The sequence below is a fragment of the Pectobacterium peruviense genome (assembly GCF_002847345.1).
GTDB lineage: Bacteria > Pseudomonadota > Gammaproteobacteria > Enterobacterales > Enterobacteriaceae > Pectobacterium > Pectobacterium peruviense.
Genome location: NZ_LXFV01000001.1, coordinates 288,358 through 403,700, shown reverse-complemented (window position 1 = coordinate 403,700; position 115,343 = coordinate 288,358). Strand labels below are relative to the sequence as shown.

The 115,343-nt window shown below is 50.3% G+C and carries 107 protein-coding genes (1 of these 107 running past the window's edge); 61 read left to right on the top strand and 46 right to left on the bottom strand.

Features of this window, described 5'->3' with window-relative positions:
* The 3 genes in view from A0G03_RS01870 to A0G03_RS01860 are tightly spaced (at most 47 nt apart) and all read left to right on the top strand, a layout consistent with a single transcriptional unit that may run on beyond the window.
* Positions 1 to 63 carry the end of an amidohydrolase family protein gene (locus A0G03_RS01870; protein ID WP_048260033.1) on the top strand. The gene continues 1,332 nt to the left of window position 1, outside the view, so the window shows 63 of its 1,395 coding nt (coding positions 1,333-1,395); its start codon lies off the left edge, out of view; it ends in the stop codon at positions 61 to 63.
* 9 nt (positions 64 to 72) lie between these two features.
* A complete protein-coding gene (locus tag A0G03_RS01865) occupies positions 73 to 546 on the top strand; it encodes a DMT family transporter (protein ID WP_048260034.1) in 474 nt (157 codons plus the stop codon).
* Between the two features lie 47 nt (positions 547 to 593).
* The gene (locus tag A0G03_RS01860; RefSeq protein WP_048260035.1) at positions 594 to 1,454 is read left to right on the top strand and encodes an SMP-30/gluconolactonase/LRE family protein; all 861 of its coding nucleotides are present in this window, start codon (positions 594 to 596) and stop codon (positions 1,452 to 1,454) included.
* A gap of 162 nt (positions 1,455 to 1,616) precedes the next feature.
* On the opposite strand, the gene A0G03_RS01855 is transcribed toward A0G03_RS01860, so the two are convergent.
* Positions 1,617 to 2,762, bottom strand: a complete 1,146-nt coding sequence (locus A0G03_RS01855) for an AAA family ATPase (RefSeq protein WP_048260036.1) — start codon at positions 2,760 to 2,762, stop codon at positions 1,617 to 1,619.
* Between the two features lie 5 nt (positions 2,763 to 2,767).
* Positions 2,768 to 3,652, bottom strand: coding sequence for an RNA ligase family protein (locus A0G03_RS01850; RefSeq protein ID WP_048260037.1), 885 nt, complete (start codon positions 3,650 to 3,652; stop codon positions 2,768 to 2,770).
* A 500-nt stretch (positions 3,653 to 4,152) separates the two neighbouring features.
* Here A0G03_RS01850 and A0G03_RS01845 point away from each other — a divergent pair, with 500 nt between their 5' ends.
* A complete protein-coding gene (locus A0G03_RS01845; protein ID WP_048260038.1) occupies positions 4,153 to 4,746 on the top strand; it encodes a hypothetical protein in 594 nt (197 codons plus the stop codon).
* A 235-nt stretch (positions 4,747 to 4,981) separates the two neighbouring features.
* Positions 4,982 to 6,046 carry an MBL fold metallo-hydrolase gene (locus A0G03_RS01840; RefSeq protein WP_048260039.1) on the top strand — a complete coding sequence of 355 codons (1,065 nt, stop codon included), beginning with the start codon at positions 4,982 to 4,984 and terminating at the stop codon, positions 6,044 to 6,046.
* Between the two features lie 70 nt (positions 6,047 to 6,116).
* Here A0G03_RS01840 and A0G03_RS01835 read toward each other — a convergent pair whose 3' ends face one another.
* Positions 6,117 to 7,004: a LysR family transcriptional regulator gene (locus A0G03_RS01835; RefSeq protein ID WP_080965239.1), complete on the bottom strand. Its 888-nt coding sequence runs from the start codon at positions 7,002 to 7,004 to the stop codon at positions 6,117 to 6,119.
* Between the two features lie 148 nt (positions 7,005 to 7,152).
* Here A0G03_RS01835 and A0G03_RS01830 point away from each other — a divergent pair, with 148 nt between their 5' ends.
* Positions 7,153 to 8,703: an MFS transporter gene (locus A0G03_RS01830; protein ID WP_048260573.1), complete on the top strand. Its 1,551-nt coding sequence runs from the start codon at positions 7,153 to 7,155 to the stop codon at positions 8,701 to 8,703.
* A 169-nt stretch (positions 8,704 to 8,872) separates the two neighbouring features.
* Positions 8,873 to 9,460 (top strand): DUF4303 domain-containing protein, encoded by a 588-nt coding sequence (locus A0G03_RS01825; RefSeq protein ID WP_048260040.1) that lies wholly within the window; start codon positions 8,873 to 8,875, stop codon positions 9,458 to 9,460.
* A gap of 195 nt (positions 9,461 to 9,655) precedes the next feature.
* Here the strand turns inward: A0G03_RS01825 and ychF are convergent, their stop codons facing one another.
* Positions 9,656 to 10,747, bottom strand: coding sequence for a redox-regulated ATPase YchF (ychF, locus tag A0G03_RS01820; protein WP_048260041.1), 1,092 nt, complete (start codon positions 10,745 to 10,747; stop codon positions 9,656 to 9,658).
* Positions 10,748 to 10,876: 129 nt separating this feature from the next.
* Positions 10,877 to 11,464 (bottom strand): aminoacyl-tRNA hydrolase, encoded by a 588-nt coding sequence (pth, locus tag A0G03_RS01815; protein WP_048260042.1) that lies wholly within the window; start codon positions 11,462 to 11,464, stop codon positions 10,877 to 10,879.
* A 312-nt stretch (positions 11,465 to 11,776) separates the two neighbouring features.
* On the opposite strand from pth, the gene ychH reads away from it, so the two are divergent.
* Positions 11,777 to 12,046 carry a stress-induced protein YchH gene (gene ychH, locus A0G03_RS01810; RefSeq protein ID WP_011093745.1) on the top strand — a complete coding sequence of 90 codons (270 nt, stop codon included), beginning with the start codon at positions 11,777 to 11,779 and terminating at the stop codon, positions 12,044 to 12,046.
* 163 nt (positions 12,047 to 12,209) lie between these two features.
* On the opposite strand, the gene prs is transcribed toward ychH, so the two are convergent.
* From prs to lolB, 3 genes are all read right to left on the bottom strand, one after another.
* Positions 12,210 to 13,157: a ribose-phosphate diphosphokinase gene (gene prs / locus A0G03_RS01805; protein ID WP_010274915.1), complete on the bottom strand. Its 948-nt coding sequence runs from the start codon at positions 13,155 to 13,157 to the stop codon at positions 12,210 to 12,212.
* A gap of 137 nt (positions 13,158 to 13,294) precedes the next feature.
* A complete protein-coding gene (ispE, locus tag A0G03_RS01800; RefSeq protein WP_048260043.1) occupies positions 13,295 to 14,167 on the bottom strand; it encodes a 4-(cytidine 5'-diphospho)-2-C-methyl-D-erythritol kinase in 873 nt (290 codons plus the stop codon).
* 3 nt (positions 14,168 to 14,170) lie between these two features.
* The gene (gene lolB, locus A0G03_RS01795; RefSeq protein ID WP_048260044.1) at positions 14,171 to 14,794 is read right to left on the bottom strand and encodes a lipoprotein insertase outer membrane protein LolB; all 624 of its coding nucleotides are present in this window, start codon (positions 14,792 to 14,794) and stop codon (positions 14,171 to 14,173) included.
* Positions 14,795 to 15,025: 231 nt separating this feature from the next.
* Between lolB and hemA the strand changes: the two genes are divergently transcribed.
* The 6 genes from hemA to kdsA all read left to right on the top strand — a co-directional run bounded on the left by hemA (position 15,026) and on the right by kdsA (position 20,391).
* Positions 15,026 to 16,282: a glutamyl-tRNA reductase gene (gene hemA / locus A0G03_RS01790; RefSeq protein ID WP_048260045.1), complete on the top strand. Its 1,257-nt coding sequence runs from the start codon at positions 15,026 to 15,028 to the stop codon at positions 16,280 to 16,282.
* Between the two features lie 33 nt (positions 16,283 to 16,315).
* Positions 16,316 to 17,398, top strand: a complete 1,083-nt coding sequence (prfA, locus tag A0G03_RS01785; protein ID WP_048260046.1) for a peptide chain release factor 1 — start codon at positions 16,316 to 16,318, stop codon at positions 17,396 to 17,398.
* Entirely contained in the window at positions 17,398 to 18,243 is an 846-nt protein-coding gene (gene prmC, locus A0G03_RS01780) for a peptide chain release factor N(5)-glutamine methyltransferase (protein ID WP_048260047.1), read from the top strand. Before prfA ends, prmC begins: the two co-directional genes overlap by 1 nt.
* 5 nt (positions 18,244 to 18,248) lie before the next feature.
* Positions 18,249 to 18,650 (top strand): SirB2 family protein, encoded by a 402-nt coding sequence (locus A0G03_RS01775; RefSeq protein WP_048260048.1) that lies wholly within the window; start codon positions 18,249 to 18,251, stop codon positions 18,648 to 18,650.
* A gap of 2 nt (positions 18,651 to 18,652) precedes the next feature.
* A complete protein-coding gene (gene sirB1 / locus A0G03_RS01770; RefSeq protein WP_048260049.1) occupies positions 18,653 to 19,462 on the top strand; it encodes an invasion regulator SirB1 in 810 nt (269 codons plus the stop codon).
* Between the two features lie 74 nt (positions 19,463 to 19,536).
* Positions 19,537 to 20,391, top strand: coding sequence for a 3-deoxy-8-phosphooctulonate synthase (gene kdsA, locus A0G03_RS01765; RefSeq protein ID WP_048260050.1), 855 nt, complete (start codon positions 19,537 to 19,539; stop codon positions 20,389 to 20,391).
* A 176-nt stretch (positions 20,392 to 20,567) separates the two neighbouring features.
* Here kdsA and ydgH read toward each other — a convergent pair whose 3' ends face one another.
* Positions 20,568 to 21,521: a DUF1471 family protein YdgH gene (gene ydgH, locus A0G03_RS01760; protein WP_048260051.1), complete on the bottom strand. Its 954-nt coding sequence runs from the start codon at positions 21,519 to 21,521 to the stop codon at positions 20,568 to 20,570.
* Positions 21,522 to 22,102: 581 nt separating this feature from the next.
* On the opposite strand from ydgH, the gene pntA reads away from it, so the two are divergent.
* Together pntA and pntB are read left to right on the top strand one after the other, a co-directional pair.
* Positions 22,103 to 23,632, top strand: coding sequence for a Re/Si-specific NAD(P)(+) transhydrogenase subunit alpha (pntA, locus tag A0G03_RS01755; RefSeq protein WP_048260052.1), 1,530 nt, complete (start codon positions 22,103 to 22,105; stop codon positions 23,630 to 23,632).
* A gap of 10 nt (positions 23,633 to 23,642) precedes the next feature.
* Entirely contained in the window at positions 23,643 to 25,031 is a 1,389-nt protein-coding gene (pntB, locus tag A0G03_RS01750; RefSeq protein ID WP_048260053.1) for a Re/Si-specific NAD(P)(+) transhydrogenase subunit beta, read from the top strand.
* A 184-nt stretch (positions 25,032 to 25,215) separates the two neighbouring features.
* Here pntB and uspE read toward each other — a convergent pair whose 3' ends face one another.
* The 3 genes from uspE to ogt form a co-directional block, all read right to left on the bottom strand.
* Entirely contained in the window at positions 25,216 to 26,166 is a 951-nt protein-coding gene (gene uspE, locus A0G03_RS01745) for a universal stress protein UspE (RefSeq protein WP_048260054.1), read from the bottom strand.
* 191 nt (positions 26,167 to 26,357) lie between these two features.
* Positions 26,358 to 27,104, bottom strand: coding sequence for a fumarate/nitrate reduction transcriptional regulator Fnr (gene fnr / locus A0G03_RS01740; protein ID WP_005968491.1), 747 nt, complete (start codon positions 27,102 to 27,104; stop codon positions 26,358 to 26,360).
* A 268-nt stretch (positions 27,105 to 27,372) separates the two neighbouring features.
* Entirely contained in the window at positions 27,373 to 27,906 is a 534-nt protein-coding gene (ogt, locus tag A0G03_RS01735) for a methylated-DNA--[protein]-cysteine S-methyltransferase (RefSeq protein WP_048260055.1), read from the bottom strand.
* Positions 27,907 to 28,432: 526 nt separating this feature from the next.
* Here ogt and A0G03_RS01730 point away from each other — a divergent pair.
* The gene (locus A0G03_RS01730) at positions 28,433 to 29,728 is read left to right on the top strand and encodes a Gfo/Idh/MocA family oxidoreductase (RefSeq protein ID WP_048260056.1); all 1,296 of its coding nucleotides are present in this window, start codon (positions 28,433 to 28,435) and stop codon (positions 29,726 to 29,728) included.
* Positions 29,729 to 29,837: 109 nt separating this feature from the next.
* The gene (locus A0G03_RS01725; protein WP_048260057.1) at positions 29,838 to 31,157 is read left to right on the top strand and encodes an ABC transporter substrate-binding protein; all 1,320 of its coding nucleotides are present in this window, start codon (positions 29,838 to 29,840) and stop codon (positions 31,155 to 31,157) included.
* Between the two features lie 66 nt (positions 31,158 to 31,223).
* On the opposite strand, the gene sodC is transcribed toward A0G03_RS01725, so the two are convergent.
* The 10 genes from sodC to A0G03_RS01675 form a co-directional block, all read right to left on the bottom strand.
* Positions 31,224 to 31,748: a superoxide dismutase family protein gene (gene sodC, locus A0G03_RS01720; protein ID WP_048260058.1), complete on the bottom strand. Its 525-nt coding sequence runs from the start codon at positions 31,746 to 31,748 to the stop codon at positions 31,224 to 31,226.
* 54 nt (positions 31,749 to 31,802) lie between these two features.
* Positions 31,803 to 33,032: an SAM-dependent methyltransferase gene (locus tag A0G03_RS01715; RefSeq protein WP_048260059.1), complete on the bottom strand. Its 1,230-nt coding sequence runs from the start codon at positions 33,030 to 33,032 to the stop codon at positions 31,803 to 31,805.
* On the bottom strand, positions 33,029 to 33,754 hold the full coding sequence (locus A0G03_RS01710; protein WP_048260060.1) for a DUF1365 domain-containing protein: 726 nt from the start codon (positions 33,752 to 33,754) through the stop codon (positions 33,029 to 33,031). The genes A0G03_RS01715 and A0G03_RS01710 overlap by 4 nt, the downstream gene beginning before the upstream one ends.
* Positions 33,747 to 35,015 carry an NAD(P)/FAD-dependent oxidoreductase gene (locus tag A0G03_RS01705; protein WP_048260061.1) on the bottom strand — a complete coding sequence of 423 codons (1,269 nt, stop codon included), beginning with the start codon at positions 35,013 to 35,015 and terminating at the stop codon, positions 33,747 to 33,749. The genes A0G03_RS01710 and A0G03_RS01705 overlap by 8 nt, the downstream gene beginning before the upstream one ends.
* A 5-nt stretch (positions 35,016 to 35,020) precedes the next feature.
* On the bottom strand, positions 35,021 to 35,737 hold the full coding sequence (locus A0G03_RS01700; protein WP_048260062.1) for an SDR family NAD(P)-dependent oxidoreductase: 717 nt from the start codon (positions 35,735 to 35,737) through the stop codon (positions 35,021 to 35,023).
* On the bottom strand, positions 35,734 to 36,213 hold the full coding sequence (locus A0G03_RS01695; RefSeq protein ID WP_048260063.1) for a nuclear transport factor 2 family protein: 480 nt from the start codon (positions 36,211 to 36,213) through the stop codon (positions 35,734 to 35,736). The genes A0G03_RS01700 and A0G03_RS01695 overlap by 4 nt, the downstream gene beginning before the upstream one ends.
* 255 nt (positions 36,214 to 36,468) lie before the next feature.
* A complete protein-coding gene (locus A0G03_RS01690; RefSeq protein ID WP_048260064.1) occupies positions 36,469 to 38,931 on the bottom strand; it encodes a putative virulence factor in 2,463 nt (820 codons plus the stop codon).
* Positions 38,928 to 41,915: a virulence factor SrfB gene (locus A0G03_RS01685; protein ID WP_048260065.1), complete on the bottom strand. Its 2,988-nt coding sequence runs from the start codon at positions 41,913 to 41,915 to the stop codon at positions 38,928 to 38,930. Before A0G03_RS01685 ends, A0G03_RS01690 begins: the two co-directional genes overlap by 4 nt.
* A gap of 2 nt (positions 41,916 to 41,917) precedes the next feature.
* Entirely contained in the window at positions 41,918 to 43,309 is a 1,392-nt protein-coding gene (locus A0G03_RS01680) for an SrfA family protein (protein ID WP_048260066.1), read from the bottom strand.
* A gap of 415 nt (positions 43,310 to 43,724) precedes the next feature.
* Complete coding sequence (locus tag A0G03_RS01675) at positions 43,725 to 44,414, bottom strand: expansin EXLX1 family cellulose-binding protein (RefSeq protein WP_048260067.1); 690 nt, start codon at positions 44,412 to 44,414, stop codon at positions 43,725 to 43,727.
* Between the two features lie 330 nt (positions 44,415 to 44,744).
* On the opposite strand from A0G03_RS01675, the gene A0G03_RS01670 reads away from it, so the two are divergent.
* The 7 genes from A0G03_RS01670 (at position 44,745) to A0G03_RS01640 (ending at position 51,712) form a co-directional block, all read left to right on the top strand.
* Positions 44,745 to 45,173: an OsmC family protein gene (locus tag A0G03_RS01670; RefSeq protein WP_011093778.1), complete on the top strand. Its 429-nt coding sequence runs from the start codon at positions 44,745 to 44,747 to the stop codon at positions 45,171 to 45,173.
* Positions 45,174 to 45,461: 288 nt separating this feature from the next.
* Complete coding sequence (locus tag A0G03_RS01665) at positions 45,462 to 45,848, top strand: cytochrome b562 (RefSeq protein WP_011093779.1); 387 nt, start codon at positions 45,462 to 45,464, stop codon at positions 45,846 to 45,848.
* Between the two features lie 107 nt (positions 45,849 to 45,955).
* Positions 45,956 to 46,510 carry a TetR/AcrR family transcriptional regulator gene (locus A0G03_RS01660; RefSeq protein ID WP_011093780.1) on the top strand — a complete coding sequence of 185 codons (555 nt, stop codon included), beginning with the start codon at positions 45,956 to 45,958 and terminating at the stop codon, positions 46,508 to 46,510.
* 135 nt (positions 46,511 to 46,645) lie between these two features.
* On the top strand, positions 46,646 to 47,842 hold the full coding sequence (locus A0G03_RS01655; protein ID WP_048260068.1) for an MFS transporter: 1,197 nt from the start codon (positions 46,646 to 46,648) through the stop codon (positions 47,840 to 47,842).
* Positions 47,843 to 47,991: 149 nt separating this feature from the next.
* A complete protein-coding gene (locus A0G03_RS01650) occupies positions 47,992 to 48,477 on the top strand; it encodes a GNAT family N-acetyltransferase (protein WP_048260069.1) in 486 nt (161 codons plus the stop codon).
* Between the two features lie 169 nt (positions 48,478 to 48,646).
* Entirely contained in the window at positions 48,647 to 50,620 is a 1,974-nt protein-coding gene (locus A0G03_RS01645) for a methyl-accepting chemotaxis protein (protein WP_048260070.1), read from the top strand.
* 192 nt (positions 50,621 to 50,812) lie between these two features.
* Positions 50,813 to 51,712 carry an HTH-type transcriptional regulator ArgP gene (locus A0G03_RS01640; protein WP_072062026.1) on the top strand — a complete coding sequence of 300 codons (900 nt, stop codon included), beginning with the start codon at positions 50,813 to 50,815 and terminating at the stop codon, positions 51,710 to 51,712.
* Here the strand turns inward: A0G03_RS01640 and A0G03_RS01635 are convergent.
* The 7 genes from A0G03_RS01635 to A0G03_RS01605 form a co-directional block, all read right to left on the bottom strand.
* A complete protein-coding gene (locus A0G03_RS01635; protein WP_048260072.1) occupies positions 51,709 to 51,975 on the bottom strand; it encodes a YjbD family protein in 267 nt (88 codons plus the stop codon). The two genes, A0G03_RS01640 and A0G03_RS01635, sit on opposite strands and share 4 nt — an antisense overlap.
* Positions 51,976 to 52,595: 620 nt before the next feature.
* Positions 52,596 to 53,714 carry an NADH-dependent flavin oxidoreductase gene (locus tag A0G03_RS01630; RefSeq protein WP_048260073.1) on the bottom strand — a complete coding sequence of 373 codons (1,119 nt, stop codon included), beginning with the start codon at positions 53,712 to 53,714 and terminating at the stop codon, positions 52,596 to 52,598.
* 12 nt (positions 53,715 to 53,726) lie between these two features.
* Positions 53,727 to 54,785 (bottom strand): alpha/beta hydrolase, encoded by a 1,059-nt coding sequence (locus tag A0G03_RS01625; protein ID WP_241771505.1) that lies wholly within the window; start codon positions 54,783 to 54,785, stop codon positions 53,727 to 53,729.
* A 183-nt stretch (positions 54,786 to 54,968) separates the two neighbouring features.
* Positions 54,969 to 55,865, bottom strand: a complete 897-nt coding sequence (locus A0G03_RS01620; protein WP_048260074.1) for a LysR family transcriptional regulator — start codon at positions 55,863 to 55,865, stop codon at positions 54,969 to 54,971.
* Between the two features lie 409 nt (positions 55,866 to 56,274).
* Positions 56,275 to 57,171 (bottom strand): alpha/beta fold hydrolase, encoded by an 897-nt coding sequence (locus tag A0G03_RS01615; RefSeq protein ID WP_048260075.1) that lies wholly within the window; start codon positions 57,169 to 57,171, stop codon positions 56,275 to 56,277.
* 55 nt (positions 57,172 to 57,226) lie between these two features.
* Positions 57,227 to 57,826, bottom strand: coding sequence for a DUF1349 domain-containing protein (locus A0G03_RS01610; protein ID WP_048260076.1), 600 nt, complete (start codon positions 57,824 to 57,826; stop codon positions 57,227 to 57,229).
* On the bottom strand, positions 57,795 to 58,283 hold the full coding sequence (locus tag A0G03_RS01605) for a winged helix-turn-helix transcriptional regulator (RefSeq protein ID WP_048260077.1): 489 nt from the start codon (positions 58,281 to 58,283) through the stop codon (positions 57,795 to 57,797). The genes A0G03_RS01610 and A0G03_RS01605 overlap by 32 nt, the downstream gene beginning before the upstream one ends.
* Before the next feature lie 319 nt (positions 58,284 to 58,602).
* Here A0G03_RS01605 and A0G03_RS01600 point away from each other — a divergent pair, with 319 nt between their 5' ends.
* From A0G03_RS01600 to A0G03_RS01585, 4 genes are all read left to right on the top strand, one after another.
* A complete protein-coding gene (locus A0G03_RS01600) occupies positions 58,603 to 59,409 on the top strand; it encodes an SDR family NAD(P)-dependent oxidoreductase (protein ID WP_048260078.1) in 807 nt (268 codons plus the stop codon).
* 195 nt (positions 59,410 to 59,604) lie between these two features.
* Positions 59,605 to 59,901, top strand: a complete 297-nt coding sequence (locus tag A0G03_RS01595; protein ID WP_048260079.1) for a YciI family protein — start codon at positions 59,605 to 59,607, stop codon at positions 59,899 to 59,901.
* A 201-nt stretch (positions 59,902 to 60,102) separates the two neighbouring features.
* Positions 60,103 to 60,876: an SDR family NAD(P)-dependent oxidoreductase gene (locus tag A0G03_RS01590; protein ID WP_048260080.1), complete on the top strand. Its 774-nt coding sequence runs from the start codon at positions 60,103 to 60,105 to the stop codon at positions 60,874 to 60,876.
* Positions 60,877 to 61,095: 219 nt separating this feature from the next.
* A complete protein-coding gene (locus A0G03_RS01585) occupies positions 61,096 to 61,539 on the top strand; it encodes a nuclear transport factor 2 family protein (RefSeq protein WP_053075311.1) in 444 nt (147 codons plus the stop codon).
* 87 nt (positions 61,540 to 61,626) lie between these two features.
* On the opposite strand, the gene A0G03_RS01580 is transcribed toward A0G03_RS01585, so the two are convergent.
* From A0G03_RS01580 to A0G03_RS01570, 3 genes are all read right to left on the bottom strand, one after another.
* The gene (locus A0G03_RS01580) at positions 61,627 to 62,385 is read right to left on the bottom strand and encodes a hypothetical protein (RefSeq protein WP_048260081.1); all 759 of its coding nucleotides are present in this window, start codon (positions 62,383 to 62,385) and stop codon (positions 61,627 to 61,629) included.
* A 238-nt stretch (positions 62,386 to 62,623) separates the two neighbouring features.
* A complete protein-coding gene (locus A0G03_RS01575; protein ID WP_048260082.1) occupies positions 62,624 to 63,271 on the bottom strand; it encodes a hypothetical protein in 648 nt (215 codons plus the stop codon).
* Positions 63,272 to 63,294: 23 nt separating this feature from the next.
* On the bottom strand, positions 63,295 to 63,507 hold the full coding sequence (locus A0G03_RS01570) for a DUF6500 family protein (protein ID WP_048260083.1): 213 nt from the start codon (positions 63,505 to 63,507) through the stop codon (positions 63,295 to 63,297).
* A gap of 189 nt (positions 63,508 to 63,696) precedes the next feature.
* Between A0G03_RS01570 and A0G03_RS01565 the strand changes: the two genes are divergently transcribed.
* The gene (locus A0G03_RS01565; RefSeq protein ID WP_048260084.1) at positions 63,697 to 63,984 is read left to right on the top strand and encodes a VF530 family protein; all 288 of its coding nucleotides are present in this window, start codon (positions 63,697 to 63,699) and stop codon (positions 63,982 to 63,984) included.
* A gap of 5 nt (positions 63,985 to 63,989) precedes the next feature.
* Positions 63,990 to 65,282, top strand: a complete 1,293-nt coding sequence (locus A0G03_RS01560) for a glycoside hydrolase family 10-like protein (RefSeq protein ID WP_048260085.1) — start codon at positions 63,990 to 63,992, stop codon at positions 65,280 to 65,282.
* A 65-nt stretch (positions 65,283 to 65,347) separates the two neighbouring features.
* Here the strand turns inward: A0G03_RS01560 and A0G03_RS01555 are convergent, their stop codons facing one another.
* Positions 65,348 to 65,674 (bottom strand): hypothetical protein, encoded by a 327-nt coding sequence (locus A0G03_RS01555; protein ID WP_241771506.1) that lies wholly within the window; start codon positions 65,672 to 65,674, stop codon positions 65,348 to 65,350.
* A gap of 412 nt (positions 65,675 to 66,086) precedes the next feature.
* Here A0G03_RS01555 and A0G03_RS01550 point away from each other — a divergent pair, with 412 nt between their 5' ends.
* Complete coding sequence (locus A0G03_RS01550) at positions 66,087 to 67,469, top strand: diaminobutyrate--2-oxoglutarate transaminase (RefSeq protein ID WP_048260087.1); 1,383 nt, start codon at positions 66,087 to 66,089, stop codon at positions 67,467 to 67,469.
* Between the two features lie 18 nt (positions 67,470 to 67,487).
* Positions 67,488 to 68,990, top strand: coding sequence for a pyridoxal phosphate-dependent decarboxylase family protein (locus tag A0G03_RS01545; protein ID WP_422120982.1), 1,503 nt, complete (start codon positions 67,488 to 67,490; stop codon positions 68,988 to 68,990).
* 70 nt (positions 68,991 to 69,060) lie between these two features.
* Here the strand turns inward: A0G03_RS01545 and pptA are convergent, their stop codons facing one another.
* Complete coding sequence (gene pptA / locus A0G03_RS01540) at positions 69,061 to 69,291, bottom strand: tautomerase PptA (RefSeq protein WP_048260089.1); 231 nt, start codon at positions 69,289 to 69,291, stop codon at positions 69,061 to 69,063.
* 238 nt (positions 69,292 to 69,529) lie between these two features.
* Here pptA and A0G03_RS01535 point away from each other — a divergent pair, with 238 nt between their 5' ends.
* The 11 genes from A0G03_RS01535 to A0G03_RS01485 all read left to right on the top strand — a co-directional run bounded on the left by A0G03_RS01535 (position 69,530) and on the right by A0G03_RS01485 (position 80,781).
* The gene (locus A0G03_RS01535; protein WP_048260090.1) at positions 69,530 to 70,420 is read left to right on the top strand and encodes a hypothetical protein; all 891 of its coding nucleotides are present in this window, start codon (positions 69,530 to 69,532) and stop codon (positions 70,418 to 70,420) included.
* 28 nt (positions 70,421 to 70,448) lie between these two features.
* Entirely contained in the window at positions 70,449 to 72,287 is a 1,839-nt protein-coding gene (locus A0G03_RS01530) for a coiled-coil domain-containing protein (protein ID WP_048260091.1), read from the top strand.
* A 206-nt stretch (positions 72,288 to 72,493) separates the two neighbouring features.
* Positions 72,494 to 73,270, top strand: a complete 777-nt coding sequence (locus A0G03_RS01525) for an MBL fold metallo-hydrolase (protein ID WP_048260092.1) — start codon at positions 72,494 to 72,496, stop codon at positions 73,268 to 73,270.
* 43 nt (positions 73,271 to 73,313) lie between these two features.
* Positions 73,314 to 74,276, top strand: a complete 963-nt coding sequence (locus A0G03_RS01520; RefSeq protein ID WP_048260093.1) for a GlxA family transcriptional regulator — start codon at positions 73,314 to 73,316, stop codon at positions 74,274 to 74,276.
* Positions 74,277 to 74,469: 193 nt separating this feature from the next.
* Positions 74,470 to 75,294, top strand: coding sequence for a mannosyl-3-phosphoglycerate phosphatase-related protein (locus A0G03_RS01515; RefSeq protein ID WP_048260094.1), 825 nt, complete (start codon positions 74,470 to 74,472; stop codon positions 75,292 to 75,294).
* Between the two features lie 30 nt (positions 75,295 to 75,324).
* Positions 75,325 to 76,542, top strand: a complete 1,218-nt coding sequence (locus A0G03_RS01510; RefSeq protein WP_048260095.1) for a glycosyltransferase family protein — start codon at positions 75,325 to 75,327, stop codon at positions 76,540 to 76,542.
* A 296-nt stretch (positions 76,543 to 76,838) separates the two neighbouring features.
* A complete protein-coding gene (locus A0G03_RS01505) occupies positions 76,839 to 78,023 on the top strand; it encodes a pyridoxal phosphate-dependent aminotransferase (RefSeq protein WP_039291803.1) in 1,185 nt (394 codons plus the stop codon).
* A gap of 206 nt (positions 78,024 to 78,229) precedes the next feature.
* Positions 78,230 to 78,979, top strand: coding sequence for a bifunctional NADP-dependent 3-hydroxy acid dehydrogenase/3-hydroxypropionate dehydrogenase YdfG (ydfG, locus tag A0G03_RS01500; protein ID WP_039291800.1), 750 nt, complete (start codon positions 78,230 to 78,232; stop codon positions 78,977 to 78,979).
* A gap of 274 nt (positions 78,980 to 79,253) precedes the next feature.
* A complete protein-coding gene (locus tag A0G03_RS01495) occupies positions 79,254 to 79,604 on the top strand; it encodes a DUF1283 family protein (protein WP_048260097.1) in 351 nt (116 codons plus the stop codon).
* A gap of 152 nt (positions 79,605 to 79,756) precedes the next feature.
* Positions 79,757 to 80,377 carry a hypothetical protein gene (locus A0G03_RS01490; RefSeq protein WP_048260099.1) on the top strand — a complete coding sequence of 207 codons (621 nt, stop codon included), beginning with the start codon at positions 79,757 to 79,759 and terminating at the stop codon, positions 80,375 to 80,377.
* Positions 80,378 to 80,481: 104 nt separating this feature from the next.
* Positions 80,482 to 80,781 carry a DUF1161 domain-containing protein gene (locus tag A0G03_RS01485; RefSeq protein WP_048260101.1) on the top strand — a complete coding sequence of 100 codons (300 nt, stop codon included), beginning with the start codon at positions 80,482 to 80,484 and terminating at the stop codon, positions 80,779 to 80,781.
* A gap of 65 nt (positions 80,782 to 80,846) precedes the next feature.
* Here A0G03_RS01485 and A0G03_RS01480 read toward each other — a convergent pair whose 3' ends face one another.
* The 4 genes from A0G03_RS01480 to A0G03_RS01465 all read right to left on the bottom strand — a co-directional run bounded on the left by A0G03_RS01480 (position 80,847) and on the right by A0G03_RS01465 (position 85,569).
* Positions 80,847 to 82,319, bottom strand: coding sequence for an MDR family MFS transporter (locus A0G03_RS01480; protein WP_048260103.1), 1,473 nt, complete (start codon positions 82,317 to 82,319; stop codon positions 80,847 to 80,849).
* A 102-nt stretch (positions 82,320 to 82,421) separates the two neighbouring features.
* The gene (gene bioD / locus A0G03_RS01475; RefSeq protein ID WP_048260105.1) at positions 82,422 to 83,087 is read right to left on the bottom strand and encodes a dethiobiotin synthase; all 666 of its coding nucleotides are present in this window, start codon (positions 83,085 to 83,087) and stop codon (positions 82,422 to 82,424) included.
* Between the two features lie 133 nt (positions 83,088 to 83,220).
* Positions 83,221 to 84,438 carry a sugar metabolism global transcriptional regulator Mlc gene (gene mlc, locus A0G03_RS01470; RefSeq protein WP_048260106.1) on the bottom strand — a complete coding sequence of 406 codons (1,218 nt, stop codon included), beginning with the start codon at positions 84,436 to 84,438 and terminating at the stop codon, positions 83,221 to 83,223.
* Between the two features lie 234 nt (positions 84,439 to 84,672).
* Positions 84,673 to 85,569 (bottom strand): LysR family transcriptional regulator, encoded by an 897-nt coding sequence (locus A0G03_RS01465; RefSeq protein ID WP_048260108.1) that lies wholly within the window; start codon positions 85,567 to 85,569, stop codon positions 84,673 to 84,675.
* A gap of 114 nt (positions 85,570 to 85,683) precedes the next feature.
* Here A0G03_RS01465 and A0G03_RS01460 point away from each other — a divergent pair, with 114 nt between their 5' ends.
* Both A0G03_RS01460 and tus read left to right on the top strand, forming a co-directional pair.
* A complete protein-coding gene (locus A0G03_RS01460; protein WP_048260109.1) occupies positions 85,684 to 86,952 on the top strand; it encodes an MFS transporter in 1,269 nt (422 codons plus the stop codon).
* Positions 86,953 to 87,121: 169 nt separating this feature from the next.
* On the top strand, positions 87,122 to 88,057 hold the full coding sequence (gene tus, locus A0G03_RS01455; RefSeq protein WP_048260111.1) for a DNA replication terminus site-binding protein: 936 nt from the start codon (positions 87,122 to 87,124) through the stop codon (positions 88,055 to 88,057).
* 63 nt (positions 88,058 to 88,120) lie between these two features.
* On the opposite strand, the gene fumC is transcribed toward tus, so the two are convergent.
* Positions 88,121 to 89,518, bottom strand: a complete 1,398-nt coding sequence (gene fumC, locus A0G03_RS01450; RefSeq protein WP_048260113.1) for a class II fumarate hydratase — start codon at positions 89,516 to 89,518, stop codon at positions 88,121 to 88,123.
* Between the two features lie 239 nt (positions 89,519 to 89,757).
* Between fumC and manA the strand changes: the two genes are divergently transcribed.
* From manA to add, 4 genes are all read left to right on the top strand, one after another.
* Entirely contained in the window at positions 89,758 to 90,930 is a 1,173-nt protein-coding gene (gene manA / locus A0G03_RS01445) for a mannose-6-phosphate isomerase (RefSeq protein WP_048260115.1), read from the top strand.
* Positions 90,931 to 91,048: 118 nt separating this feature from the next.
* Entirely contained in the window at positions 91,049 to 92,599 is a 1,551-nt protein-coding gene (locus tag A0G03_RS01440) for a YdgA family protein (protein WP_048260116.1), read from the top strand.
* 101 nt (positions 92,600 to 92,700) lie between these two features.
* Positions 92,701 to 93,678 (top strand): arsenic resistance protein, encoded by a 978-nt coding sequence (locus A0G03_RS01435; protein ID WP_048260118.1) that lies wholly within the window; start codon positions 92,701 to 92,703, stop codon positions 93,676 to 93,678.
* A gap of 121 nt (positions 93,679 to 93,799) precedes the next feature.
* Entirely contained in the window at positions 93,800 to 94,813 is a 1,014-nt protein-coding gene (gene add / locus A0G03_RS01430; RefSeq protein WP_048260120.1) for an adenosine deaminase, read from the top strand.
* 98 nt (positions 94,814 to 94,911) lie between these two features.
* On the opposite strand, the gene A0G03_RS01425 is transcribed toward add, so the two are convergent.
* From A0G03_RS01425 to A0G03_RS01395, 7 genes are all read right to left on the bottom strand, one after another.
* A complete protein-coding gene (locus tag A0G03_RS01425; RefSeq protein ID WP_048260121.1) occupies positions 94,912 to 95,370 on the bottom strand; it encodes an SgcJ/EcaC family oxidoreductase in 459 nt (152 codons plus the stop codon).
* Between the two features lie 231 nt (positions 95,371 to 95,601).
* The gene (locus A0G03_RS01420) at positions 95,602 to 96,594 is read right to left on the bottom strand and encodes a bile acid:sodium symporter family protein (RefSeq protein WP_048260122.1); all 993 of its coding nucleotides are present in this window, start codon (positions 96,592 to 96,594) and stop codon (positions 95,602 to 95,604) included.
* A 146-nt stretch (positions 96,595 to 96,740) separates the two neighbouring features.
* Positions 96,741 to 97,787, bottom strand: coding sequence for an oxidoreductase (locus A0G03_RS01415; protein ID WP_048260123.1), 1,047 nt, complete (start codon positions 97,785 to 97,787; stop codon positions 96,741 to 96,743).
* A 116-nt stretch (positions 97,788 to 97,903) separates the two neighbouring features.
* The gene (araC, locus tag A0G03_RS01410; protein WP_048260125.1) at positions 97,904 to 98,836 is read right to left on the bottom strand and encodes an arabinose operon transcriptional regulator AraC; all 933 of its coding nucleotides are present in this window, start codon (positions 98,834 to 98,836) and stop codon (positions 97,904 to 97,906) included.
* A 65-nt stretch (positions 98,837 to 98,901) separates the two neighbouring features.
* Entirely contained in the window at positions 98,902 to 99,888 is a 987-nt protein-coding gene (gene araH / locus A0G03_RS01405; protein ID WP_048260126.1) for an L-arabinose ABC transporter permease AraH, read from the bottom strand.
* Positions 99,889 to 99,906: 18 nt separating this feature from the next.
* On the bottom strand, positions 99,907 to 101,430 hold the full coding sequence (gene araG / locus A0G03_RS01400; RefSeq protein WP_048260128.1) for an L-arabinose ABC transporter ATP-binding protein AraG: 1,524 nt from the start codon (positions 101,428 to 101,430) through the stop codon (positions 99,907 to 99,909).
* 96 nt (positions 101,431 to 101,526) lie between these two features.
* Positions 101,527 to 102,510: an arabinose ABC transporter substrate-binding protein gene (locus A0G03_RS01395; RefSeq protein ID WP_048260129.1), complete on the bottom strand. Its 984-nt coding sequence runs from the start codon at positions 102,508 to 102,510 to the stop codon at positions 101,527 to 101,529.
* Positions 102,511 to 102,883: 373 nt separating this feature from the next.
* On the opposite strand from A0G03_RS01395, the gene A0G03_RS01390 reads away from it, so the two are divergent.
* The 11 genes from A0G03_RS01390 (at position 102,884) to dtpA (ending at position 115,287) form a co-directional block, all read left to right on the top strand.
* On the top strand, positions 102,884 to 104,569 hold the full coding sequence (locus tag A0G03_RS01390; protein ID WP_048260130.1) for a ribulokinase: 1,686 nt from the start codon (positions 102,884 to 102,886) through the stop codon (positions 104,567 to 104,569).
* 36 nt (positions 104,570 to 104,605) lie between these two features.
* On the top strand, positions 104,606 to 106,111 hold the full coding sequence (gene araA / locus A0G03_RS01385; RefSeq protein WP_048260133.1) for an L-arabinose isomerase: 1,506 nt from the start codon (positions 104,606 to 104,608) through the stop codon (positions 106,109 to 106,111).
* A 273-nt stretch (positions 106,112 to 106,384) separates the two neighbouring features.
* Positions 106,385 to 106,600: a transcription modulator YdgT gene (gene ydgT, locus A0G03_RS01380; RefSeq protein ID WP_010275188.1), complete on the top strand. Its 216-nt coding sequence runs from the start codon at positions 106,385 to 106,387 to the stop codon at positions 106,598 to 106,600.
* Between the two features lie 225 nt (positions 106,601 to 106,825).
* Positions 106,826 to 107,407, top strand: coding sequence for an electron transport complex subunit RsxA (gene rsxA / locus A0G03_RS01375; RefSeq protein ID WP_011093834.1), 582 nt, complete (start codon positions 106,826 to 106,828; stop codon positions 107,405 to 107,407).
* Complete coding sequence (gene rsxB, locus A0G03_RS01370; protein ID WP_048260136.1) at positions 107,407 to 107,985, top strand: electron transport complex subunit RsxB; 579 nt, start codon at positions 107,407 to 107,409, stop codon at positions 107,983 to 107,985. The genes rsxA and rsxB overlap by 1 nt, the downstream gene beginning before the upstream one ends.
* Entirely contained in the window at positions 107,978 to 110,059 is a 2,082-nt protein-coding gene (rsxC, locus tag A0G03_RS01365) for an electron transport complex subunit RsxC (RefSeq protein WP_048260137.1), read from the top strand. Before rsxB ends, rsxC begins: the two co-directional genes overlap by 8 nt.
* The gene (gene rsxD, locus A0G03_RS01360; protein ID WP_048260139.1) at positions 110,060 to 111,115 is read left to right on the top strand and encodes an electron transport complex subunit RsxD; all 1,056 of its coding nucleotides are present in this window, start codon (positions 110,060 to 110,062) and stop codon (positions 111,113 to 111,115) included. It begins immediately after the preceding gene.
* Between the two features lie 10 nt (positions 111,116 to 111,125).
* Entirely contained in the window at positions 111,126 to 111,755 is a 630-nt protein-coding gene (gene rsxG, locus A0G03_RS01355; RefSeq protein ID WP_048260142.1) for an electron transport complex subunit RsxG, read from the top strand.
* On the top strand, positions 111,752 to 112,459 hold the full coding sequence (locus A0G03_RS01350; RefSeq protein WP_048260144.1) for an electron transport complex subunit E: 708 nt from the start codon (positions 111,752 to 111,754) through the stop codon (positions 112,457 to 112,459). The genes rsxG and A0G03_RS01350 overlap by 4 nt, the downstream gene beginning before the upstream one ends.
* The gene (gene nth, locus A0G03_RS01345; protein WP_048260147.1) at positions 112,456 to 113,091 is read left to right on the top strand and encodes an endonuclease III; all 636 of its coding nucleotides are present in this window, start codon (positions 112,456 to 112,458) and stop codon (positions 113,089 to 113,091) included. The genes A0G03_RS01350 and nth overlap by 4 nt, the downstream gene beginning before the upstream one ends.
* A 681-nt stretch (positions 113,092 to 113,772) precedes the next feature.
* Entirely contained in the window at positions 113,773 to 115,287 is a 1,515-nt protein-coding gene (dtpA, locus tag A0G03_RS01340; protein ID WP_048260149.1) for a dipeptide/tripeptide permease DtpA, read from the top strand.
* Positions 115,288 to 115,343: the final 56 nt, after the last annotated feature.

The following is a 115,343-nucleotide window of genomic DNA, read 5'->3' as shown; positions in this document are numbered from 1 at the left end:
GCTGCTGCCGGATACGAGCCAGACCTTTTTGCTGAGGTATTAGTTCCGCTGGGTCAGGGATAAGACACGAACATGAGCGCAGTGTACTTCATGATGGCCTTCGGTGCTGGAATGGCCGTGACCCTACAAACCACATTAAACGGTCAACTTTCTAAAGGTATTGGCGGCGACTCCGTTGCGGCGGCGCTGTTCTCCTTTGCCATCGGCATGCTTTTTCTTGCCGTAGTGGCATCAGCCCGAGGAGGAATTGTGGCGTCGCTGGGTGCCATACCCGCTCAGCCGTTATGGTGCCTGATCGGAGGACTCCTCGGAGCCTGCGCGCTTCTGTGTAACGTGGTGCTTGTGCCGCGGATTGGCCTGGCCGCATTGTTGGGATTGGTCATTGCCGGACAGTTGATATCTTCGTTAGTCATTGATCACTTTGCTTTGCTGGGAGTCAATGCGCGGCCAGTCTCGGTGATCAAGTTTAGCGGTGCGACTCTGATGTTGCTTGGTTTGGCGATCACCCTCTTTGGTGATCGCTGGTCGAGGATGATATTCCGCTAAGCGAGCTGTCTGGCTACGAGCGTATTTCTATAATTTAAGGAATCGTTGTGTTTAAAATTACCGTTGATGCTAAGAATCTACTGGGTGAATGTCCACTATGGTGCGAACACACACGTCGCCTTTTTTGGACCAATATCGTAGGCAAAGAATTGTTGGCATATCATCCAGAATCCGGCGCCACTCAGCGTTGGACTATGCCCGAGCGGCTTGGATCGTTCGGTCTGACTCAAACAGAAGATATCTTATTACTTGGCCTGGAATCCCGTCTGGCATTCTTTAATTTACAGACCGAAGTCTTGTCCAATATCGTGCTGTCGCCTGGATCCTCGGAAACCCGCATTAACGATGGGCGCTGCGATCGTGACGGTAACTACGTGTTTGGCACGATGCACGAAGGCGAACCTCCTCAATCCGTTGGTGCGTTCTATCGGTTCAATGCCGCAACGTTAGATGTTGAACGTCTGGCGCTCCCAAGCGTAGCGATCGCGAATAGCCTCTGCTTTAGTCCCGATGGCGGCACGATGTATTATTGCGATTCGCTGCAAAAGCGCATTCTCTGCTGCGATTATCCTTCCCTCGATAATCAGAGAATATTCGCTGAGGTGTCCGGTGAGGGCGCGCCTGATGGTTCCTGTATCGATGCTATGGGCTTCTTGTGGAATGCGGAATGGGGCGGTAGCAGAGTCGTTCGATACAACCCAGATGGGGTAGTGGATAGCGTATTAACCTTGCCTGCGGTGCAGACTACCTGTCCTGTTATGGGGGGAGATGAATATGACACGCTTTATTGCACCAGCGCACGGGTTGGTCTGTCATCGCCTAAAAAAGATGACGGCGCATTGTTTGAAGTTAAGTCAGATAAATTCAAAGGATTACCTGAAAGCCGCTTCGCTGGTCAAATTAAGTGACGTATAAATATTAATCGTGATGGCGGCGGGAATCAGCATGAGTTAGCTGATGCGCCGCGTGGTAAATACGATATATGTCGTGATGTCGGGCAGTGAAAGGGGTGGCGATACCGCTTTCTCTGCCCGAATCACGTGTCATTTTTAGCTCGTTACATTAATCGTTTAGCTTTCATAACGAACAGCATGCGCTTCCGTTGGTGAGGGAAGCTCCCATTTTGTCAGCATCCCTTGCAGCGTTTTATTGCTCAGAGTGGTGTCCCGTTTACCGTTGCGGCGCAGCAGTTCCTGACGCGGACGCTCCAGATAAACGATCTCCACTTCTGCGCCGTAGGCATAGCACAGATCCAACGTACGGGTGCGCATTTGCTGGCTCAGATGCGTAGCATTCCACACAAAAGGGGCATGGGTTCGCAGCAGTGAACGCGCTTTATCAGTCGCCCAATGCACCGCTTTCCCTTCATTTTCGCCATGTTTCAGCCCCAGCTCTGTACGCGCATCGTCGAAAGAGACCACCGGTAAGTCACGTCGATGCGTTTGTACCCAGGTGTCTTTTCCTGAAGCAGGCAAACCGCACATCACCGTGACTTTCGAGCCTGGTTCCTGAAACAGCGGATAGTCTGGATGGACATCGGCACCGCGAAAATAACTCAGGCGCGTGTGGGCATCGGCAAATGCTCTCGGTTGACCGTAACAGCCTTCTTCCCGTGCTAACTCGCGAAATAACTCAATGCTGTCGAGTACGCGCGCTTGATCCTGACAGATTCGTCCGCGCATATCGGCTTCCGCCAGCGTAGCCAGCAGCGGAATGCTCAACTGCCAAGAGAGTTCGCGAATCGTAAAGATCGGCGACACTCGACGGCGTTCATCTTCAAGGCAGTAAAACGGCACCTGATGCACCGCAATTAATCGGCAAATCGCCTCACGAATCGCAAACGGGATATCTGCATCCCACAGCAATACCCGAGCGTCGATGGCACCTTTACGCGAATGTCCCGGTTGACCAATCTGACCCGTCACCGGATCAATCACCGTCGTTCGATATTTCGCGATGTCATGCAGCAACGCGGCAAAAAACAAGATTTCCTGCTGTTCGCGCGTGGCTGTTTGGTAATCGGGAAGCTGTAATAGCGACTCGATCACCATCATGGTGTGCGTCCAGACATCGCCTTCACCGTGATAGCGTGGCTCTTGCGGCGTCTCTTCGGCGCGTTTAAGTACCGGAAATGCGTCCAGACAATTCGCAAAATCTGGCTGTGCGCCAGAGGCGGGGACCAGCCCCCTAATGGTATTCCAATCCATAATAGTCATCTTCCTTACTTATCGGACATTACGGCGGCGAGTGCGTCCAAAGAACGCAGCGTATTCAGCCCCAGCATTTCCCAAGATACCGGTGGACAAGGCGCATACAGGTCAACGCCTTCAGCCAGTTGGTTCGGCAAAATAGGGCGTCGTGAATGATGCGATCCGCTGTCCAAAATGGTCTGAATGAAGTCATGGCGTACCAGCTTGTAACGTGCCAGTACCTGTTCATCATCTTCAACCTTTAGATAAAGTCCTTCCGAACGATCCGATTTATCGGTTTGTTGCCAGCATAGCGTGAGTGGTAAACCTTCACGCTGGACGGTGGATTCAAACACGGTTTTCCAGTTCTGACTCTTCGCCAGAGAACGAAATACCAGCTTCCACAGCAACGCCGGATTCGTTGGCATCTCTCCGGCGTACAGCACCGGAACGGACAACACGGGAGAACCAGCCAGCATGGCATGTCGGCGCGCCGTCGATAAAAAAATGCCGTCACGACGATCGTAAAGATCAAACTCGTGAAAGTAGTGCGGCAAACGGTCATAAAACACGGAATGCTTGCTGTAGGCCCATTCGCCGTACATCACGAAACGGTCTTCCAGCAGTTCAAGAAAACGCATTTCATGCGCAGAGGCCCACAGTTTGAACTGGTTGAACTGTCGTTCCCGCGAGCCGCCAGCCAGATAGTGACCGCGTGATTGGAGCAAAAGTTCTGCCGTTTCATTAAACGATACACCGCTGTTCGCGCCGTCGATCTTTTCTTCGATTACGACGTAGCGGCCTGCCAGCGCTTTCAGTGCAATTTGGTCCGACGCATCATCGCCGGGCTGTAAGCGTGAGCCTTCCAAATGAGGCGTACGCGGATACTTTAATAACGGTATTGAATGTAAATACATGTTTTTCGCCTGCTGCGTTATTGGCGCAGCCAGGCCCATCTACGGTAAAAAAGAGGGCCGACGAACGTGTTCGGGCGCGAGTCAATAGGCTGGCCACTGGCATTCCAGAGGTCAGAGTCGCGGGGGAGGAAGCGGGAGATTCATTCTCTGTTCCGCGCGATGGCGAGAAAGAGAAGGGAACCAGTACCGCAGCCAACGCTGGCGCAGACTGCGCCGAATCGAGGCTGCTTAATGCAGTCGTCGGCGGTTAGTGGGGGGCTGACGTACAGGGCACTTTAGGGCTCCAAATGACACATTGGGGGTGAGTAAACGGCGCGATTCTAGCGAAGGAACCCTTCGACAACAAGTTTTTGTATAAAAAATGCTATTCTTTCCTGTAGTTGTAGAATGCGTTGTTGCGTTTAAATGTGATAAAAAAGCAGAGGCTATCAAGGTCAGCGTGACAAGAATAGCGAGTGGTGAGGTAGAGGGATGCACACAATGAAGAGTAGAGGAATATAATGAAAATCAGTGTGATAAAGAAAGGGATTGCGGGTCTGTTATTGGTACTACCGCTGCACGGGTTTGCCGAGACAAAGGATCCAGACTTGTTTGTTGGTTATACCACGCAGGATCTCACCGATGCATTGCCTGCGCAATTGTTGGGCATGGTTCAGCGAGAAAAAGTGGTCGATGCGGCAAACCATATGGTCCAGACCGAGTATGTTGACCCGACGACAGGCAATAAGGCGTTGGTTTCTCTGTTTATGTTGCCGCCAGATAGAGAGGGTAAAGTCCCGATTGCTTCCAAGCCTAGCGATCTGGATGCGGTGATCGCCAGTACGGAAAAAGAGATGTTGCGTCAGCGTATCAAACCCGATCAGCGTGCGGGACAAATTGATGATGCGACGCCTTTTCGGTGCTTACAAACGATTCTGAATAACAAGGTTCTACATTCTCTGTGCTCGACGCTGATTAAAGGGCGCGTACTGGAAGTTCAGGCGATCAATACGGTCGACAATATTCAGGATGAAGCCGGGCTAAATAAAGTCATCGGACAACAGAACGAATTCGTTATCGGAATGGGAAAAACGCTGTTGGCGCTTAAGAAATAGCATGTAGGTGATGAACGTCATTGGTGAAAGGCCACTATAATTTCCCACCAAAACCCAGAGCGAAGGTGAGTGCCTTCGCTTTTTTTGCACCAAAAACCCTTCGTTTCTCCCTTGCCAGATTCTCAGCGTTCGTGCATAACTGCCGGAGCCAGAGAGGCGATGCCTGAAATTATCATTACGAAACCGTACTCATTACAAAACAATATTCATCACGAAACGACACCGGATAAATTCTATGATTTTGTTACTCGTTTTGGCTGTGATTGCAGTAGCCGTTTACGGCTGGTTAAAGCAGCCGCAATACGTTTCACCAGAGGTAAAACCTCAGCAGGAAAATCCACTCTTTCGCGATGGGGCGTTTCATAACCCGGTTGCTCGCCCGACGGTAGGTAGCCAAAATCGAATCGCACTCCTGTATCGCTTTCTTTTCGGTAAAGATGTGGGCGCATTACCAGAGACTCGCCTGCCTTCGGAAAAGACCAATCTGCATCAGTTAAGTAAAACGGATAACGTCATCATCTGGATGGGGCATTCCAGCTACTTTATTCAATTGGAAGGAAAAACCTTCCTGCTGGACCCGGTATTTAGCGACAACGCCTCGCCGGTGCCACGTACTAATATCGCCTTCAAAGGCAGCAATGTGTATTCACCAGAAGACGTTCCAGAGATCGACTACCTGTTGATCACTCACGATCACTGGGATCATCTGGATTACCCTACGCTGAACGCGCTACGTGGAAAAATTCGCCGTATTGTTACGCCGACCGGCGTGGGTTCCTACTTTGTAAAATGGGGCTTCCCCCAGAAAGCCATTACGGAAGGCGACTGGTTCAGCAGTCTGAAAGAGAACGGGGTGGAAATCCACGTGCTCCCGACGCAGCATTTTTCCGGTCGGCTACTTAAGCATAACCAAACGTTGTGGGGCTCATTTGCGCTGATAACGGCGCAGCATCGACTGTATCTCGGTGGAGACAGTGGCTATGGCGTGCACTACAAAGAGATCGCCGAACGGCTAGGTGGGTTCGATATCGCGATACTGGAATGTGGACAATACGACAGTGATTGGCCCTACGTTCACATGACGCCGGAAGAGAGCGCGCAGGCGGCGAGTGACTTGCAGGCCAAGGCGGTGTTACCAAGCCACAACAGCAAATTTAAGCTGGCGCACCACCGCTGGAACGATCCGCTGGAGCGCATTTCTCAAGCCAGCGAAAATCAGGATTGGCGATTAATGACGCCGCGTATTGGTGAAAGCGTCCAGGTTGATAACCCACAGCAGACGTTTAGTCAGTGGTGGTAATGAGTTGAACGAGAGTTAAACGCATTTATCAACATTTTTGCCGCGTGGCGAATGGGTAGGGTGTTCTCCATCAGCTAAACGTTTTCTCGCTCAGGCAATCAATGAACGCTCGAAGTTTGGGGGACAGGTCGCGACTGGCGGGCCATAGAATCCACATTGGGCTGCTATTGTGAGTGAAATCATCAAGGATGGTTTGTAATCGGCCATCGCGTAGATATTTCGCCACGCTGAAATCTGGCAGACAGGCAATGCCTTGATCTTGTCGAGCCAGATGGATACGCATTTCTATACTGTTGCAGACTAGCGAGAGTGGAAGGTCGTAGGCGTTTTCGTCAGTCGTTGCCGGGAGCGGCCATTGTTCGAGGCGACCGGAGCTGGGAAAACGGTAATGCAGGCAGGTATGCCTCTGAAGATCGACTGGGTGTTGCGGCAGCCCGTGCACTTCAAAGTATTCCGGCGCGCCGACCAGAACGCGACGGAAAGATCCCAACTGACGACGTTTGAGTCCTGAGTCCGCCAACGTTCCAGTGCGTATCGTGGCATCAAAACCATCACCGATGACATCCACTAAACGGTCGGAGAAATCCAGATCCAGCTCTACCGCAGGGTAGCGCCGCATGAACTCTGCGATGACAGGCTCGAACAGGCTGCTATGTCTGGGCAGGCTGACGCGCAATTTACCGTATGGCGTTTCGCTGGCCTGCGTCATTTCCAGTTCAGCGGCTTCGACCTCACTCAGGATACGGCGGCAGCGTTCAAGAAATTTCTCACCTTCGGCAGTTAACGCCAGCGTTCGTGTGCTGCGATGAAAAAGCCGCACGCCCAAACGTGCTTCCAGCCGCGCAACCGCCTTGCCGACGGAAGAGGGCGACACTCCCAATTCACGCGATACCGAGGAGAATCCAAGCCGTTCAGCCACACGCACAAAAATGCCGATACTGCCCAGTTTGTCCATCATCATAATCGCCTATTTAAGACATTTTTGTCCGAAGTGTTGATAACCTTATCCTATTTTTCTCGTTATGGCTTTGGCTTAAGCTGCATAAAACGCTTGGTTACATCGCATGTCGGTGTATCTGGGCATCACGTTATTGCAGACGAGAACGATGACTTTATTTTCTTTTCCTTCCGCCCGAATTTGGCTTCAACTGCTGGCCGCCTGCCTCACTGGTTTATTGATTCCGCTGTGCTTCACTGGTCCGGCGGTCGTGCTACCGGCTATCAGCCAGGAACTGGGCGGCAGTCCGGCGCAACTTAGCTGGATTATGAATGCTTACATCCTCAGCTATGGCGGTGCGATGATGGTGTCGGGCAGCCTGACCGACATCTACGGGCGCAGACGCATTTGGCTGATTGGATTGGCCTGGTTTTGTGCTTTTACCTTCGCGATTCCGTTTTCCCCCAACGTACTGTGGATCGATCTGCTTAGATTATTACAGGGGCTGGGCGGCGCGGCGGCGTTTGCGGCGGCGATGTCATCGCTGGCCCCGCTTTTTGAAGGACGGGCTAGAGCGCGAGCTTTCAGCTTATTGGGCACTACCTTTGGCCTCGGCTTGGCTTTCGGTCCGCTGATATCTGGGTGGATGGTTGAGGCCAGCAGTTGGCAGGGTGTCTTCTATGCTACGGGTATCGTTGGCCTGCTCGGCTGGGGTCTGGTCGCGATAAGCACTCAACAGGTGCGCAAACCGATTTCAGGCACAATGGACTGGCCGGGAATGATTAGCTTTACGCTGGCTCTGGGACTCTTTACCTACGGCATGCTGCTGATACCCGAACTAGGATGGCGTAATACCACGGTTATCGCTTTGTTACTCGTTTCGGCTGTCGTATTTGCTGGTTTTGTCGTCATCGAACGGCGGGTTTCGCGACCGATGCTGGATTTAACTTTCTTTCGTTCTCCCCGATTTATTGGTGTACAGGTGCTGGCCGCCTCGCCCGCCTTCCTTTTTATCGTACTGATTGTGATGCTGCCGGGGCGTTTCATCGGCATTGACGGCTACGGCGCATTGCAGGCAGGGCAGATGATGGTGTGGCTGGCAGCGCCACTGCTTGTAGTGCCATTTTTGGCGGCGTTGCTGACACGCTGGTTCACTCCCAGTTTGCTGTGCAGCGGCGGACTGCTGCTCGTGGCGAGTGGACTGATCGGATTGGCGTATGGGTTTGCTCAAGGAGGGGCTGCGTTGCATTTACCGCTGTTGCTGATTGGTATAGGTATCGGCCTGCCGTGGGGGCTGATGGACGCGTTGGCTGTCAGCGTGGTGACGCCAGAACGAGTCGGTATGGCGACGGGGATTTTCAATACCGTACGCGTCTCCGCAGATGGTGTTGCTATCGCCATGATTAGCGCGTTTCTCGCCACCTTAATTCAGAATGGCATGGAGTTGGAGATAGGGGCATCAATTTCATCGGCTGCACTTCTGGAAGCTTCCAGCCGCACCGCGTTAGGAGAACTGCATCCCGCTGTATCGATCCTGCCTGAACATGGAGCTTTGCTATTACAGCGCTATGCGGAGTCCTTCACTATCGTCATGTACGTATTAGCGGGAATCGCCACACTGGCGGCCTGCGCGGTATTCGTTTTGCTGCGTGAGCGGCGGGAAGTACCAGACTGCAGGCGTAATCGGACAACGACCCACGATAGTACAGGATGCGAATGAAAGGAGCGATTAGTTATCTGGCACTGCTGATAGCATCGTCTGCAGTGATTATGCGGGAGAATATATGATTGTTGCCGTTAACTGAGGATGTCATCATCATTCTGAGATAAGAAATTGATTTAGCCGATTTCTGATGATTTGATTTGTGATGGATAATGATGGGAGCTGAATGATTAATTTAAATATTGACCAGATGGAGTCATATTTTTTTCGCCAAATTGAACGCGCAGCGTCGGTATTCTCCTCGCGTGAGGAAAACAGTGAGGTTTATGCCTTCTGCCTGGATTTGGATATTGAAAATGGTGGGTTTCGAGTCTCTTGGAATACCCTGGGAGCTTTCGATACTACACTGGCTGGGTATCTCCAGCGGAAGAATCAGCGCCATAGTGCACTTGATATAGATGGAGTCAGTGGCATTAAATATAATCCAGGGGATTTTTCGTACCATCTGGATGAGCTGGATCTTGAAGATGATGGAGCCAGTCAGGTTCTTAGCGAAATTATGGATCAATTAGGCGCATTATATGATGAAAAAGGCGCAGAGTTTTATCAGCAATATTATCAATCCGTGGTCGAAAAAGAGATCGTATCATGTGCTGCTGGGGTAATTATGCGCGCCCAGACGACGCTTGAGCAGTTTGTTCAACATGCGGATTTTATAGCTTTTGTGACCCTGCACGATGCTGATGATGAGCACTTGCTTGGTATTATGCGACAAACGGTTGATGACGTATTGCTGACTAAAATTTTTGGTTGAACGGTGTGGAAATACCGAAAGCAAGGTGCGTGCTTACCCGCTGCGGTTCAGAATCAGATTGTGCTTACCTATCTACCTACTCATTTTTTGACTGCGCTGCTATGAGACGCTATAAAATGAAAAATCCACGCAATTGCGTGGATTTTATCAGCCTTCACGAGATTCAATGAGATCGCGTGAGACAACAGAGGCAAATTAGACGTTAAACAAGAAATTCATCACGTCGCCATCTTTAACGATGTAATCTTTGCCTTCCGAACGCATTTTTCCGGCTTCTTTCGCGCCTTGTTCACCTTTGTAGGTGATGAAGTCTTCATAGGCGATAGTCTGTGCACGGATGAAGCCTTTTTCGAAGTCGGTGTGAATTTTACCTGCGGCCTGTGGTGCGGTGGCGCCGACAGGGATTGTCCATGCGCGAACTTCTTTTACGCCAGCGGTGAAGTAGGTTTGCAGGTTCAGCAGTTCATAGCCAGCGCGGATAACGCGGTTCAGACCCGGTTCTTCCAGACCTAATTCGGTCATAAATTCTTCACGGTCGGCATCGTCCATTTCCGCAATGTCTGATTCAACGGCGGCACAGACGGCTACGACGACAGAACCTTCAGCCGCAGCAATTTCACGCACTTTATCGAGGTAAGGGTTATTCTCGAAACCGTCTTCGTTGACGTTGGCGATGTACATCGTTGGCTTCAGCGTCAGGAAACTCAGGTAGCGGATAGCTGCTTTATCATCATCGCTTAAATCCAGCGAGCGCAGCATGCCAGCGTTTTCCAACTGCGGTAAGCATTTTTCCAGTGCAGCCAGCTCAGCTTTAGCATCTTTATCGCCGCCTTTAGCTCTCTTCTGCACGCGATGAATGGCGCGTTCGCAGGTGTCGAGGTCAGACAGTGCTAATTCAGTGTTGATTACCTCGATGTCATCGGCCGGATCAACTTTATTATTGACGTGGATGATGTTGTCGTTCTCGAAGCAGCGTACAACGTGGCCGATGGCTTCCGTTTCACGGATGTTGGTCAGGAATTGGTTACCTAAACCTTCACCTTTGGATGCGCCTTTTACCAAACCAGCGATATCAACAAATTCCATGGTAGTAGGAAGGATACGCTGCGGCTTAACGATCTCAGCCAGCTTGTCCAAACGTGGATCGGGCATCGGCACTACGCCAGTGTTCGGCTCGATGGTACAAAACGGGAAGTTGGCCGCTTCGATACCGGCTTTGGTCAACGCATTGAACAGAGTGGATTTACCGACGTTAGGCAGCCCAACGATACCGCATTTGAATCCCATGTTTATATCACCTTAAATAACTTATTAATCAGGCAATTACTTTATCTTGCCTGTCAGAATGGAAATATTTCGGCCGATTATACACGGAATGGCGATTTATCTCGATCTACCATCCGCATTCTGACCAGATTATGCCGCTTTGAAGGCATGCAAGCGGTTCATCGCTTTTATCATGTCTTCTTTCATCAGAATTTCTGTGCAGCGCACGGCTTCGTCAATGGCATCGTCGATCAACGTTTGTTCGCTCATCGGCGGTTTACCTAGTACAAAACCGGTAACCTTGCTTTTATCACCCGGATGGCCGATACCAATGCGTAAACGATGGAAGTTAGGGTTATTACCCAATTTACTGATGATGTCTTTCAGCCCGTTGTGACCGCCGTGCCCACCACCCAGTTTAAGTTTGGCAATCCCCGGTAATAAATCCAGTTCATCGTGTGCAACCAAAATTTCATCGGGCTGAATGCGGTAGAAAGTGGCCACGGCCGCGACCGCTTTTCCGCTCAGGTTCATGAACGTAGTGGGAACCAGCAGGCGCACATCTTGCCCAGCCAGACTCAGACGGGAGGTGTAACCGAAAAATTTGCTTTCTTCTTTTAACGACTGGCGATAAGACTCAGCCAGGCGATCAACAAACCAGGCACCCGCATTATGACGAGTGGCGGCATATTCCGCGCCAGGATTAGCCAGGCCGACAATTAATTTAATGCTGCTCACGGTATATTCCAGATTACGTGCTTAAACTTACGCAGGGTAGCGTGATTATGAGAACGCTAGTTTACACACCGAGTGGGGGATAGCCAAATCGCGGCACTGAAAGGTGAATACATTGTTATTTGTTTAGTGATGTGATTATTCGTATTTTTGTCTATTTATTTGTTTAAACGTAAAAAAATATTAATCATTCCCTTTATCTGTGATCCCTCCCGCAATCATACGATCACGTTATTGTCTATAATTACATCAATATAAGGAAGTAACCTGTAATGGCACTCCGATTCATCCACTGAATTAATCTGGAGGTGGCAGATGAAACGCAAGAACGTGGCAGCATTGGGTAATGTGTTGATGGGGCTTGGTATGATTCTGATGATTGGTGGTATTGGCTTCTCCATCGCCAGTCAGTTTCCTAAGCTAAATGTCCCTGAGTATATGACTTACATTGATCTGGTCGGTATTTTTTCTGGTGCAATATTTTGGTTGGTGGGGGCGCGTATTAGCGGGCGTGAAGAAGTCGCAGACCGTTATTGGTGGGTTAAACACTTTGATAAGCGTTGCCGCCGCCAGCGTCATCCATAAGCGTTAATGAAGTCGAATGAACATTGAACAGTAAAGCCGCTGCAGCCTCGCTATGGTGGCTTTTTGTTTTTTATAGCGACATACACGGTAGAAATAAGAAAGCCACCTTGTTACAGGTGGCTCCATCATTATCGTTTGTGATCGGTTATCCGATCAGAAGCAATTAATGTTCAAACATCGCAGAAATAGATTCTTCGTTGCTGATACGACGAATCGCTTCGGCCAACATACCTGACAGCGTCAACGTACGAACATTCGGCAGTGAACGAATGTTTTCCGCCAGCGGGATAGTATCGCAGACAATCACTTCATCAATTACAGAGTTCTTGATGTTCTCGTAAGCATTGCCTGAGAAGATCGGGTGTGTGGCATAAGCGAATACGCGTTTAGCACCACGTTCTTTCAGTGCTTCCGCCGCTTTGCACAGCGTACCGCCAGTGTCGATCATATCGTCAACCAGTACACAGTCACGGCCAGCGACGTCACCGATGATGTGCATCACCTGAGAAACGTTGGCGCGTGGACGGCGTTTGTCGATGATCGCCATGTCGGTATCGTTCAACAGTTTAGCGATTGCGCGAGCACGCACAACGCCACCGATATCAGGAGAAACCACGATTGGGTTTTCCAGATTCTGTTGCAACATATCTTCCAGCAGGATCGGGCTACCGAATACGTTATCTACCGGCACATCGAAGAAACCCTGAATCTGCTCAGCGTGCAGATCAACAGTCAGAACACGGTCAACACCCACGCTGGACAGGAAGTCAGCAACGACTTTCGCGGTGATTGGCACACGTGCGGAACGCACGCGTCGATCCTGACGGGCATAGCCGAAGTAGGGGATAACAGCGGTAATACGTCCCGCAGAAGCGCGACGCAGAGCATCGACCATCACAACCAGTTCCATCAGGTTGTCATTGGTGGGTGCACAGGTGGACTGGATGATGAAAATATCACCACCGCGTACATTTTCATTGATTTGCACGCTGACTTCGCCATCGCTAAAACGACCGACAGCGGCGTCGCCAAGGCTAGTGTACAAACGGTTGGCAATACGTTGTGCTAGTTCCGGGATGGCGTTACCAGCAAAAAGCTTCATATCAGGCACGAGAAGAACCTCAGGCTTGCGTCCAGAGAAATATTGTACCTGCCAAGCAGCGAAGAGCAACAGGTACAATATGCATACGGGTGTATGAATTAAGTTTGCTACAGACTGGCCGCACGGCAGCCGGTGTGTAGCAAAACCTAAAGTTGCCCAGAAAGCTTACGTTGTAGCGGAGAGACGTTAACGCCTCGTGCTACGAAACCGTTTAACCATTCCGGGGCCTGGTCAAGCACCTGACGGGCTGCGAACTCGGTGTCAAACTCTGCAAACACACAAGCCCCCGTTCCAGTCAGGCGCGCCGGGGCATATTCTAGCAGCCATGAAAGTAGCTGTTCAACCTCACGAAAACGTTTTCTTGCGATAGCTTCACAATCATTGACGAAGGTCTGGTTTAATAAAGTTTCTAAATCACGAACTGGCGAATTACGCGTCAGTTCAGGATCGCCGAAAATCAACGGTGTAGCAATACTAACGCCAGGGTGTGCAACCAGATACCATTTTTCTGGTGGATTCGCCGGTGTTAGCTGTTCGCCAATGCCTTCGGCGAAGGCGGCATACCCACGGACAAACACGGGAACATCCGCTCCCAGTTGCAGCCCTAATTCAGCCAACGTATCAACGTTTAGCCCACTTTGCCACACATGATTAAGGGCGACTAACACCGTGGCCGCATTGGATGAACCACCGCCTAACCCTCCGCCCATCGGCAGGCACTTATCGATACTGATGTCGGCGCCAAACTGTGCAGGGCGAATATTGTGGCGTTCGCAGTGCTGTTGTAATGAGCGTGCGGCGCGTACGATCAAGTTTTGCTCGTTCTCCACACCGTCTACGGGGGTAAGCAGGTTAATCTGGTCGTCATTACGCGGTCGTATCGTCAGCGTGTCGCCATAATCCAGAAACTGAAAGAGCGTTTGCAGCAGGTGATACCCGTCCTGCCTTTGGCCAGTAATATAAAGAAACAGATTCAGTTTGGCGGGGGCAGGCCATGTCTCGGTAACCGTCGGTTGCATCGCTTATTTAACCATCCAGTTATTCATCTTCAGCTTGATACGCTGTTCACCCTGAACTAATTCCAGGCTGGTTGGGAGCGGAGGCGTCAGCTCGGTGTTGTAGCTCTGATAGCTGACATTCCAATTTTGGCTGCCCTGACGATAGGTGATGGTTTTCAGCAAATAACGTTCATCTAACGTGAATTCAGTTGCATCACCCGGTATGCCAAGGATCCATTGACGCAGATTATTCAGCGGGATCGCCATACCGGTCAGTTGCTGAATCATATATTCGGCATCCTTACCTACGTAACGTTTGCCCTGATTATCGGTGATTTGTACGCCATCAGGCTGGGCACGCAGTTCTAGTTCGGTGCTGCCGAGCGGGTTGGTCAACAGTAATCTATAACGCTGTGGCGGCGTGTCCTGCCAGAAAAAATTGGCTGATACTTTTTTGCTATCGGAGATATAGGCAAAAGCGCCGCGCGTCTGATATTGACTGAGCTGCTGTACTTTTTGCTGATGTTGTTGCCACTCTGGTGAGGTTGGGCTTTTACCCGTTTGGGTCGGTTGATTAACGCTACAGGCGGCTAGCAATAGGCTGGCTAAAGGCAATAAACGCAGGCATCGGACGGTTTTGGTTGGCATGTCGGTCGTATCCTGTAAATGAAGAAGTCCGTGAAATACGTCACGCTAACGGGCTTACCGCTCAGCGTCAATGGTTGTTATTCGTTAATGGCGTTTATTGTTTTTTGTCAAAAAGCGTATACCTCAGATGAGGTGTATCGCGTGCTGTCGCTTTTCTTGCACTCCTGCATCAAGTAGAATGCGACTCAAACGAAATCCATACTAAGACCGGTATTACTCAGAAACAGCCTAATGACCCTGCTTGCGCTTGGTATTAATCATAAAACCGCACCCGTTTCTCTGCGTGAACGCGTTGTGTTCTCACAAGATAAACTCGGGGTGGCCCTCGACAGTCTGTTACAGCAACCGCTGGTGCAGGGCGGCGTTGTGCTGTCTACCTGCAATCGCACGGAACTCTACCTTAGCGTTGACGAACAGGAAAACCAGCGTGAGCAGTTGATTCGCTGGCTGTGCGAATATCATCAATTGCGCCCAGAAGAAGTCAACGGCAGCCTGTACTGGCATCAAGGTAATGCCGCGGTTAGTCATTTGATGCGTGTTGCCAGTGGCCTGGATTCCCTTGTATTAGGCGAACCGCAGATTTTAGGGCAGGTGAAGAAGGCGTTTGCCGAATCACAGCGCGGTCATTCCCTATCCAGCGAGCTGGAGCGGCTGTTTCAGAAGTCCTTTACTGTAGCCAAGCGTGTTCGTACAGAAACGGATATCGGTGCCAGCGCGGTGTCGGTGGCGTTTGCTGCGTGTACGCTGGCGCGACAGATTTTTGAATCACTGGCCGATGTCACCGTGCTGCTGGTCGGTGCCGGAGAAACCATTGAACTGGTCGCTCGTTATCTTCGTGAGCACAATGTTCAGAAAATGGTGATCGCGAACCGTACTCGTGAGCGCGCACAGGCACTGGCAACGGAAGTGGGTGCAGACGTCATCACACTGGCAGAATTGGACGAACAGCTCGTTCATGCCGATATCGTGATCAGCTCAACGGCAAGTACATTGCCGATTATCGGAAAAGGGATGATGGAACGGACGCTGAAGGCGAGACGGAATCAGCCTATGCTGATGGTAGATATTGCGGTACCACGTGATATTGAGCCGGAAGTTGGCAAGTTGCCGAACGTTTATCTCTACAGTGTGGACGATCTGCATGCGATTATTCAGCATAATCTTGCGCAGCGCAAAGCCGCGGCGGTGCAGGCTGAATCTATCGTGCAGCAGGAAAGCTCTGATTTCATGGCGTGGCTGCGTGCGCAGTCCGCGGTGGAAACGATTCGCGATTATCGCGCACAAGCCGATGAACTGCGTGCGGAAATGACGGCCAAGGCGCTGGCTGCCATCCAACAAGGCAATGACGTTGAGGCGGTGATTCAGGAACTGACACACCGTTTAACCAACCGTCTGATTCACGCGCCGACCAAATCCCTTCAGCAAGCCGCTCGTGACGGCGACCAAAATCGGTTACAAATTTTACGTGACAGCCTTGGGCTGGACTAGCATTCATCTCTATTACAGGATTTAACCGCCCGCATGAAGCCTTCTATTGTTGCTAAACTGGAAGCATTACAAGAACGCCACGAAGAAGTCCAGGCGTTACTCGGTGAGCCCAGCGTCATCGCTGATATGGATCGCTTTCGCGCGTTGTCGCGAGAATATGCACAGCTTACGGATATTACCCGCTGTTTCCAGCAATGGCAGCAGGCGCAAGAGGATCAACAGACCGCAGAAATGATGCTGGACGATCCCGAAATGCGCGATATGGCGCAGGAAGAATTGAAAGAGGGTAAAGCGACAATTGAAGTACTGGAGCAGGAGCTTCAGGTGCTATTGTTGCCGAAAGACCCCGATGACGAGCGCGGCTGTTTTCTTGAAGTGCGCGCGGGGACCGGTGGTGACGAAGCGGCGATCTTTGCTGGCGACCTGTTCCGTATGTACAGCCGTTATGCCGAATCACGCCGCTGGCGCGTGGAGGTTGTGAGTGCCAGCGATGGTGAACATGGCGGCTACAAAGAAGTTATTGCCAAAATATCCGGCGACGGTGTGTACGGCCAGCTTAAATTTGAATCTGGCGGCCATCGCGTGCAGCGTGTTCCTGCGACTGAATCTCAGGGACGCATTCATACGTCAGCCTGTACGGTCGCCGTCATGGCGGAAGTGCCAGAAGCTGAGATGCCAGACATCAACCCTTCGGATTTACGTATCGATACCTTCCGCTCTTCTGGCGCAGGCGGTCAGCACGTTAACACCACCGATTCCGCTATCCGTATTACCCACTTGCCAACCGGCATTGTTGTGGAATGCCAGGACGAACGTTCACAGCACAAGAATAAAGCTAAAGCGTTGTCAGTGTTGGGCGCGCGTATTCGTGCGGCAGAAATGCAGAAACGTCATCAGGAAGAAGCATCAACGCGCCGTAACCTGCTCGGCACTGGCGATCGCTCTGACCGTATCCGTACCTACAACTTCCCACAGGGAAGGGTGACCGATCACCGCATTAACCTGACGCTTTACAGACTGGATGAAGTCATGGAAGGGAAACTGGACACGCTGATTCAGCCTGTGGTGCAGGAATACCAGGCCGATCAGCTTGCTGCGTTGTCCGAGCAGGAATAATGACGTATCAGGATTGGTTAACCTCTGCAACAGCGCAACTCGCAGCGGGTGAAAGCCCGAAGCGAGATGCAGAAATTCTACTGGGCTTTGTGACCAGCAAGTCGCGCACGTTCTTGCTAGCGTTTGGTGAAACCGAACTGAGCGCAACTGAACAGCAGCAGTTAACTGAACTGCTGGCGCGTCGGGAGCAGGGAGAACCCATCGCCTATTTGATCGGTGTGCGTGAGTTCTGGTCGCTGCCGCTGGCCGTCTCACCTGCCACGTTGATTCCCCGTCCCGATACAGAATGCCTGGTCGAACAAGCATTGTTGCGTCTGCCTCAAACGCCGTGCACCGTGCTGGATTTGGGCACTGGAACCGGCGCGATCGCACTGGCGTTGGCCAGCGAGCGACGTGATTGCCGTGTGATTGGCGTCGACATCCAACCGGATGCCATTGCGTTAGCGACAAAAAATGCCCAGCAATTGGGAATCGATAACGTCCATTTCTTATCTGGAAGCTGGTATTCACCGCTCGATCACATGCGCTTTGCGCTTATCGTCAGTAATCCTCCGTATATCGATGTTGATGATGTGCATCTGTCACAGGGGGATGTTCGCTTTGAACCTGCCAGCGCACTGATTGCTGCCGACAACGGATTGGCGGATTTACGCACTATTATTGAATCCGCTCCGCATTATTTAGACGTCGGCGGTTGGCTACTATTGGAGCACGGCTGGCAGCAAGGTGATGCTGTGCGCCAACTGTTGCAGGCGCAAGGATTTACACAAATAGAAACTTGTCAGGACTATGGTGGCAATGACCGCGTGTCGTTAGGGCGCTGGTTGGATACCATCAATTATTAGGAGCAATGGACGTGATAACTCTTTACCCAGCTACGATATATCTTCATTTGGCAACGGTTGGCATCAGTATTTCCCTGTTTGTCATCCGTTTTTTCTGGCTGTGTCAGAAATCGGTTCTACTGCAACAGCGCTGGGTTAAAATTCTGCCACATATTAACGATACCTTGTTATTGATCAGCGGTATTGGTTTAATCATTCTGAGTCACACTTATCCGTTTACGCCCGAGCAAAGCTGGCTGACGGAAAAACTGTTTGGCGTTATCATTTATATCCTTCTTGGCGCTATCGCCTTGGGGAAACGCCCCCGTAGCCAGAACGTTCGCTGGCTGGCGTTTGTATCTGCTTTAATATGCTTTGGTGTGGTCGTGCTGCTGGCATTGACCCAGTCACCGTTGCTGATGGAATAATTATGAGTGCTATTGCTGATTTTGAATTCAACCAGTCACTGCTAAGTGATGGTGTCGTGTTGGTTTCACAGGCTATTCGCCGCGACTTTCCCGCTCAGGATGTGCGGCAAAATCTGCAACAGCTGGTTGAGAGCGCCCGAGCCGCTATTCCTGACGGCCTTGAGCAAGACCTTCAGCTTGAAAAACTGATTGAGCTGTTTTATCACACCTGGGGATTCGGCGGTGCTGGCGGTGTTTATCGCCTATCTGATGCACTGTGGCTGGATCAGGTGCTGGAATCTCGTCAGGGTATGCCTGTGTCACTTGGCATCATCTTCCTGCATATCGCAAACGAACTCGGCCTGCCGCTGATGCCAGTAATTTTCCCGACGCAGTTGATTCTGCGTGCCGACTGGCTCGACGAAGAGATGTGGCTGATCAATCCGCTCAATGGCGATACGTTGAGCGAGCATGTGCTGGAGGTTTGGCTTAAAGGTAACATCGGCCCGTCAACTCGCTTGCTGGATGAAGATTTGGATGAAGCGGAAAACGTCCTGATCGTGCGTAAAATGCTCGACACGTTGAAAGTCGCTCTGATGGAAGAGAAACAGATGGAACTGGCGTTGAGAGCCAGTGAAGCGGTATTGCAATTTGACCCAGACGATCCGTATGAAATCCGCGATCGTGGCCTGATTTATGCTCAACTGGATTGCGATCATATCGCACTGTCCGATCTCAACTATTTCGTTGAACAGTGTCCGGAAGATCCAGTGAGTGAAATGATAAAAGTACAGATTCACTCGATAGAGCAAAAACAGATTGTCTTGCATTAAAAAACAGTCTTACATTAAGAAACCGTTTTGCAGTAATGCAGCGTTAATTTATTTCCCGACATGAAGGTAAAAGTATGACGAATAAAGTGGTCAAGATAGGGGATATCCCCGTTGCCAACGACTTGCCTTTTGTGCTGTTTGGCGGCATGAATGTTCTTGAATCACGCGATCTGGCGATGCGCATTTGTGAGCATTACGTCACGGTCACGCAGAAGTTGGGTATTCCTTACGTGTTCAAGGCGTCATTCGATAAGGCTAACCGTTCTTCGATTCACTCTTACCGTGGTCCCGGCTTGGAAGAAGGGATGAAAATCTTCCAGGAGCTGAAACAGACCTTTGGCGTAAAAATTATCACTGATGTGCATGAGTCAAATCAGGCGCAGTCCGTTGCCGATGTCGTTGATGTGATCCAACTTCCTGCGTTTTTAGCACGCCAAACCGATCTGGTAGAAGCGATGGCGAAAACCGGCGCAGTGATCAACGTTAAAAAACCGCAGTTCGTCAGCCCTGGTCAAATGGGGAACATCGTCGATAAGTTTATCGAAGGTGGCAACGATCAGGTGATTCTGTGCGATCGAGGCAGTAACTTTGGCTACGACAATCTGGTTGTGGATATGCTGGGCTTCAATGTCATGAAGCACGCTTCCAACGGTTCACCTGTGATTTTTGACGTTACGCATGCGCTACAGTGCCGTGACCCGTTTGGTGCAGCGTCCGGTGGCCGTCGCGGACAGGTAACCGAGCTGGCGCGTGCTGGTATGGCTGTCGGTCTGGCGGGGTTATTCATTGAAGCTCACCCCGATCCGGCTAACGCGAAGTGTGATGGTCCATCCGCGCTGCCGCTGGATAAATTGGAGCCGTTCTTGCAACAGATTAAAGCGATTGACGATCTGGTGAAAAGCTTCCCAGAACTGGATACCAACAAGTAAGCTTACTCACTGTCGGTTGATTACTGACATAAAAAACGTAGGGAACGTTTTTCAACGTCGCTTGCGACGGCCCGCAGGGTAGCGGGCAGGAAGCTCGCCATAAAAAAACCCGCGATATCGCGGGTTTTTGTGTTTTATACAGCTTCGCTGTTCTCTACAACACTATACGACTGCTGTTATTTATAGAGATCGGCACTGATCGTGAGATTGTTGCCTTTGCCTTCCCACTGTCTGGTGATGTGGTAGTACTTAGCCCCTTTCTCACCCGCACGTTTGGCTACGGCCTCAGACACCTGTGTCATACTAGTGTAGTTACCGCGGAATTTAATCGAATCGAAAGGCACCATCTGAGCCGCTGTGGCATTGTTCAGTTCCTGAATTTTGGAACCATCCGTTAACGTTACCGTGTAACGTCCGCCTTTTGATGATTGGGTTTCAAAGAAGTTACCTACGTTACGGCTAGGGCTACCTGAGTTAGCGACACCAGGAATTTCTACCTTAGCGGCCTCTGCACCACCGGCAGCAAGCGCGGCACGACCTGCATCAGAATCTGCTGGAATCACGTCCGTGCTCTGGGTCTGGCGCTTCGGTGCATCGGCTTTATAAATGTAGGCAGTGACTTTCTGGTTGGCACTATTCGAATTCACATCAATCTGACGGACGATGTAGAACGAATCTGCATTTTTCTCTTTTGCCGCTTTCGCAATGGCATCATTCACGTCAGGCTGGCTACGGAAGAATCCGCCGACGGTTACCGTGTCATACGGTTCCAGCCCGTAAGCTACATCTTTCGGCAGCTCTTTTACACCGTAGAAAGTGCGGAATTGGGTGTCCTGATTCGCCTTTGGTGCATCTTTGCGATACAGATCGACAGTCACGTTCCAGTTCCCGCTCGAATTCGCGTCATCCATAGCTTGCACATAAAACGACGCTGCGCCCGCTTTGTCGGCGCGTTTTGATGCTGCGGCAACCGCTTCATTGATTGCGTTAAAACGTCCTTTAAACGTAATTCGCTCAAAAGGTTGCAGGGATTCTGCCTGCTCAGGTGTCAGTTCCTGTGCCGCCTGCGCTGAAAATGCCGAGAGTGATAACAATAATGTGGATGCAATAACAGTAGTCTTCAGCTTCATAAAAAATCCTTTCGCCTTCCTGCAACTCGAATTATTTAAGGTATAGCAATCAACCTGTAACGGAATAGGGCTGATTATCGCACGGAATAAATTCTTGTGCTTTAGCATTTTCAGCGGAGCTAAAAAGCCGTGATACTTCGGATGAGAACAAGAAAAGTGCTAATAATAACGGTTAATGATTGTTTTGACATCATAAGGGATATTTATGTGATTTATCGCGGTAACAACCTTGTAACACACCGTTTTTGTGAAACAGCACAGACAAATACTTCTGTAATAATGCTACAAAAGGCTGAGAAGAGCATGATTTTCGACCAAGAAAGGCTGGCAGAACCTGTAATAACTCGGCTTTTCTGTGAAATTCATTTTATTTATGGATCATCGATCACATTTTCAGTACGTTATAAATGAGTTCGCTACAGTGAGACGCCCCAAAAAAGCGTGTGGCAAGAAGAGGATAAGACCCTCTTCCTACCGCGTGAATGCGGGGATATAGGGTGCAGCAGGTCTCGGCGAATTCGTATAACAGAGTAGGGTGAGAATAATAACCTTCGTTAAAAATAAGCGAAAAGGGTATCAGCATGCGTATTGGTGTACCAAGAGAGCGGTTGGCCAATGAAGCCCGTGTTGCAGCGACGCCGAAAACGGTTGAACAACTGCTGAAACTGGGCTTTACGGTCTCGATAGAACGTGAAGCGGGAAAACTGGCAAGTTTTGACGATGCGGCATATGAAGAAGTCGGCGCGTCAATTGTTGACAGTTCGGAAGTCTGGCAATCTGATATCGTCCTGAAGGTCAATGCGCCTCAGGATGATGAAATCGAACTGACCCGTGCGGGTAGTACGGTTGTCAGCTTTATCTGGCCGGCACAAAACCCAGAACTGCTGGAGAAGCTGGCTGCCCGTCAAGTGACGGTAATGGCAATGGATTCCGTGCCGCGTATTTCGCGCGCGCAGTCACTGGATGCGCTCAGCTCGATGGCTAACATCGCAGGCTATCGCGCTATCGTTGAGGCTGCCCACGAATTTGGCCGCTTCTTTACTGGGCAAATTACCGCAGCAGGTAAGGTCCCGCCTGCCAAAGTCATGATTATTGGCGCGGGTGTGGCAGGTTTGGCCGCGATCGGTGCTGCGGGCAGTCTGGGTGCTATCGTTCGTGCTTTTGACACCCGCCCTGAAGTAAAAGAGCAGGTTAAGAGCATGGGCGCCGAGTTCCTCGAACTCGACTTTGAAGAAGAAGCTGGCAGCGGCGATGGCTATGCCAAAGTCATGTCTGAAGCCTTTATCAAAGCGGAAATGGAACTGTTTGCCGCACAGGCGAAAGACGTCGACATTATCGTCACTACCGCACTGATCCCTGGGAAACCGGCTCCACGGCTGATCACTAAAGAGATGGTGCTGAGCATGAAGCCCGGCAGCGTGATCGTCGATTTAGCCGCGCAAACGGGCGGAAACTGCGAATTGACCGTTGCCGACCGCGTGACCGTGACGGAAAACGGCGTCAAAATTATCGGTTACACCGATTTACCTAGCCGTCTACCGACACAATCCTCACAGCTTTACGGCACGAACCTGGTTAACTTGCTGAAGTTACTCTGCAAAGAGAAAAACGGCGAAATTGACGTTGATTTTGACGACACCGTGATTCGCGGTGTGACCGTTGTTAAAGAAGGCGAAATCACCTGGCCGGCTCCGCCGATTCAGGTTTCAGCTCAACCACAGCAAACGAAACCTGCCGCTGCGGCTGTGAAAGTTGAAGCTAAGCCCACATCACCGTGGAAGAAATATGCATTCCTCGTGATCGCTATTCTGCTGTTTGGCTGGCTGGCTAATGTCGCACCTAAAGAGTTCCTGTCTCACTTTACTGTTTTTGCGCTGTCCTGCGTGGTGGGCTACTACGTTGTCTGGAATGTCAGCCACGCGTTGCACACACCATTGATGTCAGTCACTAACGCGATATCAGGCATTATCGTTGTCGGAGCATTGTTGCAAATCGGTCATGGCGGATGGGTGTCATTCTTCTCATTCATTGCCGTATTGATTGCCAGCATCAATATTTTCGGTGGTTTCACCGTGACTCAGCGCATGCTGAAAATGTTCCGTAAAAACTAAGGGGTAACACATGTCTGGTGGATTAGTAACTGCTGCATACATTGTTGCCGCAATTCTCTTTATTTTCAGTTTGGCTGGGTTGTCCAAGCACGAAACGTCGCAACAAGGGAACATCTTTGGTATCAGCGGTATGGCACTTGCGCTGATCGCGACGATTCTGGGGCCTGATTCTGGCAACGTTGGTTGGATCATCGTCGCTATGGCGATCGGTGGATCAATCGGTATTTATCTGGCGCGTAAGGTTGAAATGACCGAAATGCCAGAGCTGGTCGCGGTTCTTCACAGCTTTGTGGGCTTGGCTGCGGTACTGGTGGGCTTTAACAGCTTCCTTGACCACGGTGAAATCACCGATCCGGTGATGGTCAATATCCATTTGACGGAAGTCTTCCTGGGGATCTTCATCGGTGCGGTGACCTTCACAGGCTCGATTATCGCGTTTGGTAAACTGCGCGGCAATATCTCTTCTAAGCCTTTGATGCTGCCTCATCGCCATAAAATGAATCTGGCGGCACTGGTTGTGTCCTTCCTGCTGTTGTTGGTCTTCGTCAACACAGGCAGCGTAGCGTTGCAGGTACTGGCGCTGATTCTGATGACGGCGATTGCACTGGTATTTGGCTGGCATCTGGTTGCATCGATCGGCGGTGCAGACATGCCAGTCGTTGTTTCTATGCTGAACTCCTACTCTGGTTGGGCGGCAGCGGCAGCAGGCTTCATGCTGAGCAATGACCTGTTGATCGTGACGGGTGCTCTGGTAGGTTCTTCTGGTGCGATTCTGTCTTACATCATGTGTAAGGCGATGAACCGCTCCTTTATCAGCGTGATTGCCGGTGGTTTTGGTACCGATGGCGTTTCCTCGAGTGAGAGCGAAGAGGTCGGAGAATATCGTGAGGCTTCAGCGGAAGATGTGGCTGATTTGCTCAAGAACTCAACCTCGGTCATTATCACTCCGGGATACGGTATGGCCGTTGCACAGGCGCAATACCCAGTGCATGACATCACCGCAAAACTGCGTGCGCGTGGCATCAAGGTCCGCTTTGGTATTCACCCGGTTGCCGGGCGTTTGCCTGGACATATGAATGTGCTGTTAGCGGAAGCGAAAGTGCCTTACGACATCGTGCTGGAAATGGATGAAATTAATGATGATTTCACCGACACCGACACCGTACTGGTCATTGGCGCGAATGATACCGTTAACCCAGCGGCGCAAGAAGATCCGCATAGTCCAATTGCTGGCATGCCAGTGCTGGAAGTGTGGAAAGCGCAGAATGTTATCGTGTTTAAGCGTTCTATGAATACCGGCTACGCTGGCGTACAGAACCCGCTGTTCTTTAAAGAGAATACGCAGATGCTGTTTGGCGATGCCAAAGACAGCGTTGAGGCGATTCTGAAAGCGCTGTAAGCGTGACGTGACAAAGTAGAAAACGAAAGGGGCGAATATCGCCCCTTTTTTATATCTCTTTTTTACATTTGAAATAAGCTTTAGTCGCCATGATTTACGTTGTATGTGCGTCGCATCGTATTGCCAAAAATAATGCCAGCGCTGAGGCTGGCATTATTTGATTCGAACGTGATGAAACATGGAGTCAGCTGTTGTTGCCGTCTTCCTGTGTAATCGGTGAAACGAAGTCATCGGGTTTGATCGCCAGTAGGTCGCACTTCAAATGATCGATAACGTGTTCGACGGTGTTGCCGATAAAAGCGGCGGAAAGGCCGGTTCGGCCTAGCGACCCTAATACCACGACGCCTGCCTGCAAATGCTCCGCCAGATCGGGAATCACTTCTTCTGGCAGCCCTTTTTCTACGTGCGTCACGCGCTCATCCAAACTGAATTTCTGGCGTAGCGATTTCATGGCAATCAGGTGCTGCCCTCGAATCGCATCGTTATAGACGCTAGGATCGAAATCAGGCAATTCAATGGCGATATTGATAGGAGTAACCGGGTAGGCGCCAACCAAGTGAACCTCGGTTTGGTCAACCTGCTTAGCCAGTTCCAGCGTTTCTGATACTAATTTGATATTGAGGGGATCGTGATAAGGGTCTTCACTGGCCAGATTGACCGCAACCAATGCACGGCCCTCGGTCGGCCATGGCTGATCTTTTACCATCCACACGGGGCAAGGGCATTTGCGCAGTAACTGCCAGTCTGTTGGCGTAAAGATAACCGCTTCCAGCCGATCGTGCTGATGTGCCATTTTCAGCAGCAGGTCATGTTGCCCGGCAATCACTTCCCGAATAATGGCTTCAAATGGCTTATTGTGCCAAACCACTTTAATTTCTATCGAAACGCCTGCTTCAAGGTAGTGTTTACACTGCTCCTCAATCCACTCGGTTCGCTGTTGAATAACGCCCTGACGCATCTCCACTCTTTCATCGGGGGAAAGCAGGGTGGTCATTTCATAAGAGAAATCATAAATCGGCAGAAATGCCTTGATACGGCCGCCAAGTCGCTGAACCAGGTAAACCGCCCGACGCAGCGCTGGTTGGTCATCCTGATTTGGGTCAATAGCTACCAGTAAATTCTGATACTTTGCCATAGCTCCTCCAAACAGCTGTTACTCCACAGCCTGTAAATCAAGAGTACCGCAATGGAATCGCTTTGGACAACAGAGATAAGCCGCAGAATAACAAAATAAGAAATATCACGAACGACGAGGAAAGGGAGGATAGAACGTTGACGTTACCACAGTAAAAATAGTGGCAACGTCAAATAGTTAGACTGGAAATATTATTTACGTGAAGACCCTGCTAATTCGGAAAGCGCATCGATATTTTCGATCGTGATGTATTTCCCTTTTACTGCTAGCGTACCGCTCTTCTGGAAACGCCCCAGCAGACGGCTGATAGTTTCAACGGTCAGGCCCAGATAGTTACCGATATCACCGCGCGTCATGGTCAGACGGAATTCACGTGGTGAGAAACCACGCTGAGCGAAACGGCGGGAGAGGTTGTAGACAAACGCTGCCAGACGCTCTTCAGCATTCTTCTTCGACAGCAGCAGGATCATGTCCTGATCGCCACGGATTTCACCGCTCATCAGGCGCATCATCTGCTGGCGTAGGTTAGGCATTTTCCCTGACAGATCGTCCAGCGTCTCGAAAGGGATTTCACAGACCATTGAAGTTTCCAACGCCTGGGCGAAACTTGGGTGCTGAGCGGTACCGATAGCATCAAAACCAACCAAATCGCCCGCCAGATGAAAGCCCGTGATCTGCTCGTCGCCTTGCTCGGTGATAGTGTAGCTTTTTATCGTACCGGAGCGGATAGCGTACAGCGATCTCAGCTCATCACCCGCTTTAAACAGCGCTTGTCCCTTCTGGATTGGCTTCTTCCTTTCAATGATGTTGTCGAGCTGATCGAGCTCGTGTTCATTCAGGGTGAAAGGGATGCATAGCTGACTGATACTGCAATCCTGACAGTGGATTGCACAACCGCCAGACTGGATGCGTCGGATAATTCGCTTTTCCGGGATCATAGGCTTTGCTCAGGCAATAATTGATATTGGTCAATTTTAACAGCTTTTATCGGCCGTGATAAGACCGACAATCACCGGAATAGACCAATAAATAGTGAACTAACTATAATTTTTCGATTTTTCTGGAAAATATTTCGATATATAAGTGTTGCGTGGCGATAATATTTTCGTCTATTGCGTTATCGAACGGTTAACACGTTGATTAATCCAAATCACTTACGGCGATAAGCAATTTGGTTAAAAAATTTTGCGTGTCGCGGCGTTATAATTATAACGGTAAACTATTTTGATGCGGTAAGTAGCCCTCATGAGCTAACAGCCACTGTTTACGATGAATCCCTCCCGCATAACCCGTCAGTGCACCGCCAGTACCGATGACGCGATGGCACGGAACCACGATGCTGACAGGGTTTGAGCCGTTTGCCATGCCGACTGCACGCGCTGCGCCAGTACGTCCCAACAGCGTGGCGAGTTCGCCGTACGTAGTAATTTCGCCGCAGGGAATTCGACGTAATTCCCGCCAAACTTGCTGTTGAAATTCCGTCCCTACGGAAGCGACAGGCAGGGTATCAATAATCGCTAATTCGCCATCAAAATAGCGCTGCAGACTGTCTGTCAGGCCACCGGGATTATGACGCGGTTGTAACGAAAAGGGATCATTTCGATAACTGCGATTGAGTGAGCGAAATAAATCGTCTTCATACTCGCGCCATTCGACGGCACGTAAATGATTATTTTCATCAGCAATAATCAATAACTCCCCAAGCGGAGTTGCCATCGTGTCCTGGAAAAAAATCTGCATAGTGATTCCTTACGCGCTTGTCGCTTTCCTGCATCTCTCATTAGTTACGTGTTGATTATCCGGCATCAGCCGTAGGATTGAAAATAAAATGCGAGATATGTCATGCGGTGAGGTGGAAAAAGAGAAAACCATCACGTTCATAGCTAAGGGCGGCTTTTCACCCTGACAAGAGAGAAGGGCTGAGATTTGGGTAGAAAACATAGCTGGTTGGTTTTTATGTAACAAGCCGCGCGTGTTAGAGCGAATCCCGTTGACGGGTGACACTTACGCAAGCCAGCGCACATTCAATACTAGGGATGCAGAGAGATATATCGCTTTATATTTTCAATAAAATCAATCACTAAAATGGAAATGCTCTAATTTATATTTATGCGAGATGGATCATGCCAATCTTTATCCTACTGCCAGGTAACATCATCACATGGCAATAATGTGAAGGTGAAGTATGTCGGTATGCTCTATTTTTTATGGCAAAGGTATAAGAGTGTAGCTATGTGCCCTACGTTATTTGGAGGAAATACACAGAATGAAAAAGAAATATGCCGTAGTGGGAACGGGGGGCCGCGCGGGCCTTTATCTAGAGTCGATTGCCAGAGATTATCAGGATCAGGGACAATTTGTTGCTTTTTGCGATACAAATCAGACGCGAATGGATTACGCCAACCGTATTGTCCATAAATTTGGACACGATAATGTGGCAACGTATCATGCCGATCGGTTTGAGCAGATGATCACGGAAACCAAGCCCGATATTGTTATTGTGACATCTATAGACCGAACGCATCATCATTACATTATCCGGGCAATGGAATTAGGCTGTGATGTCATCAGTGAAAAACCGATGACGATTGACGAAGAAAAATGTCAGGCCATTATTGATGCGATTAATCGCACTGGCCGTAAATTACGGGTGACATTTAATTATCGTTACGCACCACACCACAGTAAAGTCCGCGAGTTAATTGCGGCAGGGGTGATTGGTGAAGTCTATTCCGTTCATTTTGAGTGGTTGTTGAATACCGAGCACGGGGCAGATTATTTCCGCCGCTGGCACCGTGACAAGCGCAATAGCGGCGGGCTGTTGGTGCATAAATCCACGCACCATTTCGACCTGGTCAATTTCTGGCTGAACAGCGAACCGGAAACGGTCTATGCGCAAGGCGATCTGCGTTTTTATGGCAAAGCGAATGCTGAAGCGCGTGGTGTCACAGAATTCTATTCACGTTCACATAATAGCGCCGCCGCGGAAAGCGATCCGTTTGCGTTGCATATGAATCAAAGCGAACAGCTGACGGCTTTATATTTAGATGCTGAACACGAAGATGGTTATTACCGCGATAAAAGTGTCTTCGATGACGGTATTAATATTGAAGATGTGCTGGGTGTGATGGTGCGCTATAAAAACAAAGCCATCATGACGTATTCATTAAACGCGTATTTACCTTGGGAAGGGCTGAATGTGGTGTTTAATGGCAGCAAGGGTCGGTTAGAAATGAAACTAGTAGAAAAATCTTACGTAAACGGAGGCGGACAAAAAGAGGATGAAGGTGCGCTGAATGAATGTGAAATAAAGATCTATCCGATGTTTGACGAGCCTTATGTCGTACCGGTTGAATTTAAATCGGGCGGACACGGCGGCGGCGATCAGGTCATGTTAAACGATCTGTTTGGTACACCGGAACCAGATCCATTACATCGTGCAGCGGATTACCGAGATGGGGCAATGTCTATTTTAACCGGTATTGCCGCCAATCGGTCATTACGCACCGAACTGCCAGTGAAAATAAGCGAACTGGCCGTTAATCTGAAAAGAGGAAATTAATCTGAGTCTCTGCCATTTCGGCAGAAAAAGCTTCCGCATCCGTAGTACCTGTCTGCCCCTAAAAGGGCTGCGGGTGGAAACCTCCGAATACAATTATAAGGGTTCTATTATGGCGAAAACACGGAACACATTATCTCACCTACTCCTGCTTTGTGCTGCACTTCCCTTGGGAGCGGCATTTTCTCACTCTGCTGACGCTGCCGAGATCCGCATCTCTTGGTGGGGCGGCAATCAGCGGCATGAGGCCACGCTGGCTGCGATTAACGCGTTTCAAAAAGCCAACCCGACGATCACGGTCAAAGCTGAATATGCTGGCTGGGACGGTTATCTTTCCCGTCTGTCAACCCAGATGGCAGGGGGGGAAGAGCCTGATGTTATTCGTATTGACTGGAACTGGCTGCCGCAGTTTTCCCGCAATGGCGACGGTTTTTATGATTTGAATAAACAAAAAGACATTTTGGGGCTAGGAGATTTCCCGCCTAACGCTCTGAAAACGGCGGATGTAAAAGGGAAACTGCAAGGTCTCCCGATTTCGATGACGTCCCGCAGTATGATTTACAATAAAACCACCTGGGACAATGCGGGCGTGGCTTACCCGAAAACCTGGGATGAGCTGTTTGCCGCAGGCCCAGTGTTTAAACAAAAGCTGGGTGACGGCTACTATCCGCTCGGTGTCGCCCAAGGGGCAAGCGATGTGCTGGATATTCTCACGCTCGGTCGTAGCTATATGGCGCAGAAATACGGCATCGATATGATCGATGAGAAGAAACAAAGCATTGCCTATAGCCGCGATCAGGTACGGGAACTCTTCGGCTTTTATAAAAAACTGGTTGATTCCCATGTGATACCCGATCAGCGTTATTTCTCCTCGTTCGGGCGTACCAACGTCTATGAGATTCGTCCGTGGATTAACGGCGAATTAGCGGGCATGTATCTGTGGGATTCTGCCATCTATACCTATTCGAGTAATATGCCGAAAGATGCCGTATTAGAAACCGGGCCGTTTATCACGATGCCGGACGCTAAAGACTCGGGGCTCACAAGCAAACCCTCTTCACTGTTTGCCATCAGCAAGAACAGTAAGCACCCAAAAGAAGCGGCGATGTTGATGAATTTCATGCTGAGTAACCCAGAAGGCGTGAAGGCTCTTGGACTGCAAAACGGCATGCCAGCTAATCCGAAAGCGCAAAAATTGCTGGAAGATATCGGCGTGATCAACCCTGGTAACCTATTAGCCAATGCCTATCGGGCAGCCGCGGCACAGCCTGAATCGAAGGTTCCTGTGTCACCGTTTATGGAAAACCAGGAACTGGTGCAATTGTGGACGACGAGCCTGCAAAAACTGGACTACGGCAATGGTGAAGTGAATAAGGTTGCTGATGATTTCCTCAGTGGCGCTAACCGTATATTAAAACGCGCCATTCGATAACCAACGATTGTTAACGTGCGATGCCATATCCTTCGCGATATGGCATCGTTATTTTCCCTTCTCGCTTTACTTAATCATACCACACGCCATGCGAGCACCACCGCCACCCAGTTTTGCTGGCATATCCGCGTAGTTATCTCCGCCAACATGTACCATCAATGCGTGATTTTTTACCTCAGACAGTGATTTTATCCGGGGAGCGAGAATCGGATAGGTTGCCGTACCATCGGCATTAGCCACCAGTCCAGGCAAATCACCCAAATGCCCTTGGTCGTTATAGGGTCCAAGGTGTTTACCGGTTTTTTTCGGATCGAGGTGACCGCCTGCTGCCAGCGCAGGAACCGATTTACCGTCTTGCTCGGCTGGTTCACAACTGGCATTTTCATGTACGTGAAACCCGTGAATACCCGCTTCCAATCCCTTCAGGCTCGGCGTGAAAAGCAGGCCGTACGGTGTTTCCGTAATGGCGACTTCACCGATACTGCCGCCAGTATCGGTAGGCAGAGCTTCATTCAGCGTAACGGTGGTACTTGCGGCGAAGGTGGAACAGGAAAAGAACACGCCTGTAAGGATAAGTGCCTTCAGTTTCATTGTCTTTTACCCCTTCTGGTTTGAGTGAAAAAAATCAATCGCTATGTTTCTGGCTTATGGCCTTTCCGCCGTGAGCTGTACAGTGCTGATGGTGCGTGCGCGAAAGCCAGCTTCGCAGTAACAAAGGTAAAATACCCACAGGCGTTGGAACGATTCATCAAAGCCTTGCGCATTCAGCATATGCCACTGCTGATAGAAACGTTGACGCCACTCGCTGAGAGTACGGGCATAGTCCTGACCGATATCAAACAGATCGCGGGTGATAAAGTCGGTATGCCGCGTCATGGTAGTCGTCATCGCGGTAATTGAGGGCAGAAAACCGCCAGGGAAAATGTAGCGTTGGATAAAGTCCACATTACGGCTGTAATGACTATAGCGCTGGTCAGCAATGGTAATCGCCTGAAGCACCATACGCCCTTGTGGCCGCAGCAGTTGCTGGCAGCGTTTGAAGAAGGTGGGCAAATAGGCTTTTCCGACGGCTTCGATCATTTCGACCGATACCAATTTGTCATACTGACCCGTCAATGCTCGGTAATCCTGTAGCAGTACCGTCACTTTATGGCTCAGTCCGGCTTGCTGAATACGTTCAACCGCGTAGTCATATTGCTGCTGTGACAGCGTGGTCGTGGTGACGTGACAGCCATATTCACGGGCGGCCAGTTCGGCGAGGCCTCCCCAGCCAGTGCCAATTTCCAGCAAATGATCCGTTTCACACAGCGCGAGTTGTTCGCAAAGACGACGGAGTTTGGCACGCTGAGCCTCTTCCAACGTCATGTCGGGTTGCTGATACCAGGCGCTGGAATAGAGCATCCCGCTATCGAGAAAGCTGCGATAAAAATGGTTGCCCAGATCGTAGTGGGCGGCGATGTTTTTCTGCGCCTGTTGTGGGCGATTGCGACGGCACCAGTGGATAAACCGATGAAATGGCCCCGTGAGCCAGCCAAAACGCGTTTCAAGCGTATCGATTAACGTCTGATTCTGCGCCAATAACTGAAGAACAAGCGTGAGGTTTGTTGAACTCCAGTCGCCATCAATATAGCTCTCTCCGGCGGCGATACTTCCCCCCAACAAGACTCGGCGATAAACGCGAGGATGATGTATTGTGATTTCGCCTTGCAGCGCCGCGTGTTGATCCCCGAAGAACGTTTCATGACCTTCTGGTTCGCGCAGGCGCACACTTCCATTTTCTATCCGTCCAAGCAGGGCAAATACCACTTTTCTGGCTCGGGTATAGCGAGCGGTATCGTTCGGGTGACGCACCAACTGTGTTTCCGTTGAACTCATGAGTTATCCTTCTTTCCAGACTGCGGATGGGGATAAACGGGTGAGCGTTTAATCCACAGTTTCAAAGCCTGCCAATATATGGTGCAGGCGATCTTCATCGTCATTAACGGCAGTGACCAAAGCTGGTTACGCAGGGCGGCGCGAGTGAGCGGCTGACGATGCAGCAACAGCGTCGCATCAAATTCGCGTCCTTGCCTGTGATTCTCGATGTGGATCCGCAAACGCTCGACGGGCGGCGTGAGTCGCCAGCGATAGACCATATCCATCGGGTTAAAAGGCGATACGTGAAACGCCTTGGTAACGGGCGTAGAACCATCGGGGACGACGGCATAAGTATGGCGTTCGTTCCAAGGCGTATTACGCACCTCTGCCAATAACCAGCGTAGCTGGTTATGTTCATCGTACAAATAATAGAAATTGACTGGGTTGAAAGAGCAGCCTAGATAGCGTAGCTGACAAAGCAGCAATACCTTCCCTGCAAGGCGTTCCCCAGTTAGTTCCGCAATTCGCTCCTGAGCTTTGGTTTTGATATCACCGCCACCGAGGTAATCACCGCGATAGAATGACGCAGGAGCAAAACGTTCCAACGCAATACCAACGTGCGGCAAGGCGGGGATTTCATCTAAATCGATTAACGCCATGAATAATGCATAGTCAAAACGATGCGTGACGGGCGTGAAACGTCGATGACGAACGTTACCCACATACAATGCGCTATTCATGTTGCACACTCTGGTGGAGTTGGCTGACGACATCCAGCGCGCTTTTTACACCGTCTTCGTGAAAGCCGTTGTACCAATAAGCCCCACAAAACCAGCTGCGGTTGTGTCCATTAATGCGTTTGCGCTGCTGTTGATATTCCGTCGTCTGTTGCGTAAAGATGGGGTGATGATAAACCGCGCGATGTAATATTTTACTCGGGTCGATATCTTGCTGAGGGTTCAACGAAACACAGAAGGTGGTGGAGGAACGAATACCTTGCAGGATATTCATGTTATAGGTGACGGACGCGCGTGAACGGCTCAGCGCCTGATCGACCGGCAAACGGTAATTCCAACTCGCCCATGCCCGTCGGCTATAGGGTAAAAGTCGGGTGTCGGTATGCAAAATCACGTGGTTAGGCTGATAACGTATACCACCGAGAATATGCTGCTCATCGGGTGTACGCGTTTCCAGCAGCGCCAGCGCTTGATCGGAATGACAGGCAAAAATAACCTGATCGAACCGATGTGCCTGTTCGGCGGTATGCACCGTAACGCCTGTGTCATCACGTACTACCTGGCTGACAGGCGTCTGGAGGTGGATCGTCGCTCGATCGCGGACACGCTCGGCAATGCGTCGCACATATTCCCGCGAACCTCCGGGCACCACCATCCACTGCGGGCGATTGACCAAATCTAACAGTCCATGATGGTTGAAGAAAGTCAGGAAAAGCGACAGAGGGAAAAGCCGCATATCTTCAAGTGACGACGACCAGATTGCCGCGCCCATGGGCAAAAGATAGTGTTGAGCAAAGAACGGCGAGAATTTTTCCTGCTGCAATAAATGGCTTAGCGTCAGCCCCTGATAATTATCGTCAGTTAGATACCGCTTACACACGCGGTTAAAACGCACGATTTCCGCAACGAAGCGATAGAAAGTGGGGCGGAACAGGTTGCTGCGCTGGGCAAACAGCGTGTTTAAGGTATGCCCGTTATATTCCAGCCCGGAAACCGGATTACTGACCGAGAAACTCATTTCGGTGGGCTGACCGGTTAATCCCAGTTCATCCAGCAGAGCAATAAAGTTGGGATAGGTCCGCTCGTTATAGACAATAAAACCCGTATCAATGGCGTAGGGCGTGCCATCCTGAACCACATCGACCGTTGCCGTGTGCCCGCCCAGATAATCGTTCGCTTCAAGTACCGACACCTGAAAGCGATCGGATAACCTGAGTGCACAGGTTAAGCCAGAAATACCGCTACCAATAATGGCAATCTTCATACTTTTTACCTTACTAAGCGGCTTGCCAGCAGACGTTGCCATGACTGTGGGAGCACAGAAATTAATTTGAGTAATAGCGCAAAGCGTAGAGGGAAGGCGATTTCACGTTTTTTCTTTGCTAGCCCACGCCGAATAGCCTCAGAAGCGTGGGACGCGGAAATCAACATCGGCATAGGGAAATCATTACGTGCGGTCAGTGGGGTTTCCACAAAACCGGGCAGGATCAGCGACACGGTGATATTGCGTGCCTGCAAATCCAGCGACAGGCTGCGGGCGAAATAGGCCAGCGCCGCCTTTGAGGCACCATAGGCTTCCGCACGCGGCAGGGGAACGAGGCTGGCGGTCGAACCCACCAACGCCAGATGACTATGGCTGGCAAGCTGTGGCAATAGCACCGACAGACAATTTACTGGGCCGATCACGTTGGTTGTTAGCACCCGGCTTATTTTTTCTGCCTCAACGACGCCGTTATCCAGATATTCACAGGTTCCCGCGCAGAGAATGACTAGATCGGCCGTCACGCCTTCCAACGCTTGACGCGTGTCGTCTAAATTCGTCATGTCAAATGCCGTTGTACGAAGGGTTGGGAAGGCGAGAGTCAATGCGTGAAGCCGTTGCTCATCGCGCCCGCAGGCGAGGACGTCCCAGCCTTCTTTGGCATAATCCAGCGCCAGCTGTTGACCGATTCCAGAACTGGCTCCGGTAATCAACACGCGCTTCATGCCTGAAGTCTCGATTTTAGATAACCGATTAACGAGCCAAGCAAGGGAATATGCTGATAAAGCATCGCACCCATGTCGTAATAATCACGGTGGTAGATAACTTTATTGTCGGCAAAGAGCAGGTGGCTACAGCCCGCGAGCGTCAGCGGCGCATTACGCTTTAAGGACGGATGTGCATAATGCATCGTCCAGAACATCGTCGCACCGCCGCGAAAGGTATGAATATCAGAGATATCGAACCGGCAATAGCTCAGATTTTCGAGTGAATGGGAAAAGTAACGGTGTAAAGCACTCAGCCCATGATGGCTAGAAACGGGATCGATAAAATGAATATCTTGATGATAAATATCACCCAGTCCCGCTAATCCCTTAGCTGTCAGCTCTCGATAGAATGCCCTTATTTTTAGCAAAATAGCTTCGTACTCGCCGTTTTCTAGCGAGATATCGTTTTCCTCGCGCGCTTTTTCTATCGTCATAACCACTCCTGTTAAGGTCACCCATTTTCACTCGGTGAAAATGGCTAACAGATAGAGGAACTCAACGCTTATTAATTGAAAGTCATCAACTTAGGTATAGATTGAATCCACAGTTCGTCAAATAAGATTTTGAGGAGCGAGGAGAGACGATAAACAAATTAGGAGGGAGGATATGGCAGGAAAAAGGAAACATGACGTGAATATTAGTGACAATGTCACGTCATGTTTCTTACATCGACAGTGGTTGACTGAACGTTATTTTTCAGCGGGCTTAATCAGCGCCAAAATTGTGCCGAGTTGCTCGCGCTGTTCAGCGCTGACTTCTCGCGCAGCGGAGTAGCCCGCGTTCTGGATAATCATCTCATTCAGGCCAACCAGCCAATCATAGATATAAAACGCCGTATTGTTGGTCGGCGTGAGCGACAGTTTGGTTAAACGCTGTGAGGCCCCAAAGCTGACCGCCTGTTTTTCCGGCTTGGCAAAAATCTTATGGCCGCGATTGATGCGGCTGGCAGGGCGTAGGGATTCATCAAGCTGTTGGAAACCAAGCCAGGCGACAAAGTCCCCAAGAATAGTGAGCACGCGTGAAACCTGACGGTCGGCTTTATTCTCGCGGTTGATGCCCAACTGTTCTCCATCGACCAACATATCGACCAGCGCTTCTTCGATCCGTAAACGGATGCTGCCGGTAATCAATTCTTCGACCAGCATTTCGATCGTTGATTTCGGCACGTTCAGCAGATCGAGGAGCGGGGCATTTTCCGGCAGGCCGCGTAGATAGTTAATCCAGTAACGATACACGCCGTGCGCATAGTCCGCCTCATAACCATGATCGATCGTCAGAACGGGCATTACGGGTTGATCGATAGCGATCGGTTCATCGGCAAACAGATCGATTTCGATCCCAACGCCAAACGGATCGCTATTGGCTAAGGGAGTGGAGAGATCTTCGGCATCGGCGTGGAAACCGCCGTAGCTTGCCCCTTTCTGTTGCAGATACAGACGGCGCAGCTCATCACGCGAGGGCAGAAGCCGTTCCAGTAGTTCGCCGTGCACGCCAGTGCGGGTCTGGAGCGATTTCAGCAAGGTTTCGGCGATGCGCTGTTTTTCTGCCGGATCGTCAACATCAACGGGCAGATACCAATTACCTAACAGGTTATCGCTGAGTTCACGTTGGATTTCGTTAAGCTGTTCGCTGATGCGCCCCAGCTTCACTTCTCGGTTAACTTCGGTCCCCAGCCAGGTTGCCATCCGTGTTACACCACGTTTATCCATGGCCAGCATCGTTCCCCAAGCGTCGCCTGGATTACCGACATAGCGCTGTACCGCGGCATCGTAGTTTTGCCCGTGCGTAATACGACGGTCGTGACGAGTAACCGCCCAAATCAGCCCCGGTTTACGGTTGCTACGAACCTGCGCATTTTCACCTTGAGTCTGTTTGACCCAATGCTCCAGCGCTTTACCAACCACTTTAACGTCGGCACGATCGCCTGCGGCGCTGCATACCATCAGTACGTTCATTTCCTGATTGTCGGTATAGCGCTCCAGCAGATAGGCGCGTTTCGCACGCAATAACGTGTGCGCCAGCGGATACAGCGTGTTTTGGCCTTTTGCTGGTGGCGCGGTGCGCGTCTCGCGAATTTCACCAAAGCCGGGGAAATCCAGTACATCGACCTGCTCGAACAGCGCTTCTTTAGGGGGCGACTGTAGCGGGATAAGTAACTCCGCCGTCAGCATTGTTAACTCTGCCAGCGAGAGTTCCGCCGTTTTCCCCGCGCGGCCGTTTTGAACCGGGCGTACCAGCACACTGGGATCGTCGGTACTGTGCAATCGCTCCAGCGCGGAACCGTCGATCAGGCCGTCTGCGGGATTTAACTCATCATCCACCAGTGTCCGTAACGGTGCTAATAACTTACTCGCACCGGACAGATGTTGCAGCGTGTGGTTGAAATGACGATACGCGGAAGTCAGCGAATTCAACTCTCCCCAGAGTACGGAGAAGAGCTGAGCACGGTCATCAACGGTAAGATAAGGTGCTAATTCAACCGCAACGGGCCAGAAGTGCGCTTCCAGCTGTTTTTGCCGTTTAACGTCGTGGCGCACCAGATAGTCCCAGAGTTCGACGACTTCATCGCGGCTCATCCCTTCAACGGGTTCTGGCTGGCGGTGCATCAACAGCGTTTTAATGTGCTCGGCGATATGGCGCTCATCCAGCTCCTCAAACGTTGTCTCTTGATTGAGATCGTTCAAAAACGCGTTGGCCATGATCTTGCCGATATCCAGTTCGCTGAGGAGCTGCAACTGAACGGGAAACGATTTGTTCTTCACACCGGACTGTCGGCTAAAACGCGTAACAAGCGCGGTGGCTCGGTCAGATGGGTTAATGTGATCGACAAAATCCAACTGCTGCCCCTCAAATGAGGTTTCCAGTTTGCCGTTTTCTCCCCCAGCCAGCGACGAGATAAGATAGCTTTTCCCAGCCTGAGACAGGCCAAAAAAACCAATGGCAATCTCTTTCTGCGCCACATCGGATAGATGCTGCGCTTTATTGTGGTTACGGCGCAGTTTGACGATCAGACGGTCGGCTTCAATATCCAGGCGCGGGGCGTTCTGACGCGTGGTTTCAACCCAGTCGATAGCCTGTTCAACACCTTGCGCGACGGCCTGTAGTTGGCCGTGAAGCCGGGTGGAAAGCTGTTTAGGCGTTAATCGTTTCATTTTTTAAATACACTCCCACTATCGATCCAATAATGGGTCGCTCCTGAACCGTTAGCGGATAATGTGTTCAACTTAAGTCGTAAATGATGAGGTGGGACGCGGGTACCGTCTTCTAATACCGCATCGGCAATCTCAAAGCGCTCGGGGCTGTCTTGATCGTCGCCTTTCGTTACAGCCAGTCGGACGCGCAGCTTGCTGTCGCCAACGACCTTACGGGCTAAATCCTGATCGACAATCGATAACATATAGAGAGAGGAGGCGGGCCAGCGCTCGTTGTCCAACTGGCGGAATCCGAGGCAGAGCGAACCACGCACCTGGAAGCTGTGTTTAGGATCCAGCACAAAATCAGGTTCATCCAGATCGATATCGCTGTAATACACATTATCCAGCGTCAGCGCATTGTTGCTGTCCATCATGCCAAGGTAGCGCACCGTAGAATAAGGCTGGAAATCACCGACCTTAAAGTAAAAGCCCGGCAGACGTAGATCGAGCGCCAACAGGCACAGCATCGCGCCGACGGCAGCGGTGGATTTCGGGTTATCGATGCGTCCACGCTTGTTAAACGGATACCAGTCATTGGTGTGATAGCCATCCAGCGACAGCATCCGGTTAATCGGCAGCGGTTGCAGGTGGCGGAACAGCGCCTGAATCCCCGGGAAGCGCGAAGGGCGTCCGGTAAGCAACAGCACATCGCATGAATACAGCGACACGACTTCAGACATCAGGCGCAAATTCTGCGTGATGTTCATTTTGTTCGATAGGAATTCGCCATGCAGCTTGTTCAGTTTGAGGATGAGCGGCACCTGTAAAATATCGAATACAGTATCGCTAACCGGTAGCTCGCGCTGCACTTCCGTATTGATGTATTCCAGCACTTTTTCCGTCGGTGCCTGTTCCAGCAATTCACCGAAGGTGGATTCAATCTCGGCGCTGGTGTCCAGCGGATCAAAGCGCTCGTAGGCTTCCAGAATCGCGCGACCGATTGGAATAAAGACCTGCAACGTTACCTGCTGGCGCAGCGTAAGCTGTGCATCCATACGGCCTTCGTTGCCGAACAACTTCGCCATCAGCGCATCTGGGCTGGCCATTCCTGCGGTTTTCAGCGCAGCCTGTAGCGCGGGGAGGATATAAAGTTGAATCACATCCAGCAAGATATCGTCACCTGCGACCTTAAAACCTTCGCGGAACAGCAGGCGTGGAATAATTTTAACGTTGTTACCGACGCCGTCATCAAGCAGGTATTGCGTAATGGCGAGGTCAGTGGTGCCACCGCCGATGTCGATTGAGGCAATACGTAGCGTTTTACCTGCGGGTTCACCTTCGTCGAGCTCTTTATCCGGGCGAGCCATACTGGCGAAGAAATCTTCAGCACGGCCACCAAAGTTCACCTGTGCTTCGTTATACAGATAAACCATCTGCCCGCATGTCGCTTCGTCCCATTCGATTTGTACTTCAGGCACCGGAACCCGGCTCTGTTGCTTGTCGGCCAGCGTGGTGAAGTCTTCGTCCATCGGGTGCCAGTCCATCGCTTTCCAGACCAGCGCAATGGCTTCGTGCATCCGGCGGCGGAAAATCTCACGTTCGGGCTTCGGCATCGCGGAAGGCAACGTCAGAATGATGTTACGCAATTGGCGCGGCGCGCTGCTGTGGATCATCTTCAAGCGCTGGGCGGCGCTGTTCATCTGCATGAGCGCCTGTGCCAGCAGTTCGGAGAGCATGAAGGTCATGATCGAGCTGCGGCTGTAGTGCGGCGAAAATACTGGTAAACGCTCATCTAGCGGCTGGTTGTAGAGCGGTTGCCCCTCATCATTCAGCATGATGGTCAGCGGCATGGCAGTGGCTAATGGTTCGGCTTGTGAATGTGCGTCCGTCTGGCTAAAACGCCAGCCGGGTGCATAGCTTTCTTCATCCCACAGGTAACGGCGCGGGCTGGAAATACCGCTCGATCCTTCCGTTCCCTGACGCAGCAACGCCATGTGGCTAGCTTCACGTCCGACGCGAGTGATTGACGGCCAGATGAAGGCGTCATCACGACCGCTTTCTACGGAGAAGTTTTCCTTGCCGAACTTCGCCTGTGAAAACTCAACGCGGCTCTCAAACAGTTCGTTATACAGATAATGTGGCTCACTCAGATCGCGCAGTTGCAGTTCATAGGTCTGCTTCAGGCCGTTGCTTTCATCTGCATGGTCTTCTACCAGAATGCCGCAGGTGTGCGAATTACCGACGTCCAGAATCAGATCAACGTTGACGGCAGGCTCCTGCAACGTGCTGGTGTTGATACGAATTTCCGGTATCTCAAGCTGGTTGCCCAGCATATCCAACACATTCAGGTAATGCGCCTGATATTCGAATCCCCTGAGCGCCACTTTCACATCATGGCTGTCACGTTTTTCCTGCGTCTTAACCTGTTGACTAAAGACTTCCCGCAGCCAGCCGTCGACCCAGGTTGCATCGAGGAATTCACCCAGCTCGTCGCTGTGATAAGCCAGCGCGAAACTCCCGCCGGTTTTGATGTCATTAGCATTAGGCGCCAGCGACTCGTATTCGTGACCTTCTGGGTAGGTTTTGGTATCGAATGCCAGACAAATGCGGTGCGTATTGCCGTCCTGATCGGGCGTATCCAAAGCTAGGATCCGCATCCGCGCCCAGTTATCCGGCCCGCCCATAAAGGTACGCGGCGGATTGAAGCGGAAGAAGGGCAACGGCAGCCAGATGTTCTCCAGCAGCTTCAATGATTGATCAAGTGAAGCACTTAACTCAGGCTTGACCACTTCCGGCGGCATACCCGTTGCAGAAGGCAGCAGGTATTTGTCCGTATGTTCATCGTAAAGCAGGTGCAATAAGGGGCCGTTGGCACTTTTACGCACATAGCGGTTAGGCTGTTCCGCCGAAAACTGTGGCTTTAACGCAAAATCCAAAAACTGAATCCCGCTGTCCTGAATCAACGTAATGCGTTGTTTATAATCGGTAATCGTCGCCAGCATGATTATTTACTCTCGCGCTTTATCGTCATCGGGAAAACGGTGTCTGCGTCATAACGACCGATACACTCCGCTGCGGTGCCAGATGCACCTTGTTTACAGACCAGTTCCGGCATTTGGAAACGAGAATTATCGGAACAGCGCGCACCAGAACGGCTGTTGATGATCAGATTGCCAGAACCCATTAAGCCAGCCTCAACGTTGGCGCGACACGTGACACCGTCACCATGAGTGATACGTGCCGTTCCTTTGCCATTTTGAATCTGGTAGCGCAGGCTAGGTGGCCTGCCGGTAATCGGCGCTTTACTATCAACAATGACGCGCCAGTTGCCGTTCAGGAACTTGATGGAGCCAATTTTCACAGCATCGGCTGGCATAACTAAATCATCTTTGCCCGCAGGAAGTGCTGGCACTTGCTCGACAACGGGTTCAACCGGCTCTTTTGGTTCAACGGCAGCAGGAGCTTCTGGTTTGGCCGCTTCTACGGTCGGCGCAGCAGAAACAACAGGTGGAGCTGGAATAGAGGGCTCAGCCGCTTTCACGATCTCTTTCTCTGCGACCTGCGGAACTGGTGGCGGCGTTGGTTCAGTTGGCGTGGAAGAAGACAACGCGCGTTTTTCTGGCTTGACCGTCGCGGCCTGTTCGGATGTCGGTTTTTCTTGTTCTGACACACAGCCGCGTATCTGCAATGACAAAATCGCTAACAGTGCGGCGGCAGGTAACAGCCACCACAGTCGGAAGAACGGTGGACGAGTAGGCAACGTTGCTGCCGTAGCGGCAGGCGCAGGCGTTGGTTCGACGGCTTCGGGTTGAACGACAGGCTGTGGTTCTGGCTCCGGTACAGGGTCGACCAACGGAGGCGTTGGTGCGCTTGCAGCGGGGACGGAGGCAACAAAAAGCGGCTCTGCTTCCTTGATGATAGGCCGCAGGCAGTCCAATGCATCAAGGCGGGATTTCTTATCAAGATTGACGAAGCCCCAGAATGTTAAGACGGGCTTGCCATCAACCAGATAGACGTGGTTCGCCCCTGGGAACTGTATCGCTTTTGCCAGCAGGACACCGAAAAGTTTCTGCCCCGCTTTTTCTGCATTTTGCGCACGCTGGCTGATGTCGGCAACCGCGGTTTGATAGGTTTCCAGTAACGACAGCGCCGTTTCTCGTTCTTCTTCACTGGCGGCAATCCAAGAGGTGACTTTACCGTCAACCGGTGAATACCAGTCAATGCGGTCGCCATGCTCGTTGGGTTGGGGGATCGCCAGACAATCGGCAATCTGCTGCTGTTTTCTGAGACGTAACGTTTCCCGCAATTGAAGTGCCGATGCATAAACTGGCTGCCCGTTTTCACCCAGCGCCAGAAAATCATCCAAACTTCCACTACGTAAAAATAATTTTGCCACGCAAAAGAGACCTTTTGTAATGATGCCTAAAGCAGAAAATAAAATGTAATCTGCGACAGGGTATACTGTAGTGCGAATGATGGCGAATCAAACGCTTAAAGAAGTGATAAAACTAACAAATATTTGGGCAATAGAAAAAGTGGGAAACGGAACATGTACGCCCGAGTTGAAGACGATGCCCAGGTAATATGATGAAAATGCTGGGGAAAATGGCGTAGTGCCATTCGTTTAAGTCCGTTATTAGGGGAAACACAGGGGAGGTTCCCGCGGGGACGCCTCACCCCTGTGGTAGCCCCGTGTATCTCGATGCTTAAACGATCTATATTAGGTAAAAATGACGGGAGCTTTTATGAAACGTAATTTGACAGAAACGAGGGATGCTGCACGGTGTCAGCGTCCCTCAAGCTGTGGGCGACTACAGTTGGACGTTGCCCGTGATCAGGTAAGCGGATGAGGTACTTTGTGACATTGGCGGTAGCGTGTCGCTGAGAACGTTACCTTTTACATCGGTAAATTCAATAGGAATATCGTTCATTCCGACGTGCTCAACAATAAAGTGGTTATAATCGGTTTTTTGTGCAGCAACCCACTGGTTATCGCGCATATATTTCATCTCAATAACCGGATATTTTACATTCCTAAATTGCACTGCAGCCCAATAAGGGTTTGAGCCTTCCTTTATACGATAAATAACGTTGCCATTTACCGGCGCTTCGATCAGCGTCCAGTCTATATTAATCTTCCCATCCCGCAGATCGCCTATTTTCTCGAAAGCGTTAAACGATAAATCTAATGCGCAATCTCCACCTTCAGGGTAAAGATCCGTGACATAAACCACCGTGCTGCCTTTTGGGCCATTCACTTTCAGGTAAGCCCCAGCCAGCGATGCCTTCACGCCGCGATAATCCAGCTGGCTACGGTTTAACGCGGTGATCTCCATATTCGGTGGAATAGGGTCCAATAAGAGCGCGCCGCCCTGATACCCAGAGCCGGTTGCGGTAGCGTAGCCGTAACAGATATCGTCCAATTCCCACTGGGCGTGGGCGGTATTAATTAGGGGAATGACGCATAATGCGGACAACGCTAATGAGGTTATTTTATTCATGTTTCACATCCAATATTATTCAAGATTAATAACATAGGTGAGTTGTAAAAATAAATATGCCAAAACAGAATTCCATTTTCTGAAAACCTATCGCTTTGGCCCATCGATAATCCAAGTTTTGTATAAATAGGTAAATCGGTTTTATCTTAAAATAATAAAGCACTGAATATATCACTGAGTTTATTTCTATAGCATGAAATTATTATAGATATGGAGTAATCGATTTGGATTTATACAAAATGTGTTCTACGGTTTAAAGGGTATGACGACAGCAAGATTTCGCGCCAACGCGAATAGCTGCCAATGGCTAATCTATAATGAGGAGATTACATGACCATCCATAAAAAAGGGCAAGCGCATTGGGAAGGTGATATCAAGCAGGGAAAGGGCACCGTCTCAACGGAAAGCGGGGCATTGCAGCAGCAACCGTACGGCTTTAATACCCGTTTTGAGGGCAAGCCCGGTACGAATCCAGAAGAGTTGATTGGTGCAGCGCATGCTGCCTGTTTCTCGATGGCGTTATCGCTGATGTTAGGTGAAGAAGGCCATAAACCCGAGTCGATAGATACGACTGCGGATGTCTCGCTGGATAAAGTTGATGGTGGATTCGCGATCACCAAGATCGCCCTTCATAGCACGGTGACGCTACCGGGGATTGATGAAGCCACTTTCGATAAGATTATCCAAAAAGCGAAAGCGGGTTGTCCGGTGTCAAAAGTGCTCAAGGCCGAAATTACGCTGGATTATCAGTTGAACTAACACTGTTTATCTGTTTTACCAATAAAATTAGTGCTGATAAAAGGCTTACCAGAGTGGCTCTGGTGAGCTTTTTTACATTTATATAATTAAAAATAACGAAACGATTAAAAATAATTTAACATCTTTACCGTAATAACCATAAACTTAGCATAGTCATCGCTCCGTGATGTGGGCAATGGCGTAGGACGCAATATAACAAGATCAATATTGGGCTGGCCGGCGTGTGATGGTCAGATTCTCCGAGTATGTCGTGCTATGGAACACAAGCGAGAATTCAAGATGAATAGAATGACCAAGATCTGTTTTTCTGTACTGCTGGCCGGGAGTTTACTGACACCGGTTTTAGCAAATGCAACCGTGTCTGAAGACATGCGCGGTATGCAAAAAAGTTATACCGCGGCGACGAAAGCGGATGATGCTGCAACGTTGAAAACTGCACTGAGCACATTCCGCGAACACGTCGAGCATGCTAAAACGCAAGTGCCGCCTGATTTCGCCAAGCAACCTGCAGACGGCCCAGATAGAAAAGCCTATGTGGAAGGTTTGGATAAAATTTTGCAAAAAGTCGACAGCGCGCAGGCTCTGGTGGATGCCGGTAAAGTGAGCGAAGCCAAAGCCGCATTAGCAGAAATCAATACGTTGAAAGGTGAATACCACAGTAAATTGAGAGGCTAAACCGCTTTTCGTTTACCATAAGCCGCCAGTGGGAATCGAACCCACTGGCGGCTTTTTTTTGTTATAAAGGTTACGATCGTCAGCATCGCCAGTTAAGGGGGAACAGAATGATGTCACCATCACACGATGCAGCGCATGATGGCAAAGATACACAACACAGAATTCTTGAGGCCGCGCTGGAAGTCATACTGGATCATGGCGTGCGAGGGGCAACCTACCGGAAAATTGCGCAGCAGGCCGGGCTTTCTCCGGGGACGCTGACCTATCGCTATAGCAGCATTGAATTGCTGCTCAACAACGCGTTCGTCTATATGGTTGATGGTATCTCACAGGCATTCCGTGTCCGTCTCAAACAGGCAAAGGATATCGACAGCGCGCGTGAAGCGGTGGTTGATCTGATCTGTGGCGATATCTGGGCGACGCCACGTCATCTGACATTAAGTTTTGAGCTGTATGCGCTGGCATCACGTAAAGAAGAATATCGGCTGATATTGCAGGAGTGGATGACACGCAGCAGAAAATCACTTCACCTTCATTTCAACATTGCAACCGCGTGCTCACTGGATGCGATGATTGAAGGATATACGATCCATAACTATCTCAATGATGACGCAGTTAGCCGTGAAGACATTCTCAATACGGTGATAAAACTGACATCCTGATATCGTCTGGCGCGATCTTGCCGGGCGTCTTCCCGTGAAAAAGAACGTAATGAAACAGGTGCAAAGCGGTGCATATTCGTGCGATAGTTATTCGTACATATGTACGAATGCTTTTAAATAAAGACGATGAGAGCTATGACCACAAAACCCGCTATCAATAAATTCGCCCTGTTCGGGCTGATGTTCATCCCCGGTTTTACGTGGGCAACTTGGGTGACCCGAACCCCTGTTATGCGTGATGTTCTGAACGCTTCAACGGAAACAATGGGCATGATCCTGTTCGGTTTTTCATGTGGTTCCATGTTAGGGGTACTGGCTGCGGGTAAAGTCATTAACGTCCTCGGCATTCGTAAAACCATGGCCAGTGGATTTCTGCTGCTTCTGCTTGGGTTACTTGTGCTTGCTGTTTCACTTTCGATTCGGAGCACGCCCAGTGCCTTTATGGGGCTATTGATTTTCGGTGCGGGTGTCGGCCTGGTTGACATCGCCATCAACATTGAAGGTGCGGCGTTTGAACAACACCTGAATAAAAGTCTGATGACAACACTGCATGGATTCTTCAGCCTGGGAACACTGGTTGGTGCACTGGCAGGGATGGCAATGACGGCTTTTGGCATCAATACGACACTGCATTTTGTCGTCGTGGTTGCGTTGTCGATGCTCACCGCTATTTTGCTGATGCGTCAAATGCCGTGGTTGAGTGATTTGGCCAGTTCCGGGCAAGAGGAAAAAGGGAACTACAAGACTCAGGTTTTCAACGAACTTAAAGACAGTCGGCTGTTGATTTTGGGTGTGGTTATTCTTGCGATGGCGCTTGCGGAAGGCTCTGCCAACGACTGGCTGCCGTTACTGATGATCGATGGTCATAACTTCGGCCATACGACGGGGACGCTAGTGTATGTCGGGTTTACGGCGGGTATGACGTTGGGCCGCTTTGCTGGAGGATATTTTGTCGATCGCTTCGGCAAGGTCAATGTTCTCCGATTCAGTGCCGCTTCTGCCGCACTGGGGCTGACGCTGGTCATCTTCTCCGATGCGCCACTGCTGGCCGCCGCTGCGGTTATCTTCTGGGGTATTGGCGCATCTTTGGGGTTCCCGCTCACGATTTCTGCCGCAGGAAGTGGAGAAAACAGCGCTGTTCGCGTCACTATTGCCGCAACATTAGGCTACTTTGCGTTTCTCGTGGGTCCGCCTGCATTGGGCTTTCTTGGCGAAGTGGCGGGGTTACGCATCGCCATGCTGCCGGTGCTTGTCATGGTGATTCTGGCCTTTCTTTGTTCTTCTTCCGCTCACGATCGGGCGACCAGAACGGCATCTGAAACCGCATCCTGACGTTTCTGCGCGGTTTCGTTTCGTATTATCGGAACCGCGCTGATTGTGTCATTATATTGATTACATTGAAAATAAATTACGTGATGGCTGAAACTGCTTAATAACAGCCGTGATGCTGGCCGTCACTCGGGTTGGGTAAAGTGAATACAATGGTAAATTTAACGGATATGACCGAGTCGGATTATCCCGATTATCGTCAGTTTTTTATTCTGGAATATGCTCAGGATTTACAAGAGTCCCGAGGATATGACGCGGAAAAGGCGAGGGCGATCGCCACGCAATCCATCGATGTTGCGCTGCCGCAGAGTACTCACACGCCAGCCAATAAATTATGGTGCATTCATTCTTTAGACAATGAAGACGTCATCGGCTATTTGTGGGTGATTCTGAACGGAAACTCTGCCTGGATATCTGATTTTTGCCTTCTGCCAGCGTGGCGTGGCCGCGGATTCGGTAAAGCGTCACTGGCAGCGATGGACGTGGTGGTTGCCGCGTTAGGCATCAACGAAGTCGGACTGAGAGTGGCTACGGGTAACTCAGTCGCCAAGGCGTTATATGAAAAACAGGGATTCCAGATTACTGGTTTTAACATGCACAAAAGTCTGGAAACGGGCTCATCATCAGACTGCGGCTAACTCTATGACGTAAAAAAACGATCTCCGACGACCATTGGCCTCCAGCCCTTATCTCTTGTTCATTCCTGCGCCGCTAAAGTTCAAAAAAAAAACGCCGATAGACAAATAGCAGGGAACTCATTGCAAGGGAATGTTGATTACGATAAGGGTCAACACCAGGAGAGCCATAATGGCCAAACAATTAATACAAAAAAAGACAATGAGCACCCGCGCCCAGGTATTGCTAACTGGCGCATTCACCATCGCACTCGGTTTTGCTGTCACCATCGGCGTGCTCAGCTGGCAGTCTAGTAGTGAACAAAAGTCTTTGGCCGAACGCTATTTACAGCAAATAGCTCAAAGCGAAGCCCTGAGAATTCAGCAGGAACTCAACTACGCACGTGATGTAGCGCATAACCTCGGGCAAGGGCTGGCTGCTTTGCCATCCGCAGGCATAAAAGACCGCGCAGTGGTCGATAAAATTATGGAATATGCTCTGCGGGATAACCCGGAATACCTTTCGATTTCAGTCATTTTTGAAGAGAATGTGTTTGACGGACGTGATGCCGAGTTTGCCGATCAACCGGGTCAGGCACCGAAAGGTCGCTACGCCTGGTTTGTTGACCGCGATCAGGCAGGTAATTATGCCATGCATCCTCTGCTTTCTTATCTGACTCCAGGCCAAGGCGATTACTATCTGCTGCCGCAAAAGAGCCAGAAAGATACGCTAATCGAACCCTACACCTATGCTTATAACGGCGTTCCAACGCTGCTGACGTCAGTCGCCGCACCGATTGTCAGTCAGGGGAAGTTGTGGGGCGTCGTCACGTCAGACATTTCTCTTGCATCATTGCAGCAAAAAGTTAACCAGATTAAACCTTGGGAAGGCGGTGGTTACGCAATGCTGTTATCCAGCGCGGGTAAAGTCATCTCTTATCCTGATAAATCTCAGACGAGCAAAGCCTGGCAAGGGCCAACTGACAATTTCACGTCTTCCGTGGTACAGCACGACGATGCGATTCTGGGCGAACAAGCGCTGGTTACCTGGCAGCCGGTCACCATCGGCAACAGCACGGAAAAATGGTATCTCGGGATTGTGGCGCCAGTGAGCCAAGTGATGGCCGCGTCTGAGCGCCAGTTGATCAATGCTGTCATCATGATGGTGATCAGCATTCTGTTGGTGAGCGCGCTGCTGGGCTGGGTGTTCAGCCGTAAAGTGCTTAAACCTATTGGCGGCGAGCCGCTTGAAGCTGCAACCATCGCGCTGTCTGTTGCCGAAGGGCGGCTGAGTAATGTGATTGACGTGAAAGACAACGATCGCAGCAGCCTGTTCTTCGCGCTGAATACGATGCAATCACAGTTGCGTCAGGTGGTCGGACAGATCAAAGACGCCAGTGATTCCGTGCGACAAGGCGCTGCGGAAATTGCCAGCGGCAACCTCAACCTTGCCTCGCGTACGGAGCAGCAGGCTGCCGCGCTGGAGCAAACCGCAGCGAGCATGGAAGAGATCACCGCCACGGTGAAACATAATGCCAACAACGCCCATCAGGCCACGACGCTGACAGAGAATGCCACGAAGATAGCTCAGCGCGGTGAATCGCTGGTTAGTCAGGTGGTGCAGACGATGTCGCAGATTGACGATAGTGCGAAGAAAATTGGCGACATTACCGCCATGATTAACAGCATCGCTTTCCAGACCAACATCCTGGCGCTGAACGCGGCGGTAGAGGCGGCGCGAGCGGGTGAGCAGGGAAGAGGATTCGCCGTTGTAGCATCGGAAGTTCGCAGCCTGGCACAGCGCAGCGCCAGCGCGGTGAAAGAAATTGCCGCACTGATTGAAGAGTCCAGCAAGCGTGTTGAAAGTGGAGTGAAACTGGTGAACGATGCGGGTAAAACCATGCAGGATATGACGCATGCCGTCAGTTCGGTACAAAGCATTATCGGTGAGATTGTTACCGCATCGGATGAGCAGGCGAAAGGCATCAGTCAGGTAACGATTGCCGTCAATGAAATGGATGGCGTAACGCAGCAAAACTCCGCACTGGTACAGCAGATGTCTGCCGCCGCCAGTTCGCTGGAAGATCAGTCCATGCTGTTGGCGCAAACGATAGAGCATTTCCGTCTGGAACAGCAGCACGCTTTACCTCATGCGCTTTTAAGATAAACAGAAACACGGTCACCCGGCAACCATAAGGTTGTCGGGCTGATATATTCGACTGACACGCCTGCAATGCTTGTTCACATTCCTCCAAACTTTCCCCGATTCGCGTATAGCATTCATAATGTTGCGAAAGTTGTATCGTTCCTTTAATTAAGGCAAATTAAATCATCCTGATCTTGTTAAGAAAAAATAACCATGCACCTGAATTATCCTTGCCTGAGAGCGTTCATGGAGATCGTCCGTAGCGGCAGTTTTGAGGTTGCGGCTCGTAAACTTCATGTCACGCCGTCTGCCATAAGCCAGCGTATCAAGCAATTGGAAGATCAGCTTGGTCAGGTACTGATCGTAAGGGGGAATCCTTGCCGTGCAACACCGACGGGACAAGCGTTACTTCGGCACGCAGAACAGATAGATATGTTGGAGAATGAGCTCTTCAGTACGCTTGAAATGCCAGCCAGACAGAGTATCTCAGTGGCGGTAAATGCGGACTCTATAGATGGGTGGTTTCTGGATGCGATGGAAGATGCCTGTCACCAGTCCGGTATGTTGCTCGACATACTTGTTGAGGATCAGGAGCATTCAGCGACGTTACTGCGTGAAGGTCGGGTCATGGCCGCCGTCAGTGCCAGCTCGGAGCCGATTCAAGGATGCAGCGTAGAGTATCTGGGAACGATGCGCTATCGCGCCTATTGTTCACAGATTTTTCACGATACGTACTTTGCTGACGGCATTAATGCAGACAGTTTGCAGAAAGCGCCGCTTCTGATATTTAACAATAAGGACAGGTTACAGTCCTTATTCATTGAATCGCTGGTTCCTGAAGTGATTGAACCGCCTCAGCAATTTGTCCCTTCAACCGCAGCCTTTGTCGGCGCCATTTTCAGAGGGCTAGGGTGGGGGATGATCCCTGAACATATGGCATCACCTTATACGGAAAAAGGCGAACTGGTGCCGTTGCAAATCGGGAACCCGATTGATATCCGCCTGTACTGGCACCGTTGGAATATCCGCTCTGTGCCGCTGGAAGCATTAAGTCACAGTGTGCGATCAGCGGCCGTTAGGCATCTTTTTCAATCATTCGTGTTGGGACGCTAGCGGCGGCCTCGTAAATTCGTATTAGCAGACCATTCATAGGTTGTAGAGGAATCAGGCTTGAATTTATTTTTCTTCTTATCGGCCCGCGCTTGCTTTGCCACGGCTTCACGTTCCTTCATCAATTTATCGATGTAATCATCTTTAATGTGATTGCTTTCAGAGTTGGTCAGCGGACGATCCTGTTTTTTTCTCGCCTGATCGAGTAACGTCTTAAGTTGACGCTGTTCACTTTCTGTCATGTCTTTCTGAGTCAGTCTGGGCATGGGAATGGACCTAATAAGCGAGCTGGAAAACACATTGTAGAGGAAAACACTCTGAGTCCCAGCTAAATCGCACCCAATAGAAAGCATTGCTGCTTTTGAGGTAGAACAGGATCTTATCAAGACAGCCTGGTTTTTCTTTCCGTAGTAAATAATTAATGGTTACCGTTAACACAGTTGAATGATTGTTGATGCCGGAAAAAGTGTTTTTGCCGGATGCGGGGATTTGCTCAGCGAAACTGCCAGTTCCTGCCTGGCTGCTCATTGGTTCGCATAATGTATATTATGTTAAATATACTGTAATGGTAAATAAGTTCATAAGCCACATCCTCGTTACGATAAATCAACATGTTAGTAATTTCTGACTTCCCTCTCTAACCATAATTACTTGGACCAGCCAGCTTCTGCTGTATGTAGATCATCTAGCGTTGCGTTCACCGGCTACAATATCCGGGCAGCGTGTCTGCCCGGATAAATATTTATAAATGGAATAAACGAGAAATTTGTCGAAAACACATTTCCGGCCCCCACTCAATGCCCGTCAGAACCAGTATTTTAAGGGATTATATGTCAGGTAAATGTGTTTCTTCATGGATGTGAAAGATGTCCCTGAAAGCCTGAGCTTACCGAACGTTAAACCACCCCGTAGTGTCTTCGATAATGCCCCACAGTTTTCGAGGGATAGCAAGTGACTCGATGTCGCAAGCTGCCACGTCGAGAGCGATCGGATCTGAAGATTCACCACTAGCAATCCGAACCCAGTCAGGATTCATAACCAGTCCCTGACCGATTGCGGCAAGAGAAAGGCCCGCCGCGATAGCGTCGTCGGCTTGCTCCGGTGTCCTGATCTGGCCCGCAGCAATGAACGGTATGCGACCGTCGAGATGGTCTCGAACGATTTCAATAATTTTAGGACCGTTCGGCCCGTCGATTGGCCGAGCTTCCAACGCATTACCTAATGAAACATGGAGATAGTTGATACCAACATCTATCAAGTTATCAATGAGCTGAAGAGAGTCTTTTATGCGCAAGCCATCTTCATGTGATTCGTCAAGAGTGATCCGATAACCGAGCAGAAAAGGACCAGTGGCATATTCGGAAATAGTTTTACGTACTTCACTGGCAACTGCGAGTGGAAAGCGCATACGGTTATCAGGAGAACCACCCCAGCAATCGGTGCGTTGATTAAAATGTGGTGAGAAGAAGTTCTGCAGTAAAAAGCCATGTGCGCCATGTAGCTCAACACCATCAAAACCAGCTTCAATAGCACGCCGAGTTGCTTCACCAAAGGCCTGAACGACCATGAGAACTTCCTCATTTTGAAGTTCACGAGGAGTGACGGAGGGAGCCGACGGACCGGCATCCCCGGGAACGGCGCTTGCAGCAACAATGTCAGAGACGAGATCGGGGCGGGTTTTGACACCTGCGTGGAAAATTTGCAGGATCGCCGGTGCCCCACCGCTTTTTGCTGCTGCAGCAAGCCGCTTCAAGCTGGGAATAAATTTGTCATCATAAGCAGCAAACTCACCGGTAAATCCAATGCCATTTTCCTGTACATGCGTACAACCAGTAATGACCAGACCAATATCCTTCACACGTAAACGGTAATAAGCCTCTTCATCTTCAGACACCGTACCGTCGTCGTTACCAGACCAGGTCGTCATCGGTGCCATGACAATACGGTTACGTAAAGTAATACTCTGGCCCAGTGAGAATTTTTCAAAAAGTGCAGCGTGTTTCATCGATGATTTCTCTTATGCAAGATTTGTTTTGAAGAACGGGGCCAGTTTTTTAGCCGCAGCAGTTGCACCCTCGCCATCGTAAAGGTCCATGTGCGTCGCGCTTGGGATGATATAGAGTTCTTTTTGCTCTGAGGCAGCACTGATATGCAGTTGCTGGCTATGCCAGAGCGACCCCGCTTTGCCTCCGGCTATCATCAGTAGGGGCTGTGTGATGTAAATATCCGCCCCTTCAAATCCAGTGAAGGATGCCAGTGTGCTGATGCTGGTCATTAGCATCTGATTAGTTGATGTCGGGTATCTACCGCGGGCTGTTAAATAGTAATCAGCGGCTTCCTGAAGATCACGAGGTGCTGTAGTGTCCCCGATTTTAGGTACATAGTTGACATAGACGGGGGTTCCCCCCGCGGCTTCTGCCGAGCGCTGCTTAGCGACAGCGTCCAGAGTCTGAATAAGTTCAGACTCATTCGTATTACCCTCCCAGCCCTTCCGGGTTGCAGCACCCACATCTACCGCACTGACTGTTGCCAGCACTTTAATACGCCGCTCGGTCATAGCAGCTTTCACAGCAATGCCACTACCCGCGCAAACTCCCAGAGCACCGATGCGCGCGGTATCAACATAAGGCAGCGTAGTCAGGTAATCGACAGCACTGTAGAAATCACCGACACGTTTCATAGGGTCATCAAGAAAACGAGGCAAACCGCCGCTGGCCCCCTGATGTGACGCATCAAAGGCAAGCGTAACAAAGCCAGCGCCCGCCAACTTGAGTGCATACAGACCCGCCGTCTGCTCTTTTACGCCTCCGCCGGGGTGGACCACGACGATTGCAGCATACTTTTGATCTTCGCTGAAACCTTTGGGAAGATAGATATTACCCGACATCATAATCTCGTGATTCCTGAACATGACACTCTGGACGGTGACACCGTCAATATGGGTTGTCGTTCCGGAAGCACGCGGCGTCGGTGGAAGTACTGCTGATGCCTTCCCTGCCATCAAAAAGCCAGCTGAGACAACCGAGCTTTTCAGGATGAAATTTCGGCGGCTGAGTCCACCTGTTTTATTGCTCATTGCAAGACTCCTTCATTCATTCGATGACAGCGGCGAATAGTTCATTTGTCATTTCAGAAATCATCATACTTCCAATGATATTCAGAGATTAGATGCTTAATAGTGCATGAGCTTAGAAAGGTATTTTCTTAATAAAATCGAATCGATAAGATTCATGTCGACGGGGGTATTTATGTGGGGAAGTTATATGCTGGGATATCGGAGAGCATCAAGTACCAGCATAAAAGCACGCGAATGCTGCTTCCTGCTGGGATAGTAAAGATGATAAGCGGGCCTTGGAGGGCACCAGTCAGCAAGAACCTGAACCAGCTTGCCATTTTTTATCTCGGCATCTACCGTGTCTTTTGGCAGGTATGCGAGACCCAGGCTATCAAAAGCCGCCTGACGCATCATACTTATTGTGGCAAATGTCCCCTGCCCATCAACGCGAACTTTAATCTCATTACCCTCCTTATAAAACTCCCACGTATAAATGCTTCCCAGAGTTGGAAGTCGTAACTTAATGCAACTATGGTGGCTAAGATCACTGGGGATCACAGGAACCGACTTCCCTTTAAGGTAAGAGGGGGAACCCACCACAGCAAAACTAAAGTTTTCCGCAAGCGGCAGGGAGATCATGTCTTTATCAACCTGCTCTCCGAGTCTCACACCTGCGTCATAACGTTCCGCAACGATATCTTTAAGCCCGTACTCACTAATAATCTCAATATTGATATCAGGATATTTCAGGAGCATGGGCGCGAGTTTAGGCCAGAGGAGGGTTTCAGCTGCATGCTCAACCGAGGTGATGCGTACCGTGCCTGCCGGTTTTTCTCGCATCCCGCTGAGTGCAGCGATTTCATCTTCAATTTGATCGAAATGTGGCCCGATGCGACTGAGGAGACGTTCGCCAGCTTCGGTAACCGAGACACTGCGGGTTGAACGTGTCAGTAGGCGAATACCCAGATGTGCCTCCAGCGTTCTGATTGTGTAGCTTAACGCAGATTGTGAGACACCCAACTGTGCTGCTGCTTTGGTGAAACTTTGTTCACGCGCAACCGCGATAAAAGCCTGATAATCGTTAATATTCTTTCTGCGCATTGATAATCTCTCTTGATTAATCAACGCTGACTATACCATCTGATGGCCCAATAGCGCGCGATGTGCATTAAACCCATTAGATATTCTCAACCGAAACGTGTTTTCAGTTGAACGCACGACCCATATCGTCGATCTAATTGATGCGGCCTCAGAGCAGAATGGGCTCTATTGCTCTTTTCTGCATGGATAAATAAGTTCATATCTCACAGTGGCTTCTAAAGAAATCAACAATTTTGTAGATCATCTAGCCTCCTGATAAAGAATAATTTCGTGCCCTCACCTGCTTTTCAAAAGAAAACCAGCGTCCCTAGATATTAGGGCTTGGTCTATGAGGTTTGCTGTTGCGCCGTGGGCAGCCTTGTTATTTACGACGAGAACCTTTGCTGGCAGAAGGACGTAACGAGGATCTCTAATGCCAGCATTGTGCGATCCGTACTACAGCATCAGTAACGAGAGTATTTAGCTGATTCGGAATATCATGTCCCATGCCGTCAATAAGCATAAATTCCGCTCCTGGGATATTTATGGCAACGTCTTCACCATGTGAAGGTACAAACAGAGGGTCATCAGTTCCGTGGATCACCAGTGTCGGAGCCGCTATCCTGCTTAGCAGTGCCCGCCTGTCTCCAGAAGCAACAAGCGCCGCCATGTGCCTTGCAAATCCCTCAGGGTTGAAAGAACGCCTGAGTTCCTCTTTGAATTGGCTGCGGTACCTTTCGACATCAAAGGGATAGATCTTACCCGCTAACCGCTCAGCCAGTCGCAGGCGGTGATTGAGATATTCGGGTTCATTAAGGAAAGGATTGGGAGCAGGCTGCGTCATCAGAGCCATGACGTCCGACGTTGTCTGTGGCAAAGAAGGGTTTCCGGAACTCGACATAATTATTGAGAGCGACAGCACCCTTTCAGGGTGATGAGCGGCAATAATCTGGGTGATCATCCCCCCCATCGACCTGCCTACAAAATGTGCCGCTGCGATGGAAAGGCCATCCATCAGACCAATTAAATCCCCCGCCATATCATCTAACGTGTAAGGAACGTCTGGTTGACGGTTTGCTGACATGGCTTTATTAACCTCCCCCATATTTGGAACAGGAGAGTCGTAGAAATGTGAGGAACACCCTACATCGCGGTGATCAAAACGAATAACACGATAGCCTCTGCTTACAACGTTTTGACAAAATGCATCCGACCAACTGATCATCTGAGATCCAAGTCCAGCGACAAGGATGATAACTTCTGTCGATTCATCGCCAAAACTCTCAAACGCAATATTGACACCGTTATGTCGTATATGACCGTACATAATAAACTCCATGACCTTTTAACCGCGGATTTATGAACATCGGTATTGCTTGTTACTACGAAAGGTCGTGAAGCTCCTTATCGAATGGAGGAGTCAATAAGATGTCGGTAAACTCGGCGCTTAATCCCTTTCTTTTAGGAGAACAGCACATGACGCCAATGAATTTTTTTCCTGTCCCTGGCCATGTACACAACCTCAGCAAGGGCCAATTTTTCCCGTCAATCGAATATTGTATGCGTATGACGTCGCCTTTAGATGTTACCCGCATCCAAAAGTCGTCTGGATTTCCCGGAAAAACTCCTGTCGACCAGTCAGAGTTATTGTCAGTGACAACGCATCCGATAGCTGGCTGTCCATCATTAAATTCTATTCCGGCCTTAATCCAGGCAGTCTTCGTTCCTCCAATGAAAACCCCTGCCTGATCGTACAGCGTTTTGAAATCCGCTTTGATTCTGACCTGAAAAGTGAAATCGCTCTCAGTTTCTTTCCCGTACGCATGTCCGGTGTAATGGCTGAAGTCATAGTGCGTGTTTTCCCAAAAGTCCGTGTGCGCATCACGCACTATGACTATTCTGTCTTCGCTAACTTCTGAATATTCAGGACGATTTATCCATGTATTTTGCTCAGCTCCTGACAATGTCATTACTGCCTCCATCTTGAGTTACATTTCCGCTATCTTTAGGCTGCACGATGTGAAACGGTCTGGTACCGATTTCAGCACCGTTAATACGGTCTATCGCGACAGGCTGCACTTCAAGTCCAGTTTCATCATCAAGGATCCGCATGAGTTCACCTTCTCCGCGGTATTTTCGTCCCCATGCTTCATACATAAACAGCACAGGTAAAAAGTCCCGTCCCGACTCTGTGAGAACGTATTCCTCGCGTGGTGGATGTTCTGAATACAGCCTCTTTTGCAGAAGATTTTCCTGAGTCAGTGAGGCCAGTCGCTTGGTTAGCATCGTTGGCACAATCCCCAGACTTTTACGGAATTGATCAAAACGAGTCATTCCGGCATGGGCATCCCTGAGTATCAGCACTGTCCATGCATCCCCTAAAAAAACTAGGCTTCTTGCAATAGGACAAGATCCGCTTGAGAAATCTTTATTTTTCATAATATTCACTAAAATTAGGTTGGAACTTAATTGATTTTAAAACACATTTTTAAAATTGGATACCCGGGAACGCTGCTCGCCCTTGTAACTATCTTTTTTGTATTGACTCAATATCTAAACGATACTAACATCCATTTCGTCAAGCGTCCAATATTGAGGAACGCGTAGACCAGATAGACAAGGGCCTCTTTTCTGATACGCCAGCAGCACTGCTTATTGCTCTGCAGTTGCGGGAAATAGCAGCGCCGGCTGCTGTCAGCTAAGTGCATCAGGTTTCATAAAAATCGCTTGTTAGCGGTGCTTCACAGGATACAACAGCATGAAAAAAACGATCATCATCACGGGAGCATCCTCAGGTTTTGGATTGCTCGTTGCCAAAAGTCTGCAAAAAATCGGACACACAGTCATTGGTACCAGCCGTGAACCCGAGAAGCACCAACACAATGTCCCATTCAAATTGCTGAAACTTGACATTGACAATGAGGACTCCGTTGCCGCTTTCAGACAAAATGTGATAAGTGAAGTTGGCCGTTTAGACGTACTTATCAATAATGCTGGCTATATGGTGACAGGCCTGGCTGAAGAAACGTCGATCGATTTGGGCAGGAAGCAGTTCGAAACCAATTTTTGGGGAACTGTGCGGGTAACGAATGCTCTTCTCCCTTTATTCAGAGAACAAAAACATGGGCAGATTATCACGGTCAGTTCGATTGTCGGCCTGATAGGGCCACCCAACCTCTCCTACTACACCGCGTCAAAACATGCAGTACAAGGCTACTTCAAATCACTGCGTTTTGAACTTGAACATTTCAACATCAGCGTAAGTATGGTCGAACCGGTATGGTTTAAAACTAATCTTGGCCATAATGCCGTCGCAGCCACCGGAGAACGTATTAAGGATTATGATTCTTATCGTCTTCAGGCCAATGCCGCTACGCAAAAAGGAATTGAGGACGCCGAATCTCCGGAAGCCGTAGTGAGAACTATCGGTAATCTCATCGAGGCAAAAAAACCTAAATTCAGTAATCCGGTTGGCAAGATGACGGGGATGATTCTTTTCCTGCAACAGTACGCACCTGGGATGTTTGAAAGTTCAATTATTAAGAGTGTGAAGAGTGCTGTTTGATCATCATCATCCACATATTTTTTCTGGACTGACACGGGGGGTACATTCATTGCATTGAGATAATGTCTGTTTAAATAACTCTGCGTGATGAATATGCTCTTATCATATTTCGGGTTAAGTCTAGTGTGACTATGATTCCGTACCGTCTAATTAACACTTGTTCATATTAAAAATATCATGTACTAGGAGAAGATTGTGAAATTTTATTTGTGCAAATTTATTCCTCCAAGAAGTGACTTTCTGTCAACAATGACCGAGCATGAAAAATCATTAATGACCCAGCATGGTATTTACCTTAATAGCCTGATGGATCATGGCACTATCATTGCTCATGGTCCTGTCATTGATGAAAATGGTGGTTATGGCGTATCGCTGTTTCAAATCGCCGATGAACAGGATATCAGCGCACTAACGTCAGAAGATCCGGTTGTGAAAAATGGCGTAGGACATTACGAACATTATGTGATGCTCAGCCTTAAGTCACGTGACTGACAATTCTATTTCATGATGAATAATAATTTCATTACTTATTTATAGGAATTAACCGAGCTGAATTTATGCCCTATCAGTTTTTATTAAAAGACAATTAAAAAATGCCGATATTGGAAAGCCCATTCTCAGGATTTCAATCGGTGTTCTGCTTTTACCTTTTTTACATATTCATTATTGAACAATGATTAGGAAATATAAAATATGACAACAGCCCTTATTACCGGTGCATCCAGTGGCATCGGTGCTGAATACGCACGCCGTCTCGCAGCGCGTGGTCACAACCTGGTACTGGTTGCACGCGCAACTGAACGTCTCGAAAATCTAGCTACTGAATTGCGCAGCGCTCATGCCGTTGACATCGAGGTGATAACTGCCGATCTGACAGAAAACACCCAACTTGAACAGGTGATTCAGCGCCTTCAGGACGGCCCTTTCATTGATATTCTTGTCAACAATGCAGGCGCAGGTTTGGCGGGCGGATTTGCAGAAGCAGAGCCAGAGAAGATGCAAAATCTTCTGCAGCTTAACGTTGTTGCGCCCACCCTTCTCGCTTCTGCTGCGGTAAAAGCGATGGTAAAGGAAGGTCGTGGATCTGTCATTAATATTGCCTCGGTGCTGGCGCTATTACCCGAATACTCTCAGGGTATTTATGCAGCCACTAAGTCTTATGTTCTGACTCTCTCTCAAAGCCTGGCAAGTGAGCTGAATGCTAGAGATATTTATATCCAGGCTGTCCTGCCTGCCGCCACGCGCACTGAAATTTACGAGCGTATCGGAGCTGATATCAGCAACGTGCCTGACGTCATGGAGGTAGAAGAGTTAGTCAACGCCGCACTTATCGGTTTTGACCGTCAGGAGCTGGTCACAATCCCTCCTGTTCCTGACATTGAGGAATGGAATGCATTTGAGCATGCAAGAATGCTGCTTGCCCAAGGTTTCAGCAACAGCCGTGCAGCCGCACGCTATAGCAATTGAAAACCGGCTATTTCTTAAAATGGTAAATGTCAGCACTAGCACGACTCCATGATCTAAAAAGGAAGTCGTGCCCATATTAAATTTTCCTGTGAGATGGGCATATTTCCTAACACCATTCTGAGACTGATTGTTAGAGAAAATACCCAAAACTGCCATGTTTTTTATCTGCTGTGAAATGGCATTAATTATCTTATGACTAATAAGTGGAAGGAAATAAATATGAGTAACGCAGAACAGAATAGCCAGCACAACATCCAACAGGCCTCACCTAATGCAGCGGTGCAGTCCGGGCTTCAGGAGTGGCATCGCATCGTCGCTGAAGCCGATTGGAAACGGCTGCCTGATTTACTGGCTGAAGATGTTGTTTTCAGTAACCCGTCGACATTAGACCCCTACCACGGCAAGGGGCCACTGATGGTGATTCTGCCAGCAGTCTTCAGCGTACTTGAAAACTTTCAGTATGCTAGACACTTTTCCAGCAAATCAGGTTACGTTTTAGAGTTCAAAGCCAGCATGGGTGACGAACTTCTCACCGGTGTCGATATTATTGAATTTAATGATGCGGGTAAGATCACTGATTTCGTCGTAATGATGCGTCCTGCAAGCGTCGTAATAGACCTTTCCGCCGAGGTTGGAAAACGTATCGCCGCAGCACAAAGCTAAGTAGATATAGTGGCCAAGTAACACTGGCCACGGTTTTACGGTAAGAACGATATTATTTTTAATAACGCCAATCGTTCCTTTCATGTTCTAAACATGACATATCGAAGGAACTTGCGTTATTTTTTTAAACTGTTCGACATCATTAAGAGAATTAAATAACTTCATGTAATCAATAGCATCTAATCTAGCCTGCCTTGAAACCTTACTCCATGAACCAGGGTGGGGGATTCTAATGACTAACGTTTCTCCATTCCATAACATCAAGCTTATTTTTTTATTTTTAGAAGTTAATTTCTCACGCGAAGTTAAATTCATAGCATCTTCTAATAATGGGAAATTGTTATGGTACTTACCAGCAAAAAATATAACCTTTGGTTTGAGTTTATTTAACTGGCGAGATAATATAGAAACTGATTTTTTTGTGATGAACTCATATAGATCATTGTTTTTTCCTTTAAGATTAAAAAATGATGATTTTTTGTAATCACAAAGATAAAAATTAAGCCATTGAACAAGCTCACCATTATTAGACTCTTTTATTTTATGTATGTAGCGAAGAAATGAACTATCAACCTTACCTTGCGATAAAAGTTTTTTATGCGATGATTTACTGTTACATATTATTTTGTCTATTTTTTCTTCATCACTGATGGCGTTAAACAAATTACCGTGCCAGCCATTAGTCTCCTGCCCTATCAGAACGACATTAGAACCATCTAATTTAAAGCTATCAGATAAATCAGGAATGAATGGTGCGCTTATTTTATCAATGTATTCAATCCTCCCAATAGATAATTTATTAATATATTCACGAATGTCATTCAATTCATAATGATAATCAATCATAAGAAACCTTTAATATGTTAAACCCATAAAACTCTCTAAGGGGATATTACTGGTTGGGAGAATGGAACGAATACCAACCATAATTTTATCCTTTAGCTAAACCAGCCCCCTCCCTCGACAACGCTACCCTTATTCTGTAGCGCCAGAGAAACTGTTGATATTTTCCCCCTGTATACTGACTTTCCTTTTTGATTCAGCCCCTTTTCTATGACTAGCTCCAGAGTACATTTACTTCATATCATTGGCAGCCCGTGACTTGCGGGTAATTGCGACAGACTAGACTAAGTTTGTTCTTCGGCTCGAAGTCTTTATCCAGCATGCATCGTTGAGCATCCGCGGCTTTGCGCAGTGTCGGCACGTAAGGCACCGAACCCAAAGGCTGCGGATAACCGCATTGATACATCGCCGCCAGTGCTTGTTTGTCGTTTTCGATTTCATGAGAAAAATGCCGCGACGCTCCCGCTTTACGCCAACTAATCAAGGAAAACTGGCTCACGCCGGAATCCGGCTTAATCGGATGAAACCCTCTGTCTGCGACAAAAGGCAGCGCTTCTAGCTGGCGCTGACTCAAAGAGTATCCCTGCTCTTGCTTAATGCAGGCTGGGGTATCATGGTAGACACGAACGCTGCAAATTTTGAATCCGTCTTTACGGGTAAACCCCATACTCTCCATGCATTGGTAATACAGAACTGATTCATTGTCTGTTTTGGGGATATCGGGTCCGGGGAGCGGCACCCCGCATTTACCCATAGCGATGCGCACGCCGTCGATGTCCGTATTAGGACGTTTCCACTGCGTTAGATCCGGTGCTGGCGCGCATCCTGTCAGCAAGAGTACCGATGCTACTAGCAGAGGCAAAGTCACCGATGTCGATTTACAGAGCATTAAAATCCCTTATTTATTATTGTCTAGCGTGTAAGGAGAGATATGATCTTTCTGGCTTTTTCAAAGTGGTCTAGCTTCATCTCCATGATCCACCATTGAGCGACTTCCATGAGTAATTCCGGATCGTCATTCTTGTTGGCAAAAAAAGCATAAAATGACACGCCAACATTATCTCCTTTAGCCGCAATCTTGGCTTCACATACTCTCACGATCTTCGTCCGAATGCTGGCTCTCATTACCTTTCCTTGATGATTACTGAGGATGCTCATACTAGCACTTTGCTGATGTGATCCTGTGTATTGGTACCAACGTTGTCATACTCACATGGCTGCACAACATTGCCGCTCGCCCTGCTTTCTTGTACCCTTCCCTTGCTAACAGCCCAATTCTGAACACAACATCTGAAACTACCGGACTTTTACTACATGACCGCTCATATTTCTAAAGACCCTTTACATGGCGTAACGCTTGAAATGCAAGTTAATGCGCTGGTTGACCGTTTTGGCTGGGTTGAGCTGGGTAAATTAATTAACATCAATTGCTTCAAAAGCGATCCAAGTGTGAAATCCAGTTTAAAGTTTCTGCGTCGGACACCGTGGGCTCGCGCCGAAGTTGAAGCGCTGTATCTTGATTCTCTGGATGATGTTGCTCCCGTAAAATCAGATGATAGTGCCGTTGACCCATGGGCTAATAGTCGCAAAAATAAGAGCTAACCAACGTGAAAAAGCCAGTCGTACTTATTGCTGCTGCGCTTCTACTTGCCAGTTGCGCGTCCAAGCCGCCGAGTTCACTTGTCACCCCAGTCCCTCTCGTTAAACAGCCTCTTCCGGTCACACCTCAGCAAAGTCAGGAACCGGTACGTGGAGTCTGGTTGGCGACAGTCTCCCGTCTCGACTGGCCGCCGGTGACGTCAGTCAATGCCAGCAGCCCTGCCATCCGCGTTACTCAGCAGCAGGACGCGCTGAAAGGCAAGCTGGATAAATTGAAAAATCTCGGTATCAATACCGTATTTTTCCAGATTAAGCCTGATGGCACCGCACTCTGGCCTTCTAAAATATTGCCGTGGTCAGATATGCTGACGGGCCATATTGGTGAGGACCCTGGTTACGATCCGCTCCAGTTCATGCTTGATGAGGCGCACAAACGCGGTATAAAAGTCCATGCCTGGTTTAATCCCTATCGCGTATCCGTCAACACCAAGCCAGGAATCGTTACTGAGCTAAACCGCACGCTGTCGCAGAATCCGGCCAGCGTATTTGTGTTGCATCGTGACTGGATTCGCACGGCTGGCGATCGCTTTGTGCTCGACCCTGGAATTCCGGAAGCACGAAGCTGGATCACCAGTATCGTGGCCGAAGTCGTTGCGCGTTACGCGATTGACGGTGTGCAGTTCGATGACTACTTCTATGCTGAATCATCTGGTTCTGCGCTTAACGATGCAGAGACCTTTAAAAGATATGGTCAGGGATTTGGCTCAAAAGCCGACTGGCGGCGACACAATACACAACAGCTGATTGAGCAGGTTTCGCGCACCATCAAGCAGTTGAAACCCGAGGTTGAATTCGGTGTCAGCCCTGCTGGCGTATGGCGCAACCGGTCGCACGATACGGCAGGTTCCGACACACGAGGCGCAGCCGCTTATGATGAAGCCTATGCCGATACCCGCTTGTGGGTACAGCAAGGGTTGTTAGATTACATCGCCCCGCAGCTTTACTGGCCTTTCGCGCGCGACGCGGCTCGCTACGATGTATTGGCAAAATGGTGGGCGGATGTGGTGAAGCCCACAAGCACGCGTCTCTATATTGGCGTTGCACTGTATAAAGTGGGTGAACCGTCAAAGAATGAACCCGATTGGATGATAAAGGGTGGCGTGCCAGAGTTGAAAAAGCAGCTCGATTTGAACGAGTCTACGCCGCACATTAATGGCACAATTCTGTTCAGAGAAAATTATCTTAATCAGCCACAAACTCAGGAAGCCGTTAATTACCTCAGGAACCGCTGGGGCGGCTAGCTGTCATACAAAAAGAAGCCCGCCTAGGGTCTAATAGCAGACTTGGCGGGCTTTCTTTTTAACACTTAAATTTGAAAAACTTTACCGCCCACTGGCACGCCTTGCCCACTCTTATAGTTCCCTTTAACAACGTCTTCGGTGCGAAGATTATTAAATTTTGCATAGTTATCCACGGCATCCTTCGTGAAACGCCCTGACTCGTCGTGGCTAACATGTTCGCTGCTTTGCTTCCGGTAGTAAGTGATGGTAATGGTTTTGGGATTACTCATCTGTTGAGTCATATAATAGGCCATCTTGCCTCCGTCATCCGTCTCTGATTGTGAATGTCGATAAACGCCGCATGCAGGAGCAACTCGGTCTGCTGTGGCAGGATCGATAATAAAACGCGACATCAGCAGTCACCACTTCTGGAATGGCATACCACTTTTTACCTATCCTGCTTAGAAACCAATCAACTTATTGATCGAAAAATGATTTATGTGAAGCGCCATGAGTCAGAAGCGATCTCACCGTAGGCCATTTGTCGTGTGGTTCTCTGCTTTTCTGTCCAATTTCGCCCTGTGCCAGGAAAGATTTTTTGCTTATTTAATAAGCATGTAAGATAGCCATGGCATCATGATTAGCAATTAATCATTCAACCAGTTGATTTTTATGTGAAAAAATAAAGGTTTCGAAACGAAATAAATCATTGAGTCGGTGACTGAAAAACCCTATATTGGCCGCGTTTTTCTTATAGTAGTTACGTGTTTAATTCATTTATTCAACCGTGGTTGCCAGCGAGCACACGGTTGTAGGAGAGATATGATGACGGATAAAGTCCGTATTGACAGTTTAGGTGCGAATTCATTAAACGGAAACAATGAAACCTATTTGGCAAGACAAGCTGAATTTGAATCGAACGTGAGGAGTTATCCACGCAAATTGCCTCTGGCAATTGCGAAAGCCGAAGGCGTGTGGATCACCGATGTTGAGAATAATCAATATCTTGATTGTCTGGCTGGTGCGGGTACGCTCGCGCTTGGTCATAACCATCCTGACGTGCTGCAAAGCATCCAACGTGTCATTACTAGCGGCTTGCCGTTACATACACTTGATCTGACCACGCCGTTGAAAGATCAGTTCTCCGAATATCTGCTTTCCTTATTGCCTGGCCAGGGCAAAGAGTACTGCCTCCAGTTTACCGGCCCTTCTGGTGCCGATGCTGTTGAAGCTGCACTGAAACTGGCAAAAAAATACACTGGCCGTTCTGGTGTGATCAGCTTCTCTGGTGGTTACCACGGCATGACGCATGGCGCGCTGTCGGTAACCGGCAACCTGTCACCGAAAGAAGCGGTCGATGGCATGATGCCTGAAGTCCAGTTTATGCCTTATCCGCATCAGTACCGCTGCCCGCTGGGTATTGGCGGTGACGCTGGCGTTAAAGCATTAACCTACTATTTTGAAAACCTGCTCAACGACGTTGAGAGTGGCGTACGCAAACCTGCTGCTGTCATTCTGGAAGCCGTTCAGGGTGAAGGCGGCGTGAACCCGGCACCGGCCGAGTGGTTGCAGCGTATCCGTAAAGTGACGCAGGAACACGGTATTCTGCTGATCATCGACGAAGTTCAAGCTGGTTTTGCACGTACCGGTAAATTCTTCGCCTTTGAACACGCGGGTATTGAGCCAGATATCATTGTGATGTCCAAAGCGGTCGGCGGCGGCTTGCCATTAGCCGTACTGGGTATCAAGAAGCAGTTTGATGCCTGGGCACCGGGTCACCACACTGGCACTTTCCGCGGTAACCAACTGGCAATGGCAACTGGCCTGACGACGCTGATGCACCTCAAAGACAATCAGGTGGCAGATAAAGTCGCTGAGCAAGGTGAATGGCTGAAAGCCAAACTGGCCGAGCTGCAAAAACGTTATCCAGTGATCGGCCACATTCGCGGTCTGGGCTTGATGATCGGGATTGAGATCGTTAAGCCTGACGAAGCGCAGGATCACATGGGTTGCTACCCGGCTGACGGCGATTTGTCTGCGCTGTTGCAGAAAAAATGTTTTGAATCAGGCCTGATTCTGGAGCGCGGCGGCCGTAATGGTTGCGTTCTGCGTCTGCTGCCTTCCCTGCTGATCAGCAATGCTGAATTGGAAATCTTCCTGGATAAATTTGAAAACGCCCTGCTGTCTGCTGGCGTGAAGCCAGTCTGAGTGGAGCGAATGACCACGATGTCCCAATTAGTTGAAACAGAAGCAGTTGAAACAAAAATAAACCCGATTTTGGCCTCTTCTGCGCAAAGTATCGAAGCCTATCAGGAAGCGATTACGCAGAGTAGTCAAGCCGTTATGCAGTGGCTGCAACAGCCTGAGATGTATCAGGGGAAAACGGTTGCTGAACTGCGTGAACGCATCACGCTGGATTTTAATCCTCAGGGCTTGGGTAACCAGGCTGCTATCGAGCGTGCAATTGAGTATTTTTTGAAAGACAGCCTGTCGGTGCATCATCCACAGTGCGTCGCTCACCTGCACTGCCCGAGCTTAGTGGTCAGCCAGGCGGCTGAAGTGTTGATTAACGCCACCAACCAGAGCATGGACTCTTGGGATCAAAGCCCGTCAGCGACCATCATTGAGATGAAGCTGATTGAATGGCTGCGCACTCAAGTCGGCTATCAGTCTGGCGATGCTGGCGTATTCACCAGCGGTGGCACCCAGAGCAATCTGATGGGGCTGATGTTAGCGCGTGATGCCTTCTTCGCACGTCAGGGACATTCGATCCAGCAAGATGGATTAGTCGGTAACCTGAAGAAAATTAAAGTGTTCTGTTCTGAAAATGCCCATTTCTCGGTGCAAAAGAACATGGCTTTACTGGGTTTGGGTTATCAATGCGTTACGCTAGTGAAAACCGATCGCTTCGCGCGGATGGATCTGAACGATTTAGCTGAGAAAGTGGCGTTGGCCAAGGCTAACGGCGAGCAGATTCTGGCGATTGTCGCGACAGCGGGAACGACTGACGCGGGTGCAATCGATCCTCTGCGAGCGATTGCAACGCTGGCAGCGGAACACCAGATTTGGGTGCACGTTGATGCGGCTTGGGGCGGTGCACTATTGCTGTCCGAGAAGTATCGCGATTATCTGGATGGTATTGAATTGGTGGATTCCATTACATTGGATTTCCACAAACAATTCTTCCAGACCATCAGCTGTGGCGCATTCTTGCTGAAAGAAGCTCGCCACTATGAACTGATGCGCTATCAGGCGGCTTACCTGAACTCTGAGTTCGATGAAGCCCAAGGCGTGCCTAATCTGGTGTCGAAGTCATTGCAGACGACGCGTCGTTTTGATGCACTGAAACTGTGGATGGGTCTGGAAGCGTTAGGCCAACAGCAGTATGCGGCGATCATCGATCACGGCGTCACGCTGGCACAGCAGGTTGCCCAGTATGTGGATGAACACGCTTCGCTGGAATTAGTGATGCAACCACAGCTGGCAAGCGTTCTGTTCCGTTTCCGCCCGCAACAGCTGGCGACAGCGGATGACGCAACTATTGCATTGCTTAATCAACGTATTGGTGATGCATTGCTGGAATCAGGTCGTGCCAACGTAGGTGTCACCGAGTTTAACGGTGTTACCTGCCTGAAACTGACGTTGCTGAACCCAACGGTCAGCCTGGACGATGTCAAAGTTCTGCTGGATCTGGTTGAAAGCACGGCACAGCAACTGCTGACCGCATAACTCCCCTGCTCTACAGCAGCATAAAAGCCGATAACACTCAAAACGTTATCGGCTTTTTACTGCGTATTTTTTAATACGAATATCCCGGCTTTTTCGGCAATGTGTCCAACTGCGGCTTGATGAACGGGTCGTAAACGTCATCTTTCCAGCACTCCGGCTGGATTTCGTTTAACGCGACAGAAAGCGATTCGTCGGAAGAACCGAAATGCTTCTTCAGGACCGCAGCAAGATCTTCCGCGACGGCTTTCTTCTCTTCTTCAGACAGATTCCTTGGGAAGTGTTTGACATCAATATGGGGCATGGAATGGTCCTTTTCAGTGATGAAACAGTACGTTGATAAGCTAGCCAGTTAGTTAAGATAGCTAGTGTGTATGAAGACGGCACAGCGCACAAATAACATCATGTTCTCAGATATTACCTCCACGCGTATGACATTCGCCAAACGGCTAAATGCCGTATAGGCAGTAATGCGCCCTATTGTTACCGTAGCCCGTAGAATGACGGCCCCTCACGGGTAACATTAATAGGGAGAATCCAACATGCGGCACTTGAACTATCTCTGGGTTGCTTTTCTCACCATATTTTTTGCTACATCCCTTTCTCTGTCAGCGGCGACTCAAACGCTGACGCCATTCGAAATTGAAGCATTCAATGCGCAGATTACTAACGCGCAGCGTATTGATGCAACCCTCGCCATCAAAGGACAGTGCTACACCGACAAGGAAGCAGAATTTCAGGCTAATAGTAATGGATTGCAGGAAACGGCGGGTGAACTACACGCCCAGAAACAGAAATTAGCTACCGAGTTAGAGCGTGCAGCATTTGCCGCTAAGGAGTTTTCCAACCGTTTCGAAATGGCATCGAGGGAACGGCAGGATCTGGAAAACAAGATGCAGGAAATCAAGCATCAAATTCGTGCAAGAGAGGCTGCACTTGACGATTGCAAACGTCAGTTTGGTTTTTTGGGTTTCATGTGTGACTTTGCCGGAGAAATTACGGGTCTGAACGGGGATTTGCGCAGGTTGGACGGCGCAAGGAAGGAAATCGACATTCGGGCCACTGCAGCCAAAGAACGGTACGAGGCAGCACGTAATGAAAATAATCAGGCTGAAGCACGGTTATATGAAAACCAGACGAAGTCTGAGCAAAACAGCGCTGATATTGCGGCAGTCGAAAACAAGATCGGCATGCTCAAAGTCTCATTAGCCGAGATCAGAAAGCTCAAACAGGATAACGCCACCCTACTCGCTAGGTTTACCGACTCTATTGCGGAACTTAACGGACTCGACCCAGCCTCAGACCGGCGGTTTATTGTGAATCGCCTGCGCCAAGAATCTGAATCGTTGAATGTTTTACTGCTTAAGTCTCAAGAATTGCTCGACATAAACGGCCTGCAACTTCCGGGTGGCGAGCGTATCTGCACAAACTAACCTTTTTGCTGAATCTGAGGAGAGAAACATGGCTGCTGAAAATAAAATCATCAGTATCGAGTTCGATGTCAATAAACGTATTGACGCCCAAGTCGAGGAAATTCTGGACAGTAATAATGTGGCGTTGCCTGATGTTAACCACCCTCTGGTTGAGGATTATATCAGGAGGATTGAGGGCACCTATGACGTTTCCCGATCCAAGGAAGACACCGATAACGCTATCGATTTGCTTTATATCGCCTACAACACAACGCCCCAGGAAGAAGGAAAGATCAGGGTTGAGATTGATAAGTTGATGAGTCGCCTGATTGCGGCTCAGCAGGAAAGCGAACAGAAAATGCGCGGCGCGTCGACGGATGCTGAACGGATTCTCAAATTATTACGCACCCTGTTCGGTGACTGGGCAGAGGCCCGTGACAGCAATGATCCTCAGGATCTGCAAGATTTCATTGGCGAGGATTTAGTGGATCTGGCCAAAGAAATCAAGAAACGGGCTGAGCGGGTCAGTGCCGATTTGACAAAGATCGCGAATACCTACGATAGCATTATTGACGATACCACCAAGACGACACAGCAGGGAGAGCTGGCGTTATCTGCGCGTTTGAAAAATAAGGAAAAGATAGAAAAAGAAATTGCTGAGAACAATGCACAACGCGAAAAACTGGACAGCCTGGTACAAGACCTGCAGATCGATATCGCCAAGTATGAAAAAATGGCGAACGAATATAAATCGCAAGCAGAAACGGCTGAGGATCGCGCTTTTATCATGTCTATCGTGAGCGTCGGCGCACAGATGATTTCATCCATGGTTCCGGCAATTACCGCTGGTATCACAGGGGTCGCCACGGGAGGCGCATCGCTGGTTGCCGCCTCAGTTAACTCTACGGCACGGCAGTTGATCAATGCGGAAACTGCGACAGAAGAGAACGACACAACAGCGAAGGCAATAGAAACTAAGGGAAAAATTGCTGACAAACGTACCGAAAAAACGACCGCTGAGCGTGAAAAAGCTGAGCTGGAGAAGAAGAATCAGGAGCTGACGGCCGAAAAGGAAAAAATTGAAGAGGACGCACAGATCGATGCAGACGCGAAAGCGGTGCAGCTGGAATCTCTCGATAATAGAATCAAAGACAACAGTGCAGAAATCAAAGAAAAGGTCAGCAAGATTTCGGCGACAGAAACTGCGCTGAAAGCCTTAAATGCCGCGCTGGAATCCCTTGGCGATAACATGGGAAGAATGGCAGAGAAACAAGAAAAACAGGCGACAGGTCTCCGCGACATGCAGATGAAAATGCTGGAAAAGGTCGAGGCTTATGAAAAAGAGAAACGTACCCAAGCTGCGGAATTGGTAAAAATCAACGCCCTGCTAAAGGGACAACGAACCGAAGAAGAAACCATTCAACTGGCGATCCAGTCTCTGGGCCTGAGCCTCAAAGCGCTGAAGCGGATGCGTGAAATTATTGTCGAAATCTCTTTTTTCTTCAAAACGTTTGCGAATTTCATGCAGAGCGTCGTAGAAAGTTCGACCGAGCAGTCAGATCTGCTCCAGAAAGCGCTCGATCGGAATCAGCCGACGAAAAGTTTCACGAAGCGCATCAAACGGAACACGAATGATTTCTTCATCACTCAAACGGCTGAATGGCAGGCCGTTGGCATCGTGTCAGCCAAGTTTGTGGATAACTTCAAAGACGGTTGGAGCAAGCTGAACAGATTGAGCGGCACGTACCTGACTGGTGATGAACTGAAATCCTATTTCAGTACCTCGGCAAGCCAGATCGAGGACATCGCCTTCAAACGTAAGCAGGCCGCATCGGCCAAACTGGAAGAACTAAACCGGTATCGCGACCGCATACAGTCGAAAGCGTAAATCAACCGAGTGGTTACCCTTATACCTGCCTCATTCTGAGGCAGGTATTTCAGCTAGCCGATGATAAACAATCCGCTTGAGACAAATTGGCCTAAACTCATCGAAGAGTGTCATTTAGGCCACTGTTAGCGATCTGCCAGATTCTTATACTGCTCCTGTTTGGCGCGTAACAGCGCTGCCAGTTAACCGGATATGGGAGCAATAAGATGAAAATAACGCAGATTCGCAATGCGACATTACGACTGGAATTTGGTGGGAAAACGTTCCTGATTGACCCGATGCTGGCACCAAAGGCGACCTATCCCGGCTTCCCGGGAACGGCAAATGCACATCTGCGTAATCCACTGGTCGATCTTCCTTTGCCTATGGAGGCAATTCTGGATGTTGATGCCGTGATTGTGACGCATACGCACCTCGACCATTGGGATGATGCAGCCATCGACGCTATCCCGAAAACAATGCCGATCTTCAGCCAAAATGCGCAGGATGCTGACATCATTCGGCAGGCGGAGTTTACCTCCGTACGTGTATTGGGTGAACAGACGGAATACGACGGCATAACGCTGATCAAAACATCCGGTCAACACGGTTCTGATGAAACCTATGCTAATCCACAGATGGCGGAACGACTGGGTGATGTCTGCGGGATTGTCTTTCGACATGCTCATGAGAAATCGTTTTATCTGGCTGGCGATACCGTCTGGAATCAGCATGTTATCGATGTACTGACGGGTTATTCTCCCGATGTAGTGGCATTGAATATCGGTAATGCATTCATCCCCGGTTTCGGTTCGATTATCATGGGAAAAGAGGATGTTCGGCGTGTACATCGGCTTGTGCCTAACGCGGCGATAGTCGCCACACATATGGAAGCGGTGAACCATTGCCTCCTAAGCCGCGCTGAACTCCGTGACTATCTGCACGAAGAAAAACTTCAGTCCATCGTGCACGTGCCGAACGATGGTGAAAGCGTGCAATTCTAAACCGGATAATACCGGAACATATTTATCTTGAACGAGGGCTATTATGGCTATGCTAACCGTCGCGGTGGTTGTCTCCGAGAATTTTAGCCCGTTTCATTTATCTATACCGAGCATGGTTTTCAGCGACATGCTCTATGAAAAAAAACAGTTTGAGATCTTTTTCTGTGCAGAAAAACCGGGCATGGTGGCATCAGAACACGGGTTTTCTATCAACGTTGAACACGGATTTTCCGCGTTAGAAAACGCCGACTTGATCGTAGTCCCGCACTGGAGCCACCCAGAAATACGCCCTTCTGCACCGCTTCTGGATGCGCTACGCACTGCCGAAGCCCGCAAAGCACAGATCGCCGGATTGTGTCTGGGGACTTATGTGCTGGCTTATGCCGGATTGCTAGATGGACGCCGCGCCTCGACACATTGGGCGTTTGAGCAGGATTTTATCGCCCGCTTTCTTCATGTGCAGTTGGATACCAACGCGCTCTATGTCGAAGATGAACATCTGATTACGTCTGCGGGCACGGTAGCGGCAATAGACTGCTGCCTTTATCTGGTTCGTCAACATTGCGGCAGCGCTATCGCTAACCGTGCTGCCCGCCGTCTGGTGATCCCGCCTTACCGTGAAGGTGGGCAGGCTCAGTTTATTGAACATCCGGTGCCGGAAAATACGCGGGATAGTAAAATCAATCAGTTGCTGGACTATCTGCGCAGCCATCTCAGTTCGTCCCACTCTTTGGATGCGCTGGCAAGCCGTGTGCAGATGAGTCGCAGGACATTTACCCGACATTTCTTCCGAGCCACAGGCATGACGGTTAGCGGCTGGTTAACGGCGGAACGGCTCCATCATAGCCAGACATTGCTGGAATCGACCTCCCACTCCATCGAAGCGATTGCGGATAATGTGGGTTTTCAGTCAGTAGTAACCTTTCGACAGCAGTTCAAACAGCGTTTTAGCGTTAGTCCGACCGACTGGCGTAAAACGTTTCAGGATAAAAGCAGCGTCCGCTGATGTTCATCAGCCTGCCGAAAAGTAGCCAGATCATTATATTATTGGTGAAGATACGGATTGCCTCCTATCCTTAAAGTGTGATTATGCTCACAATCATCAATACCACGAATACAACACCTCACTGACAAACACACGCCCTTTCTGACCGTCCATCGTTACTCTCTGTTTATCCACGATAAAACATGGAGAACCTATGCAACCACGCAATACGAAGCTGATTATTTTCAGCGACCTCGATGGGTCATTGCTTGACCATGAGACCTACCGATGGGATGACGCGCAACCCTGGCTGACGCGGCTGACGAATGAAGCAATTCCGCTGATTATTACCACCAGTAAAACAGCGGCCGAAGTTGAGCCATTACGGCAGGCGCTTGGGCTGGATGATTATCCTTATATTGCTGAAAACGGCGCCATTGCGACACTGCCGCCGACATGGCGACCTCATCCTGACTACCCAAGGAAGAGGATGGGTTCAGGGTATTCCATTATCCGCACACAGCTAGAGCAACTGCGCGCATCCGGTTTTCGCTTCAAAGGCTTTGGTGATATGAGCGGTAAGGAAGTAGCAGAAGTCACAGGGTTAAGCGAGCAAGACGCCCGACTAGCGCAACAGCGTGAAGCCTCTGAACCGTTGCTTTGGCTGGATGATGCCAGCAGATTACCGCATTTTCGCCAATTATTGGCGGATATGGGTTTGGCGCTGACGCAAGGCGGTCGCTTCTATCACGTCATGAGCGCTCAAACGAGTAAGGGATTTACGGCTAACTGGATAAAAACACAGTATATCGAGAAATACGATACTGACGTCAAAACCCTCGGCCTCGGCGATGGCCCGAACGATATCTCTCTTTTATGCACCGTAGACTGTGCTGTATTAATTAAAGGTATTGAAAATCAAATTGTTAACCTGCCTGAGTCGTATGGCGGTGAACAATATTGCACAAAGGATTCAGGGCCTCGGGGCTGGAGCGAAGGACTGGATCACTTTATCGGCAACGGTCATTTCTTGGCATGAATGAGCCACAAGATGGTATGGGAGCACACGATGAGCGAATTTTATCAAGATGGCATCATTACCAATTTTCACAATCTCACTCAGAGACGTACGGAAGAGTTGGAGTATGAACTTCAGGTATTTTCCGGGCAAAACAGCATGGGACTGATTTTGCCATCGCTCTATTCTGAGCTGGAAGGTCCTGCGCTGAGCCACATTATCGAGCAGCTATCCCAGGTTTCTTACCTTGGCGAAATTGTGATTGGGCTGGATCGCGCCGATCGAGAACAGTTTCTTTACGCCCGAGAATTTTTCTCTCGTCTACCGCAGCGGCACCGTATTCTGTGGAACGATGGCCCGCGACTAAAAGCACTCAGCGACGAGTTGGCAGAAAAATCGCTGGCACCGCGTGAGCCTGGCAAGGGCAGAAACGTCTGGTTTTGCGTCGGTTACACGCTGGCATCGCGTCGCTCTGCCTGTGTCGCCTTACACGATTGTGACATTGTCACCTATGATCGTGCGATGTTGGCTCGCCTACTCTATCCTGTGGCGAATCCGCACTTCAGTTACGACTTCTGCAAAGGCTATTACGCCCGCGTTGCTGAGGGAAAACTGAATGGCCGCGTGGGACGCCTACTGGTTTATCCGTTACTGAAATCGCTGCAAAAGGTCTACGGTCATTCCGACTATCTGGATTACATGCGCAGTTACCGTTATCCACTTTCCGGCGAATTTGCGATGCGCACCGCAATCCTGAATAACCTGCGCATTCCAAGCGATTGGGGACTGGAGATTGGTGTGCTATCAGAGATCCATCGAGGAACAGCAACTCGCCGTATTTGTCAGGTAGACATTGCGGATCGCTACGACCATAAACATCAGCCGATGTCTGAAGACGATCCGAACGCAGGATTGCAGCGCATGGCGGCGGATATCACAAAAGCGCTGTATCGCAAGCTGGCCATTCTTGGTGTGAATATCACCACAGATTCTTTCCGTGTCCTGCGTGCGACCTACTATCGCACCGCTCTTGATATGATCGATGCCTTCGAACACGATGCCCGTATGAACGGCCTGAGTTTTGACCGCCATAAAGAAGAGTCGGCTGTGGAGTTGTTTTCCGATGTGATCACCTTTTCCGGCCATGCCTTCAGCGATAGTCCAGGTGATAAACCGTTTGTACCGAGCTGGAACCGCGTGCAGTCTGCTTTTCCCGATATTCTTGACCGGTTGTACGCTGCGGTAGAAGCCGACAATCAGGAAGCGTGACTCAATCGCTATCTCGTAGGGCAAGCGCATCATGATGCATCATTTTATGCGTCATGATGGATCTCTTGCATAAGTAACACCGATCCTTTGATTTAATCACCTGATGAATAAATCAATTTTTTTTACCTTTGATCGATACGCAATAAAGGTGAAATTTCCCGCCATACGGGAAAACTTGTCGTAAGAAAATATTATTTCATCTATTTGACAAGGTATTAGAGATCGAGCGATTGGGAAAACTGGCGCGCTTTATGCTTTAGCTCTCCTGTCATTATGTAACTAAGGAGAGTGTTTTGATGAATTTTTTAATCAATGAAAGCGACGTGTTAAACCCGAAACGCAGAGCATTATTAAAACTTTCTGGCGCCTTGCTGGGGACGGCTGCGGTAACCACAGGATTAAGTTCGCGAGTGTTTGCCGAGACACAGCCTGAGAGCGCAGCATTTACCGCACCGTCGGCCGATAACCCAATCCGTATTAACTTCAATGAGAATCCACTGGGGATGTCACCCAAGGCGCAAGCCGCCGCACGTGATGCGGTGGTGAAAGCCAACCGCTACGCAAAGAATGAAATTTTGATGCTTGGCAATAAACTGGCAGCGCATCATCAGGTGGAGGCCCCTTCCATTTTGCTGACGGCAGGCTCATCCGAGGGCATCCGGGCAGCGATTGAAGCCTACGCATCGTTGGATGCGCAACTGGTCATTCCTGAATTAACCTACGGTGACGGCGAGCACTTTGCCAAAATTGCCGGAATGAAAGTCACAAAAGTCAAAATGCTCGACAACTGGGCGTTCGATATTGAAGGGCTAAAAGCGGCCGTTGCGGGTTACAGTGGCCCTTCCATTGTTTATCTGGTCAATCCTAACAACCCAACGGGCACGATTACGCCTGCGGATTTAATCGAACCGTGGATTGCCAGCAAGCCTGCCAATACGATGTTTATCGTCGATGAAGCCTACGCCGAATTCGTCAATGACCCACGTTTTCGCTCTATTTCGCCGATGATTACTCAAGGCGCAGAAAATATTATTCTGCTCAAAACCTTTTCCAAAATACACGCGATGGCCGGTATGCGCGTTGGGTATGCCGTTGCGCATCCCACCGTGATTGCGTTGATGGGACGGTATGTCGCGGGTGAAAAAATTAACTTTAGCGGCGTGGATGCCGCACTGGCGTCCATGAACGACTCGGCATTTATTACCTACAGTAAAAAGAGTAATGATGTGTCGCGTCAAATCTTGTTGAAGGCGCTAGATGACCTGAAATTGCCGTACTTGCCGTCAGAAGGGAATTTTGTTTTCCATCAGTTGGTCGTTCCGCTCAAGGATTACCAAAAGCATATGGCAGACGCTGGCGTGCTGATCGGCCGTGCGTTTCCTCCGGCGGATAACTGGTGCCGTATCTCACTAGGCACACCGCAGGAAATGCAGTGGGTCGCGGATACCATGCGAGAATTCCGTAACAAGAACTGGATTTAATTATCCGTTATACCTGTCTTGTCGCACTGTTATGGCGCGATATCCGCCCCTCTTCCTGAGGGGCAATTATTCCTGAACCGTATCGTTGAAACCGGAGTAACGCTTGACCCACGGGGAATTGCGCGGCTAAATGATCTCATGCCTTTCATTATTTATATCGATATCAGGCACAAACAGAATATGAAAACGGTCAGGGAGAAAAAAGCATGATTATTTTTGTTACCGGTGCAACGGCTGGGTTTGGTGAGTCAATTACCCGTAAATTTATTAGCGCGGGCCATAAAGTGATCGCGACGGGCCGCCGTCAGGAACGTCTGGATGCGCTGAAGGCTGAGCTGGGCGATGCGTTATATCCGCTAAAATTAGACGTGCGCGATCGTCAGGCGATTGAGCAGGCCGTTGCCTCTCTGCCTGCCGAATGGCGGGCGATTGATGTGCTGGTGAATAACGCTGGACTGGCGCTAGGCCTGGAGCCTGCACATAAGGCATCGGTAGACGATTGGGAAAATATGATCGATACCAATAACAAAGGCTTGGTTTTTATGACGCGAGCGCTGCTACCTGACATGGTAGAGCGCAATATCGGTCATGTTATTAACATCGGTTCTACCGCAGGAAATTGGCCATACGCAGGCGGTAACGTATACGGTGCCAGCAAAGCGTTCGTGCAGCAGTTTAGCCTGGGATTACGCGCCGATCTGTCTGGCACCCGAATCCGTGTGACAAATATCGAACCCGGTCTGGTTGGCGGAACCGAGTTCTCAGCCGTGCGTTTCAAGGGCAATGACGACAAAGTCAGCAAAACCTATGACAACACGACGCCGTTGACCGCAGAAGATGTGTCTGAAGCCGTTTTCTGGGTTGCCACCCTGCCAGCGCACGTCAACATCAACACGCTGGAAATGATGCCAGTTAGCCAATCTTTTGCAGGGTTAAGCGTACATCGCGAAGGCTGATAATCGCCGACAGGACGAGAATTAAGGGTGTGAACGTGGTTTCATGCCCTTTTCTATGGCGTCACAAACAGCATTTAACCCGATGTTGCACGGTTATAGTGCCGTTGAAGCGAAGGATGTATACTTATCTTTATAGGCAACCTTTCGTTTTGCACGAAGCGCGAAGGTTACAGGGAACGGCGGTCGCCTTTTGTTGTCTATCGCTTGCCGTGCGCTTGTTATCGTTTTACGGCATCGGCGTTTGTTTTTATCATTCGTTCTGTCAAGGTGAAACATGAACCACTACTCCTTTTCCTCTTTGATTCGGGCCTTCATCCCGCTTTCTCTAGTTATCGCTTCTGCTGCCTGGCAGCCTGCCGCACTGGCTGATACGCGCCATATCATTGTCGACTCTGGCGACAGCGCGTTGTCGAAAGAAGCGGCGCGTCAAAGCAAAGAGCAATGGGATTCAACCCGCTCGCTGCGTAATAAAGTTAATAACCGCGTTGAGAAAGAATTCGATAAAACTGAAAAATCCATTGATGGGCGTGAGAAATGTAACGCAAGCTATAACGTCAATGCTTACTGGGAAAACACAACCGATCGCTGCCTCGATCGTCGCACCGGTCGTCCAGTTAATCCATGATTCTTTACCCACGCCTTCTGGCGTGGGTTTCCCCTTTTATCTTCGTATTGCAGCGCATTAACCTGTATCCGAAGATGACGTCACCGTAACATTCAATGATTATCGCTATACCGTAGCAACACACGTTTTTATCCCAAATGGAGTGCATCAGGATGAATATGGATTTAGCACGGCTATTTTCACGCTCTTTTCACATCAAGCCGTGGGGTCTGCTGATCATGTGCTTGTTGGTCAGTTCATGCGCAAGCACGTATCCAGAAACAGACAACATCACGCATATCGCCAATAACAACGGGACGCTTATCGCTGAGTCCAATACCTACGTTTACACATTCCCCGACGCAAGAACGCAAAAGGAGTATCAGGACTATTACGCGTTTTATCGCGATTATAAAGACATCATCATGGGTGTAAGGGTCGATTTTTCTCTCCATAATAATGGTCAAGTCTATGCGAGCTATAAAAACATGATTGATACTCGCCGACTAACCAAGGAGCAGGAAGTCGATTTACGCGAGCTCTACGCCGCCCAAATTCCCACGACGATGGGAAAAGGCGAAGTCACGTTTAGCGCGAAAGGCACGTTCAGTAAGAAAGAAGGTTCGCTGGTCAGCCCGACAGACAATGGACGCTTGCCGCAGCCGATCCCCGTTGTAATCAATAGCAGCGATAACTCGGGTAAAGAAGTACTGCTTGCTCCTCTCATGATTCCGGCCGTTATCCTTTTTCCGCTGTTTATGATGTACGGTTGTGCCACTGGCCCCTGTGTTTAAGTCTATATGGGCTGTCATTGACGGCCTGATTCCGCTGCTTTTTCGCGTTATCTTCATCGTTTGATATACTCAAAGAGACTTTTTTCAGAGAAAAGGATCAAAAGATGAAAAAGACCGTCATTTTTGGTGCGGCGTTATTCCTGGTTGCGCCGTTGGCCGCACAGGCGTCTTGCGAGAGTGTGAAAGCCGATATTACCCAGAAAATCATCGCCAATGGTGTGCCAGAATCCGGTTTTACGCTGGATATTGTACCGAACGACCAGGTGAATCAGGCCGGTGGTCAGGTGGTTGGTCACTGCGAGAGTGATTCACACAAGATTGTTTACACCCGTCATGCCGATGGTGAAGCTAATACTGAAAACGCACCTGCGCCAGCAGAAGGCCAACCGACAACAACACCATAATCTCCTCCTCTGGATGTTCAAAAGGCGCTTTCGCGCCTTTTCTTTTGCTGTTATTTCTGTCTGGCTTACGTCTGTCCTGGGCGTTGGCTCGCGGGGATCATTCTGGCGGAAAACAGTGTGATTGCCGCGATGAGTGCAGAAACGATAAATACGCCGTGGATTGACGACGCGACCTGCGATGCCATCGTATCGAGCTGATTTACGCTCAGCAGGATGCGCTTGGCCGGATCCATGAGCGTCTGGAGAGGATCGCTCACTTCCGGTAATCGCCAGTGCAGATTGATGTTCAACGTGGCGCCAAGAATTGCCGTTCCCAGCGCAGAACCCAGCATTCGGGTAAACATGGCGGAGGCTGTCGCAATGCCACGAATGGAGTAGTCCACCGAGTTTTGTATCGATACCAGAAACGTGGTGCTGCTCAGTCCCATTCCCGAACCGATCAAGAATGCGGCTAGCCGCGCCCACATAAGATTGCTGTCCGGTTGAACCGTTAACAATGTCAGGCTACCGATAATCAGTACAATACCGCCGGCCATCGCCGTAAACCGATAAGACGTCCACAGCATTAACCGCCCGCTCAGCGTACTTGCCAGCGGCCAGCCAATCGACATCATCGCCAATATGCTGCCAGCTTCCAATGGGGTTCTCCCCATCACGCCCTGAATAAACGTCGGCAAAAAGGCGCTCACGCCCATCATCGCTGCACCGACGACTAATCCGCCGAGATTACCGGCGATAATGACACGATTACGCCACAGTGCCAGCGGAAACAGCGGCTCCTGTGTACGCTTTTCTTGTCGAACCAGCAGAATGCCGCCCACAACAGAGAGCGCAAGTAGCGGAATCACCCAATAGCCAAATACCTCAGCCTGTAGCAGTGCCATCAGCAAACTGGCAACGGACACCACCAGATAGAACGCGCCCGTCCAGTCCAACTGGTGCTGACGAACGGCATTGATCGTCGGCAGATAGCGAGCCAGCAGGAAGATAGAAAATAGCCCAATCGGTACATTGACCCAGAAGACCAACGCCCAGTTGAAGTGTTGCACAATAAACGCCCCCAACAACGGGCCGATAATGGCGGAAACGCCCCACACGCTGGACAAATAGCCTTGTATTTTAGGTCGTTCGGTTGAGCTGTAAACATCGGCAACAATGGTGAATGCAATCGGTGTAATCGCCCCTGCGCCCAACCCCTGCAAGGTGCGGAAGACAATCAGCCAACCCATCTGCGTCGAGAATCCGCACAGAATCGATCCCAGCAGGAATACCACCATGCCGAAGAAGAAAATCTTTTTACGACCATAGAGATCGGCCAATCGGCCATAAATCGGGATGCTGATCGACTGCGTCAGTAAATAACCCGCAAAGACCCAACCTAATAGTGAGAATCCACCTAAATCCGCGATGATGGTAGGTAGCGCTGTGGCGACAATTGTCACTTCAATCGCCGCCGTAAACATGGCCAACATACAGGCGATTAGAATCCAATGGCGATGTGGAACAGGTGTTTGTTTCTGGTTATTCTCTGTTTTCATTATATTTTCAGGATAAGAAGAAAAACTGCCTGTGAGTATAACAGGTGGCGTGGCGGAGAAAATTTATTCCCGCAGAGATGCGGGAATAGAGGACAACCGAAATTAATAGCTGACGGCAGAAAGATCGATATAAGACGAGAGGTCCCGCTGTTCGGCACGCGGTAAATAAGGCAGTTCACCTATTTGCGGTGCCGGGATTTTCTTCCGCAGAACGTTAATAATTTCTGCGTAATTTGCCAGTCCGGGATTAATACGATTAGCCGCCCAGCCAACCAGCGGTAAACCATCGTTGATGATCGCCTGCGCTGTCAGCAGCGCATGGCTGATACAACCCAGCTTGATGCCAACAACCAGCACGACAGGCAGCTGTTCCTGTACCACCCATTCGGAATACGGCCGCAGATCGTTCATGACGGTCCGCCATCCACCGGTGCCTTCAACCACTACGATGTCAGCCACCTCGCTCATGTGGCGCAGGCCTTGCGTCATCGCACAGTAATCAATGGTGCCTTCACTGGCGCTGATTTCATCTTCTCGCAGTGCGATAGGGTTAACCATGTTATAGGGCAGTTCCAGCGTGGAGGCCGCTTGTAGCAGCAGTGCATCTTTATTACGCAGGCCCGCTTCCGTCTCTTCGCACCCTTTTGCTATCGGTTTGTAGCCTGCAACCGATTTGCCTGCCAGCGCCAGTTTTTGCAGTAGCGCCTTGGATACCACTGTTTTGCCAACGGCGGTATCAGTACCAGTGACAAAAATACGTTTCAACATGGGATAACTCCAGACCACCTGAATACCAAAAAACAAGCACAGCTAAAATGCTTTCCAAGCGTGAAAGTCTAGGCTATGCCTCATTCGGGCGGTTTGCGTTAGCGCAATGTTTTGTTGCTCTACGTCTTTATGGTTATCCCTGCAACAATTTAACCAGCAGTGAGCCGTTGTAGAGCGAGTCTTTTACCAGTGCGGCACCGGGCATTGTGCCCTGATTGTAGAATTGGGTCGCTTCTACCTGGATATTGTGGCTGTAGGGTGGGAATGATTGCTGTTGAATGCAGCCTAAAATGGCGGGATGTAAAATACTGGCCGCTTTATTCAGAGGGGAACCGACCAGAATTTTATCGGGATTGAAGAGGTTCACCATGATGGCGACAATTCGACCCACGTTATTACCGACATCATTAATGATATCTTTGGCTAACTGATCGCCCTTGAGTGCAGCGTCACACAGGCTTTCCACGCTGAGTGGTGAACCGTGCAAAAGCGAACTCATGGACGTATTCATGCGTTGCTGTGCCAACTCCAGCATGTTTTCCGTGCTGGCGACGGTTTCCAGACAGCCGTGATTGCCGCAGTAGCAACGCTTGCCATAAGGATCGACCTGCGTGTGCCCGATCTCGACCAGATTCCGACTCCCAGCGTGCAGAATGCGTCCTCCGGTAATCACGCCCGCACCGACGTTATGGTCGATCACCACCTGAATCACATTTTGACAATCGCGTGAGGCACCGTATAACGCTTCAGCCATCGTCCAGGCACAGATGTCGTGCTGCAAATACACTGGCAGCCCTGTGCGCTGTGCTAGTGCAGGGCCAATCGGCATTTCCTCAACGTCATAAAACGGCATCCGATGAATAATGCCCTTGCTGGCATCAATCATACCTGGCGCAGTAATTGCGATTGCTGTTAATCGCTCCAGCCGTTTTTGGTGACGAATAAAAAACTGGTCGATTTCATTCAGAATACGGTCAAGCAACGGCTGCGGGGCTTCTGCGGGAAGCGGGATCTCTTCTTCCACAACCAGCTTACTGCTGAGATCGCGCAGCGCCAATAACAGGGTATTGTGGCTGATGCGTGCAGAAAGGTAGTGCCAGGCTTGGGTATCTAGAATCAGGCCGATAGCGGGACGCCCTCTGCTGCCGACATCCTGATATTCAGTTTCCTGTACCAGATGAGCTTCCAGCAGTTCGCGAACGATTTTGGTTATACTGGCGGGCGCGAGCTGAGCGCGTTTGGACAGTTCGATACGTGATATCGGGCCGTACTTATCGATCAGCCGATAAACTGCACCGGCATTAATTTGTTTGATTTGATCGATGTGTCCTGGTTGACCGTCGGCAATCACAAACCTGGCTCCTACGCATTATATACCCATCATATTTCAAGCTGCCTATGCGTTGGCTACAACCCGAATTATTTAGGGCATAACTGGCACTGCTGTTGAAAAATTTATCTTTATTATTGCGGCATGACTATTTTTCACGCTGCAAAATAAAAAAACTGCGGGTATGGTGGGGCTTTTCACTAAACTCGTCAAATATTTGATTCGTTATGTGATTTAGCGCGCATATTTTAACTATTATCCGCCCAACATCAGCGACATCAGCATGTTAGCCGCTGCACTTTGCGGGTGATGTCGTGCCGTAACCAGCCAAACCTCCGTTGTGGCGTCCTCTTCTTCCAGCAGCAAATATTTCACGCCATCAACCCGAATACGCAAAAACGATGCAGGCAAAATGGACACGCCCAATCCCGCCGATACTAGCCCAACGATGGTCATCGCCTCACCCACCTCTTGCGTGATGTAAGGGCTGATGCCATAGCGTTTCAACAGCGTCAGCGTATCGTCATACAGTGCGGTTCCAACCGCGCGGGAGAAGAAAACGAATGGCTCATTTGCCAGCTGTGTGATGTTGATTGCTCGCCCTGCGGCCTGCTGCGCTAAAGGATGGGATTCTTGCACCACGGCAATCAGCGGTTCACGTAGTAGCAGTTGATGATCCAGCGCGTCCGGTAACGGGTTATTGCGCATAATACCGATATCGAGCTTACCATTCAGCAGCGGTTCAATTTGCTGCTTAGTGTTGAGCTCCATCATTTGAATATGCACTTCTGGATACGTTTGGCGAAAACGCAGCAGGCTGCTGGAGATCTTTTTGATAAACGGCGCGGACGACGTAAAGCCGATCGTTAATTCCCCAATCTCACCGCGTTGAATGCGAGACGCCCGCTCCGCCGCCTGATCAACCTGGCTGATGATCGACCAGGCTTCTTTCAGGAACATCTCGCCTGCTGGCGTGAGCTGAACATTCCGGTTGTTGCGCGCTAAAAGTTTTGCTCCCACCTGCTCTTCCAGAATCTGAATCTGTTGGCTCAGTGGTGGCTGAGAAATGCGTAATCTTTCCGCGGCTCGACCGAAATGCAGCTCTTCGGCGACCGCAATAAAGTAGCGAAGGTGACGTAGTTCGATATTCATATTTTAAAAGTATCAATCATGATTATTAATATATTATACAAAATAATATCACTCTTCTATGATCGTCTTATTGTTGTTTTACGTCTGATTTATCTTTCCCGCTAAGGAATTATTGTGAGTAACCTGCCATCTTCTGCACCGAACGACTGGCCTATTTCTACGGCCGACGCTGCGGAAGATACTGTCCCGAAATTTTCCGGTAAAACACCCTATATCACCCGTGGTACGCCACAATTTATGCGCGTCACGCTGGCGCTGTTTTCTGCTGGATTAGCAACGTTCGCCTTACTGTATTGTGTGCAACCGCTGTTGCCGGTGTTATCTCAGGATTTTGGTATTTCGCCAGCAACCAGCAGTTTGTCGCTTTCCGTCTCAACGGTGATGCTGGCTTTTGGGCTGCTGTTCACCGGCCCGCTCTCCGACACGATTGGTCGTAAAAATGTGATGGTTGTGTCGCTGATGCTGGCTGCAATCTGTACCGTAATTTGTGCGTTTATGACCAGTTGGAACGGCATATTGATTATGCGGGCGATGATTGGTCTGTCTCTAAGCGGCGTCGCGGCCGTCGCCATGAGTTACCTAAGTGAAGAAATTCACCCCAGCGTGTTGGCGTTTTCGATGGGGTTATATATCAGCGGTAACTCGATTGGTGGGATGAGCGGACGTTTGGTTAGCGGCGTGTTAACGGACTATTTTCCGTGGCGTGTTGCTATCGGTGTCATCGGCGTACTGGCACTCATCGCGGCGATAACGTTCTGGCGAATTCTGCCGGAATCACGGCATTTTCGCCCCGGTTCACTGCGTCCGAAAACGCTACTGCTGAATAGCAAACTACACTGGCGCGATGCAGGATTGCCGCTACTGTTTCTTGAGGGCTTTTTGCTGATGGGCGCGTTCGTTACCCTGTTTAACTACATCGGGTATCGGCTGTTGGCGCCACCGTATTTACTCAGTCAGGCGGTGGTTGGCTTACTTTCCGTGGTCTATCTCACCGGAAGTTACAGTTCACCAAAAGCTGGGGCGTTAACGTCCCGCTACGGACGTGGCCCCGTGCTGAGTATTTCGATCCTTCTGATGCTAACGGGGCTGGGATTGACGGCTTTGAGTCCGTTATTCGTTGTTTTTGGTGGGATGATGCTCTTTACTGCTGGCTTTTTCGCCGCCCATTCGGTGGCTAGCAGTTGGATTGGGCAACGGGCGCGTCGCGCGAAAGGTCAGGCTTCGTCCATGTATCTCTTTTCTTACTATCTGGGTTCAAGCCTGGCGGGTACGCTAGGGGGATTCTTCTGGCATTCATTCGGCTGGATGGGGATCACTTTGTTCCTTGCGGCGCTCTTACTTCTCGCACTGGTCGTCAGCCTGATACTAAAACACCGCCTTTAAGCTCTTTTCCTACCGGAGTTTACCTGAGTCAGGGTAAACTCCGTGTTGTTCCTGCCTACTCTCGCTCTATTTCCCCCAGCCCTGTTTGAAAATAATGACAATCACGATTGCTGAAGTGTGTGTTTATGAGTATAAACATAAGTATGTTGTAACTAAAATGACTTTATAGATGAATCGCTACACGCTAATCGATCGCATGAACCTCTGTTTTCAGACGTTAGAAACCAAGCTTGCCGTAATGCAGCAGCTGTTTTCAACGTATCGACTGCTGGCGGGTCGCGTCTACTCCCTTCCCCCTGTGGAAAAAGGAACGGAGCATGATCCGATTGAGCACATCGCCGTCACGCAGTACGTTGGTCAGGAGGCTCGTGATAAAGGGCTAGCGCATTTTCAGCGTCTGTTCATTCACCACTATCCGGAAGCACTTAGCAGTAAAAGCGCGATTCGCTTGCCGGGCGCACTCTGCTTTGCGGTAAATACGGCACAATATCAGCAGGCACACTCGCTTATTGCGGAAATTAATGCGTTGAAAAAAGAGCTAGAGCAGATTGTTACCATCGAATCTGGGCTAGAGCCGGAACAGCGCTTTGAGTTCGTCCACTCGCATCTGAAAGGACTGATCACGCTCAGTGCTTACCGTTCGTTGACGCTTATAACCAACCCAGCGTCGGTCCGGTTTGGTTGGGCGAATAAACACATCATCAAAAACATGACGCGTGGAGAATTGCTGGAGAAACTGACTAAAAGCCTGAATGCCGCAAAACATACGGTGCCGTATACCAAAGCGCAATGGATTGAGCATGTGGAACAAGAGATGGATGCCGTATTGCAATTACCGGAAGACGCGGTCTTGAAGATCAAACGTCCGGTGAAAGTGCAGCCCATCGCACGCGTGTGGTATGCCGAGCAGCAAAAACAGGTGCAACATCCCTGCCCGTCTCCCCTACTCGTGCTTTGTCAGCAAGAATCTGGGGGCGATGTGCCGATTATCGGCGAACTTAATCCTTATGACGCCCACAACATCAAACATAAGCACAAACCGAAAGCCGCCGAACTGCGTCTGCTCATCCCGCGTTTGCATCTGTATACCGATACACCAGAATAAAAAAGAAAAAGCCTGCGGATAGATATCGGCAGGCTACGTGATAAAACGCTGACTACAGCGGCATTACTTTTTCAGGCTACCGACCATATCTTCCGGTCGAACCCACTCATCAAACTGTGCTTCAGTGAGGTAGTTCAGTTTGAGTGCGGACGCCTTCAGCGTAAGCCCTTCTTTATGCGCTTTTTTGGCAATTTCAGCCGCTTTGTCATAGCCGATATGCGTGTTCAGCGCGGTCACCAGCATCAACGATTCGTTCAACAGTTGAGTGATGCGATCGTGATTCGGCTCAATCCCCACCGCACAGTGTTCATCAAAGCTCTTCATACCGTCAGCCAACAGGCGAATCGATTGCAGGAAGTTATGAATCACCATTGGGCGGTAGACATTTAGCTCAAAGTTACCGGAAGCACCGCCGATATTTACGGCAACGTCATTGCCCATCACCTGGCAACACAGCATTGTCAGCGCTTCACACTGAGTCGGGTTGACCTTGCCCGGCATGATGGAACTGCCCGGTTCATTTTCAGGAATACTGAGTTCGCCGATGCCACAGCGTGGACCCGATGCCAGCCAGCGCACATCGTTAGCAATCTTCATTAACGACGCAGCCAGCCCCTTCAAGGTACCGTGCCCATGAACCAGCGCATCACAGGTCGCCAGCGCTTCAAATTTATTCGGTGAGGTCACAAACGGCTGATTGGTTAATTGCGCCAGTTCCGCCGCCACACGCACCGCATATTCAGGATGCGTATTCAATCCCGTACCTACAGCGGTACCGCCGAGCGCCAATTCGCAAATATGCGGTACGCTGTTTTCGATGTGCTTCAAATTGTGCTGCAACATCGCGGCCCAGCCGGAAATTTCCTGCCCCAGCGTAAGCGGCGTCGCGTCCTGTAAATGCGTACGGCCAATCTTGACGATGTCTTTAAACTGCTCAGCTTTCGACGCCAGAGTGGCATGCAGAGCTTTCAATTCGGGAATCAGGTGTTCGTTGATCGCAACCACGGCCGCAACATGCATCGCCGTTGGGAATACATCGTTAGAACTCTGACTTTTGTTAACATCATCATTGGGATGAACCCGTCGATTGTTGCCCCGCTCTCCACCCAATAGTTCACTGGCGCGGTTAGCCAACACTTCGTTCATATTCATATTGCTTTGCGTGCCAGACCCCGTCTGCCAGATCGCTAACGGGAATTCTCCAGCATGCTGACCTGCCAACACTTCGTCCGCTGCTTGAATAATCGCATTTCCCCGATCGGCAGGCAGAAGTGTGAGATCCATATTGACGCGAGCCGCCGCACGCTTGGTTTGCGCCAGCGCATAAATCAGCGCGCGAGGCATTTTTTCTTCAGAAATACGGAAGTGTTCCAGTGAGCGTTGTGTTTGCGCACCCCATAAACGTTCAGCAGGAACATCGATTGGCCCCATTGAGTCTTTTTCACTACGCGTCGTGCTCATTACCTTTCCTCCTTAAAACACAGATTCAAATAATAGAAAACATCGAATCACATCGCTGGGCCTATTCTGATAACACTGACTGGCCTATCACACTTATTGTGTCTACTAACACGGTCTGGCATCGCGCTACATAAAACATTACCATGAAGCGAAGAAGATGCAGTGTATTCATAATCATTCAAGTAGTTAACAGCCAGCATCACAGAAACTAACAATTAATGTAATAGCAGGGAGCCGACATGCAAAAAATGCTCAATTGCGTCCAGCACTACGCCTGGGGCAGCAAACACGCGTTAACTGAGCTTTATGGCATTGATAATCCTAACAATTTACCGATGGCGGAACTTTGGATGGGGGCCCATCCTAAAAGTAGTTCGGCGATTATTGATGAAAAAGGCAACACTCGCAGCCTGCGTGAGATGATTGCTGAAGACGCAACAGCCCATCTTGGCGCAACGATCGCGCAACGTTTTGGCGAATTACCTTTTTTGTTTAAAGTATTGTGTGCAGAACAGCCGCTTTCTATTCAGGTTCATCCAAGTAAATCATCGGCAGAACAAGGCTTTGCGAAAGAGAATGCCGCCGGTATCGCGCTGGATGCGGCCGAAAGAAACTACAAAGACGCCAATCACAAACCAGAATTGGTCTACGCGTTAACGCCCTTTCAGGCCATGAACGGGTTCCGAGAATTATCTGAAATTGTGCACCTGCTAGAGCCGATTGCCAGTGCGCACCCGTCAATCGCCGCGTTTTTACAACAGCCCGACGCAAAGAATCTCGCCATGCTGTTCACTAATCTGCTGAGCATGGACGGTGAGCAAAAATCCCGTGCACTCGGCGTGTTGAAGGCCGCGCTAAATAGTCAAAATGACGAGCCGTGGGCCACCATTCGCGCGATTACACACGACTATGCCGATGACAGCGGGTTATTTTCCCCACTGTTGCTGAACGTGATTACACTTCAACCCGGCGAAGCCATGTTCCTATTTGCTCAAACGCCGCATGCTTATCTAAAAGGCGTGGCATTAGAAGTCATGGCTAACTCGGATAACGTGCTGCGTGCGGGGTTAACGCCGAAATACATTGATATTCCAGAGCTGCTGGAAAATGTCGTGTTTGAAGGCAAACCCGCAAACCAATTACTGACTACGCCACACCGACAGGGTAATGAACTCAGCTTCCCCATTCCTGTTGATGATTTTGCTTTTTCACTGCACGAACTGAGCCAGAGCCCACAAACGCTCAGCCAAGACAGTGCAGCCATTGTATTTTGCGTTGACGGCCAGGCCATCTTGCAAAAAAATGAGCAGCGGCTTTCGCTACGCCCAGGGGAGTCCTGCTTTATTTCCGCCAATGAATCACCGATAACGGTTGAGGGACAGGGGCGTCTCGCTCGCGTATTTAACCGATAACTCGTTCCATACGCTGTGTTACCCGCGTATTGCGTTGAAAGTTACCTGCGCATTACGTTGAGAGTTACCCGCGTTTCGCGTTGAAAACGCGCATTTTTTTACTAAAGGATGAATAAAAATGAAGAAGTCGTTAGTCGCCGTAGGCGTTATTGTTGCTCTGGGCGCCATCTGGACCGGCGCATCCTGGTACACCGGCAAACAGGTGGCTCAGCAAATTGATGGTTTTACCGATACGCTGAACACTAAGATCAAACAAGCCTACCCGAACTCTGGGTTAAAAGTGGTCTATCGCGATTATCAAGGCGGAATATTCAGCAGCACGCTGGCCTATGTTTTACAGACAGATGGCACTGCAAAAGGGACACAGTTCCTTGCGCCGGGTGAAGAGCTCGTCTTCAATGAAACTGTCTCTCACGGGCCGTTCCCGCTGGCACAGCTCAAGAAATTCAACCTCGCGCCGTCGATGGCCTCTGTTCATACCGAGTTGGCCAACACCCCGGCAGTCAAAGCCTGGTTTGAGCTGACCAAAGACAAACCGTTCTTCACGGCAGAAACCCGCGTCGCTTACAGCGGTGATACGCAGTCACTCATTACGCTAGTGCCGATCGACTATCAGACGCCAGAACAGAAATTCTCCTTCAGTGGCGCAGAAGCGCTGTTGGATATCGGGCACGATCTGCGCAGCAGCAAGCTGGACACCACCATCAGCAGCGTGAAGATGGAAAGGAAAAACGCCTGGGGTCAAACCGAGAACGTCGATGTCACCGATTTCTCCATCAAAGGGACCAATCAAAAAGGCAAATTCGATATTGATTTAGGCGATGGAGCCCTATCTCTTAAAACGATGACGTTTACCGTAGAAGGCGGCGATCCCGTTACCTTGAACGACTTCTCTCTGCAAAGTAGCGCAACGGAAGATGATAAAAATCTGGCTGGCAAAATGGCCATTACGCTGGGCTCCTTAGTTATCGGCGACCGCAATCTGGGCTCAGGTAACGTGAGCATGTCTATTTCACAGCTTGACGGCGCGGGCACTAAGCAGTTCCTCACCGCCTATCAGGCAAAAGTGCAGAAACTGTTGCAAGATCCGAGTGCTATGGATCCCGACGTTTATCAGCACGAAGTCGCTATGTCTATTCTGCAATACCTGCCACAACTGCTGAAAGGCAACCCGAGCATTGCGATCTCCCCGATCAGTTGGAAAAATAGCAAAGGCGAAGGCACGTTCACCTTGGCGTTGGATTTAACCGATCCATTGCAGAGCACGGATAAAGCCGCTGATACCACGGTATCGGATGAAGAAAAAATCATTCGTCAATCGGTCAAAAAGCTCGATGCCAAACTCAACGTACCGCTGGATATGCTGGCAGAATTAATGGTGCAGGCGGGGCCGAAACCAGCTAACGATGAAGAGCAAAAGCAGGCGACAGAAATGGCGCAGCAGCAAGCTAAGATGATGGCGAACATTGGTCAAATGAACCAGATGAGTGTGACTAAGGAGAATGCGATTACCAGCTCACTACTCTACGCTGATGGTCAAATTGACTTCAACGGTAACAAGATAGCACTGGCCGATTTCATCGCACCTTACTTCTCCGTTCCAACGGAAGAAGGTGAAGAATCCCAGCCTGGTGCACCACAAGAGCCGATCACACCACCAGCGCAATAACCCAGCACTCGGTAATATAACGCTTTAAAACACACGGTGGTCGCACTTGCTGCCACCGTTTTTTCTGCCCTAAATCTTCTGCTTGATATTGAGATAACGTCATGTCCGCGCTGAAACCTTTTATGGAAACACATCAGGCCGCGATCTACTTTTTTGCTGTAGTAGCGGCAGCGGCAACAGCCAGGGTTCTGCCGGGAACCGAGCGATTAGATGCCGTGATTAATCCCGCGTTAGCGCTGATGCTGTTTGTCACGTTTCTGCAGGTTCCGCTGAACACGATCGGGAAAAGCTTCACTCAGATCAGATTCATCGGGGCGCTTCTCGTTGCCAATTTCATCGTGATTCCCTTGCTGGTCGCGGCGCTGTTACCCTTTCTCCCCGCCGAACCGCTGGTGAAGCTAGGCATCATATTGGTGTTACTCGCGCCGTGTATTGATTACGTGGTGACATTTGCGCATCTGGGACGCGCCGATGCCGGACGCCTGCTGGCCGCAACGCCTATATTACTGATGCTACAAATGCTGGCGTTGCCCTTTTACCTGACGCTATTTCTCGGCCACGATGCCGTCGGACTCATCGTTTTCGCGCCATTTATCGACGCATTTATCTGGCTCATCGCCATACCTTTAGCGCTGGCAGCGCTTCTTCAATGGCTAGCGGCGCGGCAGCGTATTATGGCGACATTTTCGGACGCATTGGGCTATCTGCCGGTTCCCACTACGGCGCTGGTGTTATTTATCGTGGTGGCAGCAGTCATTCCGCAGTTGCGTGCTACCTGGGAATCCGTTTTACTCGCGGTACCGTTTTACCTGCTCTTCGCGCTGCTGGCACCGCTGCTTGGCTGGTTAACTAGCCGTGCGTTTCGATTGAATTCCTCTAGCGGGCGAGCCGTGGCCTTTAGCGCCAGCACACGTAATTCTCTGGTTATTCTACCGCTGGCCTTGGCAATACCGGGCGCGCTACCGTTACTGCCAGCCGTGATCGTCAGCCAAACCTTAGTCGAATTACTCAGTGAACTCATTTATATCCGGGTTATCCCTAAATTAAACGCACCTGAAATTGAGCAAGAAAACCAATAACAGATTGTTTTTGCTCAATTATTGCCCAGAACGCTTGAATTTTATCGGTAACAATTAGCTATTTACCACGATTTCTTTTTATACTTTGTCGTATGAAAAACAGTAATCAGACAATAACATTATGATTGATTTACACCTGCCATTGACGGACATCCACCGACACTTGGATGGCAATATCCGCGCCCAGAGTATTCTGGATCTAGGACGCCAGTACAATATTGCATTACCTGCCAGCGATCTTGACGCACTCCGCCCTCACGTTCAGGTCACCCAAAATGAACCTGATCTACTGAGTTTTTTACAAAAACTCGACTGGGGTGTCGCCGTTCTCGGTTCACTGGACGCCTGTCGCCGCGTCGCTTACGAGAATGTTGAAGATGCCATGAAAGCTGGGCTGGATTACGCCGAGTTGCGCTTCTCTCCCTACTATATGGCGATGAATCATAAGTTACCGATTGCTGGCGTTGTTGAGGCGGTGATCGACGGTATTACGGCAGGTAGCCGTGATTTCGATACCGATATTCGTCTGATTGGCATCATGAGCCGGACATTCGGTACCGAGGCCTGCCAGCAAGAGCTCGATGCCCTGCTGTCACAGCGCGATCGTATCGTGGCGCTCGACCTGGCGGGTGATGAACTCGGCCACCCTGGCGCGCAGTTTACCTCTCATTTCCAACAAGCGCGCGATGCCGGCTGGCACATCACCGTTCACGCGGGTGAAGCGGCTGGGCCAGAAAGTATTTGGCAGGCGATTAATCATCTGGGCGCCGAGCGCATCGGGCACGGCGTAACTGCAATTATCGATCCTCGCCTGATGACGCACATGGCAGAGAATGGAATCGGTATTGAATCCTGCCTGACTTCTAACATTCAAACCAGTACGGTGGAATCACTGGATAAACATCCGTTGATCCACTTCCTGCGTTACGGCATCCCAGCCACCATCAACACGGACGACCCAGCGGTTCAAGGCATAGAGATCCGCCACGAATATGAGGTCGCAGCACCCCTTGCCGGCCTGACGGCGGTAGAAACGCGTAAAGCACAGGAAAACGGCCTGAACATCGCATTTATCAGCGAGCAGGAAAAACAACAGTTGCGTGAAAAGGTTCTGCGTAAGCGGGCTTCTGCCTAATCACCGTGACGTCCTGTAGTCATTTCTGCCTGACACACCAAAACGGCTAACTCTCGTTAGCCGCTTGATGCGAATTTGTTACAGATAAGCTACAGAGATCAACTACTCGGATTCGCTGAGGAATGATGCGTGGTAATCAACCATTGTTTGCCGTTCCAAGCGTAAGTATAGGTATAGCGTGCTTTGGCTACGCTGCCATCACCGAATGTGAAAGTGTACGTTCCGGTATCAACAGCCTTATTACAGCCAATCCGTATTGTGCTAGTGTCAATCTTACCAACTGGCTTTTTTGCCAAAAAATGTTCAAAGTAATCAATGCGCTCTGCGTCAGTCGTCCGCGGTTTATCGGATAGCGTCGGCAGCAGCACCGCGTCTGACGCATAGTTTTTCGCAACCTTCTTCGCATCACCGGTTTGTAGCGAGGTATTCCAACGGTCAAATAACGATGCAATCTCTTTTTGACTGGTTTTTACACACTCCATATGCTGAGCGGCCTGCACAGATGCGGAAGCCAACGTCCCTAACATCGCTAAAGTTAACACCGTTTTTTTAAACATATTTCCCTCGATCTCAAATAATAATTATCATCAACTGCATCCTGCTCTATCGACAATGAATCTTGATGAGCCGGTATTGTTATAACGTAACGGATCGAGAAAGTGATACACTTTAGAAACTATCACTGTAATAGATTATTTAATCTATTTCTAAGCAGTCACAAATGACAACGCCCCCGAACTGTATGAGGTCGAGGGCGTTATTTTATATAGCGAGAGATCGATAATGTCTTACTGATGAGGTGTCTCTTTTTCCTTACTTAGCCGTTTGGCATAACGCTGTGCTAGCGCGGCGCACACCATTAGCTGAATTTGGTGGAAGATCATCAGCGGCAGCACCATCGCGCCAACCGCCGCGGCGGGGAACAGCACATTTGCCATCGGAATCCCGTTCGCCAGACTCTTCTTCGAACCACAGAAAACAATAGTGATTTCATCAGCGGTGTTAAAGCCCAGCTTGCGCGCAACCAGCGTATTCACCACCAGCACAATGGCTAACAGCACTATAGAGCAACCGACTACCGCCAGCAATGACCACCCGTTGATCTGCCCCCAAATCCCCTGCACGACCGCTTCGCTGAAGGCGACATAAACCACCAGAAGAATCGATGACCGGTCAGTAATATTAATCAGCTTACGGTTACGCTCGACCCACTTGGCAATCAGCGGACGAGACAGGTGCCCAATAACGAAAGGCACCATTAATTGCATGATGATTGAACCGATAGCATGCAGCGTATCCGTTTCTCCCCCCTGCGTATGCATCAACAAACCGACCAGAATCGGTGAGAGGAACACGCCTAAAATGCTGGATGCTGAAGCACTACAGATCGCCGCCGCCACGTTACCGCCAGCCATTGAGGTATAAGCAATCGCCGACTGCACCGTTGCGGGTAGCGCACACAGGTAGAGGAAGCCAAGATACAAGGTTGGCGTCAGCACCACTGGCGACAGTAGGCTCATGCCCATTCCCAGCAGCGGGAACAGAATAAACGTGCTGGCAAACACCACAAGGTGCAAACGCCAGTGCCCCATGCCTGTGGTAATCGCTTCACGCGAGAGCTTCGCACCGTGCATGAAGAACAGCAGAGCAATCGCCGCCGTTGTCAGATATTCAAAGAAAACCTTCACGGTGCCTTCAGCAGGAAGAATCGATGCCGTCACCACGACCAAAATCAGAACCAATAAAAACTTATCAATGCGTAACCGTTGTAACCACCCCATGCCCGACACCTTTCCCCTAGCCTTAGCCTAATTAACGCCCTAACAATACGGGCGATCCGGAGATCGCCCAAAACGGCAGTCTATGGCGATCCTAAGATCGCCTATTTAAACAAACCGTTAACTATCTGGAATAAAACGCGGCAAATCTAGTTATTTTTCAGCGTGACGGCTTTTTTCTGCTCGTGAGACAGCAGTCCCAGTTCGATCAGTTCCATTACCTGAATCGCCTGATGCACGCTGACGGGGTTTTCGCCTTTACCCGTCAGCGCATCGCGTACTGCCGCATAGTAAGCCGGATAATTACCCGGAATCGTGGCGATCGTTTGCTCCGCCGTGATGCCATCGCGCGACAGCGTCAGCACGCCATCGTGTTTATCCTGCCCCCAGTCGGCCAGCGGTGGACGTTCACCCGCTTTCAGGCGATCTTCCTGTGGGTCAAGACCGTATTTTACAAAGCTGCCGCGTGTGCCATGCACGATATAGCGGGCAGACGCCGCCGCCACCAGCATACTGGCGTGCAGGACAACCCGGCGTTGTGGGTAAATCAGCGTCGCGTGGAAATAATCAATTGCCTTACTGCCAGGCCTCAACCGTGCCATATCTACCTGAATCGCCACCGGCAAGCCAAACAGCTCCAGCGCCTGATCCAGCAAGTGCGGCCCAAGATCGTACCAAATCCCGCTGCCTTCGCTGCCGTCTTCACGCCAGCGCTGGCGAACCTCAGGGCGGAAGCGATCAAAATGCGATTCCATATAAACCACATTGCCCAGAGTTCCAGCCGCCAGTAGCTGTTTCAGCGTCAGAAAATCGCTGTCCCAACGGCGATTATGGAAAACAGAAAGCATTTTTCCGACGCGTTCGGCAATCGCACTCAGATCGCATGCTTGTGACAACGTCACGGTGAAAGGTTTGTCGACGACGACATGCTTGCCTGCTTCCAGCGCCTGTTTCGCCAGCGGGAAGTGTGTGTCATTGGGGGTAGGAATAACAATGAGGTCAATATCGGGATCGTTAAATAATGCCTGCGGGTCTTTCTCCACCCGAAGATTTGCCCAATCCGCATGCACTTTTTCAGCATTGCTGCTGGACACGGCCACCAGCTCCATACCAGCCGTACCTGCAATTAACGGCGCGTGGAATGTCTTACTGGCATAACCGTAGCCCAGCAACCCAACACGAACGGTCTCACTCATGACAATTCCCCTTAGCTTATTTTGACTTTGTGATTTCTCACTCAGTATATACCCGTCATCCGCCAGATTGCAGAGAGGGATAATCGCCAAGGGAATCCAGCGCGATTTTATGTTCGTTAACCGCTCACGGCATTGGGTATCCGCTCTCCCCACGCCACGGGCAGCGTTTTGGCTGCCGGATAGTTGATTTCACTGCTGCGGCGACGGAAATCGCTAGGGCTGACGCCGACTCGCTTACGGAACACGCGTGAGAAATACAGCTGATCGTCATACCCCACCACGCGACCAATGTTGGCGATAGATTCCTGTGTCGTCTGTAGTAACAGCTTGGCGCGAATCACGCGCTGATCTTCACGCCAGCGCAGAATATTAATGCCCACCTGCTCACGGAACAGATGCGCCAGCCGCGACGGCGACAGACAAACGTGTCGTGCGACTTCATCAATACGCAGTTCTCCGGCCAGATTGCTGGTAATAAACTGGCAGGCCTCAATCACGCGTGGATCCATGATCTTTTGCGGACTCTGCGGATCTTCTTCCATCGCTCTGAGCAACAGACGCTCCAGAAGATTCATGCCCAGTTCCTCCGAAAAACGCCGTCCTGAACGCTGCGTCTGCTCGATATTGGCAAACAGTCTGTCGAATTCCAGCAACAGTTGGTTATTCGGCAGGCTCATACGCCCGATGCCGCTGCTTTTGGTATGCCATTCCAACCAGTCAGCCCAGTAGGCACGTGGACGAAAATAAACCCAGCGGTGATACCAGCAATCGCTGCCCGATGAGCGGCCATAAAAATGCTTCGATTTAGGCGGAAACAGCAGCAGATCGCCAGGATTACAGAAAAAGGTCTCATCGCCATCAAAGACCTGTCCCTGTCCTTTCATCGTGAGATTAATAATGTAGCCTTTCATCCCATCAGGACGATCGATAAAGAAGTCGAGCGGCCCTTCAGCCAGAATCGGCGTTAGACCTGCCACGAGATAAGCGTTGAACGAATATCCCGGTAGCAGCGGATTAGGCTGAGATTCATGCGCCATACGGTGATACATCAGGCCTCCGGTACACGCTAGTAATGATAAGACGCGGCAGGATGACTAGCCTGCCGCACGGGCATTTATACCGTTTTCTTCGCCAGTTGTTTGTAGCGGTCGAAGATAACCGCCGCCAGCAGAATCAGGCCACGCACCACATATTGGGCAAACGGAGAGATATTCAGCAGGTTCATCGCATTCTCCACCGTCCCTAAAATCAGTACGCCAGCCACTACGTAGGAAATTTTACCAATCCCGCCTTTCAGTGATACGCCACCCAGCACACAGGCAGAAATGACGATCAGCTCATACCCGATGGACGTCATCGGCTGGCCGCTGGTCATACGCGACGCCAGAATGATCCCCGCCGCAGCGGATACCAGACCGGACAAGGCGAAAATGATGATCTTGGTGCGTACTACCGGCACCCCAGCCAAACGCGCAGCCTCTTCATTACCCCCAATCGCCAGCGTATTACGACCAAACGTGGTCTTGTTCAGCAGCAGGCCAAACAGAATCATACAACCGATGGTGATCCAGATTGGCGCAGGCAAGCCCAGCCAGTTGGCATATCCCAGAGCGAAGAAACGCTCATCTTCAATCCCTACCGCTTTACCATCGGAAATGATGTACGCCAAACCGCGCGCAATTTGCATCGTTGCCAATGTTGTAATCAGCGCATTAATCTTCAAACGGGCAATCACGAAACCGTTAAGCAGACCGAACGCTACGCCCAGCAGCAGACCCGCACCAACGCCGATCCACAGGCTTTCACTGATATTAATGACCACCGCCGTCGCCACCCCAGCACAGGCGATAATCGAAGCCACCGACAGGTCAAAATCACCAGAAGCCAGACAGAACAGCATCCCGCAGGCCACCATGCCGGACATGGAAATCGCCAGCCCCAGCCCTTTCATATTGATAAATGAGGCGAAATTTGGGACAAAAATCGCACAGCCAAGAAACAGCACGGCAAAAACCACCAGCATGCCGTAGTTATCCCAAATGCGGGACAATCCCATACCGTTTTTCTTCTTTTCTGAGGTTGCAGACGTAACCGTTGACATTGTTTTGCTCCTTCGCGGTCAGGCAACCGCAGATTCGATATCGGGGGTTCGTAACATAGCCAGACTGAGCACCTTCTGCTCCGTGGCATCGGCATGCAGCAGTTCGCCGGAGACGGCACCTTCGCGCATGACGATAATCCGGTCGGCCAGCCCAAGCACTTCTGGTAAATCGCTGGAGGCAAATAGCACCGCGATCCCCTGATTCGCCAGTTCATAGATGACATGATAAATTTCGTGCTTCGCGCCGACGTCGATACCGCGCGTGGGTTCATCGAGCAAAATTACCTTCATCTCTTCGGACAGCCAGCGGCCAAGAATGGCTTTCTGCTGGTTTCCGCCGGAAAGATTCATAATTAGCTGTTCATCGGACGGCGTTTTGATGTTCAGCGCTTCAATACGCTGTGACGCGTTATCCACTTCCCACTGATTATTAATAATAAAACCGGCTTTCAGGCTCTTACGTCTTGCGCTGATGTTGATGTTGTCACGCACCGAGTGCACCGGAATGATGCCATCGGCTTTGCGATCCTCTGGGCAGAGCATGACACCCTGGCGAATCGCATCGATGGGGGAATTCACCACCAGCGGTTTGCCATCCAACAGCACTTGACCACTGGTGATTTTGGTCGCACCAAACAGCCCTTTCATCAGTTCGCTGCGGCCCGCTCCCACCAGACCAAATAGCCCGACAATCTCCCCCTGCTTCACGTTCAGGGAAATCGTGGATTTCACGCCCGGCGCTTTTACCTCTTTCAGCGTCAAGCGATCCTCGCCGTGCGGACGCGGCGCGTAGCCATAGATATCCCCAAGGTTACGCCCAACCATCGCCTGTACCAGCGACTCATGGTTCACCTGTTGCATATCGTCAAACGTGCGCACATAGCGGCCATCTTTAAACACGGTAATGGCATCGCTCAGTGCAAAAATTTCTTCCATCCGGTGCGAAACATACAAAATGATCCGGCCTTCACTGCGCAATTCCGTAATCACTCGGAAGAGCTGCTCGATTTCACGGGCAGACAGCGAGCTGGTCGGTTCATCAAAAGCAATAATCTTGGCATTACGCGCCAGCGCCTTGGCGATCTCCACCATTTGCCATTGCCCGATCGACAGGTATTTCAGCGGGGTATCAGGATCGATATCCAATCCCAAATGCTGTAATTGCAGTTTGGCTTCATAGCGCAGCAGTGAATAGTTCACCATGCCGTATTTATGCGGCAGTTGGCCCAGATAGATGTTCTCGGCGACCGTCATTTCCGGCACCAAATGCAGTTCCTGATAAATAATGGCAACACCCGCATTCAGGGCATCCATCGTATTACTAAACTGCACGGGCTTGCCCTGAATGCGGATTTCGCCCGCTGACGGTGAATAGTTGCCGCTCAGGATTTTTAACAGCGTCGACTTGCCCGCCCCGTTTTCTCCCATCAATGCATGGATCTGGCCGGCATGGCAGGAAAAGCTGATATCCGAAAGCGCCTTAACACCGGGAAATTCTTTACCGATCCCATGAAACGACAAATAGGGTGACTGTGCTGTCATGTCTGTTTCCTCATAACGATGCAGGTAGAGCGCGGATAACCTCGACCAGCTTCATGCTGACCGGCGTTATCCGCATCTTTACGAAATCAGGCGAGATTACATCAGGCCTTTTTTCTCCAGTTCGACCTTAAAGTTGTCACGAGTGATCAGCACCACGTCGGTCACTTCGGTGAATTTCTCCGGTTCGACGCCTTTGGTGACCCAGTCATTCAGCATCTGGATACTCTTGTAGCCGTGAATATCCGGGCTTGGCAGCAGTGAGCCAAAGAAGCCCGTTGCCTGACCTTTAGACAGTTCGCTCACCGCATCCACGCCGTTGATACCGATACCAATAACGTTTGCTGCTTTAAAGCCCTGTCCTTCTGTCGCACGAACGCCACCCAGTACGGTGTTGTCGTTCATACCGATAATCAGCCAGTTTTTCACGCCAGGATGCTGAACCAGCATGGAGTTAGCGGCATCAAACGCACCGGGGATATCGTTGGATTTGGTTGGCACACGATAGATCTGTTTTTCTGGGAAGCCAGCGGCCTTCAGCGCATCCATGGAGCCAGAAGTACGACGGCGCGCGGTGTCCAGCTCATCAGCAGTAATCGCCATCACAGCGGTTTCATCCACTTTCCAGCCACGCTTGTTCATTTCTTTATACAGTTCCTGACCTTGACGCTCACCAATTTTGGTGGCCGCCATCATCACCAACGGCACTGTATCCATTGGTTGACCTTTAGCGTTCACGAACTGGTCATCAACCGCGATCACTTTCAGGTTGTAGCTACGTGCTTTTGCAATAATGGCCGGCCCCAATTTTGGGTCTGGGGTACAAATAACAAACCCTTTCGCCCCGCTGGCCGCCAGGCTATCAATCGCGTTCAGGGTTTTTTCCCCATCAGGCACCGCAATTTTTATCACATCAAAACCAAGATCTTTTCCTGCCTTATCCGCGAACTTCCATTCGGTCTGGAACCAGGGCTCTTCCGGCTGCTTAACCAGAAATCCCAGCTTTAAGTTCTCTGCCATAGCTGATTGTGACATAACAGCGGCTAACCCGATTGCTGCCAGCGCCTTAGTGAATTTATGCATGATGTTCTCCGGTGTAATTATCTTTTCATTCGCCAGCGACGCTGAAGCGAGTTCGAGTTCCTGGTAAGGTATTTCCGGTCCGGATAAAGGAAAAACACAGACTTAGCGTGGTTCCTTTACTCAGTAGCATTCAGACGCTTTATGTTTTAGCCGTTATTACCGATAAGAATATAGAGCGCTATCACAGTCCGGAACAATGACAGGTTTGTGCATACATTTAGCAAATTTAACCAATCATTAACCTTTGACCAGCTTCACAAAATGGCTGCTCGCGACAGAAAAATACATACTTCCAGCTAACCACTCCTAACCGCCTCTCGTTATCCCTGCCTATCGTAAACACCAACGATCTGGGATTAATGAGGAGCAAAGCATGAGCGCGGGCGCTATTACGATTGGTCTCGACTTTGGCAGTGATTCGGTACGCGCCTTAGCCGTTGACTGCCAAAGCGGGAAAGAGCTGGAAACAGAAGTGGTCTACTACCCCCGCTGGCGTGAGGGTAAATATTGTCAGCCTGCCAACAACCAGTTCCGACATCATCCGCTGGACTATATCGAATCGCTGGAACAGGCGATCAAGGTGGTGGTTTCCCGTCTGACGAACGACCAGCGGCAGAGCATCATTGGTATTGGCGTGGATTCAACCGGGTCAACGCCCGCACCCATTGATGAACAAGGCCAGATCCTGGCGCTGCGCCCCGAGTTTGCCAACAACCCCAATGCGATGTTCGTACTGTGGAAAGATCACACGGCAATAGAAGAAGCGGATGCCATTAATGCGTTGTGCCGCAGCGGTCAGTTCCCCGATTACACCCGCTATATCGGTGGTGTTTACTCATCCGAATGGTTCTGGGCCAAAATCCTGCATGTATCGCGCGAAGATGCAGCGGTGCGTCAGTCGGCCGTTTCCTGGATAGAACTGTGCGACTGGGTGCCCGCCCTGCTTTCCGGCACACAAGCGCCAGCCGATATTCGTCGTGGCCGGTGCAGTGCCGGACATAAATCACTCTGGCATCCGAGCTGGGGTGGACTCCCACCGAAAGATTTCCTACACGCGCTCGATCCCTGCCTGACAGAGACATTGCAGTACCCGTTGTTTACCGATACCTGGACCGCCGAACAGTCGGTCGGCACCATCACCGTAGAGTGGGCGCAGCGGCTCGGCATCCCTGAGACGGTCACGCTTGCAGGCGGCGCGTTTGACTGCCACGTCGGTACCGTCGGTGCGGGCGCACAGCCTTATACATTGGTCAAAGTGATTGGCACCTCAACCTGCGACATTCTGATCGCGGACGAAGAACGCATTGCCGATCGCACCATCGCCGGGATCTGTGGACAGGTCGACGGCAGCGTCGTCCCCGGCTATATCGGTCTGGAAGCTGGACAGTCCGCCTTTGGCGACATGTATGCCTGGTTTGGCAGGCTGCTGGGCTGGTCGTTACAGGAAGCAGCGAAAGATCATCCTGAACTTAAAACGTCACTACAGGCGATGGAAGCCAAGCTGCTGGAAAGGCTTACCCGCAACTGGGCGGACAACCCTACGCTGGATCACCTGCCTATCGTGCTGGACTGGTTTAACGGCCGCAGAACGCCGTTCGCCAACCAGCGCTTAAAAGGCGTGATTACCGATCTGAATCTGGGCACCGATGCCCCTACGCTGTTTGGCGGTTTCATTGCCGCTACCGCCTTTGGCGCACGCGCAATTATGGAATGCTTTGAAGATCAGGGCGTCCCCGTCGAGAACGTGCTGGCGCTGGGCGGCATCGCGCGGAAATCCCCCGTCATCATGCAGGTGTGTACCGATGTAATGAATCGTCCCTTGCAGATCGTCGCGTCCGACCAGTGCTGTGCGCTCGGCGCTGCGATCTTTGCCGCCGTCGCCGCTGGCGTTCACGTCGATATCCCAACCGCACAACAGCATATGGCCAGCGGCATAGAACGCACGTTAATGCCAGACAGCCAGCGCGTTGCCCGTTATCAACAGCTTTATGAGCGCTATCAGCAGTGGTGCCGTCTCGCGGAACCAGCCTATAGCCCAACGTCTACGGCAAAAAACTAATTTTTATCCCTCTGGGGATCACGTACAGGAGTCATCATGGATCATTTTAAGCAGCTTGAAGTCTGGTTCGTCATCGGTAGCCAGCATCTCTATGGGCCGGAAACGTTACGTCAGGTAAAAGAGAACGCAGAAAAAGTCGTCGCGGGTTTGAATCAACAAGCCAATCTACCGGTTAAGCTGGTGCTAAAGCCGTTGGTGAAAACACCAGATGAAATTCTGGCACTGTGTCGCGATGCCAACTATCAGGATAACTGCATCGGTCTGCTAACCTGGCTGCACACCTTCTCTCCGGCAAAAATGTGGATTGGCGGCCTGAGCGTACTTAGTAAACCGCTGCTGCAATTCCATACCCAGTTCAATGCCGAAGTGCCGTGGGATACCATGGACATGGATTTCATGAACCTGAATCAGACGGCGCACGGCGGACGCGAGTTTGGTTTTATCGGTGCTCGAATGCGCCAAGCGCATCAGGTGGTGGTCGGCCACTGGCAGGATAAGAACGCGCATGTTCGCATCGGCAAATGGATGCGTGTTGCCGCTGCCATTAAGGAAAGCAAACAGCTGAAGGTCGCGCGCTTTGGCGACAACATGCGTGAAGTCGCCGTCACCGAAGGTGATAAAGTCGGCGCGCAGATTCAGTTCGGCTACTCCGTCAGCGCCTGGGGACTGGGAGATTTAACCGCCGTGGTTGATGCCGTCTCCAAAGGCGATATTGATGCACTGATCGAAGAGTATGAAACCAGCTACCAGTTGACGGATGCGGTGAAACTCAACGGGGCTAATCGTCAGAACCTGCTGGATGCCGCTCAGATCGAACTTGGGATGAAGCGCTTTCTGGAACAAGGCGGCTATCACGCGTTCACCACCGATTTTGAAAATCTGTACGGCTTAAAACAACTGCCGGGTCTGGCGGTTCAACGCCTGATGCAGCAAGGCTACGGTTTCGGTGGTGAAGGCGACTGGAAAACCGCCGCGCTGTTGCGCATCATGAAAGTGATGGCAGGCGGATTGTCGGGCGGAACCTCCTTCATGGAGGACTACACCTATAATTTCCAGAATGGTAACGATCTGGTCGTCGGGTCCCATATGCTGGAAGTCTGCCCCACCATTGCGAAAGAGCAGAAACCGATTCTGGATGCGCAGCATCTTGGGATTGGCGGAAAAGCCGATCCTGCCCGTTTGATATTCTCCACGCCTGCCGGACCATCTCTCAACGCCAGCGTGATCGACATGGGCGATCGTTTCAGAATGTTGGTTAATCTAGTCGACACCATTGAGCAGCCACGTCCGTTGCCAAAATTGCCGGTTGCTCGCGCCATCTGGAAAGCGCAACCGTCGTTGGAAGTGGCGGCCGAAGCCTGGATTCTGGCGGGCGGTGCGCACCACACTGTATTTAGTCAGGCGTTGGATCTTGACCACATGCGGCTTTATGCAGAGATGCAGAACATTGAACTGCTGGTGATCGACAACGAAACCCGACTCCACGAATTCAAAGATGCTCTGCGCTGGAATGAGGTGTATTACAAACTTTGTAGTCGTTAATTCCACGCTTTGGGCAGATTGTCTATGGATCTTTCATCCGTACACAATCTGCCCCTTTATAGGCATTAATCGTTCCTATTCTCTGATGTATCATCACCCCGCCACTCGGCATAGCCTTAAAAGTCGGTTATTTTCCTGTCAATTCATTATTTTTCATTTTCATTCGTTTGTTGTTGAAAAATAAGCGTAGTTTATTACTTCTCCCTCTAGACAGGCTTTCTTGCTTGAATATACTTAGTCATCTCAACCACATAACTATTAGACCAATTCACCATGACCGTTCATGACTATTTGCTTAAATTCAGGAAAGTCAGCTCAACAGAAAGTCTGGAAAAACTCTTTGATCATCTCAATTACTCTCTGACCGATAGTCAGGAAATCATCAACATGTATCGTGCAGCTGACCATCGGCGGGCTGAATTAGCATCCGGCGGGCGCTTATTCGATCTCGGCTGTGTGCCAAAATCTGTTTGGCATCACGTTCTGTAGTGATAAATAGCTATCGGTGAAAAAAGAATAGTTATGCAATAATCACCTTCCGGGCTATGGCTCAGAACGCACTGCGCGTTGCTGTCTGATAGCCCGGCGTTTCTCTTATTAAGAGAGCCAGATCCTCCGCTCCTTGAAGTAGACGGCTATACCCCTACTTTGGGTATGTTGTCGAAAACCCAACAATGCCTGATAATAGTCCGGTTTTGTTTTCTAGGCACCGTAATGACCGAATACGCATTGCTCTTTGTTAGCATCCTTCTGGTAAATAATTTCGTCTTAGTGAAGTTTCTTGGGCTGTGCCCCTTTATGGGCGTGTCCAAAAAACTAGAGACGGCGATTGGTATGGGAATGGCGACCACGTTTGTGATGACACTGGGCTCCATGTTTTCCTGGCTGATCAACGAATTTATTCTTGTCCCGCTCGACATTCTCTATTTGCGCACCATGGCTTTTATTCTGGTGCTCGCCGTGGTGGTGCAGTTCTCCGAGATGTTCGTGCGCAAAGTTAGCCCTGAGCTGTATCGCCTGCTCGGGATTTTCCTGCCGCTGATCACCACCAACTGTGCCGTACTTGGCGTCGTCTTGCTCAACATCAACCTGTCGCACGGTTTCCTGCAATCGACGATTTATGGTTTTGGCGGTGCGGCAGGCTTCTCACTGGTGATGGTTCTTTTTGCCGCCATCCGCGAGCGCCTCGCCGTATCGGACATTCCGGCACCGTTTCGAGGCTCTTCGATTGCACTGATCACCGCTGGCCTGATGTCTCTGGCATTTATGGGCTTTACCGGACTGGTAAAATTCTGATGACCGCTATCTGGATCGCCATTGCGGCATTAAGCGCACTCGCGCTGGCGTTCGGCTTGGTGCTTGGCTACGCCTCACGTCGTTTTGAAGTCGAAAACGATCCGATCGTGGAAGAAGTGGAAGCCATGCTGCCGCAGAGTCAGTGTGGCCAGTGCGGTTACCCTGGCTGTCGGCCTTACGCCGAAGCGGTCGCGCTAAATGGTGAAAGCATTAATAAATGCGGCCCCGGCGGTGAAGCGATGATGTTGAAGCTGGCTGAAAAGCTCAACGTCGACCCGCAGCCGCTGGAAGGCGATGCTGATATTCAAGCTCCTGCACGTCACGTTGCCTGGATCGATGAAAGTAACTGCATCGGCTGTACCAAGTGCATTCAGGCCTGTCCGGTTGATGCCATTATCGGCAGTACCAAAGCGGTACACACCGTCGTCAGCGATTTATGCACAGGTTGCGATCTCTGCGTTTCCCCTTGCCCCACGGACTGTATCGAATTACGGCCCATCGCTCCGACTCCCGCTAACTGGAAATGGGATCTCGATACGATTCCAGTACGCGTTATTCAAGTAGAACGACATGCTTAAGCTGTTTTCCGCCTTTAGAAAAGACAGGATCTGGGATTTCGACGGAGGCATTCATCCGCCGGAAATGAAGACGCAGTCCAGCCAGACGCCACTACGCCAGATCTCGCTGCCAGAACAGTTCATTATTCCGCTCAAGCAGCATCTTGGGCCGGAAGGCGAAATCTGTGTTAGCGTCGGTGAGAAGGTGCTGCGCGGCCAGCCGTTGACGCGGGGAAAAGGCCGTACACTGCCCGTTCACGCACCGACATCGGGAACCGTGAACGCGATTCGCCAGCATACAACGGCGCATCCTTCTGGCCTGACCGAACTCAGTATCATTATCGTGCCAGACGGCGAAGATCGCTGGTGCGAGCGCCAGACCTATGCGGATTACCGCGCGCAGAGTGTCGATACCTTGCTTGCCCACCTGCATCAGGCGGGCATTGCGGGTTTGGGCGGCGCAGGCTTCCCTACCGCAGCTAAATTACAAGGCGGGATGCGCGGGATTGAAACCCTGATTATCAACGGCGCAGAATGCGAACCCTACATTACCGCCGACGATCGGCTCATGCAGGAGTGTGCCGACGAGATTATTCAGGGCGTCGAGATTCTGTCATTCCTGTTGCAGTCGAAACGTATTCTGATCGGAATCGAAGATAACAAGCCGGAAGCCATCAGTGCTCTGCGGTTGGCCTTGAGCAAACGCAGCGACATGCAGTTGCGCGTCATCCCTACCAAGTATCCGTCAGGCGGTGCCAAGCAGCTCACCAAAATTTTGACTGGCAAAGAAGTCCCGTTCGGTAAACATTCCGCCGCGATTGGCGTGCTCATGCAAAACGTCGGCACGGCCTACGCCATCAAACGCGCCGTGATCGACGGTGAACCGCTCACTGAGCGCGTAGTGACACTGACCGGTGAAGCCTTGCGCCAGCCCGGTAACGTGTGGGCGCGGCTGGGGACGCCAGTACGCCACCTGCTCAAACAGGGTGGATTCCACGTCACTAAACAGCCGATGGTGGTGATGGGTGGCCCATTGATGGGCTTTACTCTGCCGTCGCTGGACGTGCCTATCGTCAAAATTAGCAACTGCCTGCTCGCGCCGTCACATTCGGAAATGGAGCCGGTTGCCGAGGAACAATCCTGTATTCGCTGTAGCAAATGTGCCGATGCCTGCCCTGCGGGTCTCTTACCGCAGCAGTTGTACTGGTTCAGTCGCGGACAAGAACACGAAAAAGCCCGTAATCATCATCTGTTCGACTGTATCGAATGCGGTGCTTGCGCTTACGTCTGCCCCAGCAATATTCCGCTGGTGCAGTACTATCGTCAGGAAAAGGCCGAGATTCGGGCCATTGACGAAGACGCACAGCGTGCCGCGCAGGCCAAAGTGCGTTTTGATGCCAAACAGGCTCGTCTGGAACGGGAAAAGGCCGCGCGTGAACTGCGCCATAAACAAGCTGCAGCTGGCGTATCCACCAGTGACAAAGACGCCGTTCAGGCCGCATTGGAGCGCGTGCGGCGCAAACAAACCGCAGAAGCCGAGATCGGTTCCCCCATCACGGTAATCCCTGATGCGCAGCCGGATAACAGTGCGGCCATTGCTGCGCGTGCCGCACGTAAAGCATTAGTACGTGAAGAACGAGTGCGAGAGGAAGAAGCGCAACAAGAAACACCAGCAGCAGAAGTGACACCTGACGAGCTTGATCCACGTAAAGCCGCCGTTGCCGCTGCCCTTGCACGTGTTAAAGCTCGCAAGGCTGCACAGCAGTCCGAGTTAAATACGACAGAGCCGGTGTTATCAGCCGTTCCCGACATAGCAGCGGAACCCATAGCTGCCGTTGAAGCACAAGAGCTGGAAGATCCACGTAAGGCTGCCGTTGCCGCCGCTATCGCCCGCGTTAAGGCTCGTAAAGCCGCGCAGCAGCCTGCAACAAACGTAGAAGCAGCCGCTCCAGTCGTTTCCGAGACAACAGCAGAGCCGATCGCGGCCATTGAAGTACAAGAGCCGGAAGATCCGCGTAAGGCTGCCGTTGCCGCCGCTATCGCTCGTGTTAAAGCCCGTAAGGCCGCGCAGGCATCGTTACATCAAGAGGAATAAATGGCTTTTAGAATTGCGAGTTCACCGTTTACACATAACCAACAGCGCACACAGCGCATCATGCTGTGGGTTATTCTGGCCTGCCTACCGGGCATGCTGGCGCAGGTCTATTTCTTTGGCTACGGCAACTTGATTCAGGTCGGGCTGGCGTCTGCCACCGCGCTTATTGCGGAAGGCGTGACACTGTCACTGAGAAAGTTTGCGGTTAGAACCACCCTGGCTGATAATTCCGCGTTACTGACCGCTGTGCTGCTCGGAATCAGCCTACCGCCGCTCGCGCCGTGGTGGATGGTGGTCATGGCAACCGTCTTCGCTATCATTATTGCCAAACAGCTGTATGGCGGATTAGGGCAAAACCCCTTTAACCCCGCAATGATTGGCTATGTCGTGTTGCTGATCTCTTTCCCTGTCCAGATGACGAGCTGGTTGCCGCCCGAGCCGCTGCAAACCATCTCGCTCAGTTTCCATGATGCGCTCGTCATCATTTTTACCGGACACACACCTGACGGGCATACCATGCAGCAGTTGATGCACAATGTTGATGGCGTGAGTCAGGCCACCCCGCTGGATACGTTTAAAACCAGCTTACGTTCTGGTCAAACGCCACAAGCCATTCTGCAACAGCCGATGTTTGCACAATCGTTGTCTGGTATTGGCTGGCAGTGGGTTAATATCGGTTTTCTCATCGGCGGGCTGTTCTTGCTGATGCGCGGCACGATTCGCTGGCATATTCCAGTCAGTTTTCTGCTGTCGCTGATGTTCTGCGCCCTGCTAAGCTGGCTCATCGCGCCGGATAAATTTGCCCCACCGATATTACATCTGTTGTCCGGTGCGACCATGCTCGGCGCATTTTTCATCGCTACCGATCCGGTAACGGCATCAACCACGAACCGGGGCCGTCTGATTTTCGGTGCGTTGATTGGGTTACTGGTGTGGCTCATTCGCACCTATGGCGGCTACCCAGACGGCGTAGCCTTTGCCGTTCTACTGGCGAACATTACTGTGCCGCTAATCGACTATTACACCAAGCCACGCGCTTACGGCCACCATCGCTGAGGAGACGCCCATGATGACGACAATGCGCCGCCACGCGACAACACTGGCTCTGTTTGCTGCTTCCACTACCGCAGTCACTGCCGTGGTGAATATGTTGACGGAACCAACGATCTCCCATCAGGCGCTGTTGCAGCAAAAGATGTTGTTGGATCAGGTGGTTCCCGCCGAGTTATACAACAGTGATATTCAAAAAGAGTGTTACGTTGTCACCAATCCGGCACTAGGATCGTCAGCACCGCATCGCGTTTTCATCGCCCGACAGAATGGTGAACCCGTAGCCGCTGCACTGGAAAGTACCGCACCGGATGGTTATTCTGGTGCCATTCGGCTGCTGGTGGGCGCCGATTTTCATGGCAAGGTACTTGGCGTCCGCGTGACCGAGCACCATGAAACACCGGGGCTGGGTGATAAAATCGAAGTACGAATTTCTGACTGGATCACGCGGTTCAATGGGCTAATGGTACAAGGCGAACATGACGCCCGCTGGGCAGTGAAGAAAGAAGGCGGGATGTTTGACCAGTTTACCGGAGCCACCATCACGCCGCGTGCCGTTATTAATAGCGTGAAGCGCAGCGCGCTTTATCTGCAAGCGCTACCGCCACAAATCAACACGCTGTCCGCCTGTGGAGAGAACCAATGAGTCAAACCAAAGCGCTTTTCATTGACGGGTTATGGAAGAACAACTCGGCACTGGTTCAATTATTGGGTCTGTGCCCCCTGCTGGCGGTGTCATCAACCGCGACTAACGCGCTGGGACTCGGGTTGGCAACTACGCTGGTTCTCACCTGTACCAACATGGCCGTCTCTGCGCTGCGCCGTTGGGTACCCGCGGAAATCCGTATTCCGATTTACGTCATGATCATTGCTTCCGTCGTCAGCACCGTACAGATGCTGATCAACGCGTATGCCTACGGTTTATATCAATCGCTGGGGATTTTTATTCCGCTGATCGTGACGAACTGCATCGTTATCGGCCGCGCAGAAGCCTTTGCGTCTAAAAATGCCGTCTTCCCTTCCGCCATTGACGGACTGGCAATGGGACTGGGGGCAACCAGCGCATTGGTGGTGCTCGGCTCTTTGCGTGAAATTCTGGGTAACGGCACGCTGTTCGACGGCGCAGACTTGCTGCTGGGCAGTTGGGCTAAAGTCCTCCGTATTGAGGTTGTCCATCTCGATTCCCCTTTCCTGCTGGCGATGTTACCACCAGGTGCCTTTATCGGCCTGGGACTGTTGCTTGCCGTGAAATATTTGATCGATGAGAAAATGAAACAACGCCGAGCGCGTGCCGCTGCCGCCGAAGGGAAAATGGTGCCAACAACCGGTGCCGTGGGGGAATCGCTGTGAACAAAGATAAACGGGTTGAGATCTTAACGCGTTTACGCGACAACAATCCCCATCCGACGACTGAGTTAAATTTCAGCACACCGTTTGAACTGCTCATCGCCGTACTGCTTTCTGCACAGGCAACCGACGTCAGCGTCAACAAGGCAACCGCAAAGCTCTATCCTGTTGCCAACACGCCAGAAGCCTTGCTTGAGCTAGGTGTAGATGGCGTTAAGGGTTATATCAAGACGATCGGCCTGTTTAACAGCAAAGCGGAAAATGTCATCAAGACTTGCCGCCTATTGCTGGAAAAACATCAGGGACAGGTTCCTGAAGATCGCGCTGCGTTGGAAGCCCTACCCGGCGTAGGACGAAAAACAGCAAACGTTGTTTTGAATACCGCGTTTGGCTGGCCGACGATTGCTGTTGATACCCATATCTTTCGCGTCAGTAACCGCACAGGATTCGCACCGGGTAAAAATGTCGAACAGGTAGAGGAAAAACTGCTGAAAGTTGTTCCGGCAGCATTTAAAGTCGACTGCCACCACTGGTTAATCCTGCATGGCCGTTACACCTGCATTGCTCGTAAACCGCGCTGTGGCTCCTGCCTGATTGAAGATTTATGTGAGTTCGGCGAAAAGGTCGACGCCTAATCTGTTGTAGTCTGGTGAAACGGCTATCACCAGACCTTCCTCTCGATGATTCCACACTCGTCCCGTCTTTCGCTCTCTCATTCTTAGCGTTCCTACAACCAGAGTCAGTCACAAGCTCACAGCGCCTCACCGCTCAAATAACCACGCCCTTTCTAGCGGAGCCTCGTTCAAAAGAACTGTATAAAAACACAATTAACCACTATTTAAGGCTAATAAGTTATTTTTAATAGAAAATTTAGTGATTGATAGTCACGCATAAAAACTATATCGATATTTATCTTATTGCCTACCACTGATGCTTTTTTACACTCACTGCATATTTAGTAATATGCAAAAGATTAAACCGCATATTCATTCATAGTTAATGATATTGTCTTGATTTTAAGTAAAAGGCAGATTATATCCCTTTCATAAAAAACAAATGCGGAAAAGCGAGATAATCATTTGATGCAAAAGCAAGTTGTGAAATTAAACTCTGCATAACATTTATTTTCTGGTTTTATCCCACGACAAAAACCACTTGTAACAAAAGATGTCAAATGACTTGTCTGTCCGTAAAATAACGTCAATATAACGCCGTTTTTCCTCCCCATAACAATCAAAAGAGGTTGCAGTTTCACTGTCTCACTCTTGTTATTTTCTCGTTAAAAAAAACGAGATATGTAAAATCAGAGGTCCTTTGTGTCAACAGCAAACAACAACGAATCCACCGAAAGCGTCAGCATGAACGCGTTCAAACAGCCAAAAGCATTTTATCTCATCTTTAGTATCGAACTGTGGGAGCGTTTTGGTTACTACGGTCTGCAGGGCATTATGGCGGTTTATCTGGTCAAAATGTTGGGCATGTCCGAAACAGATTCCATCACCCTTTTCTCCTCTTTCAGCGCGTTGGTTTACGGTTTCGTCGCCATTGGCGGCTGGTTGGGTGATAAAGTCCTCGGCACCAAACGTGTCATCGTTCTGGGTGCCATCGTGCTAGCATTCGGCTACGCTATGATTTCCTACTCGGGTCACAGCGTTACATGGGTCTATATCGGTATGGCAACCATTGCCGTCGGTAACGGACTGTTTAAAGCCAACCCATCTGCCTTGCTGTCTACCTGCTACGCGAAAGACGACCCGCGTCTTGATGGCGCCTTCACCATGTACTACATGTCGGTGAACATCGGCTCCTTCTTCTCTATGCTGGCTACACCGGTACTTGCCGCGCACTACGGCTGGGGCGTTGCCTTCTCTCTGAGCGTGGTTGGCATGATTCTGACGCTGGTTAACTTCATGTTCTGCCGTAAGTGGGTCAGCACGCAAGGTTCTCAGCCAGATTTCCAACCGATTAATCTGCCGAAACTGGCCGTCACCTTGGTGGGTATTGTCGCGCTGGTCGCCATTTCCACCTGGCTGTTGCACAACCAGAGCGTCGCACGTTGGATCTTGACGCTTATTTCACTGGCTGTTGTTGCTATCTTCATCAAAGAAATGCTGGCGGTGAGCGGCGCTGAACGCCGGAAAATGATCGTAGCACTTCTGCTGATGCTGGAAGCTGTCGTCTTCTTCGTGCTGTACAACCAGATGCCAACATCGCTGAACTTCTTTGCTATCCGCAACGTTGAGCACACGATTTTAGGTTTTGCCTTTGAGCCAGAGCAGTATCAGGCGCTCAACCCATTCTGGATCATGGTTGCCAGCCCGATTCTGGCTGCGGTTTACAACAAAATGGGTGACCAGCTACCGATGGCGCACAAATTTGCGATTGGTATGGTGCTGTGTTCCGGCGCATTTCTGGTGCTGCCGTGGGGCGCGAGTATGGCTAACGAACAGGGTATCGTGTCCGTAAACTGGTTGATCCTCTGTTATGGCCTGCAAAGTATCGGGGAGCTAATGATTTCCGGTCTGGGTCTGGCAATGGTCGCTCAGTTGGTGCCACAGCGTCTGATGGGCTTTATCATGGGTGCCTGGTTCCTGACATCTGCCGGTGCCGCGATTATCGCAGGCTACGTCGCCAATATGATGGCAGTGCCAGAGAACGTCGTAGATCCGCACGCGTCTCTTGAGATTTATAGCAATGTCTTCCTGCAGATTGGCATCGTCACGGGCATCATCGCCGTTCTGATGCTGCTGACCGCACCAAAATTGACACGTATGACGCAGGATGTTACCGACGCCCCTGTGGATACCGTCACGACCACAGCATCTGCCTGATAACCCGCCCTAACACCTCGCTCGGATAACGGGGTGAGGTGTTGTTGGTGAAGCGT

What these genes read in the sequence shown, in the direction of transcription:
- A0G03_RS01865 (WP_048260034.1), top strand. Translation starts at nt 73, where the DNA reads ATGAGCGCAGTGTACTTCATGATGGCCTTCGGTGCTGGAATGGCCGTG.
- A0G03_RS01855 (WP_048260036.1), bottom strand. Translation starts at nt 2,762, where the DNA reads ATGACTATTATGGATTGGAATACCATTAGGGGGCTGGTCCCCGCCTCT.
- A0G03_RS01850 (WP_048260037.1), bottom strand. Translation starts at nt 3,652, where the DNA reads ATGTATTTACATTCAATACCGTTATTAAAGTATCCGCGTACGCCTCAT.
- A0G03_RS01845 (WP_048260038.1), top strand. Translation starts at nt 4,153, where the DNA reads ATGAAAATCAGTGTGATAAAGAAAGGGATTGCGGGTCTGTTATTGGTA.
- A0G03_RS01840 (WP_048260039.1), top strand. Translation starts at nt 4,982, where the DNA reads ATGATTTTGTTACTCGTTTTGGCTGTGATTGCAGTAGCCGTTTACGGC.
- A0G03_RS01835 (WP_080965239.1), bottom strand. Translation starts at nt 7,004, where the DNA reads ATGATGGACAAACTGGGCAGTATCGGCATTTTTGTGCGTGTGGCTGAA.
- A0G03_RS01830 (WP_048260573.1), top strand. Translation starts at nt 7,153, where the DNA reads ATGACTTTATTTTCTTTTCCTTCCGCCCGAATTTGGCTTCAACTGCTG.
- A0G03_RS01825 (WP_048260040.1), top strand. Translation starts at nt 8,873, where the DNA reads ATGATTAATTTAAATATTGACCAGATGGAGTCATATTTTTTTCGCCAA.
- ychF (WP_048260041.1), bottom strand. Translation starts at nt 10,747, where the DNA reads ATGGGATTCAAATGCGGTATCGTTGGGCTGCCTAACGTCGGTAAATCC.
- ychH (WP_011093745.1), top strand. Translation starts at nt 11,777, where the DNA reads ATGAAACGCAAGAACGTGGCAGCATTGGGTAATGTGTTGATGGGGCTT.
- ispE (WP_048260043.1), bottom strand. Translation starts at nt 14,167, where the DNA reads ATGCAACCGACGGTTACCGAGACATGGCCTGCCCCCGCCAAACTGAAT.
- lolB (WP_048260044.1), bottom strand. Translation starts at nt 14,794, where the DNA reads ATGCCAACCAAAACCGTCCGATGCCTGCGTTTATTGCCTTTAGCCAGC.
- hemA (WP_048260045.1), top strand. Translation starts at nt 15,026, where the DNA reads ATGACCCTGCTTGCGCTTGGTATTAATCATAAAACCGCACCCGTTTCT.
- prfA (WP_048260046.1), top strand. Translation starts at nt 16,316, where the DNA reads ATGAAGCCTTCTATTGTTGCTAAACTGGAAGCATTACAAGAACGCCAC.
- prmC (WP_048260047.1), top strand. Translation starts at nt 17,398, where the DNA reads ATGACGTATCAGGATTGGTTAACCTCTGCAACAGCGCAACTCGCAGCG.
- A0G03_RS01775 (WP_048260048.1), top strand. Translation starts at nt 18,249, where the DNA reads ATGGACGTGATAACTCTTTACCCAGCTACGATATATCTTCATTTGGCA.
- sirB1 (WP_048260049.1), top strand. Translation starts at nt 18,653, where the DNA reads ATGAGTGCTATTGCTGATTTTGAATTCAACCAGTCACTGCTAAGTGAT.
- kdsA (WP_048260050.1), top strand. Translation starts at nt 19,537, where the DNA reads ATGACGAATAAAGTGGTCAAGATAGGGGATATCCCCGTTGCCAACGAC.
- ydgH (WP_048260051.1), bottom strand. Translation starts at nt 21,521, where the DNA reads ATGAAGCTGAAGACTACTGTTATTGCATCCACATTATTGTTATCACTC.
- pntA (WP_048260052.1), top strand. Translation starts at nt 22,103, where the DNA reads ATGCGTATTGGTGTACCAAGAGAGCGGTTGGCCAATGAAGCCCGTGTT.
- pntB (WP_048260053.1), top strand. Translation starts at nt 23,643, where the DNA reads ATGTCTGGTGGATTAGTAACTGCTGCATACATTGTTGCCGCAATTCTC.
- uspE (WP_048260054.1), bottom strand. Translation starts at nt 26,166, where the DNA reads ATGGCAAAGTATCAGAATTTACTGGTAGCTATTGACCCAAATCAGGAT.
- fnr (WP_005968491.1), bottom strand. Translation starts at nt 27,104, where the DNA reads ATGATCCCGGAAAAGCGAATTATCCGACGCATCCAGTCTGGCGGTTGT.
- ogt (WP_048260055.1), bottom strand. Translation starts at nt 27,906, where the DNA reads ATGCAGATTTTTTTCCAGGACACGATGGCAACTCCGCTTGGGGAGTTA.
- A0G03_RS01730 (WP_048260056.1), top strand. Translation starts at nt 28,433, where the DNA reads ATGAAAAAGAAATATGCCGTAGTGGGAACGGGGGGCCGCGCGGGCCTT.
- A0G03_RS01725 (WP_048260057.1), top strand. Translation starts at nt 29,838, where the DNA reads ATGGCGAAAACACGGAACACATTATCTCACCTACTCCTGCTTTGTGCT.
- sodC (WP_048260058.1), bottom strand. Translation starts at nt 31,748, where the DNA reads ATGAAACTGAAGGCACTTATCCTTACAGGCGTGTTCTTTTCCTGTTCC.
- A0G03_RS01715 (WP_048260059.1), bottom strand. Translation starts at nt 33,032, where the DNA reads ATGAGTTCAACGGAAACACAGTTGGTGCGTCACCCGAACGATACCGCT.
- A0G03_RS01710 (WP_048260060.1), bottom strand. Translation starts at nt 33,754, where the DNA reads ATGAATAGCGCATTGTATGTGGGTAACGTTCGTCATCGACGTTTCACG.
- A0G03_RS01705 (WP_048260061.1), bottom strand. Translation starts at nt 35,015, where the DNA reads ATGAAGATTGCCATTATTGGTAGCGGTATTTCTGGCTTAACCTGTGCA.
- A0G03_RS01700 (WP_048260062.1), bottom strand. Translation starts at nt 35,737, where the DNA reads ATGAAGCGCGTGTTGATTACCGGAGCCAGTTCTGGAATCGGTCAACAG.
- A0G03_RS01695 (WP_048260063.1), bottom strand. Translation starts at nt 36,213, where the DNA reads ATGACGATAGAAAAAGCGCGCGAGGAAAACGATATCTCGCTAGAAAAC.
- A0G03_RS01690 (WP_048260064.1), bottom strand. Translation starts at nt 38,931, where the DNA reads ATGAAACGATTAACGCCTAAACAGCTTTCCACCCGGCTTCACGGCCAA.
- A0G03_RS01685 (WP_048260065.1), bottom strand. Translation starts at nt 41,915, where the DNA reads ATGCTGGCGACGATTACCGATTATAAACAACGCATTACGTTGATTCAG.
- A0G03_RS01675 (WP_048260067.1), bottom strand. Translation starts at nt 44,414, where the DNA reads ATGAATAAAATAACCTCATTAGCGTTGTCCGCATTATGCGTCATTCCC.
- A0G03_RS01670 (WP_011093778.1), top strand. Translation starts at nt 44,745, where the DNA reads ATGACCATCCATAAAAAAGGGCAAGCGCATTGGGAAGGTGATATCAAG.
- A0G03_RS01665 (WP_011093779.1), top strand. Translation starts at nt 45,462, where the DNA reads ATGACCAAGATCTGTTTTTCTGTACTGCTGGCCGGGAGTTTACTGACA.
- A0G03_RS01660 (WP_011093780.1), top strand. Translation starts at nt 45,956, where the DNA reads ATGATGTCACCATCACACGATGCAGCGCATGATGGCAAAGATACACAA.
- A0G03_RS01655 (WP_048260068.1), top strand. Translation starts at nt 46,646, where the DNA reads ATGACCACAAAACCCGCTATCAATAAATTCGCCCTGTTCGGGCTGATG.
- A0G03_RS01650 (WP_048260069.1), top strand. Translation starts at nt 47,992, where the DNA reads ATGGTAAATTTAACGGATATGACCGAGTCGGATTATCCCGATTATCGT.
- A0G03_RS01645 (WP_048260070.1), top strand. Translation starts at nt 48,647, where the DNA reads ATGGCCAAACAATTAATACAAAAAAAGACAATGAGCACCCGCGCCCAG.
- A0G03_RS01640 (WP_072062026.1), top strand. Translation starts at nt 50,813, where the DNA reads ATGCACCTGAATTATCCTTGCCTGAGAGCGTTCATGGAGATCGTCCGT.
- A0G03_RS01635 (WP_048260072.1), bottom strand. Translation starts at nt 51,975, where the DNA reads ATGCCCAGACTGACTCAGAAAGACATGACAGAAAGTGAACAGCGTCAA.
- A0G03_RS01630 (WP_048260073.1), bottom strand. Translation starts at nt 53,714, where the DNA reads ATGAAACACGCTGCACTTTTTGAAAAATTCTCACTGGGCCAGAGTATT.
- A0G03_RS01625 (WP_241771505.1), bottom strand. Translation starts at nt 54,785, where the DNA reads ATGAGCAATAAAACAGGTGGACTCAGCCGCCGAAATTTCATCCTGAAA.
- A0G03_RS01620 (WP_048260074.1), bottom strand. Translation starts at nt 55,865, where the DNA reads ATGCGCAGAAAGAATATTAACGATTATCAGGCTTTTATCGCGGTTGCG.
- A0G03_RS01615 (WP_048260075.1), bottom strand. Translation starts at nt 57,171, where the DNA reads ATGTACGGTCATATACGACATAACGGTGTCAATATTGCGTTTGAGAGT.
- A0G03_RS01610 (WP_048260076.1), bottom strand. Translation starts at nt 57,826, where the DNA reads ATGGAGGCAGTAATGACATTGTCAGGAGCTGAGCAAAATACATGGATA.
- A0G03_RS01605 (WP_048260077.1), bottom strand. Translation starts at nt 58,283, where the DNA reads ATGAAAAATAAAGATTTCTCAAGCGGATCTTGTCCTATTGCAAGAAGC.
- A0G03_RS01600 (WP_048260078.1), top strand. Translation starts at nt 58,603, where the DNA reads ATGAAAAAAACGATCATCATCACGGGAGCATCCTCAGGTTTTGGATTG.
- A0G03_RS01590 (WP_048260080.1), top strand. Translation starts at nt 60,103, where the DNA reads ATGACAACAGCCCTTATTACCGGTGCATCCAGTGGCATCGGTGCTGAA.
- A0G03_RS01585 (WP_053075311.1), top strand. Translation starts at nt 61,096, where the DNA reads ATGAGTAACGCAGAACAGAATAGCCAGCACAACATCCAACAGGCCTCA.
- A0G03_RS01580 (WP_048260081.1), bottom strand. Translation starts at nt 62,385, where the DNA reads ATGATTGATTATCATTATGAATTGAATGACATTCGTGAATATATTAAT.
- A0G03_RS01575 (WP_048260082.1), bottom strand. Translation starts at nt 63,271, where the DNA reads ATGCTCTGTAAATCGACATCGGTGACTTTGCCTCTGCTAGTAGCATCG.
- A0G03_RS01570 (WP_048260083.1), bottom strand. Translation starts at nt 63,507, where the DNA reads ATGAGAGCCAGCATTCGGACGAAGATCGTGAGAGTATGTGAAGCCAAG.
- A0G03_RS01565 (WP_048260084.1), top strand. Translation starts at nt 63,697, where the DNA reads ATGACCGCTCATATTTCTAAAGACCCTTTACATGGCGTAACGCTTGAA.
- A0G03_RS01555 (WP_241771506.1), bottom strand. Translation starts at nt 65,674, where the DNA reads ATGTCGCGTTTTATTATCGATCCTGCCACAGCAGACCGAGTTGCTCCT.
- A0G03_RS01550 (WP_048260087.1), top strand. Translation starts at nt 66,087, where the DNA reads ATGACGGATAAAGTCCGTATTGACAGTTTAGGTGCGAATTCATTAAAC.
- A0G03_RS01545 (WP_422120982.1), top strand. Translation starts at nt 67,488, where the DNA reads ATGTCCCAATTAGTTGAAACAGAAGCAGTTGAAACAAAAATAAACCCG.
- pptA (WP_048260089.1), bottom strand. Translation starts at nt 69,291, where the DNA reads ATGCCCCATATTGATGTCAAACACTTCCCAAGGAATCTGTCTGAAGAA.
- A0G03_RS01535 (WP_048260090.1), top strand. Translation starts at nt 69,530, where the DNA reads ATGCGGCACTTGAACTATCTCTGGGTTGCTTTTCTCACCATATTTTTT.
- A0G03_RS01530 (WP_048260091.1), top strand. Translation starts at nt 70,449, where the DNA reads ATGGCTGCTGAAAATAAAATCATCAGTATCGAGTTCGATGTCAATAAA.
- A0G03_RS01525 (WP_048260092.1), top strand. Translation starts at nt 72,494, where the DNA reads ATGAAAATAACGCAGATTCGCAATGCGACATTACGACTGGAATTTGGT.
- A0G03_RS01520 (WP_048260093.1), top strand. Translation starts at nt 73,314, where the DNA reads ATGGCTATGCTAACCGTCGCGGTGGTTGTCTCCGAGAATTTTAGCCCG.
- A0G03_RS01515 (WP_048260094.1), top strand. Translation starts at nt 74,470, where the DNA reads ATGCAACCACGCAATACGAAGCTGATTATTTTCAGCGACCTCGATGGG.
- A0G03_RS01510 (WP_048260095.1), top strand. Translation starts at nt 75,325, where the DNA reads ATGAGCGAATTTTATCAAGATGGCATCATTACCAATTTTCACAATCTC.
- A0G03_RS01505 (WP_039291803.1), top strand. Translation starts at nt 76,839, where the DNA reads ATGAATTTTTTAATCAATGAAAGCGACGTGTTAAACCCGAAACGCAGA.
- ydfG (WP_039291800.1), top strand. Translation starts at nt 78,230, where the DNA reads ATGATTATTTTTGTTACCGGTGCAACGGCTGGGTTTGGTGAGTCAATT.
- A0G03_RS01495 (WP_048260097.1), top strand. Translation starts at nt 79,254, where the DNA reads ATGAACCACTACTCCTTTTCCTCTTTGATTCGGGCCTTCATCCCGCTT.
- A0G03_RS01490 (WP_048260099.1), top strand. Translation starts at nt 79,757, where the DNA reads ATGAATATGGATTTAGCACGGCTATTTTCACGCTCTTTTCACATCAAG.
- A0G03_RS01485 (WP_048260101.1), top strand. Translation starts at nt 80,482, where the DNA reads ATGAAAAAGACCGTCATTTTTGGTGCGGCGTTATTCCTGGTTGCGCCG.
- A0G03_RS01480 (WP_048260103.1), bottom strand. Translation starts at nt 82,319, where the DNA reads ATGAAAACAGAGAATAACCAGAAACAAACACCTGTTCCACATCGCCAT.
- bioD (WP_048260105.1), bottom strand. Translation starts at nt 83,087, where the DNA reads ATGTTGAAACGTATTTTTGTCACTGGTACTGATACCGCCGTTGGCAAA.
- A0G03_RS01465 (WP_048260108.1), bottom strand. Translation starts at nt 85,569, where the DNA reads ATGAATATCGAACTACGTCACCTTCGCTACTTTATTGCGGTCGCCGAA.
- tus (WP_048260111.1), top strand. Translation starts at nt 87,122, where the DNA reads ATGAATCGCTACACGCTAATCGATCGCATGAACCTCTGTTTTCAGACG.
- fumC (WP_048260113.1), bottom strand. Translation starts at nt 89,518, where the DNA reads ATGAGCACGACGCGTAGTGAAAAAGACTCAATGGGGCCAATCGATGTT.
- manA (WP_048260115.1), top strand. Translation starts at nt 89,758, where the DNA reads ATGCAAAAAATGCTCAATTGCGTCCAGCACTACGCCTGGGGCAGCAAA.
- A0G03_RS01440 (WP_048260116.1), top strand. Translation starts at nt 91,049, where the DNA reads ATGAAGAAGTCGTTAGTCGCCGTAGGCGTTATTGTTGCTCTGGGCGCC.
- A0G03_RS01435 (WP_048260118.1), top strand. Translation starts at nt 92,701, where the DNA reads ATGTCCGCGCTGAAACCTTTTATGGAAACACATCAGGCCGCGATCTAC.
- add (WP_048260120.1), top strand. Translation starts at nt 93,800, where the DNA reads ATGATTGATTTACACCTGCCATTGACGGACATCCACCGACACTTGGAT.
- A0G03_RS01425 (WP_048260121.1), bottom strand. Translation starts at nt 95,370, where the DNA reads ATGTTTAAAAAAACGGTGTTAACTTTAGCGATGTTAGGGACGTTGGCT.
- A0G03_RS01420 (WP_048260122.1), bottom strand. Translation starts at nt 96,594, where the DNA reads ATGGGGTGGTTACAACGGTTACGCATTGATAAGTTTTTATTGGTTCTG.
- A0G03_RS01415 (WP_048260123.1), bottom strand. Translation starts at nt 97,787, where the DNA reads ATGAGTGAGACCGTTCGTGTTGGGTTGCTGGGCTACGGTTATGCCAGT.
- araC (WP_048260125.1), bottom strand. Translation starts at nt 98,836, where the DNA reads ATGTATCACCGTATGGCGCATGAATCTCAGCCTAATCCGCTGCTACCG.
- araH (WP_048260126.1), bottom strand. Translation starts at nt 99,888, where the DNA reads ATGTCAACGGTTACGTCTGCAACCTCAGAAAAGAAGAAAAACGGTATG.
- araG (WP_048260128.1), bottom strand. Translation starts at nt 101,430, where the DNA reads ATGACAGCACAGTCACCCTATTTGTCGTTTCATGGGATCGGTAAAGAA.
- A0G03_RS01395 (WP_048260129.1), bottom strand. Translation starts at nt 102,510, where the DNA reads ATGCATAAATTCACTAAGGCGCTGGCAGCAATCGGGTTAGCCGCTGTT.
- A0G03_RS01390 (WP_048260130.1), top strand. Translation starts at nt 102,884, where the DNA reads ATGAGCGCGGGCGCTATTACGATTGGTCTCGACTTTGGCAGTGATTCG.
- araA (WP_048260133.1), top strand. Translation starts at nt 104,606, where the DNA reads ATGGATCATTTTAAGCAGCTTGAAGTCTGGTTCGTCATCGGTAGCCAG.
- ydgT (WP_010275188.1), top strand. Translation starts at nt 106,385, where the DNA reads ATGACCGTTCATGACTATTTGCTTAAATTCAGGAAAGTCAGCTCAACA.
- rsxA (WP_011093834.1), top strand. Translation starts at nt 106,826, where the DNA reads ATGACCGAATACGCATTGCTCTTTGTTAGCATCCTTCTGGTAAATAAT.
- rsxB (WP_048260136.1), top strand. Translation starts at nt 107,407, where the DNA reads ATGACCGCTATCTGGATCGCCATTGCGGCATTAAGCGCACTCGCGCTG.
- rsxC (WP_048260137.1), top strand. Translation starts at nt 107,978, where the DNA reads ATGCTTAAGCTGTTTTCCGCCTTTAGAAAAGACAGGATCTGGGATTTC.
- rsxD (WP_048260139.1), top strand. Translation starts at nt 110,060, where the DNA reads ATGGCTTTTAGAATTGCGAGTTCACCGTTTACACATAACCAACAGCGC.
- rsxG (WP_048260142.1), top strand. Translation starts at nt 111,126, where the DNA reads ATGATGACGACAATGCGCCGCCACGCGACAACACTGGCTCTGTTTGCT.
- A0G03_RS01350 (WP_048260144.1), top strand. Translation starts at nt 111,752, where the DNA reads ATGAGTCAAACCAAAGCGCTTTTCATTGACGGGTTATGGAAGAACAAC.